We start from the raw sequence: 115,343 nt of genomic DNA on the forward strand, positions 1-115,343 counted from the left end.
AGCCGGGGTCGGGAGAGGGGAAACCCGCTCACCGTTGAAACCATGCCCGCGGTGAGGGACGCGCTTTCTCCTGCGCCGTCGCTCCCCTCTCCCGACCCCCTCCGGGGGCCACCCTCCCCCGCAGAGGGGAGAGGGAGAAGCGGTGCCGTGATCAACGGGCCACACAAGACCTCAGCCAGCCCCCAGAACGCCATGGCCGACACCCCCACACTCACCCTTTCCCAGGCCGAGGCGCTGGTCGCCGACGCCCTCGTCCGGGCGGACACCGCGCCGGGCAACGCCCGGCACGTCGCCAGGGCCCTCGTCCGGGCCGAGGCGGACGGGTTGAAGGGCCACGGCCTGTCGCGGGTGCCGAGTTATGCGGCCCAGGCGAGGGCCGGCAAGGTCGATGGCCACGCCGTGCCCGTCCTCACCCGGCCCCGCCCGGCGGTGGCGGCCATCGACGCCGCCCACGGCTTCGCCTACCCGGCCCTGGCGCTCGCCCTCGACGCGCTGCCCGCCCTGGCGCGGGAAAGCGGCCTCGCCGCCGCCGCCCTCCGGCGCTCGCACCATTGCGGCGCGGCGGGGCTGGTCGTGGAGGATCTGGCGGCCCAGGGCCTCGTCGCCCTGCTCTTCGCCAACACGCCCGCGGCCATCGCCCCGTGGCACGGGCAGCGGGCCGTGTTCGGCACCAACCCCATCGCCTTCGCCTGCCCCCTGCCGGGGCGGGAACCGATCGTGGTCGACCTGTCCCTGTCGAAGGTGGCGCGGGGCAACATCGTCTCGGCCAAGCAGCGCGGCGAGCCGATCCCCGAGGGTTGGGCCGTCGATGCGCAGGGCCGCCCGACCACCGACGCCGCGGCCGCACTCGCGGGCACCATGCTGCCCCTCGGCGACGCCAAGGGCACGGCGCTCGCCCTGATGGTGGAGTTGCTGGCCGCCGGCCTGACGGGGGCGACCTTCGCGGCCGACGCCTCCTCCTTCCTCGACGACAAGGGCGGACCGCCCGGCACCGGCCAGCTCATCCTGGCCTTCGACCCGCAGGCGTTCGGGGACGGGGCGCTGGACCGCTTTGCGATGCTCGCCGCCGCCATCGAGGACCAGCCCGGCGCCCGCCTGCCCGGCCAGCGCCGGCTCGGCCTTCGCCGCAAGGCCGAGCAGGACGGGCTTACGGTGGACGCCAAGCTCCTGGCCGAGATCGCCGCGATCTGAGCCCCCGCGTCGTCTTTGCGAGCGCAGCGAAGCAATCCAGGGGCGGCGGGCCGTTTCCGACCGTGACGTATCCCTGGATTGCTTCGCGTCGCTCGCAATGACGGGGTGGCAAATCTTTCCAAGAGGATCCCCCCATGCCGGATATCGTCATCAGCGAGTTCATGGACGAGGACGCGATCCGCGAATCCCTGTCGGGCTTCGACCTGCATTACGATCCGACCCTGGTGGACCGGCCGGACGACCTCCGGGCGGCGCTCGCCGGGGCGCGGGGGCTGATCGTCCGCAACCGGACGCGGGTGGACGCCGCCCTCCTCGCCGCCGGGCCGGACCTGCGGGTCATCGGCCGCCTCGGCGTCGGCCTCGACAACATCGACCAGGACGCCTGCCGGGAGCGCGGCATCGCGGTGATCCCGGCCACGGGGGCCAACGACGTCTCGGTGGCCGAATACGTCGTCGCCACGGCGATGCTGCTGCTGCGCGGGGCCTACGGCGCCACGGCGGACGTCGCCGCCGGGACATGGCCCCGGGGCCGGCTGATGGGCCGGGAGATCTCCGGCAAGCGCCTCGGCCTCGTCGGCTACGGCTCCATCGCCCGGGAGACCGCCCGGCGGGCCGCGGCCCTCGGCATGGTGGTGAGCGCCCACGATCCGTTCCTGCCGGCCGGGGATCAGGCCTGGTCGCCGGCCTGGGGCCGGGTCGCGAGCCTGCCGCTCGACGACCTCGTCGCGGGGGCGGACGTGCTGTCGCTCCATGTCCCGCTCACCGACGCGACCCGCGGCCTCATCGATGCCGCCCGGATCGCCCGGCTGCCGAAGGGCGCGATCCTCATCAACGCGGCCCGCGGCGGCGTGGTGGACGAGGCCGCCGTCGCCCAGGCCCTGCGGGACGGCCACCTCGGCGGCGCCGCCCTCGACGTGTTCGACAGGGAGCCCCTTCCGGCAGACGCCGGGGCGGTCTTCGCCGGCTGCCCGAACCTGATCCTCACCCCGCACATCGCCGGGGTGACGGTGGAGTCGAACGTGCGGGTCTCGCAGATGATCGCGCGGGCGGTGGCGGGGGCGCTGTAGGGAGAGGACGTCACCCTCCCGCCGCCAGCTTCATACCGGGGTGAGGCCCCGAAGGGTGCCGGCGACAGCCGGAGCGCAACGTCCGTGGGTCGAGCGCGGGTTCCCCCTCTCCCCGCCTGCGGGGAGAGGCCCGATTGCACCCTGTCGTGCAATCAGGAAGCGGAGGCGAAGCCGTAGCGGCGGTGAGGGGGCGCTCAGGATAGGACGCCTCCGGGTAGCCCCCTCACCCCCGGCTGCCGCCCTGCTTCGCCCCCGACGAGGGGGGCAAGACAAGCCGCCCAGACTTCGCCCGCTGAGGTGAGCCCCCTCACGCCGCCTCGTGAGCCTCCCGCCCGCCGAACCGGGCGTAACGCAGGGCGAGGATCGGCAGGATCAGCAGGTTCAGCACCGTCGAGGTGACGAGGCCGCCGAGGATCACGGCGGCCATCGGGCCCTCGATCTCCCGGCCGGGCTCGCCCGCGCCCAGCGCCAGGGGCAGCAGGCCGAGGCCGGTGACGAGGGAGGTCATGAGGATCGGCACCATCCGGTCGGCGGCGCCCTCGAAGGCCGTGGCCGCGTCCCAGGCCCGGCCGTCGCGGGCGACCATCTGCTCGTAATGGGCGATCATCATCACGCTGTTGCGGAGCGAGATGCCCGACAGGGTGACGAAGCCGACGATGGAGCCCAGCGACAGCGTGCCCCCCGTCAGCACCGCCGCCCCCACGCCGCCGACGAAGGCGAAGGGGAGGTTCGCCAAAACGAGCACGAGGTTCGCCCCCGATCCGGTGACGATGGCGAGCAGCACGAGGATGCCGAAGCCGGCGAGCGCCGTGTGGACCAGCAGGTCCCGCCGGGCCCGCGCCTGCGCCTCGGCGGCGCCGGCATAGGTGACGTAGACGCCCGCCGGCAGGCGCACCTCCTTGGCGATCTTGCGCTTGGCCGCGGCGACGAAGCCCGCCACGTCGCGGCCCACCACGTTGGCGGTCACCGCCTGGACCCGCTGCGCCCCCTGGTGCTGCACCTGATAGCGGCCGGTGCCCTCGTAGACGTCGGCCACCTGGGACAGGCGCAGGTAGCGCCCCCCCGGCGTGCGCAGCGGCAGGTCGCCGATGGCGCTGAGCCGCTCCCGCGTCCGCCCGTCGAGGATGACGACGACGTTGAAGACCGCGTTGCCCCGGTAGGTCTGGCCCACCGTGTCGCCCTGGTAGGCGGTGCGGACCGCCTCCAGCACCTCGACGGCGTCGAGGCCCCAGTGGCGCATGTCCACGGAGCGCAGGGCCACCGTCACCTGCGGCAGGCCGGCGGGGGCCGCCTGCTGCACGTCCCGCGCCCCCCGCACCTCGGCGAGCTCCCGGGCGACGGCCCGGGCGGCGGCCTCGATCCGGTCGAGGTCGTTGCCGACCACGTTGACCACCACCGGGGCGGTGAAGCCGGAGATCACCTCCTCGATCCGCTCCGTCAGAAAGGACTTCAGCGAGAAGGCGGGCCCCGGAAACCCGGCGATTAGGTCGCGGATCCGCCCCTCGATGGTCCGCTGGGCGGCCCCGTCGAGGCCGGGTGCGAGGTCGATGTGGATCTCGCTGTAATGGGGCCCGGCGGTGTCCTCCCCGGCCTCGGCCCGGCCGATCTGCGAGGCGACCGCCCGCACGCCGGGAATGGCCTTCAGCTCGGCGGTGATGAGCGTGCCGAGCCGCTGCGATTCCGTGAGCGACGTGCCGGGGGCGGCCACCATGTGCAGGATCAGGTGCCCCTCCCGCAGGTCGGGCAGGAAGGACAGGCCGAGCGTCGGGACGAGGGCCGCCCCGGCCAGCGTCGCCAGGAGCCCGGCGGCCATCACCGTGCGCGGCGCCCGCCCGGCCCGCCGCAGCAGCCCGAGATAGAACGCCCGGCTCCAGCGCACCGCCGGCGGATCGGCGACCGGGCCCCCGTCCCGCCCGCGCCGGCCCAGGAGGAGCAGGGACAGGGCCGGCGTCACCGTCAGCGCCACGAGGAGCGAGGCCACGACGGCGGCGACGTAGGCCAGGGCCAGCGGCCCGAACAGCCGCCCCGCCACGCCGGTCAGCGCCAGGACCGGCAGGAACATCAGCAGCACGGCCAGCGTCGCGTAGGCGACGGAGCTGCGCACTTCGAGGATCGCGTCCAGCACCAGCCGCGCCCGGCGGCCCGGATTGGTCCGCCCGGCCCCGCGCAGGCGGCGGGTGACGTTCTCGACGCCGATCACCGCGTCGTCCACCACCTCGCCGATGGCGAGCGCGAGGCCCCCCAGCGTCATGGTGTTCAGGCTCTCGCCCCAGGCCTGCAGCACCAGGGCCGCCGCGATCAGCGACAGGGGGATCGCCGCCGCGCTGATGAGGGCCGTGCGCCAATCCGCCAGGAAGACGAGGAGCACGATCACCACCAGCACCCCGCCGATGGCCAGCGCCTGGAGGACGTTGCCGGTGGCGACGCCGACGAAGTCGGCGGGGCGGAACAGGTCCGGCCGCAGGCTCACGCCCTCGCGCTCCAGGGCCGGGCGCAGCTCGTCGAGGGCCGATTCCAGCCGGGCCGTGACGGCAAGGGTGTCGACGCCGACCTGGGCGCCGACCATCAGCAGCACGCCGGGCTTGCCGTCCACGAGGGCGGCGCTGATCGCCGGCTCCGGGGCGGCGGTGACGGTGGCGACATCCGCCAGGACCACGCTGGCGCCGCCCTCGTTGGCGAGGACCGTCCGCCCCAGCGCCTCCGGGGTGAGGGCCTGCCCCTCCGTGCGCAGGACGACCCGCTGGTTCGGGGTGTCCACGAAGCCGGCCCCGCGCACCCCCGTCGCCTTGCGGGCGGCGGCCAGCACGTCGTTGAGGCCGACTTGGAAGCGGATCAGGTCGTCGGGCCGCACCTTCACCTGGAGCGCGCGCACGGCACCGCCATAGACCGAGACCTGCGCGATGCCCGGCACCGCCTGGAGGCGCGGGCGCACGGTCCAGTCCGCCAGGGTGCGCAATTCCATGGCGTCCCGGCGCTCGGAGGTGAGGCCGACGAGGAGCACCGTCAGGGTCGATGAGGTGAGCGGCGTCATCGACGGCGCCGAGACCCCCTGCGGCAGGCGGCCCGGCAGGGCGGCGATGCGCTCGTTCACCCGCTGGCGCAGCTGATCGACGCCGCTCCCCGCCCGGAAGGTCGCCGTCACCACCGACAGGCCCTGGATCGAGGAGGAGCGCAGCGTCTCCAGCCCCGGCAGGCCCGCGACCGCCCCTTCCACGACCTGCGTGACCAGCACCTCGACCTGCTCCGGGTCGAGGCCCGGCGCCTCGGTCTGGATGGTGGCGGTGGGGGGCGTGAATTCGGGGAACACGTCATAGCGCGCCCCCGCCAGGGCGTAGAGCCCGAAGACGAGGAGGGCGCAGGCCAGCGCCAGCACCACCCGCGGCAACCGCACCGAGAACCGGACGAGGGCGGCCTGGAGCCCGGAGGCGCCCTCAGTCATCGTCGTCGCCGACGACGCGGATGCGGCTGCGCAGTTCCTCGGACAGGAGCGCCTGGGCGCCGGCGAGGACGATCTCGCTGCCGTCGGGCAGGTCCTCCTGCACGAAGCCGTCGGCGGACATCGGCGCGTCGGGCCTCACCGGGTGGCGGACGTAGCCGTCCTCGCCCATGCCCCGGTAGACCCAGGTGCCGCCCTCGGCGTGGACCACCGCGTCCTCCGGCACGAGGACGCCCGTCGCCGCGCGGCCGGTGGGGAGGAAGGCCATCACGCTCATGCCGGGCAGGAGGCCGCTGTCGCCGGCCACGAGGTAGTAGAAGCTCTGTCCCTGGATCCTTGGATCCGTGCGCGTGGCGGGGGAGACGAGGCGCAGGGGAACCCGCACGCTCTGCGGCGGCACCTCCGCGAAGGCGCCCTTCGGCGGATCGGCCAGGACCTCCCCCGGCGGCAGGGTGACCTGCATCAGGAAGTCGTCGCGCTCGATGAGCCGCGTCACCAGGGGGCCGCGCTCGATGATCGCCCTGCCGATGAGCGAGCCCCATTCCTGCCGGGCGGTGGCGGCCAGCGTGCGGACCTGCGATTCGGCCGCCGTCACCGCCGCCTGGTCGGTCAGCGCCGTGCCCTCGGCGGTCTCGATCTGCGCCGTGGCGATGGCCGCGGTGCCGAGGCTCTTGAGGCGCCGTGCGGCGCTCACCGACACCTCGGCGCGGGCGCGGGCGGTCTGGAGGGCGGCCACCGCCCCGGCGTAGCTGTTGGCCAGCTCGGTGACGCGGGCGAGGTCGAGGATGCTGCCGTAGCCGGTCGCCTCCTGCGGATGCGGCAGGGCCGGCAGCGCCTTGGTGACGAGGCCGATGCGGGCGCGCTCGGCCGCCGTCAGGCGCACCACCGTGCGCCCGTCCTCCACCGCCGTGCGCGGGGCGGGGAGCCGGGCCTCGGGGGCCGGCGCCCGGCCGGGCCACACCCCCGCCAGGACCTCGCGCAGGCCCGCGAGCGAGGCGGAGAGGCCGGCCTCCCGGGTCGCGGCCAGGGCACCGCCGACGAGGACGGCGAGCAGCGCTCCGGTGAGCAAGACCCTGCGCCCGTGGCCCACCGCGGCGCCCTCCCCCCATCACGATGATCCCAGGGCGGCGATTGCCGAATGATCCCGAGTTCATTGCCAGATACACCCAAGCACGGCCTGCGCAAAGCGGCGGCGGCGCGGTGCGCGATAACCGCGCGGGGGCGGGCCGGCCGAAACTTGGCCGGTCCCCCCCGAGTAGCCCTCGATGCGGGGTAGGCCCGCGGACGGCCCGGAAGCGACCCCACCATGCAGCACAAACCCCTCGCCGACCAGACGATCGTCGTCACCGGCGCCTCGTCCGGAATCGGGCTGGCCACCGCCCGGATGGCCGCCTCCCGCGGGGCGCGGGTCGTCCTCGCCGCCCGCAGCGGCGCGGCCCTCGACGCGATCGCCGCCGGGATCGTCCGCGACGGCGGGCGGGCCGTCGCCGTGGGGGCCGATGTCGGCGTGCGGGCGGAGGTGGAGGAGATCGCCGCCCGCGCCGTCGCGGAGTTCGGGGGCTTCGACACCTGGGTGAACGTGGCCGGGCTGACGATCTACGGTCGCCTGGACGAGGTCTCCCAGGAGGACCACGAGCGCCTGCTGCGCACGAACTTCTGGGGCACGGTGAACGGCTCGCTGGTGGCCGTGGAGGGGATGCGCCGCCGGGGCGGGGCGCTGATCAACGTCGGCTCCGTCGCCTCCGACCTCGCCTTCCCCTACCAGGGGATGTACTCGGCCTCGAAGCATGCGGTGAAGGGCTTCACCGACGCCCTGCGCATGGAGCTTCGCCTGGACGACGCGCCGATCTCGGTGACGCTGGTGAAGCCGACCTCCATCGACACGCCCCTCCCCCGCCGGGCGCGCAACTACATGGACCGGGAGCCGATGCTGCCGCCGCCGGTCTACCGGGCCGAGGAGGTGGCGCACGCGATCCTCCACGCCGCGGTGCACCCGCAGCGGGACATCGTGGTGGGTGGGGCCGGCAAGCTGTTCATCGCGGGCAAGGAGTTCGCACCCGGGGCCTACGACCACCTCGCCAGCCAGATCGTGGCCCTGCAGAAGCGGACCATGGAGCCCCGCCGCCCGGCCGGGGCGCTGCACGCGCCGCAGGAGGACGATACGGGGCACGTCCACGGCGACCAGCCGTTCCCGGTGATGCGCACCAGCGCCTACACCCGGGCGAGCCTGCACCCGCTGGCCACCGCCTCGGCGGTGGTCGGCCTCGGGCTCGCCGCGGCCACCTTCCTCCGGCCCCGCCGCGGGGGGAAGTCCTGAGGGTGGACGCGCTGGCGGGGCGGACGGAGCGCGGGATCGCGCCCCCTACCGCGCCGCCGACCGGTGCCCCTGCCCCTCCCGCTGGCGCAACTGCGTGAGGGCCACCTCGCAGGCGTTGGTGACGTGGAGGTTGGCCAGCGCCTCCGCCCCGGCGCCGTCGCGGCGCCGGAACGCCTCGGTGAGTCCGTCGATCTCGGCGAGGCTCAGTGGCAGGCGGTCGGGGTGCATCAGCGAGGTGGCGCGCAGCAGGTTGATCCGCGAGTGCATCCCCCGGAGGATCTCCCAGACGAGGTCGTTGCCGCACTGGCCGAGCATCACATCGTAGAGCCGGCTCTTGGCCTGGAGGACCCGCTCCGTCTCGCCGGTCGCGGCGGCCTCGCGCAGGGACCGGGCGGCCTGGGCGAAATCCTCCACCGCCGCGTCGCTCGCCTTGCCCGCGAACTCCCGGGCGGCGTAGCCCTCCAGCACGGCGCGCAGGGCGTAGAGCTGGCGGGCCTCCTCCACCGAGATCGCCGCCACAACCGGCCCCCGGTGCGGGACGATCTGGACGAGCTTCTCCGCCTCGAGCCGCCGCAGGGCCTCCCGCACCGAGGCGCGGCTGACGCCGAGCCCCTCGCACAACTCGCGCTCGATCAGCCGCTCGCCCGGGGCGTAGACCCCCGAGGTGATGGCCTGACGCACGGCGTCTTCGACCTTCTGGCGCAGCGTGTCCGGCTGGATGAGGCTGATCTTGGCCATGGCGATCGGTGCGGGACGGGGTGAGGTCAGCGTTGGCATAGCTCCCGGCGCTGCGGCAAGGGCCGCAGCCGGGGGCCCGCCACGGCTCCGGGGGGGACGGCCGGCCCGACCGCCCGGACGCGCCCCGCATCCTGAAAGTCCGACCGACGAGGCGTTGTCAGCCCCGCGAGCGCGGACCTCGGAGACCTCGCCGGCGGGACCCTCAGGATGGGGACGCGGGCGCGGCGCCGCCCCGGCGGGCCAGCTCGTCGCGCAGGATCGGCGCGGCCATCTCGGCCCCGTGCATCCCGATAAGGCTGACGATCTCCAGGACCTCCATCAGCTCCTCCTTCGTCGCCCCGTAACGGACGGCGTTCTGCATGTGGAGCTTCAAGCCGGGCACGTAGAGATGCGTCGCCGCCGCGTCGAAGGCGCAGTAGACGAACTCCTTCATCTTCGGCTCCAGCACCCCGTGCCGCCAGGGATAGGCCGAGAAGTCGAGATAGCCCTCGAACAGGTCGGGATCGAGCTCGAGGAACCCGTCCCAGAAGCTGTGCCAGTAGCCCCGGTCGCGGGTGAAATCGGCCTTCAGTTTCTCCTGGCGCTCGGTGAGCGGGGCGGGTCCGGTGCGCTGGCCGCTCTCGTCCAGCACCTCCAGCAGCAGCGGCACGCCGATGTTGCAGGCATGGATGCCGAGGGTCGCCGTCAGCGCGATCACCTCCATCACCTCGTCCGCCGTGGCGCCCGCCGCGAGGGCGTTGCGCACCTGCCGGCGGATGCCCGGCGCGTAGAGGTGGGTCGCGGCGGCGGAGGCCGCGAGGCCGACGAGGGCCCGGCCCTTGTCGCCGAGGTGGTTGCCGCGCACCGGCACGCCCGCCATCCGGTGCCACGCGGCGAGGAAGCCCGGCGACAGGGCGGCCAGGGCCTCCTGGCCCTCCTCCCAGTAGCCGTGCTGCGATTCCACCTCCCGGTGCAGGTCCGCGCTCATGCCGTGGCGCTCCGGTAGGCATCCTCGGTGACGGCGTCCTGCCAGGTCGTGCCGCCGACGGAGATGGCGGTGTGCAGGAGGAAGCTGTCGGCCGCCGCCCCGTGCCAATGGCGCTCGTCCGCCGGGATCCACACCGTGTCGCCGGGGCGGATCGCCTGGGCCGCCTGCCCCTCGACGCAGACCCAGCCCTTGCCGGCCTTCACCTGGAGGACCTGCCCCTGGCCGTGGGTGTGCCAGTGGGTGCGGGCGCCGGGGGTGAAGAACACCTCGTTGACCATCACCCCGCCGCTGGCGGGCATGACCGGATCGGCCCAGACCTGGCCGGTGAAGGTCGGCCCCCGGCTCTCGGAGGGCTTGTCGGCGGCGCGGCCGTGGAAGATCTGCATGGTGTCTATCCTTCGTGGAGGCGGATGCCGCCGGAGATGTCGCCGATGGCATCGACGACGCGGTTCGAGATGACGTCGCCGTAGCCGAGTGCCGTGGCGAGGCCGAAGCTCGCGAGGGGGCCCGAGGCGTTCAGGGAGGCGACCCCGAGTTCGTGCAGGAGGTCGGCGTAGAGCACGACGTCCTTGGTCATCAGCCGGCCGGTGAGGCCGCCCTCCAGGTAGTCGCCCTCCACGATCCGCGGGAAGCGGTTGAGGGTGGCGAAGTTGACCCCGCTCGACGCGTTGAGCACGTCGAGGAGCCGGTGCAGGTCGAGGCCCGCCTTCTTGCCCGCCACCATCACCTCGGCCGTGGCCGCGAGGCTGACCGCGTTGAGGAAGTTGTTCAGGAGCTTGGCCGTGTGGCCGGCGCCGCTGCCGCCCATGGCCACCACCTTGGCGGCGAAGGGCGCGAAGACCGGGGCGAGCCGGGCCAGCGCCGCGGCCTCGCCGCCGACCATCAGGGTCAGGCTGCCCTTCTCCGCCGCGGCGGCCCCGCCGGAGATGCCGGCATCGACATACGCCACGCCCCGCCCGGCGAGCAGGCCCGCGAGCCGCCTCGTCGAACTCGCCGCGGCCGTGCTGAGGTCGGCCACGACCTGCCCCTCCCGGCAGGCGGAGAGGACGCCGCCCTCCCCCGCCACCACCGCCTCGACCACCCGGCTGTCGGGCAGGGACATCAGGACGATGTCCGCCCCCCGCACCACCTCCGCCACCGAGGCCGCCGCCGCCGCGCCGCACCGGGCGGCCGCGGCGGGATCCGCATCGTAGCCCGTCACCGGGATCCCGGCCCCGACGAGGCGGCGCGTCATGCGCCCGCCCATGTTGCCGAGGCCGATGAAGCCGACCCGTTCCTCGCCCATCCGGATGCTCCTTCTCGCGAAAGCCGTCAGTGCGCCGGGCCGAAATCCACGTCCCGGGTCTCGGGCCCGATCAGGGCGCCGACCATGCCCACGAGGCCGCCGATCGCCATCAGCACCACGGGGGTCAGGGCCAGGGGCATGAGGGCGCTCAGCCAGTCCATGTAGAAGGCGTAGAAGGATGGGATCACCACCGACAGGCTGAAGCCGATGCCGAAGCCCGTCGCCCGCACGTCGGTGGCGAAGCGCTCGTTGATGTAGGTGACGATGACGCCCCAGGGCGAGGTGACGATCACCGCCAGCAGCGTCACTAGCAGCGCCCGGGGGCCGAAGGCGAGGTCGGGCGTGACGGTCAGCGTGTAGAGGATGCCCGCGCCGAGGGTGGCGATCACCGGGCCGACGATCACGAAGAAGCGCCGCCGCCCGATCGCCTGCCCGAGCAGGCCCGCGCCGATATAGCTGACGAACAGCACCGTGTAGCAGATCATCAGCGTCGCGGTCAGCGCGATGCCGCTGAGGTGCAGGGTCTTCACCAGCAACCCGGTCGGCATGTAGATCGTGATGATGTTCTGCGTCGTCCAGAAACCGGTCATCAGCAGCAGGACCTGGAGCAGGTCGCGCCCGCCCTGGCCCGAGAGCAGGCTCGACAGGGGCAGCGTCGCGGCCTGGGCGGCGCCGTCCCTGGTCTTCGTCTTCCAGACCTCGGATTCCGAGACCTTGTGGATGTAGTAGAGGGCCAGCAGCCCGGCGAGCGCGGCGCCGACAATGAACGGGATGCGCCAGCCCCAGACCGTGTAGGGCGAGCCCGGCCCGGCCAGGGGGAACAGGGTGAACATCAGCATCGTGATGAGGTTGATGCTGACATAGGCGGCGGGGAATCCGGCGAGGATCAGCCCGCCGACGAAGCCGCGCCGCTCCTTCTGCGAATACTCGATGGCGAGGGGGATCGCCCCGGTATAGCCGCCGCCGAGGAAGATCCCGTCGAGGAAGCGCAGCAGGACCAGCAGCAGGTAGGAGGCGAGGCCCAGGGTCTCGTAGGTCGGCAGCAGGCCGATCAGCAGGGTGACGATTCCGAAGCCGACCACCGAGTAGATCGAGGCCGCCCGCCGCCCGACCCTGTCGGCCACGATCCCGAAGATCAGCGCCCCCACCGGGCGCCCGAGCAGGGTGGTGATGAAGACGAGGGAGGCCAGCACCGTCTCGGCCTGGGGCGACAGGCCCTTCGGCTGGAACAGGAACATCACCGGGGCCAGCGCGACGACCGGCAGGTAGATGTCGAACATGTCGATGTATTCGGAGAAGAACGCGCCGCGGATCGCGCTGCGGCGCTTCTCGTCGTGGTCTTGCGGAAGCGCGGGGGCGTGCGCCCCACCCTCCCGCAGGGCTCCTGCGGCTGTCGTCGTCATGGCGTTCCTCCCGAGGGACGGTGGGGGCGTCGCGGGGGGCCTCTGGCGGGCCCCTCCGCGACCTGTCCGAAACCTGCGCCGGTTCAGCCGGCCGGGTGCTCCTTCTCCCAGTCGGCGACGGCGGCCGAGGCGGTGCGGAAGGCGGCCAGCGCCGCCGGAGCGCCGCAATAGACCAGCGCCTGCAGCAGCACGGCCTGGATCTCGTCCTTGCTCACCCCGTTGGTGAGGGCGCCCTTCACGTGGACGGCCAGCTCGTGCTGCTGGTTGAGGGCGGTCAGCATGGCGATGTTGAGCATGCTGCGGGTCTTGAACGGCAGGCGCGCATCGCCCCAGACCTCGCCCCAGCAATATTCGGTGACGAGGCGCTGCACCGGACGGTTGAATGCGTCGGCGTTGGCCCAGGATTTCTCGACATGGGCCGCGCCGAGCACCGCCTTGCGGTTCTCGAAGCCGGCGTCGAACATGGGGTTCTCGTCACTCATCGGATCACTCCTCATCCGCCAGGAAGCGGTACATCTCGGTGTGGTCGGAGGTCGGCCCGGCCTCCTGCGCGACCGCGTGCCAGAGGGCGATGCCGTGCCGGCCGAAGGCCAGCGGGTAGCCGACGGACTGCGCCAGCGCCCCGGCGATGCCGAGGTCCTTGTCCATCAGCTTCAGGGAGAAGCCGGAGGCGTAGCTGCCGCTCAGCATGAACGGCTTCACCTTGTTCTCGGAGGTGTTGCTGCGCCCGGTGGAGGCGTTGAGCACGTCGGTCATCACCTCCGGGTCGATGCCGAAGCGCCGGGCCACGTGCAGCGCCTCGACGGTGGCGATGAGCCCGGCGGCGGAGACGAAGTTGTTCAGCGCCTTGGCCGCGTGCCCGGCCCCGGCCGCGCCGATATGCAGGACCGAGCGGCCCATCGCCTCCAGCACCGGGCGGTGGCGGGCGAGCAGCGCCGCCTCGCCGCCGACGAGGATGGCGAGGGACCCGTCGACGGCCCGCTTCACCCCGCCCGAGACCGGCGCGTCGAGGTAGCCGAGCCCCTTGGCCGCGAGGGTCTCGCCCAGCTCCCGGGAGCGCACCGGCTCGGAGGAGCTCATGTCGATCACCGTGGCGCCCGCGGGCAGGGCGTCGGCGAGGCCCTTGCCCAGCAGCACCTCCTCCACCACGGCCGAGTTCGGCAGCATGGTGATCACCACGTCGAGCTGCCGGGCCCTCTCGTGCGTGAGCGGGTCGGCCCGGAGCTCCCCGCACAGGGCGCGGGTCCGCTCCGGGTCGGCGTCGTCCAGGGCGAGGGCGTGGCCCGCCTGCCCGAGCCGCCGGGCCATGGGCGCGCCCATCATGCCGAGCCCGATGAAGCCGATGCGTGTCTGAGCCATTCCCTCGTCCTCTTTCCAACACCCCTCGCCCACACCGCTCACCAGCGCGCGCCGGACGAGTTCCCGAGCCGCCGCCGCCCAAGGCCCGCCCCCACCCCCATCCCGGGGTGCCCCCGCGGGGCGGCTAGCGCAGGGCGGAGAAATCCGTCGGGGCGAGGAAGCTGTTCTCGATCCGCACCACGATGGGGCGGTCCTTCTCGGTCTCGGCCCGCTTGGCGATCCATTCGGGGTCGGCCTGGAAGGCGTTCCAGCGGGCCTCGCGCTGGGCCATGTCGTCCCATTTGAGGAGGTAGGTCAGGGCGTGGTTGTCGGGCCCCACGAGGGTGGTCCAGAAGCCGACCTGCTCGATGTCGTACTTCCGGAAGAAGTCGAGCGTCGTGGTGCGGAACCGGTCCAGCAGGGCCGGAAGGCGGGTCGGGGCACAGTAATAGACGCGCATTTCGACGATCATCGCATGTCCTCTCAGATGACGGGCTGGCCCCGGGGCGGCAGATCGACCCGCACGATCCAGCCTTCGGTGCCGGGCTCGGCGGGCGGGTAGAGGGACAGGACCTGCGGGTCGTGCCCCGGAACGATGTGGGCGTCCGACTCGGCCAGCCGCCGCACGGTGGCGTAGCCCTCGAACATGTCGCCGACATTGTAGACGATCGGGTAGGCGAGCCCCCGGTGCAGGTTGGCGAAGTAATGCGCGGCGTCCGAGGCCAGCACGACCCAGCCGCGCCGCGTCCGCACGCGCAGGATCTGCAACCCGTCCGAATGGCCGCCGACCCGGTGCAGGGTGATGCCGTCGGCCAGGCTGTCCTCGGGGTCGCGGAAGCGCAGCCGGTCCTCGAACAGCCGGTCCACCATCGCCTTCACGTCCTCGGCGGCGAAGGCGTGGCGCAGGCCCTGGTGGCACATGCACCGGCCGGTGCAGAAGGCCATCTCCCGCTCCTGCACATGGTAGCGGGCCCGCGGGAACAGCGCGGCGTTGCCCGCGTGGTCGTAGTGCATGTGGGTGACGACGACGTCGGCGACCTCGGCGGCGGCGATGCCGATCCGCGCCAGCCCCTCCTCCACCGGGTGGACGATGGTCCGCCCGCGGGTCTGCGCCATGGCCCGGTCGAAGCCGGTATCCACGAGGACCGTGCGCTGGGCGTTGCGGACCACCCAGACGAAGTAGTCCATCGGCATCGGCCCGTCGTGGATGTCGCCGCCGATGAAGTTCTCCCGCGCCATCCGCGCATGCTGCGCGTATTTGATCGCGTAGATCTCGTAGACCGCGCCTTCCATGCGGGCGACCTCGCTCCCTCGACGATCGATCGTGTCGACCTGCCGTTCCGCGGATCTTCGCCCGCCGATTCCCTGTAGATTATCGTATTGTCGGACAATGCGTCAATCGCCGGCACGCGCCGTCGGCGCGCGCGGCGACCCCGCCCGGGAGGCGGGGGGCCTTACGCGGCGAGGTCGTGCCGGGCCGCCGCCTCCGGGTCCGGGTGGGTGTGGCGGACGAAGGCGGCGATCTCGCTGGGGCGGCCGAGGAAGTATCCCTGCGCCGCGGCGCAGTCCTCGCCGACGAGGAAGCCCAGTTCCTCGGCCGTCTCGACCCCCTCGGCCAGGACGGACATCCCGAGGCCGCGCCCCAGCCCGAGGACCGAGCGGACGATGGCCGCCGTCTGCGCGTTCGAATCGACCTTGCGGATGAACGAGCTGTCGATCTTGATCTTGTCGAAGGGATAGGCCCGGAGGTTCGAGAGCGACGAGTAGCCCGTGCCGAAATCGTCCATGGCGATGCGCACCCCGAGCGCCTTGAGCTGGCGCAGGGTCGCCTGGGCGCGGGCCGGCTCGCGGATCAGCGCCGTCTCGGTGACCTCGATCTCCAGCCGCTCCGGCCGCAGGCCCGTCTCGCGCAGCACCTCCTGGACGAGGGGCACGAGGTTCGGCGCGTGGATCTGCACGCCCGACACGTTCACCGCCACCGACAGGGGGTTGGTCCAGCGCGCCGCCTCGCGGCAGGCCTCGCGCAGCACCCACTCGCCGAGCGGCAGGATGACGCCGCTCTCCTCCGCGATGGGGATGAACGCCGCGGGCGAGACCGCCCCCCGCGTGGGATGACTCCAGCGGAGCAGGACCTCGAACCCGACCACCGCGCCGGTCGCGACATCCGCCTGCGGCTGGTAGACGAGGTGCATCTCGCCCCGGGCCACGGCGCCGCGCAGGTCGTGCTCCAGGTGCCGGCGGTCGCGGACCTGCGCGCCCATGGTCGATTCGAAGAACCGGTAGGTGCCCCTGCCCTCGGCCTTCGCCCGGTAGAGGGCGGTGTCGGCGGAGCTGAGCAGGAGCGCGCGCTCGTCGGCGTTGTCGGGATAGACCGCGATGCCGAGGCTCGCGGCGATCGTCGGCCCGGCCATGTCCGAATTCTGGCCGCGCAGGGCCTCCAGCACCTCCTCGGCGAGCTTGCCCGCCGAGACCGCGTGGTCGCACGGCATCAGGATGGCGAACTCGTCGCCCCCGAGCCGGGCCATCAGCTGGTCGTCGTCCAGGAGTTCGGTGACGGTCCGGGCCACGGTGACGAGGAGCGCATCGCCCGCCGCGTGGCCGAACAGGTCGTTGACCTCCTTGAACCGGTCGAGGTCGAGGCAGAGCACGGCGAGCTTGCGGCCGGTCGCCGCCGCGAGCTTCATCTCCCGCTCCAGGCGCAGGGTGAAACTCGCCCGGTTGGCGAGGCCGGTCAGGGCGTCGTGGTGGGCGAGGAACTGGATCTGCCCCTCGGCCTGCCGCCGGGCGCGTAGGTCGCGCACCGCCACGGCGTAGTGGGGCTGGTCGCCGTAGGTGACGGGGCGGACGATCAGCTCCACGGGGATCGCCTCCCCCGCGGCGCCGACGAGCGAGGCCTCGATGGGCTGGTCCGGCGGCCCGGCGAGGGCGAGGGGCGTCGCCGTCACCGGCAGGAAGCGCGACAGGCAGACGCCGCCGAGATCCCCGGCGGGGAGGCCGACGAGGGCGCCGAAGCTGTCGTTGCCGTTGACGATGGTCGTCCCCCGGCACACCAGCAGCCCCTCCACCGCCGCGTTGGCGAGGCTGTGCAGCCGCTCCCGCGCCAGGGCCCCCTGGCGGCGCTCGCGCAGGTCGAGGAGGAGCGCCGCCACGGCCATCAGCAGGATCGCGACGCTCGCGAGCGCCACGCCGACGCCGAGCCAGCGGGCCGGCAGGGCGCTGTCGGCGATGGCGACGCCCGGGTCCGGCAGGATGGTGACCGCGCCCATGGCCGTGAAGTGGTGCCCGCAGATCGCCAGGAGGATCAGCAGCGCCCCCGCGATCCGCCACCGCAGCCCCTCGCGGGCGAGCCCGACCTTGAGCCCGGCGCCGCCGAAGACGCCCCCGAGGATCAGCGAGGCGGCGACGAGGCCGGGATCCCACCGGATGTGCCCCGGCACCTCGAAGGCGGCCATGCCGGTGTAGTGCATCGCCGCGATGCCGCCCCCCAGGATCACGCCGCCGAGGACGGGGGCGAGGCCCAGGGCCCTCCACAGGGCGACGGCGAGGCCGACGCCGGTGATGACGATGGCGTAGGCGAGCGACAGCACGGTCAGCCCCACGGCGTAGCCCGTGGGCAGGCTCGGCTCGAAGGCGAGCATGGCGATGAAGTGCGTCGCCCAGATGCCCGACCCGCCCGCGACGGCCGCGACCCCGAGCCACGCGGCCTGCCACCCCCCCGTGAGGCGGCGGGCATGGTGCAGCAGGGCGATGCAGGCGGCCGAGGCGAGCGAACAGATGAGCGCCGCCAACCCGACCAGCCACAGGTCATGCTCGCCGATGAAACAGCCCAGAACCGTCAGCATGCATCAACCAGTAGTTGCATCATCACCCCCAAGGGCAATATGCAATGGCTAAGCTTAACTTCCTCTTGTGTTCCTGCTTTGCTCGACCATTCGTGATTGAATTTCCGCTCGGTCACGCTGTCGCGATGCATCCGGAGCGGGCCGGTTGAGCTTCGCGCCCCGCCGCGGCGCGCGGACACGGGGAATGTGCTTCCCTCGCCCGCCGGATTTTGGCATCCTTGGACGCGTGACCTTCTGGCTCGCCCTCCGGCGGTGGTTGCCGCTCCTGGCGGCACTCAGCTTCGCCCTGATGCCGGCCGCCGCCCCCGCGGCGACCGCGGGCATGCACGCCTCCGCATCCCCCACCGCCCATCGCGGGATGGCCATGGACCACGCGGGCATGGATCCCGCGACCATGGACCACGCCGCGATGGACGCGGCTGGCATGGACGGGATGCCCTGCTGCCCGCCGGAGAAGGCGCCCGATCCCGGATGCGGCAAGGGCTGCCCGCTGATGGCGCTCTGCCTCGCCACCGCGGCCTCCCTCGTGCCGGCCCCGCTGGGGATGCCGGTGCCCGTCTCGGTCCGGGTGCCGCCCTCCTGGCCGGACGCGCCGGCCCCTGGCACCCTGCGGCCCCCGCCCCTTCCCGAGCCACCCCGAGCCTGAACCGATGCCGCCGGCGCGCACCCCGCGCCGGCACGGTGTCGCGCGCCCGCGCGGCCCCGCCCATCGTGTTCAGGAGACGTGACCCGTGATCAGGACTTCCCTCGCGCGCGCCCTCGCGGCGGCGCTGCCCGCCCTCGCCTGGGCGGCCCCCTCCCACGCCGGCATCGAGGATTACCGCTTCGAGCTGGTGCAGGACGAGGCGCCGGTCGGCGATGCCGTCATCGCCGTGCGCCTCATCGACACGCGCTCCGGCCAGCCGGTGACCGACGCGGTGATCTTCGCCCGGCGCCTCGACATGGCCCCCGACGCCATGGAGGAGATGGCCACCAAGGTGGCGCAGGTGCCCTCGACGGAGCCCGGCATCTACCGGTTCAAGGCCCATCTCGGCATGCAGGGCCGCTGGCGCCTGTCGCTCGCCGCCAAGGTCCAGGGCGAGGCCGGCACGGTCGAGGACAAGCTGATCGTCCAGGCCGGGCGATGAGCCGCGCCGCATGGCTCGCCGGAACCCTCGCCGCGCTGGCGGCGGGGGGCGCCGGCTATCGGGCGGGGCAGGACGGCCCGGCCCTCGCCGCCCTCGCGGAACGGGCCCGGGCCGCCGTCGCGCGGCAGGCGCCGGCGGCGCCCGCCCCCTCCGGCCCGGTGGTCTACTACCGGGACCCGGACGGGAAGCCCGTCTACTCGCTCTCCCCCATGGTGACGGAGGACGGACGGGAGTTCCGCGCCGTCCATGCCAGCGAGGATGTCCGCTTCGACGGCGAAGGGGAGGCGCAGGCCCCGGCCGCCGCCGGCCGCCGCGTCCTCTACTACCGCAACCCGATGGGGCTGCCGGACGTCTCGGCGACCCCGAGGAAGGACGCGATGGGGATGGACTACATCCCCGTCCGCGAGGGCGAGGAGGAGGACGGGGGCGGCGTCACCCTCTCCCCCGGCAAGGTCCAGCGCACGGGGGTGCGCACCGAGGCGGTGGCCCGCCGGGCGGTGGGGCGGACCGTGCGGGTGCCCGGCACCGTCACCCTGGACGAGCGGCGCATCGCCGTGGTGGCGACCCGCTCGGACGCCTATGTCGACCATGTGGAGGACGTCACGACCGGGGACCGGGTCCGCAAGGGCGAGGCCCTGGTGCGGGTCTACTCGCCGGAGATCAACGCGGCGGCGGCCCAGCTCATCGCCAACCCCGGCTTCGACGGGGCGCGGCGGCGCCTGCAGAACCTCAACGTCTCCCAGGCGGTCATCGCGGAGATGGAGCGCACCCGGACGGTGCCCATGGCCGTCACCTGGGGCGCCCCGCGGGACGGGGTGGTGCTGCAGCGCATGGCGGTGGACGGCATGAAGGCGGCGGCCGGCGACACCCTGTTCCGGATCGCCGACACTTCCCTGATGTGGGTGCTGGCCGACGTGCCCGAGCGCGACCTCGCCGGCATCCGGGTCGGCCAGGATGCCACCCTGCGCCTGCACGCCCTGCCCGGCCGGGTCGTGGCCGCCAGGGTGGCGGCGATCTACCCGCAGGTGAACCCCGAGACCCGCGCCACGCGGGTGCGCCTGGAGGTGCCCAACCCCGACGGCGCCCTCCTGCCCGACATGTATGCCGAGGTGGCCATCGCCACCGCCCCGCCCGCCCCCGTCCTGGCCGTGCCGGACGACGCGGTGATCGAGGGCGGCCCCCGCCCGGTGGTGCTCCTCGACCGCGGCGGCGGGCGGTTCGAGCCCCGCCCCGTCACCACGGGCGCCGGGGGCGAGGGCTATACCGAGATCCGCGAGGGCGTGGCGGCCGGCGACCGGGTGGTGGTGGCGGGCAACTTCCTCATCGACGCCGAGAGCAACCTGAAGGCGGCCCTGCGGGGCATGGCACCGGGCGCGGCCGCCGGGACGGGGGCGGCGCCGTGATCGCCCGCCTGATCGGCTGGTCCGCCCGCAACCTCGTGCTCGTCCTCATCGGCACGGCCTTCGCCGTGGCGGCGGGGCTCCTGGCCCTGCGCAGCCTGCCGCTGGACGCCATCCCCGACCTCTCGGACGTGCAGGCCATCGTCTACACGGAGTATCCGGGGCAGGCCCCGCAGGTGGTGGAGGACCAGGTCACCTACCCGCTCACCACCGCCATGCTGACGGTGCCGAAGGCCAAGGTGGTGCGCGGCACCTCCTTCTTCGGCGTCTCCTTCGTCTACGTGATCTTCGAGGACGGGACCGACCCCTATTGGGGCCGCTCGCGGGTGCTCGAATCCCTCAGCGCCGCCGCGGGCCGCCTGCCCGCCGGGGTGACGCCGACCCTCGGCCCCGACGCGACGGGGGTGGGCTGGGTCTACCAATACGTCGTGGTCGCCAAGGAGCGGACGCTGGCCGAGCTCCGCTCCCTGCAGGACTGGGTGGTCCGCTTCGGCGTCTCCCGGGCCGAGGGCGTGGCGGAGGTGGCCGGGATCGGCGGATTCGTGAAGCAGTACAACGTGGTGGTGGACCCCAACCGCCTGCGGGCGCAGGGCGTCACCCTCGCCCGCCTGCGGGAGGCGATCCGCGCCAGCAACACGGATGTCGGCGGGCGCACCGTCGAGCTGTCCGAGGTCGAGTTCGTGGTGCGCGGGCGCGGCTACCTGCGGGGCGTGGCCGACATCGAGGCCATCGTGCTCAAGAGCGCCGCGGGCGCGCCGCTCCGGGTGCGCGACGTCGCCAGGGTCGAGCTCGGGCCGGACGAGCGGCGCGGCCTCGCCGAACTGGACGGCGAGGGCGAGGTGGCGGGGGGCATCGTCCTGCAGCGCTACGGCGCCAACGCCCTGGCGGTGATCGAGGGGGTGAAGGCCAAGCTCGCCGAGATCGCGGGGAGCCTGCCGGCGGGCACCGCGATCCTGCCGGTCTACGACCGCTCGCAGCTCATCGAGGCGGCCATCGCCACCCTGCGGCACACCCTCATTGAAGAGAGCGTCGCGGTCGCCCTGGTCTGCGCGGTGTTCCTGCTGCACGTCCGCAGCGCCCTTGTGGCGGTGCTGATGCTGCCGGTGGGGATCCTGATGGCGCTGGCCGCCATGCGCGCCCTCGGGATCGGCGCCGACATCATGTCCCTCGGCGGCATCGCCATCGCCATCGGCGCCATGGTCGACGCCGCCATCGTGATGATCGAGAACGCCCACAAGCACCTGGAGCGGGCGCCCCCCGGAAAACCGCGGACCGAGGTGCTGGTCGCGGCGGCGGCCGAGGTCGGGCCCTCGCTGTTCTTCTCGCTCCTCGTGATCACGGTGAGCTTCCTGCCGATCTTCTCCCTGGAGAGCCAGGAGGGCCGGCTGTTCGGGCCGCTCGCCGCCACCAAGACCTTCGCCATGGCGGCGGCGGCGATCCTCTCGGTGACGATGGTGCCGGCGCTGATGGTGGTCTTCGTCCGCGGGCGGATCGTCCCCGAGCACCGCAACCCCCTGAACCGCCTGCTGATGCGGCTCTACCGGCCCCTCATCGCCGGGGTGCTGCGGACCCGCCTCCTCACCCTGGCCCTGGCCCTGGCCGCCCTCGCGGCGACGGCGTGGCCGGCGAGCCGCCTCGGCTCGGAATTCATGCCCGACCTCGACGAGGGCAGCCTCCTCTACATGCCGACCACCCTGCCCGGCCTCTCGGTGACGAAGGCGGGCGAGTTGCTGGCGACCCAGGACCGGATCATCAAGTCCTTCCCCGAGGTCGCCGCGGTCTACGGCAAGGCCGGGCGGGCGGCCACCGCCACCGACCCGGCGCCGATGGAGATGTTCGAGACCCTCATCACCCTGAAGCCCCGGGCGGCGTGGCGGAAGGGTGTCACCCCGGCGGGCCTGAGGGCCGAGATGGACGCCGCCCTGCAGATCCCCGGTGTCTCGAACGCCTGGACGCAGCCGATCCGCGCCCGCATCGACATGCTCGCCACGGGCATCCGCACGCCGGTGGGGGTCAAGGTGCTGGGCACCGACCTGCCCGCGATGGAGGGGGTCGCCCGGCAGGTCGAGGCGGTGCTCCGGCGGGTGCCCGGCACGGCGAGCGCCTATGCCGAGCGGGTGATCGGCGGCTCCTTCCTCGACATCACCCCCGACCGGGAGGTCCTCGGCCGCTACGGGCTCACCGTCGGCGACGTGCAGGACGTGGTGGCCTCGGCGCTCGGCGGGCAGGCGGTGACGACCACCGTCGAGGGGCGGGAGCGCTACACGGTCAACGTCCGCTACCCGCGCTCCGTCCGGTCGAGCCCCCGGGCCATCGCGGACGAGGTGCAGGTGCCGCTCCCGGCGGGGGGCACGGTGCCGCTCCGCGAGGTGGCGGACGTCGCCCTCACCCGCGGGCCGACGGCGATCCGCACGGAGAACGGGCAGCTCGCGGTCTACGTCTACGTGGACATCGCCGGCCGCGACCTCGGCGGCTACGTGGACGAGGCGCGCCGGGCGGTGGCGGCCGAGGTGCGCCTGCCGCAGGGCACCCGGCTGCAATGGAGCGGGCAATACGAGGCCCTGGCGCGGGCGCAGGGGCGGCTGGCGGTGGTGGTGCCCCTGACGCTGCTGGTGGTCTTCCTGCTCCTCTACCTCAACTTCCGCCGCCTCACCGAGACGCTGATCGTGATGCTGTCCCTGCCCTTCGCCCTCGTCGGCGGGGTGTGGCTGGTCTGGGGGATGGGCTTCAACCTGTCGGTGGCCGTGGCGGTGGGCTTCATCGCCCTCGCCGGCGTCGCCGCCGAGACGGGGGTGATCATGCTGGTCTACCTCGACCACGCCCGCGCCGAGGTCTGGGCCGCCTGCGCCCGGGAGGGCCGCGCCCCGGCCCGCGCCGACCTGCGCCGGGCCATCATGCGGGGGGCGGTGGAGCGGGTGCGCCCGAAGGCGATGACCGTCGCCGCCATCCTGGCCGGTCTCGTGCCGATCCTGTGGAGCACGGGGGCGGGCTCGGAGGTGATGCAGCGCATCGCCGTGCCGATGATCGGCGGGATGGTGTCCTCGACGGTCCTGACGCTCGTGGTGATCCCGGCGGTCTACGCCCTGGTGAAGGAGCGGGGCCTGCCGTGATCCGCACCGCCCACCGTGACGCCCCCCCGGCGGGACCCTTCCCCTAGGCCGGGACGGCCTGGATCGTGTTGCGCAGGATGCCGAGGCCGACGATCTCGGTCTCCATCACGTCGCCGGGCTTGAGGAATTCCGGCGGCTTGCGGGCGTTGCCGATGCCGGGGGGCGTGCCGGTGGCGATGATGTCGCCGGGCACGAGGGTCAGGCCCCGCGACAGCTCGGCGATGATGCGGGCCACCTTGAAGTACATCTGCCGGGTCGAGGCATCCTGCTTCACCACGCCGTTGACCCGCAGCAGGAGATGCAGGTCGGAGGGGTCGAGGTCCGCGGCGGGGACGATCCAGGGGCCGGTCGGCCCGTACCCGTCCAGGCTCTTGCCCTTGAACCACTGCCCGCCGTGCAGCGTGATCTGTATGTCGCGGGCGGTGGTGTCGTTGATGACGGTGTAGCCGAAGACGTGGTTCATCGCGTCGGCTTCCTTGATGTTGCGCCCGCCCGTGCCGATGACGACGGCGAGCTCCACCTCCCAGTCGATGGCGGTGGAGACCTCCGCATCGTAGGGGATCGGGTCGTAGGGGCCGTTCACGGTGTTCACGCCCTTGGTGAAGAACACCGGATGGGCCGGATACTCCATGTGGGTGCCGCGGACGGCCTGTCCTTCGGCGAAGTGTTCGAGGTAGTTCCAGCCGACGGCGTAGATGTTGCGCGCCGGCGTCGGGATCGGCGCCAGAAGCCGCACGGTCTCGACCTGCGGGCCGTCCCCGGAGGCGGCGGCCCGGCGCACGATGTCGAGGCCCTTCGGACCCGCCTCGATCAGGGAGACCATCCGCGCCGGATCGAGCCCCGGCACCGCGACCTGCGACAGGTCGACCACGCGCCCGTCCGTGCGCACGGCGCCGAGACGGGGCGCCTTCCCCTCGGCGGGGACGAAGGTGACGAGGCGCAGCATGTCCCCCCCGGCGGGCGGGATCGGATGCCCCGGCCCGGGGGCGGGCGGGGTCTGGGCCCCGGCCGGGCTCGCCAGGGCGCCGACCGCCGTCGCGGCTGCGGTGAGATGCAGGAAGTCGCGCCGTGTGCTCATCAATCCGTCTCCTCCGGTCCGCCCTTCGGTGGGGTGGTCCGGGGAGCTTCGTCCCGACGCATTCAAAATGCAATGCGGCGGCGGGCGGTGGGGTTCACCCGGCCGTCCGCGGCCCGAGCAGGGCGCCGAGGGCCGGGCCGAGGCCGGTCGTCTCCATGGCGACCGCCGGGGGTCGTCGGCGGGGGGCGGCAACCGCGGCGAGCACCGCCCGCACCCCCGCCTCGACGGAGCACAGGATCGGCACCCGCACCTGCGGCTGCAACTGCGCGGCGAGGCCCACCAGGGCCGCCCCGCCGAGGATGATCGCCCCGGCGCGGTCCTCCTCGGCGCAGGCTTGGCAGGCGGCCGCGAGGTCCGGCAGCGCCGCCTTCGGGTCCTGGGCGATCTCCCCGCCGGTGCGCGCGACGGTCCGGATGCCCACGAGACCGTCGCCGAGCCCGAGGCCGGCGACGATCTCCTCCAGCATCGGCTTCCACAGGGCGCCCCCCGTCACGATGGCGTAGCGCGGGGCCAGCGCCTGGGCCTCGAGGCAGGAGGCTTCGAGCATCCCCACCACCGGGACCGGCGAGACCTCGCGCAGGGCCAGCAGGCCGGGATCGCCGAAGCAGGCGATGAAGACCGCATCGCAGCCCTCCCCGTGGTCGGCGTAGGCGTCCAGCGCCGCGTGCCCGGCGATCGCCAAGGCGGCGCGGCTGGCGATGTAGGCGGCGCCGAACCGCGCCGTGGCCGGCACGAACGTCGCCGCCCCGTCGGCGACGGCCGCGACCCGCGCCGCCACGAGGGCGGTCACCGAGGCGCTGGTGTTCGGGTTGAGGAGGAGGATCCGCATCGTCTGCCCCATCGCCGCCGGTCAGGCGGGCCGCGCCGCGGGCCGGGGCTTGGCCCGCATGATGAGGGCGTAGATCCCGTAGCCCAGGGCGCAGCCGATGAACCACGTGAAGTTCGCCACGCTCTCCATCCCCGGTACGATCACGCAGAGCACGGGGACCAGGGCGGAGGGCACGATGGCCGCCACGGCGGCGCGGTTGGTGCCGTTGCGGTACCAGTACCGGCCGGCCGGGCTCATCGTGTAGAGGTCGTCGACGACGATCGCCTCCTTCTTCACGAGGTAGAAGTCGGCAATCAGGATCCCGAAGAGCGGCCCGATGAAGGCGCCCAGGATGTCCAGCGTGTAGTGGATCACGGCCGGGTTGTTGTAGAGGTTCCAGGGCGTGATGAAGATCGAGCCCACGGCCGCGATCATCCCGCCCATCCGCCAGGAGATCCGCTTCGGCGAGACGTTCGAGAAGTCGAAGGCCGGCGAGACGAAGTTGGCGACGATGTTGATCCCGATCGTCGCCGTCATGAAGGTCAGGGCGCCGAGCACCACCGCGAAGGTGCTGTCGATCCGGCTCACCGTCTCGACCGGGTCGGTGATCAGGTGGCCGAAGACCGGCACCGTGGCCGAGGCGGTGACGACCGTCAGCAGCGAGAAGCCGAGGAAGTTCACCGGCAGGCCCCAGAAGTTGCCCCGCTTCACCGCCGCGAAGCTCGCGCCGTAGCGGGAGAAGTCGCCGAAGTTCAGCATCGGGCCGGAGAAGTAGGAGACCACGAGGGCGACGGCGTTGACCATCACCGGCAGCGCGTCCCAGCCCGTGTACTTCACGGCGCCGAGGGTGAGGCCGATCTGGCCGATGCCGGCCCTGGCCACGAGGTAGGCGGCGAGCGCGATCATCACGACGTAGACCGCGGGACCCGCCCAATCGATGAACACGCGGATCGCCTCCATGCCGCGCCAGAAGACCAGGGCCTGCAGCACCCAGAGCGTCATGAACGCGCCCCAACCCAGGGCCGACAGGCCGGCGAACCCGTATCGCCCGACATCGGCATAGGGGAGGAGATCGGGGACGAAACGCAGGGCCACCACCGTGAGGGCGGCCGAGGCGAGGTAGGTCTGGATGCCGTACCACGCCACCGCGATCAGCCCGCGGATGATCGCCGGGATGTTCGCCCCCCGGACGCCGAAGGAGGCGCGGCAGATCACCGGGTAGGGCGTGCCGGTGAGCTGGCTCGGCTTGGCGACGAGGTTGCAGAAGTATTGGACGATCAGGATGCCGACCAGCAGGGCGATCAGCACCTGCCAGCTCACCAGCCCCAGGGAGAACAGGCTGCCCGCCGTCACGTAGCCACCGACGCTGTGGACGTCCGACATCCAGAACGCGAAGATGTTGTAGGTGCCCCAGGTCTGCTTGCGGAGCGGGGCCAGATCCTCGTTGACGAGGTTCGGATCGTAGCCCGGCTTGATGACGACGGTGTCGTGGCCGCCCGACACGGCCGCGCTGGCCCCTGCCGCCTCGATGTGTGCGTACATCGTGTTCCTCCCTGTCGGACGCGGCCCTGTTGCCGGGCCTTCCCGTGTGCGTGGCGCCGGAATGCGGCGCATCACGCAAAACCTATGCCCGGCCCGCCCGATCTACTGGACGCCGGCGCCTCTCTCGAAGCGCCGGGCCGGCCGATGCTGCATCCGCGGTGACGAACACAGTCTTTCCCGTCTATCGGGCGACGAGCGCCTCCAGCCGGGTCCGGATCGTGCCCTCGTCCGCGATCCCGGCGGCGTCCGCGAAGCGGCGGGCCAGGCCCGCGGCGGTCTCCGCCTCCGGCCCGAGGCCGGCGGCATGGACCCCCTCCGCCATCGCCCTTCCCTCGTCGGCCGGGCCGGCGCACAGGTCGGCGCAGACGGGGCCGAACACCTCGCCGAACAGGGCGCGCCCCATCCGGCCCGGGCGATATCCGCCCCGCGGCGGGTGGGCCGCGATCCAGTGGCGCGCGATGTCGAGGCGGGTGGTCACCCAGGCCCCGGACTGGCCGGCCACGTAGTCGAGGAACCGCTCCAGGGCGGCCATCCGCCCCGGGCGGCCGACGAGGCGGCAGTGGAGCCCCACCGACATGATCCCGCCCTGCCCCGCCCCGCCCTCGCGGTACAGCACGTCGAACGTGTCCTTGAGGTAGGCGTAGAACTGGTCGCCGCTGTTGAAGCCCTGCGGCGTGGCGAACCGCATGTCGTTGGCGTCGAGGGTGTAGGGGACGACGAGCTGCTGCCGGCCCGCGAGCGCCACCCAGTAGGGCAGCTCGTCGGCATAGGAATCGGCGAGGTACAGGAAGCCGCCCTCGGCCGCGCCGATGGCCAGGGTGTTGGTGGAGGTGCGCCCCTGGTAGAGGCCGAGGGGCCGGCTCCCGGTCAGACCGGTCTGGATCGCCACGGCCGCGTCGATGTCGGCGCGCTCGGCCTCGACGCTGTGGTCGCGGTAGTCGATCCACCGGAGGCCGTGGGTGGCGATCTCCCAGCCGGCCTCGACCATGGCCGCCACGGCCTCGGGGTTGCGCCGCATCGCGGAGGCGACGCCGAAGACGGTGACGGGCATGGCCCGGCCCGTGAAGGCGCGCCAGAGGCGCCAGAACCCGGCCCGGGCGCCGTACTCGTAGATCGATTCCATGTTGGCGTGGCGCTGGCCCGGCCAGGGCTGGGCCCCCACGATCTCGGAGAGGAAGGCCTCCGACGCCGCGTCCCCGTGGAGGATGCAGTTCTCGCCGCCCTCCTCGTAGTTCACCACGAACTGGACGGCGACGCGCTTGCCCCCGGGCCAGCGCGGGTCCGGCCGCGCCCGGCCGTAGCCCACCATGTCGCGCGGATACTCCTGGTCGGGATCGAACATGGCCTCAACCCTCGCTCGCACGGGTGATAGCCGGCCCGGACTCCCGTGGTCCAATATGTTGTTCGGCTCGATTGATAGGTTGTACGTTTCGATCGAACCCCGGCGCCTCCTCCCGCAGCAGGGCGAGGAAATTGTCGACCACCGGCCCCGTCCGCCTGTGGTGCAGGGCGTGGACGTCGGCCGACAGGAAGGGCGGATCGAAGGGCAGGACGACGACGCCCGGGTGGTTCAGGCGGCCGACATATTCCGGGATGATGGCGAGGCCGAACCCCGCCGCGACCAGGCTGATCAGCGAGGAGGCCTCCCGCACCTGTTGGGAGAGGCGGGGGGTGAAGCCCTGCGCCACGCAGGCGCGGAAGATCCCGTCCGCGAAGCGGGAGCCCTCAAGGCGCAGGGAGACCAGCCGCTCGGTGCGGAACACATCGACCGGCACACTGCGCCCGGCGGCGAGGGCGTGCCCCGCGGGCAGGGCGACGCACAGCCGCTCGCGCCACGCGATCTCGCCGGCGAGGTCCGGGCCCTCCGGCGGGCTGCGGAGGAAGCTCAGCTCCGTCCGGTGCGCCTTGAGGGCGGCGATCTGCTCGTCCGGCGCCATCTCGTGGATGCGCACGTCCACCCCCCGGAACCGCTGCTCGAAGAGGCGGATCAAGCCCCCCAGCGGCCCGGCCAGAACCGAGCTCGTCATGCCGATGTTCAGGATGCCGGCGGTGCCGGTGCCGATGGTCCGCGCCCGGTCGATGGCGTCCGCGGCCTGGACGAGGATCGCCCGGGCGTTCCGGAGGAAATCCTCCCCCGCGGCGGTGAGCGCGACCCGCCGGCTCGACCGTTCGAACAGGTCGACGCCGATCTCCCGCTCGAGGTCGCGGATCTGCTGGCTCAGCGGCGGCTGCGAGACGCCGAGGCTGTGGGCGGCCGCCGTGAAGCTGAGATGGTCGGCCACGGCGGCGAAATACCGGAGATGCCGGAGCTCCATGACCCGAAGCCATACGAATTTCGAATGAATGAGAACACAAAAGGTATTTGACGTCTAGACCGGGGCCGCCGATGCTCCGCCCGTCGGCTGCCGGCCGCGCGAGCGGCGGCGGCGGCCCCGAGGACGCACGATGACGCAGTCTCCCTACAACCCCCCCTGCGGCGGCCTTCCCCCCCAGACCGCGCTGATGACCGGCCGGGCGGTGTTCACCGAGACCTACGCCGTCATCCCGAGGGGGGTGATGAGCGACATCGTCACCAGCGTCCTGCCGTTCTGGGCGGGGACGCGGGCCTGGGTCCTGTCCCGGCCGCTCTCGGGGTTCTCCGAGACCTTCGCGCAGTACCTGATGGAGGTCGCCCCCGGCGGCGGCAGCGAGCGGCCCGAGCCGGACCCGGAGGCGGAAGGCGTCCTCTTCGTGGTCGGGGGCACCCCGCGCCTCGTCCTCGACGGGCACGCCCACGCCCTGCGCCCGGGGAGCTACGCCTACCTCGCGCCCGGGGCGGCGTGGAGCCTGCGCAACGACGGCGGCGAGCCGGCCCGCCTCCACTGGATCCGCAAGGCCTACGAGCGGGTGCCGGGCCTCGACGCGCCGGATTCCTTCCTCACCCACGACTCCGAGGTGGCGCCCGCCGCGATGCCGGGCACGGACGGGGCCTGGGCCACCACCCGGTTCGTCTCCTCCGAGGACGTGCGCCACGACATGCACGTCAACATCGTCACGCTGCGCCCCGGGGCCTCGATTCCCTTCGAGGAGACGCACGTGATGGAGCACGGCCTGTTCGTGCTGGAGGGCAAGGCGGTCTACCGCCTCAACCGCGACTGGGTCGAGGTCGAGGCGGGCGACTTCATGTGGCTGCGCGCCTTCTGCCCGCAGGCCTGCTACGCGGGCGGCCCCGGCCCGTTCCGCTACCTGCTCTACAAGGACGTGAACCGGCACGCCTCCCTGCGGCCCCGGACGGCGGCGCGGTGAGCCCGCGCGCGCTCACGGCGCGTTCCCTCACGGCGGACGCCTTCGCCCCCTTCGGGACGGTCATCGACAAGGCCGCCGCCGCCCCGCGGCCGATGAATGCGGGGATGGCGCGCCGCTTCCACGACCTCGCGCGGATCCTGGTCTCCGGGGAGGAGGCCCATGCCGTCGTCGGCCTCGTGGAGGCACAGCCCTACGCCCTGCCCCTGACGTTCCGGCTGGTGGAGCGCCACCCCCTCGGCAGCCAAGCGTTCATCCCGCTGACGGGGGCGCCGTTCCTCGTGGTGGCCTGCCCGGACGAGGGCGGGCGCCCGGGGCGCCCGCAGGCCTTCCTGACGGCCCCCTGGCAGGGCGTGTGCTACGCGCCCGGCACGTGGCACGGCGTGCTCACGCCGTTCGGGCAGCCCCAGGACTTCGCCGTGGTGGACCGCGGCGGCGCGGGGGTGAACCTGGAGGAGTTCGTCTACGGCGAGGACTGGGTCGTCACCCCGCCCCCGCCGGGCGGATAGGGCGCGGCGGCGGGCCCCGCCGGACGCGCCGCCGCCGGCTTGCGTCGCCCCGCGCGCGAGGACGGCCGGCAGCCGGCTGACGCGTATGCCCCAAAGCCTGAATCGCGAGCCTCGACGCGCTCCCCTCCCCACAAGGGGGAGAGGACCCGCGCGCAGCCGTGGGGACACCCGATCCAGGGCTGCCGGAAGACGCCCTAGAACTCCACCTCGACGGCGAGCCCCTTCGCCACGGCGAGCTCGACCGCCGCCGAGGCCACGGCGAGGTCCTGCAGGCCGACGCCCGTCCCGTCGAACAGGGTGATCTCCTCCGGCGAGGTCCGGCCGGGATGGTCGCCGTTGATGACCGCGCCGATCTCGACGATGTCGCCCTCGGCGAGGAGCCCCCGGCCCACCGCGTGCTGCGCCTCGCCGATGCTGACGGATTGCGCGACCTCGTCGGTGAAGACCGTCGCGGCGGCGAGAAGCTCGGCCTCGACCTCCTGCTTGCCCCGCGTGTCGGTGCCCATGCAGGCGAGGTGCGTCCCGGTGCGCACCTGGGACGCCTTCAGGATCGGGTCGAAGGAGGAGGTGATCGTGACGATCACGTCGGCCTCGGCCCCGAGCCTGTCGAGGTCCACCGCCTCGAACGGCACGCCGTGCTCCCGGGCCACCGCCTCCAGGCGGCCGAACATGCCGGGGTGCAGGTTCCAGCCGAGGACCCTCTCGAACGGCCTCTGCCCGAGGGCGGCGCGAAGCTGGAAGGCGGATTGATGGCCGGCGCCGATCATGCCGAGCACCCGCGCGTCCTTCCGGGCGAGGTGCCGGAGGGAGATCGCGCTCGCCGCCGCCGTGCGCAGGGCGGTGAGGAGGTTCCCCCCCACCACGGCGCGGCAGCGGCCGGTGTCGGCGTCGAACAGGAACACCGTCGACTGGTGGTTGGTCAGGCCCTTGCCCGCGTTGCCGGGCCAGAAGCCGCCGGCCTTGAGGCCGAGGGCGAGGCTCTCCCGGTCGAAACCGGACTTGAAGCCGTAGAGGGCATCCGCGTGGCCGATCGCCTCCCGCACCACCGGGAAGTTGCGGGCCGTCCGCTTCGCCATGGAGGCGAAGACCTTCTCGACCGCGGCGACGCAGTCCTCCTGCGTGACGAGGCCGCCGATGGCGCTCTCGGGTACGATGATCATGCGGGTGCGCCTTCGGTGCGGGGGCGGGGAGTGCCGTGGCCGGCGGGTGAACATCCGCCACCGTCATCGCGGGCGAAGCGCCCCAGGGCAACGGGAGGTTTGCGGGCGGGGCGGGGCGGGATCGCCCGTCCGCGGTCCGATACGCCTTGCCGCGGGCGGGGACGGGCCCCGGACTCGACCCGGCCCTTGCGGACGCCGACAGACCGGTCGGGGATGTTCCAGGCCGGGTCGCAACGGCCCGGGACGAGGCGCAGCGTGTCGGTGACGGCCGCCTGCCCGGGAGATCGCCGATGAAGACGACGGTCCGGCCGGGCTCTCAGGCGGGGTCCCGGCGGCTCTCCTCCAGCGGCTCGCCCCGGACGGCCGCGTCGTAGCCCGCCAGCCACAGGTCGTGCGCCTCCATGCCCTCGGCGTAGGGGCAGGCCTCCCGGCCAAGACCCTTGCCCGGGGCGTAGAAGCCCAGGGCGTAGTGGTCGAGGTTGTCGTCCGGCATCTCTGTCATGGGTCCTCCGGCTTCGGGACGCGTCAGCCCCCCCTCGCCCCGTTCCGCGGCGCGTGCGCGGGGGCCACGAAGGGGGAGGCCGCCCGGTCGGGCACGCCCCTAGGGGTTGTCGTCGAAATACGGACGGCCGGCATCCACGAGGGCGCGGTCCACCGCTTCGATCGCCACCAGGGTGCGGGTGAGGTCCTCCGCCATCGAGATCGGCGCGAGATCGAGCGCGCCGAGCCGTCTGGCGATCGCATTCCTCTGCCGGGCCAGCGCGTCGCGGGCCCGCTTGAGCTCTTCCACTTCCCCGGCGGTCAATCGCGTCTCCCTGGCACGGCGGGTCTAGTCGCCCGGTGCCCATTCGATGGTCGGGCGCTGGGCCAACATCCGTTCGAAGTAGTCGGCGACGGCCTGTGCGCCGTCGGTATGCATCATCGCGACGGGATGCGCGAGATACGCCCGCGCCAGATCGAGGGGGATCCGCCCGGATTGCAGCGCGCCGAGCACCTCGTCGATGAAGGCGTCGTTGGCCTCGTTGAAGTCGCTCGAGAGCTTCTTGCGGTCGTTCAGAGCCTTGATCGGCATGCCACGGTCCTGATCCTGAGCCATTTGGAATCGCGCGCGGGGCGCACCGGAGCGGGGGCTTAAGGCCGGGGCGCGGGCGCAGGGGGCTGTGGCGAGGCGCCGGGCTGGGCGGGCGCCTGCGGCACCGAATTCTGCGGCGGCGTGGGCGGCTGCGCCGAACCGGCCGGGGTCTGATCGTCCTGCAGGGTCTGGTTCGCCTTCGTCTGAAGCTGGTCGGCGGTCTGCTGGTTGATGAGGCCGTAGGAGACGGCCGCGGCCAGGGCCACGGCGATGCCGGCCCCGATGATCGCCTTGGTGAGTTTCGGCGGCATGGCCGGTCCTTTCCGTGATGCGGCTGGCTCGCCCGCAGGGTCCTTGCACTGAGGTAGGGGGCCGGCGCGGTTCGGAAATGGCCGGCGTCCGCCACGGGACCGTGACCGGGCGGCCGGTGGTGCAGGTGGGCGCACGAGGCCCCCCTTCCCGCCGCAGCCCGACATCCCCCCCGCGTGCCGGCCGTGCCGGCCTCGGAGCCCCTGCCGGCCGGGGGCCGGCCTCGGAGCCCCTTGCCGGCCCGGGGGCCGGCCGCCTCGCCGTCAGACCGCCTTGCCGACGAGGTGGCCGATGCCCGCGGTGACGGCCATCGCCAGGGCGCCCCAGAACGCCACCCGGGCGGTCGGCCGCAGGATCTCGGCGCCGCCGACCTTCGCGCCGAGGGCGCCGAGCACGGCCAGGAACACCAGGGACGCCGCCGACACCAAGAGGACCACGAGGTGGGCCGGTGAGAGCGCCGCCACCGCGAGGGGCAGTGCCGCCCCCGACGAGAAGGTGGCCGCGGAGGTCAGCGCCGCCTGGACCGGGCGGGCCGTGGTGAATTCCGAGATCCCGAGTTCGTCCCGGGCGTGCGCGCCCAGCGCATCCTTCGCCATGAGCTGCTCGGCCACCCTGCGGGCGAGGTCCCGGTCGAGGCCGCGGGAGACGTAGATGTCGGCGAGTTCCTCCCGCTCGGCCGCGGGGTCCTGCGCGAGCTCGCGCCTCTCCCGGGCGAGGTCGGCCTGTTCGGTGTCCGATTGGGAGCTCACCGAGACGTACTCCCCCGCCGCCATCGACATCGCCCCGGCGACGAGGCCGGCGCAGCCGGCCACGAGGACCTCCCCGGTGGACGCCGCGGACGCGGCGACGCCCACGATCAGGCTGGCGGTGGAGACGAGGCCGTCGTTGGCGCCGAGCACCGCGGCGCGCAGCCAGCCGATGCGGTCGATGAGGTGGTTTTCCGCATGGGGCCTGCGCACGGTGTCAGCGCCTTTCGAGGGACAGCGGGGCATGGCGGCCCGGGAGGATGCGCCGAAGGATGCCGTCGTGCCAGAGGTAGTGGTGCACCAGGGCGGCGGCGGCATGGAACAGCGCCAGCGCCATCAGGATGTTGGCGGCGAGCCCGTGCCAGTGGGTGAGCGGCCGGCGCCACGCCGGATCGCCGACGGCCGGCAGGGCGAGGGGCCCTGCCAGGCTGACGCCGCGCACGAGGGCGTTCGCGATGCCGAGCCCGGCGATCACGAAGAGCAACAGGTACAGGGCGGCATGCGTCGCCTTGGCGAGCACGTGCAAGGCCCCCGGATCGTCGACGGGAAGTCGGCGGCCGCCGGTGTGGCGCCAGAGGGGCAGCGCGACGATGAGGGCGGTCAGGACGAAGCCCAGGTCGAAGTGGGCCGACCAGATCCCGGAGCGCAACGCCCCCTTGGGCAGCAGATCCTCCAGGAAGGTGCCGATCAGCCAGAGGACCAGCACGAGACCGGCGGTCAGCCAGTGCAGGGCGATGGTGCCTCGGTCGTAGGTCGCGGCGCCTCGCCCACCGGGGTCCGTGGCGCGTGCGGTGGTCGATGTCATCGCAGCATCTCCGCGGCGGCCGTGGGGGGAGGTGGCGGGGCGGGACAGGCCCCCGCCCCGGTCGCGTCGGTGGGCGGGCGCGGCAGGAGGCGGCGCCCCTTGGCGCTCAGGAACCACAGGCCCGGAGCGGAGCGGCCGGGGGGCCGCGGCCTGACGAGACCGCGGGCGAGGAGGGAGCGCACCGTGCGCATCTCCCACGGCCCGAAGGACTGGAGCGAGCCCTCCCGCCCCAGACGGCGCAGCAAACTCCGCTGCCCGGGGGTGAGGGCACGCCAGATCCGCCCCGAATCGTCACCGGTCATCTTAGATTGGAATTATTCCAAAAGATACGCCCGGCGCGGACGATCGCGGCCCGCCCCATCCGGCCGGGGCTTCGAGCACGCGCCGGGGGTCGAACGGGCCGCCGTCCCGGTGCGGGGCCGGAACGCAATTCACGACTTTCGTGCCTCGAATTTGCAGACGCAGCCACTAAATTCGAATTCATAAGCCGATCTGTTCGGTCTCGGTGAACCCAGGGACCCTATTTCCGAACATGCCGGGAAATTGACTTGTCCCGGTGGCCTGGCGCCGGAACGGTTCGTTCCCGCGCGATGTTTCAGGCGGCGTCTCGGCCATCGATCCGATCTTTCGGGGCCGTCGGCGTCGTTCCCGGAAGGATTCCCTCAATGGACAAGACAGTCGCAGGCCTGATCGGAGCCGTCACGCTCCTGGCCGCGGTCGATCCGGCCCAGGCCGCCATGCCGGCCGCGACCGGCCTCAGGGCGGCCATGCAGGCCGAGAGCTACGCCGACCTGCTGAAGCCCATTCCCGATGCGGTGGCTCTCCTCAAGGAGTCCGACGCCGCCGAAGCGCAGGCCGCGCTGCTCGCCCCGGCGTCAGAGGGCGACGCGACGGTGCAGGAGGCCCAGTACTACTACCCCCACCATCACCATCATCACCGCTTCTACCGGCGGTTCTACCATCACCACCATCACCACCACCGCTTCTTCCGGCGGTTCCACCATCACCACCATCATCACCACGGCTACTACCGCCCCTACGGGTACTGAGCGGCCGCGGGGCGGAGAGGGGGCCTCCCTCTCCGCCCCACCGTCACCGGGGGCTTTTGGCCGCCCCCAGGATGCGCCGGTAGGTCCCGTCGAACACGGTGTTCGTCGCCGAGGTCCATTGCGAATCCGCCGCCAGCGTCGTCCGGCTCGCGTAGATGCGCCGGGACTGGAGTTCCCGCTCGGCGGCCTCCTCCTCCGGCATGGGCACCAGCTCGAAATCGGCCTCGGCCGGCACGATCGTCACCTGCATGAACGGCTCGCCGGGCCGGAAGACGTGGGTGCGCCCCTCGTCCGGGGCCTTGAAGACCATGAAGTACATCATCGGCCACCAGTGCCGCAGGAGCGCGGGCACCGCGACCGGCACGGTCCCGGTCCTGTCGGTGTAGAAGCGGGGATGGGTCTCGGTCTTGATCGCCCATCCCTCCTCCACCTTCAGATCGAGGAGGACTTGGTAGGTGTAGTAGGCGTCGCCGAAGCTTCGGAACGGCGGCCATTGCATGCCGGGCTCCGGCGGCTCCCCGAAATCGCCCTCGAAGACGAGCGCCCCGTCCGCCGTGCTGACGCGCAGCTCGGCCTCGTAGGGGTAGAACACCTCGATCCCCGCCTTGGCCGCCTCGGAGAACGGCAGACAGTGCCAGGCATATTCCTGGGAGCCGTCCGCCCGGGGCTCGGGGTGGCCCGCCCAGCCGGGGATCTCGAGGCGCGTGCGCCGGGGGAGCAGGCCCGGCTCCATCAGCCTGTACTTCACCTGTCGCATGCGTGGCTGTCTCGATGATCCCGGTCCCCGTAACGCCGTGCGCGTCGAGACGGTTCAGCGTGTCGCGCCCGGCGCCGGGAGTGGCCATGGCAGCCGGGGAGGGCCCCGGCTGCCGGACGAATCGCCCGTGGTCCGGTCAGACCTTCAGGTCGTAGCGGTCGAGGGTCATCACCTTGTCCCAGGCCTTCACGAAGTCGCGCAGGAAGCGCTCCTGCCCGTCCGTGCCGGCATAGACCTCGGCCACCGCCCGGAGCTGGGCGTTGGTGCCGAAGACGAGGTCGCAGCGGGTGGCCGTGAACGCCGCCCGCCCGGTGGCCCGGTCCTCGAGGGTGAACGCCATCCCGGCCCCGTCCGCCTTCTTCCACTCGTAGTCCATGCTGGTGAGCACGGTGAAGAAGTCGTTCGTGAGCACCCCGACCCGGTCGGTGAAGATGCCGTGCCGCGAGCCGTCGTGGTTCAGGTTCAGCGCCCGCAGGCCGCCCGTCAGCGCCACCCATTCGGGGGCGGTGAGCGCCAGCAGGTGCGCCCGGTCGAGGAAGATCCGCTCCGGCGAGACCCGGCCCTGGGTGATCTCGGCGAAGCGGTCGTCCACGTAGTTGCGGAACCCGTCCACCACCGGCTTCAGCCACTCGAAGCTGTCGGCGTCGGTGAGCGCGTCGGTCGTGTCCATCCGCCCCGGGGCGAAGGGCACCGTGACCGAGGCCCCGGCGTCGCGGGCGGCCTTCTCCACCGCCGCGCAGCCGCCGAGCACGATGAGGTCGGCGAGCGACACCTTCTTGCCCCCGCCGGCCCGGCCGTTGAACCCGGCCGCGATGCCCTTCAGGGACCCGATCACCGGCATGGCCCGGCGGTTCACCGCCCAGTCCTTCTGCGGCGCCAGCGCGATGCGGGCGCCGTTCGCGCCGCCGCGCTTGTCGGTGTTGCGGTGGGTGGAGGCCGAGGAGAAGGCCGCGAAGGCGAGGTCCGACACGGAATGCCCGAGGCCGAGGATCTCCTCCTTGAGGGCGGCGATGTCCGCCGCATCGATCAGCGGATGATCGACGGCCGGGATCGGATCCTGCCAGAGCAGGTCCGGCTCGAGGGTCTTCTCCGGGCCGAGGTAGCGCTCCTTCGGGCCCATGTCGCGGTGGGTGAGCTTGTACCACGCCTTGGAGAACTGCAGCGTGAACTCATCGAAATCGTTGAGGAACTTCAGGCAGATCTCCCGGTAGACCGGATCGACCTTGAGGGCGATGTCGCTGGTCATCATCATCAGCGGGTGGGTCTTGCCGGGGATGTGGGCATCGGGCGTGCGCGGCGCGTCCGCATCGACGGGCTCCCATTGCAGGGCGCCGGCCGGGCTCTTCGTCTGCTTCCACTCGAACTTGAAGAGGTGCGTCAGGTAGTCGTTGTCCCACTGGGTCGGGTTCGGCACCCAGGATCCCTCGATGCCGTTGGTCATCGTGTACTCGGCGAAGCCCGGCCCTTCCGGGTTGTGCCAGCCGAGGCCCATCGCCTCCATGGGGGCGATCTCCGGCGGCGGGCCGACCTTGTCCGCCTTGACCATGCCGTGGCTCTTGCCGAAGGCGTGGCCGCCCGCGATCAGCGCGACGGTCTCCTCGTCGTTCATCGCCATGCGGGTGAAGGTGATGCGGATGTCGCGGGCCGAGCCCATCGGGTCGCCGTTGGCGTAAGGGCCCTCCGGGTTCACGTAGATCAGCGCCTGGTGGGAGGCCGCGAGCGGGTTCTCCATGTCGTAGTCGGCATCGCCGTTCTTGCCGCGCCAGCGCTTGTCGCGGGTGACCATGCTGTCGAAGGATTCGACGTGGGTCGGGTCCCACAGCTCCGGGCCCCAGTAGGTGGCGTTGTCCGCCTCCCAGGCGTCCCGGCGGCCGCCGGCGAAGCCGTAGGTGGGCAGGCCCATGATCTCCAGGGCGACCGTGCCGGTCAGCACCATCAGGTCGGCCCAGGACAGGGCGTTGCCGTATTTCTGCTTGATCGGCCAGATCAGGCGGCGGGACTTGTCGGTGTTGCCGTTGTCCCACCACGAGCTGATCGGCGCGAAGCGCTGCAGGCCCTCGCCCGCGCCGCCGCGGCCGTCGGCGATGCGGTAGGTGCCGGCCGAGTGCCAGGCCATGCGGATCATCTGCGGGCCGTAATTGCCGTAGTCGGACGGCCACCACGCCACCGAACTCGTCAGGAACGACCGGACGTCGGCCTTGAGCTGCTGGTAGTCGATCGCCTGGAACGCGGCCGTGTAGTCGAAATCCGCCAGCGGGTTCGCCTGCGGCCCGTTCTGGTGCAGCATCTCCACCCGCAGGCGGTCGGGATACCAGTCCTCCAGGGTGGGCGGCGAGGTGAACGCGCCGCCGATGCGGTCGCCGCCGAACGGGCATTGGCCCGAGAGGGCATCCTTATAAGTGTCCATGGATCATACTCTTCGTAGAACGCGAACGAAGGGACATCCCGTTCGCCACCGGGGGAAATTGGCCGATCCGTCGCTGCAGGGTGCCGCCGCGACCGGCCCCGACAGGCCCTCACCGCCGCATCGAACAAGCCGAGCCGGCCGGACGAGGGCGTGATGCGGGACGCGGGCGTCGGCCATCGAGGAAGGCTTCGGTCCTGGGCGTCGGGCGATGCCCGTTCGGCACCGTCGGGGATCACCGACCGCTCGACAGCTAAATGGGGCGCGCGCGTCGATTGGCAGGTTAAAAATAATGTTAGTGTCGGCAAGGTGGAGCCTGCGGCCGTTCACATTAAGGCGTCAGAGCTTCATCACCGGGGTGCCCGCCGGCTAGACCGCCGGACGATCACCGCTATAGCGGAGGCGGGAACTGCGCATCGTTCCATCCTCTGACGGTAGGCCCGGGGTGCCCGGGCGCCGGGCCCGGGTGATCGAGACAATGTGTCTGGCCTATCGAAGCCTGACCGGGGATCAGATGCGAGGGGTGAGAAGAGTTCGTGTCGTGAGCGTCGGATCGGTCCTTCTGTCGGGTGCGCGGGCCATGGTCGTCGCCCTTCCGCTCGCCCTGGCGGCGCAGTCCCGGGCGGTGGCCGCGGATCTCGTGGACCCGCCCCCGGCGCGCCAACCCGCCTTCACCTACGTCGATCCGCAGACGTGGGAGATCACCCTCAGCGGGACGCTGCAGGCGATCCCCCGCTATCCGGGTGCGTCGGAATACGCGAGCGTGGGCTATCCGGGGGTGGACATCCACCGCGCGGGAGAGCCCCGCCGCTTCTCGGCCCCGGACGACAATTTCAGCTTCACGCTCTACGACTCGGACACGTTCCGGGTGGGGCCGACGCTGCGCTACGTGCCGGGGCGCTATTACGGCGACGACCGCAAGCACCTGTTCGGCTTCCGCGACGCGCGGATCGCGTTCGAGCCCGGCCTGTTCGTCGAGGTGTACCCCGTTCCCTCCGTCCGGCTGCGCGGGGAAATCCGCCAGGGCGTCTACGGCCATCACGGGGCGGTGGGCACCGTCGCCGCCGACTACCTGCTGCCCTTCGATCGCTGGCTGTTCTCCGTCGGCCCCCGCTTCAACATCGGGGATGCGAGCTTCGCGCAGAAGTACTTCGGCGTGAGCCCGATCGAGGCCGCCATCAACGGGCGCGTCGTCCCCTACAGCCCCGGCAGCTTCTACGCGGCGGGCCTGCTCGCGGCGGTCACCTTCCGCCAGAGCGAGACGTGGTCCTACACCGCCTTCGGAGGCTACAGCCGCATCCTCGGGGCCTCCGGCGAGAGCCCCCTGGTCGATGACCCCTACGGCAACCCCAACCAGCTCACGTTCGGGCTCCAGCTCGACTACACGTTCAAGACGCAGCCGCTGCTGTAGGGCCCGGGCTGCCGCGTTCGCCGCCGCCCGGCCGGGCCAGGGTTGCGGGGGCGGCGCGACGGCCCGGCGCGCGGGCGCCTCGCGGCGGGAGCGACTCCGGCGCCCCCTGCCCTTCGTTGAGCTCGGCGTCCCGGTGGCCTATGCAGTCATGCCATGGACCCCCAAGCCTCCGCCGCACGATCCTCGGCCCCCCTCGCCTGCACAGCGCCGCCTCCCGGAAAGGCGGTGCCGTTCCTGCCGATGAGCCGCGCCGAAATGGCGGCGCTCGGGTGGGACGCCTGCGACATCGTGCTGGTGACGGGGGACGCCTATGTGGACCATCCGAGCTTCGGCATGGCCATCATCGGCCGGCTGCTCGAAGCGCAGGGGTTCAGGGTCGGCATCATCGCGCAGCCCGACTGGCAGTCGGCCGAGCCGTTCAAGGCCCTGGGCAAGCCGACGCTGTTCTTCGGCGTCACCGGCGGCAACCTCGACTCGATGGTGAACCGCTACACCGCGGACCGGCGGCTGCGCCACGACGACGCCTACACGGCCGGCGGGGAAGGCGGCGCGCGCCCGGACCGCTCGACCATCGTCTACACCCAGCGCTGCCGCGAGGCCTACAAGGACGTGCCGATCGTGCTCGGCGGCATCGAGGCCTCGCTGCGCCGCATCGCGCACTACGATTACTGGTCCGACAAGGTGCGCCGCTCGATCCTCGCGGACGCGAAGGCCGACCTGCTCATCTACGGCAATGCCGAGCGCGCCGTGGTCGAGGTGGCGAACCGCCTCGCGGCCGGCGAGGCGCCGCACGAGATCGACTCCGTCCGGGGCGTCGCCCTGTTCCGCCGCGTGCCCGGCCATTACACCGAGCTGCCCGCCGACGACCTCGATTCCACGGACGAAGCCGCCTCCCGCCGGCCGGGCGAGACCGTGATCCGGCTCCCCGCCTACGAGCAGGTCAAAGACGACAAGGAGGCCTATGCCCGCGCCTCGCGCGTGCTGCACCGGGAGGCCAACCCCGGCAACGCCCGCCCGCTCGTCCAGCGGCATGGCGACCGCGACCTGTGGCTGAACCCGCCGCCGATCCCGCTGACGAGCGAGGAGATGGATGCGGTCTACGACCTGCCCTACGCCCGCGCCCCCCATCCCGCCTACGGCGACGCGAAGATCCCCGCCTGGGACATGATCAAGTTCTCGGTGACGATCATGCGCGGCTGCTTCGGCGGCTGCACCTTCTGCTCCATCACCGAGCACGAGGGCCGGGTCATCCAGAACCGCTCGGAGGGCTCGATCCTGCGCGAGGTCGAGCGGATCCGCGACAAGACGCCGGGCTTCACGGGGGTGATCTCGGATGTCGGCGGGCCGACCGCGAACATGTACCGGATGGCCTGCAAGGACCCGAAGATCGAGGCGGCGTGCCGGCTGCCGTCCTGCGTCTTCCCCGACATCTGCCCCAACCTGAACACCTCGCACGACGACCTGATCCGGCTCTACCGCAAGGTCCGGGAGGTGAAGGGCGTCAAGAAGGTGATGGTCGCCTCCGGCGTGCGCTACGACCTCGCGGTCCGGAGCCCCGAATATGTCGAGGAGCTCGTGACCCACCACGTCGGCGGCCGTCTCAAGATCGCCCCCGAACACACCGAGCGCGGCCCCCTCGACCTGATGATGAAGCCGGGCATCGGCACGTACGACCGCTTCAAGGAGATGTTCGACGCCGCCGCCGCGAAGGCCGGCAAGAAATACTACCTGATCCCGTATTTCATCGCGGCGCATCCGGGCACGACCGACGAGGACATGATGAGCCTCGCCCTCTGGCTCAAGAAGAACGACTATCGCGCCGATCAGGTGCAGACGTTCCTGCCCTCGCCGATGGCGACCGCCACGACCATGTACCACACCGAGATCAACCCGTTGCAGGGCGTGCGGCGCGGCGGCAGCGAGCCGGTGGAGGCGATCAAGGGGATGCGGCAGCGCCGGCTGCACAAGGCGTTCCTGCGCTACCACGACCCCGAGAACTGGCCCCTGCTGCGCGAGGCGCTGCGGGCCATGGGCCGGGCCGACCTCATCGGGCCGAGGCCGGACCAACTCATTCCGCTCTCGCAGCCGCCGGGGACGGGCTTGGGCAAGGCGGGAGGCCAGCCACGCCCCGGGCGCCACCCGGGGGCGCCGCGGTTCACCACGAAGGGCGTGCCGCTGAGGAAGTGACGGTCTCGCGCGGGCGACGCGCCGACGCCCGCGCGTCGTCGGGTTGTTCGGCGAACCCGGTCTCCGGCAGAGGCTTGGCGGGGTGGGCGCCCCGGCTCCCCGCCGCAGCCGGGGCGTCGATCCGCCGGAGGTGTTCGACACCCTCCCGCAGGGACGGACATCCCCAGGGCGGTTCCCCACGCCGGGATGATGCCGCGTCCGCCTGCGCTGGCTCCGATGGCGGCCGCGGCACCGTGCGGGGACGGCCCCGCGGTCGCGGGTGGGGCCTGGACGTGTCCGGCTCCTCCGTCGGGGCTCGAAGGCCCCTGGCGGCGCGGCGCGTCCGGCAGGGCGCGCTTCGTTCAGACGATGCTGATCCGGTTGTCCACCGCGGTGGTGCCCGGGCAGGCCCAGGCCGCGCCCACCGCCTCCCGGCGCTCCTGCATGGTCCGCACGGTCCCGCCGAGATGGACGGTCCCGCCATCCGCCGTGACCGTGACGGTCGCGGGGTCGAACAGCCATGACCGGTCGAGGGCCTCGCTGATGGTCGCGCTCACGTCGGCGACATCGACCTGGGGCAGGACGGTGACCCGGTTGTCCACCGCCACGACGCCGGAGAGGTGACGCAGCTCCCGCTCGGCGGCCTCGGACTGGAAATGGCGGTCCACCTCGCCGGTCAAGGTGATGACGCCCTTCGAGACCTTCAGGGAGATCCGGTCCGGGGGCACGGCCACGTTCCAGGCGAGGCGTGAGACGGCGGTCGCCGCGATGTCCTCGTCCGACCGCTTGAGGGAAAACGGCACGTGGACTTCGATCTGCTGGACGATGGCCTTCACACCCCGCACCCGACGGGCCGCCGCCTCGGCGGCGAGCTTCTCGACATAGTTGTCGACCTGTCCGGTGAGGGCGACGACCCCGTCCTTCGCCGTGACGCCGATCTCGGAGGAGGTCACGGCCGGGTCCCAGATGAGCTCGGCCGTCACCGCGTGCTGCAGGGTGGTGTCGTGGGACATGGTGGTCTCCTTGGGATGGGGGGGGAATGGCGCGGCCAGCCCGAACGCACCGCGGACGAGGATGCGATCCGCCCTGGCCGACAGGAGATGGTCCGGTGTTCGTCCAAGCTAGGGACCGGGGCGGGCAGGGTCTTTGATCCACCGCAAGGAGTGCGACGGGCGCCCCTCTACGGTGGCATTCGCCGCCGTGGGGGCGCGGCGCGCCCAAGCGCACCCCGACCCCGACGCAAAGGAACCCCGAGATGATCTGTCCCCGCTCCGTCGAGGCCCTGACCGCTCAGCAAGGACGACTGACCGAGCTGCTGCGCGTGATCGACGATGGCCGTTGGTGGGCCGGCGACGCCGCCTGCCGGATCGACGAGGACGAGGTCTGCCGGCAGGCCGAGAGGATTGGGGCCGCCCTCGACGTGGTGCAGCGCCTCACCGGCGAGATGGCCGCCAGGGGCAGCAGCGGCACCGGATCGCAACTCGCCCAGGCGCCGACGCATGCCACGCCGCTGCGCACCGCCGCGGAGCCGGGGTGACGGGCCGGGGCTCCTCCCCCGGCCCGGGGCTTCTCGCTCCGCCAGGGTTTCAGGCGCCCTGCAGGTCGTGCAGGGCGCGGTAGGCCCTGAACAGGACGCGGGGATCGAACTTGCCCTGGTAGACGGCCGGCGGCTCGCGCCCGAGCCCGAGCAGGCCGTAGACCGCCGCCTGCGCCGAGCGGATCGAGTATTCGACCGTGAACACCACGTCGTCGGGCAGCTCGCAGAACTGGCCCATGAGGCCGAGATTCGTCGTGCCCTTCGGGAGGACCTGCGGCCGGTCGCCGGGCTCGCGCGGCAGGAACTGGCTGGTGATGAAGGGCATCATGCAGGGGATGCAGACAGCCTTGTCCAGGATGCCGGCCGCCTCCGCCTCGATGCGCAGGTGGCCCAGAATCTCGGTCATGATCTCGCGCCCGGTGCAGGCGGCCATCGGCTTCCCGACGAAGTCGCCGGGTGTGTCGACCGCGAGGCCGTAGCCCCAGAACACGCCGACGTCGTCGGGCTGGCCGATGAAGTGCGGCTGGAACGGGATGACGATGGAAGCCAGCCAGCTCGAGCGCGGGAAGGTGACGAGGCCGCCCTCGCCGGGCACGTTCCCGGTGGCGTCGCGGACCATGCGCAGGAACGTCGGGTCGTGCAGGGTGGTGGTGAACGAGACCCACTTCGACCGGTCGATATGGTCGGCGAAGACCTCGGGCCGCCCGAACTCGGGACGGCCCGTCGCCAGGCGGTCCCAGAGCGTCCAGGCGCCGCCGTCCGTCTTGCCCTTCAGCACGGGGGCACGGTCCATGGCGCCCAAGGACGAGCCCTCGGTCATCGAGCCCAGCGTGACGAGCACGAGGTCGCCGTCATGCACCCGGATCTCGCCGGCCTCGCCGCGATGGTCGGTGAGGATGCGGAAGACGCTCCGGGCCCCCTCCCGCCCGACGAAGCCGAGGTCGGTGACCTGCGTGTCGAGGGCGAAGACGACGCCGCGCTCGCCCAGCCACTTGCGCAGCGGCAGGACCATCGAGTCGTACTGGTTGTAGACCGTCCGCATGATACCCTGCAGGCGGTTGAAGCCCGAGACCATGTGGGCGAACCGCACGAGGTAGCGCTTGAACTCGACCGCGCCGTGCCAGGGCTGGAAGGCGAAGGTGGTGCACCACATGAACCAGAAGTTCGTCTCGAAGAACGACGGGTCGAACTGGTCGGCGATGGTGGTGTTCCCGAGCATCGATTCCGGCAGGAGGGCGAGGCGCTCGATGGTCAGGATGTGACCCTCGTCGAGGCCGAATTGCGGGGCCGTGAGCCGCTGGCCGTCGCTGACGAGGCGCGCCTTCGATGAGGTCTTCATCGTCTCGTTCCAGGCGAAGATCTCCTGGGTGACGGTGCGGGTGCCGTCGAGGGTCGGGATCGAGGCGAACAGGTCGAAGGTGCAGAGGTATTGGCTCTCCAGCATCCGGCCGCCGCGCAGGACGTAGCCGTCCGCCGGGTTGCCCGATCCGTCGAGGCTGCCGCCGAGGACGCCGGTCTCCTCGATCACGGTGATGTCGCAGCCCGGCACGTCGCCGTCGCGGATCAGGAAGGCGGCCGCCGCAAGGGAGGCGATGCCGCCGCCGACCAGGTAGGCTTTCCGGCGGGGGAGGGCGATGGGGGCGGAATGGGCCATGCGGGATCCTGCCTCTGGGCGTGTCTTCGAAGCGCAGACCCAAACTATTCGACCGATACTTCACGTCTTTGATCCAAGACAAAGCCCCAGCGCGGGATGGCGCGCATAGATGTTCTGCGATGGCTTGGAGCCGGGTGCTCTACATTGCCGAAGGAAATATCCGATGCGTCGTCCCGTCCTGGTTCTCTCCGCCGTGTTCGCATTGGCGATGACCGATGCCGGCTTCGCCCAGGCCACCCTTCCGAACGATGACGTCAACATCGCGAACAATCCCGGCACGGTGAAGGACGCCCCATCCGCGCGGGTGGAGGCCCTGGATTGCACCTGCCGCACCACGCCTGCGGACGAAGCCCCCGCGCGCAAGGGGGAGAGCGAGGCCGCGCCCGGCGACCGGATCATCGACTGCAGCTGCCCCAAGACCGTCCCGGACACGACAGGAGCCCTGGCCGGCCCCGACGCCGCGGTGACCGGTTCGGCCGGCCCCGGTGCGGCCCCCCCGCGATGAGCGCCGCCGCGGCGTCCGTTCCGCGCCCGGCATCGGCCGGAGGGTCGGCCACGCCCCCCAGGCCCGCGCGCGCGTCCGCCATCGAGGCATTCCAGCGCGAGACCTGGGCCGACGACGGCGGGGCGACCCCGGAGGGCCCCCGCACCGCCAGCCGCGTGCCGGCCGGGCCTCCGGCGCCCGCGCCCGCGGGGGGTGTCCCGCCGGATCGGACATCCCGGCCGACCGGACAGGAACGTCCGCCGCCCGAACCCCGCCCCTGACCGTTGCCGACGACCTTTGCCGACGACCCTTGCCGCTCTTCGACCCCGCCCGGGGAGCGAGGTTCGGCGACCGTCACCGGTAGGCGGCGGCCCCGGCGGTCGCACAGGAGAATTCCTGGTCGCAGGACGCCGCGCCGAACACCCCCACGGCGCCCATGACCGCTCCCGACCTCATCAGGGGGATCCCGCCGCGCCCGTGGAACGCCGCGGTCCCTTCGCCTTCGACGATGGAACAGGAGAGGGTGTCCCCGGGCGGAGGGATGACCTCGCTCGGCTCGCCAGAGGCCGCCGAGGCCACGGCCTTCCCAATGGCCCCGCGCGCGCTCATGCCGCCCGCGCCGTCCATCTTCGCGAAGGCGACGAGTCGCCCCTGCGCCCCGCAGACGGCGACGCTCACCGTGACCCCGAGGCGCCGGGCCTCGGCGACCGCTCGGCCCACCACCCGGGTCGCCTCCTCCAGCGTCAGGCCTCCGTCATCCAGGCCGAAAACGGGCGCGCCGGTCACGGGACGTCCCCTCTCAGCATCTCGCGACCGAGCGCCAGCAGCTGCCCGTCCGTGGCGGCCGACAGGTCGATGGTCGCAGTCGCCACGACCCGTCCCCGCGTCTCGTGATGGTGGTCGTGCAGGCGGCGCGACAGGACCGACATGGCGCTGCTCTTGCCGGTGCCGTGGCCGACGATGGCGATGCGCGGCGCATCCTTCACCGCCGCGACGATCCCGTCGTAGAAGCTCATGTCCTCCGGCGCGCGCTGGCCGCGATAGGTCCCGCCCTCCCTGTGGGCGAGGTGGTGGATGTGGCCATGGGGATCGTAGGGCCGGAGCGTGGTCTCGCTCGTCCCGCCCACCGTCGCCGGGTCGAGGCGATAGATCCGCGCCTCGTGGTGATCGACCACGATCAGGGCATCGGACTCGGTGGCCGCGGGCGTGGGGGTCAGCAACTCGGTGGAATGCGCCGACAGGCCGGCGCCCTCCAGCAGGTGCCTCAACCGCTCGACCTCACGGGGGTCCATGTCCTTGTGCGGCGGCTGGGGGAAGGTCCACGCGCGCCCCCCCAGGCTCAGGCTCCAGCTCCCGTTCGCCTTCTCTTCGGCGCTCCCGATCCTGTCGACGAACGCCACCACCTCCCGCCATTCGAGGTTCTCGCTGGTCGGATGGTTGAAGATCTGCGCAAGCGTGGTCCGGTCGTGGCCGTGGATCTGATGATGCATCATCGAGCGGGGCTCCTGGCGTAGGCCGTATCGGGCGATCCGGTCGGACCGCCCGATCCATCGAAGGGTGAGGCGCCCTCAGACGACCCGGATGTCGTTCTCGACCGCGGTCGCGCCGGGTGCGCCCCAGGCGGTCCAACCGGCCATCTGCCGGTCGTACCAGTTGTCCACGGTGCCGCTCAGGTGGACGACGCCGCCGGCGGCGCTGACGTTGATCGTCTTCGGGTCGTACCAGCTCCGGTGAAGGGCCTTGGTGATGTCCGCACCGATGTTCACGGCGTTGGGCCGCTCCCTGATCTTGATCCAGTTGGAGATGCCGACCACGCCGAGCATGCCGCGAATGTCGTGCTGCGCCGCTTCCTTCTGGAATTGCCAGTCGACCTCGCCGGTGAGGGTGACCCACCCCTTCTCCACCGCGACCTTGACGGCCTTGTCGGGGACCGAGACGTTCCAATCCAGGCGCTGCAGGAGCGCGACGGCGATCTCGTCATCGTTCCTCCTGGCGTGGTGGGGGAGGCGGACCTCGAGTTCCTCGGCCACGGCGCGCACGCCCTTGACCCGGCCGGCGGCCCGCTCGGCGGCATACTTCTCCATGTAGTTCTGGACGTGGCCCGTCAGGGTCACGATGCCGTCCTTGGCGGTCACACCGATATGGGCGGCGGTGACGCTCGGCTCCCAGCCGAGCTCGGCGAGGACGTTCGTCTGCAAGGTCTTGTCCATGGTCATGGTGCGTGTCCTGGATCGCGGGGGGCTGCATCCGGTCGCGTCCGTCGCCCGGGCGGCCCGGGTCGGGAGCGTGAGGCCTGGCGGCCGTGGCGACCGGCGATGGATGGCCCGGCGACGGCTCAAGTGGTCCGTGCCGATGCGGCGAATACTATTCCCGGATCCCGCCGCGTCCTTGATCCAGCACAAAGTTCGGCGGCGACGCCGCGCCCATGCTGTCCAACACATGGGGCAGGCAAGACCATCGCCCCGGACAGGGAGGCCCCCGACCATGTCAGGCACACGAAAGACCGTGACCGCTGCCCTCGGGGCGCTTCTGGCCGCGGCGGCGGTCCAGGTCGCGGCCCCGGGGGGCGACCAGGCCACGTCCAACGGCCCGAACATGCCGCCTTCGGAGCAGGTGGTGCCGAGCGATATCCGCCCGGAGCCCCCCGCCGGCACCGGAGCCGTGCAGGCCCCCGGCCCGTCCGGCGCGAGGTCCCGGTGGCACGACATCAAGCGCCCGCCGGCACGCCCCCCGGGCCTTTAGGCGGCGTCACGCGCGGGCGGGGGTGGGGTGGGGGTGGTGCCGGATGAAGCGCCCCGGTGCCTCCTCAACCACCCCCACCTCCCGCGCCTCCCGATCCTGGTTCTCCCGAGAATGCTCAGTGCGCCGACATCCGCGCGAGGCGGTCGTGGTCCACGAGGCGTACGCCTCCCGGCACGATCAGGATGCAATGGTCCCGGTCCAGCCTGGCGAGGGTCCGGCTCACCGTCTCGATGGTGAGGCCGAGATGGTCGGCGATGTCGAGGCGGCCCATCGGCAGTTCCAGGGTGACCGGGGACCGTCCGATCCGGACGTAACGCTCCTGCAGCCCCATCAGGAACGTGGCGATCCGCTCGTCGGCGGTCCGCCGCCCCAGCAGCATCATCATGTCCTTGGCCCGGGACAGCTCCTGTCCCATGATCACGTGCAGGTGCATCATCAGGCCCGGCTGTCCGCGAAGCAGGTCCATGAAGGCCAACCGCTCGAAGCGGCAGGCCGTCACCGGGCCGAGGGCATCGGCGGAGACCGAGAACCGGTCGAGCAGGGAAAGCCCGAGGAAGTCTCCCGGGAAGGCGAACCCGGTGACCTGGCGCCGCCCGTCCGGAAGGAGGCGGTACAGGCGAAGGGCGCCGGAGGTGACGTTGAACACCGAAGCCGCGGGCTCGTCCTGGCCGTAGAGGCACTGCTTCTGGTCGAGGGCGACGCGACGGCTCAACGGCTCCAGGGCGTCGCGCTCCGCCAGCGGCAGGGCCGTGACCAGGCTGACGAGACGGAGCTTGTCCACGCCCTCCCGGAGGTACGAGGGCAGGACAGGGGCATGGCCCCCCGGGCTGACCGGCCGTGAATGGATCGACATGGGCCCGTCCTGTCCTTTCCCGTTCGGTGCGGCCTCGCCGAAGGATCGGCGGAGGTCTTCGCCTCAGCGCCCCCGCCAGCGTTCGGTCGCCTTCATCCGCTCGGTACGACGGGCGAGATCGAGGAACGCGTCGCGTGCCGCCTCGTCGAGGTTGAAGGCGCGCTGCAGGACCCCGGCGGCCAACCGGACCGTCCTGTCGTCCCAGGCGATGCCGCCGCCGTCGCGGTCCCGCACGGTCACGACCGATCTGGCCAGGGTGGAGAAGGCGTCTGACTCGAACATCGTCACCTCGCGGCGCGGGCTGTTGCCTTCAGGCTCCGCAACCGGACAACATCCCTGCGGTGACAAGGAACGGGATCAAATACGGCGACCGGAGGCGCAGATCTGCTCGCGGGTCTCCCGGAGGGGGGAACGCCCCCGGTCGCCCCCCCGGAGCGGCGTGGCGCAGTCTTCAGCCGGCCGCATGGGCGGCGCCGGCCCGGCGCGGCAGGGATAGACGATCTATCCCGCCCTCGTCGCCGGACGGCGGATGACCCTGTGGGGGTTGCGCCGGTCGATGATCTCGACGGACCGCCCCTAGGCCGCGTGTGACGCAGGCCGACCGGCGCCTCCGCCCGGAGACGCGCCGGATATCGGGCGATGCGATGGCATCGGGCCGCTCGGGGTGGGGCGCGGCCGGCCCGCCGCGGCCCCTCGTCGCCACCCGCGGGCCTTCAGTGGGCCGGCGCGAAGCTCTTCACGGAGAGAAGATCGAGGGGCCGGATCTCGGGCGGACCTTCCAGCATCTCGTGTTGCAGCGTCCTCAGGGATTTGACGATCTGGCCGTGGATGTGGTCCTCGCGGCCCTCGTGGCTGAGGAACGTGTCGTAGATGCCGTAGGTCAGATCGTCGATCTGGAAGGCGTACCAGGACACCGTGCCCGCCTCGGCCTCGGCGACACGCTGCATGTCGTGCAGCCACGTTTCCAGCTGCCCTTTCGTCTCCGGCTTTGCCTTGAGGGTGACCAGCAGGCCGACGTTGCGGGGGGTGGTGCGCAGGGTGATCGGGCCGGAGGCGCGCCGGGCGGAGGCCTGCACCGCGCCGACCTTGAAGGCGGCGCCGGGATGGTCGTCGCGCAGGCGGGCATGGCCGTAGACCCGCTCCCGGGCCGTCTGGGGCACGGCGGGGCGCTCCTGCGGGATCAGGCCGCGGCGGCGCAGCTCCGGGGTGATCAGGTCCCGGAAGTCGGCGAAGGTGCCGTAATTCGTGACCCGGGCGATGTTGAAGCCATCGACGTCGGCGACATGGAGCCATTCCTCCAGATGATCGACGATCGTCCCGGGGGAGCCGACGCAGCTCGCGCTCATTCCGCCCACGCACAGCCATTCGGCGAGGCGGCGCGGGGTCCAGACGAGTTCGCTGTCCACGCGCGTCAGCATATCGCTGAAGGCGCGGATGCCGTCCCCCTGGAACTGATCGAGGGGCTTGTCCGGGTCCGCGCCGGAGAGGTCGATCCCGGTCCACCCGCCCCAGAGCGCGAGGGCCGCATCCACCTGCGCCCGCGACTTGATCAGCGCCAGCTTCTCCTGCGCCGCCGCGTCGGTCTCCGCGACGATCGGCGTGAGCATGATGATGATCTTCAGGCTGCGCGGGTCGCGGCCCTGCTCGGCGGCGAGCATCCGGTACTGATCGACGACCGTCCGGGTGTCCTTGGGATTGGTGCCGATGAGGAAGACGGCCTCCGCATGCCGCGCCGCGAACTTCCGCCCCCGCGCCGAGGCACCGGCCTGGAACAGGAAGGGCGTGCGCTGCGGGGACGGTTCGCACAGATGCGCGCCGGGAACCTTGTAGTATTTGCCGGTATGCTGGATATCGTGGACCTTGGATGGATCGGTATAGATGCCGGACTCGACGTCACGCCTGACCGCATCGTCCTCCCACGACCCCTCCCAAAGCTTGTAGCAGACTTCCATGAACTCGTCGGCCATGTTGTAGCGCTCGTCGTGAGCGATCTGCGTGTCGAGCCCGAGGTTGACGGCCGCGCTCTGCTGGTAGGACGTCACGATGTTCCAGGCGACACGGCCCTTGGTCAGATGATCCAGCGTGGTCATCGTCTTCGCGAACTTGTAGGGCAGCTCGTAGGTCAGGGAGACGGTGGCGCCGAAACTCAGATGGGTCGTGGCCGCCGACATGGCCGCGATGGTCATGAGCGGATCGCCGACCGGCGCCTGCGCCGCAGTGCGGAGCGCCGCATCGCGGTTGCCGCCGTAGACGTCGTAGAATCCGAGCACGTCGGCGATGAACAGGGAATCGAACCCGCCCTGCTCCAGCACGCGCGCCAGCTCGATCCAGTATTCAATATCCTTGTAGTTGTGGGTCTGGTCCCCCGGATAGCGCCACATGCCGGGGTTCTGGTGGACCACGCAGTGCATGTCGAAGGCGCTGAGAAAGATGTGCGATCGTGTCGACGACGGGTCGGTCGGCATGGGTCTATCCATCGGACGGAAGAGGTTCTGCATGGCGGACGGGCGCCGGAACAGGCGCCTGAGCCGATTTGCTCTAGTGTATTGTTTTCGTTGATATTTCTTACGCCGAAACGGCCTCCGCTTCGGCGGACGATGGGCTCACGCGTCTCCCGGAAACCTGCATCGCGAGGCCCGACGCACCCTCCCCTCCCCACAAGGGGGAGGGGCCCCACCGAGCCGTCGGGACACCCGATCCGAGGTTCGCCGAAACCGCCCTAGATCTTGGCCGCGAGGATCGAGATGGCCTTGAAGTCCGGCGGGCTGACGAGGATCTCCTCGCCGAGGCGGCCCAGCAAGCGTCCGACCTCCCCGTCCCGATGGGTCTGGCGCGCGCCCTCGTCGAAGAACGTGTCGAAGATGCCGAACCGCGTTTCCGTGATGCGGTAAGCGTACCACGTCACGGTGCCGGCCTCGCGGATGGCGGTCGTGAAGGCCTCGTGGAGCGTCTGCGCGAGCAGCTCCTGCTGTCCGTTCCGGGCCTCCAGGGTCACGACGAGACCATGGCTGGGGCGGTGACGCGCTCCCGCCGCCGAGGCCGTGCCGGAGATCGAGGCGGGTTGGCGTGTCATGGTGTGCCCCACCGGTCAGGTTGGAATGTCCCCTGCGATCGTCAATCGATGGAGTTAAGACTGATGACGATTGGCAGAGCGCTCGACTTGAGCCATCCCTTGCTTCTTGCAGGGGCACGAATAGTGCAAGACTTTCCTATAAATAAAAATGTCATTCCCCATCGGTCCGGGCCGGGCGAATGACCGCTCCACGAACGGGGGTATGCGCGAAAGAATACACTCCGCCGCCGGATCGCGCCCGCGGTGGCGCTCCCGCACGCGGACGCTGCCGGCCCTGAACCGGCCTCCGTCCCGCGCCGCGACACCGTCGGCGAGCAGGCCGGGAGGCGGCCCGCCGTCCCGGTCAGGTCACGGTGCGGTTCTCGATGGGCCTGCCCTCACGCCCCCGCGAGTGGCGCGGCCTCCTCGGTCGTCACGCGGAAACCCACCAACGTGTTCGGGCCGAAGGTCAGCGTCAGGGGCACATCGGCGGCGTCGCGGCCATAGGCGATCAAGATCCGGCCGATGCGCGGGCTGTTGTTGCGCGGATCGAACGTATGCCATCGCCCGCCGAGAAAGATCTCGATCCATGCCGCGAAATCGCCCGGGGAGTGCGGAAGCGGCAGTCCGATGTCGCTGATGTAGCCCGTGCAGTAGCGAGCCGGGATATTGAGGCACCGGCAGAACGTGATGGCGAGGTGGGCGTAATCGCGACAGACGCCGCGGCGCTCGTCGAACGCCTCCAGCGCGGTCCGCGTCGGCCGAGAGTGCTCGTAACCGAAGCTGATGCGGTCGTGCACGTAGTCACAGATGGCCTGGACCCGCGCCCACCCCGGCTCCATGCCGCCGAACAAGTCCCAGGCGGTCTGTGACAGGCGATCCGTTTCGCAGTACCGGCTCCCGAGCAGGTAGAGCAGCGTCTCTGCCGGCAGGCTCTGGATCGCGTCCTGCCGGGCGCTCGGCTCGGTGAGATCCCAGTTGCCATGGTCCCGCACCACCGTGTCCGTCCGCAGCGTGAAGCGCCCGGGCGGGGCGACGAGGCGGTTGCACCAGTTCCCGAATGTGTCGCGATAGCCCTCCAGCGGGACGGAGGGCACCGTCAGGAGATGATCGGGCCGCTCGAGGTCGGAGAACCGCGAGGCATGCACGTTCAGCATCGCGACGACCGGCGTCTCCTGCACGAACTCGTAGGTCATCTCGCAGCCGACGAGAATGCGCATGGAGTGTCTCCCAAAGGATGATCCGGGAGTGAGGCCCGTCGCCTGACCTGACCGATGGTTTGGATCGGGCCAGGGGATTAGCTACTGCATAGCACCGGCCAGGACTACCCCGATCGTCCGATGGGTCGGCACGAAATAGCCCGCCGCGGCGGACCCATCCGCGGTCGGAGCCTCCGGTGGCGCCGGCCCCACCGCCCCGCGTCGAGGCGGCGTCCCGGGCCGGGCCTGACGGGACCGCCGATCCGGCCGAAACCGTGTCAGGGCCCCTTCGACGTGCTTCCCCTCATCGATGATGAGCGATTATCCTGACGTTGCGCCGCCCGGATATTTCAGGATGTGGACGCACGTGATTTCAGCGTAGCCTGGAGGACGAAGATGCCCACCCTGGCGATTTTGATACTGGTGTTGGTCGCATCGCCGATGTCCGCATACGCGCAATCCAATCCCAAGCGCGAGAAGTGCCTTTCCGAAGCCGAGCAACAGGGCCTGTTTTCGAGTGTTCGCGGCAAGGGAACGGAGAGATCCAATGCAGCGATGGCCCCGCAACGGGCGGCGTTCATGAAAGAGTGCATGGGGCGGCGTTAGTCCCGGGGCCGTGACGGGCCGCTGCGATGGCGGCGGTCTCAGGGGATCCCCGGCCGGCGCTCAGGCGTCCCGCCCGCCCGGCGCCTCCGGCCGCAGGTGCGGCCATGGGGGGAAGGGGACAGGGCCTCCCGTCATCCCGACTTTCTGGCGCTCCAGCTGCCCTTGCATGCGATCAGGCCGCCGTCGGTATGCCACGCTCCGCTCCCGCTCCCGTTGGACTCGAGACGGCCGGTGATCGGCACCTTGTTCGCCCCCTGAATGATCGTGGCCTGGACCTCGCCACTCGCGGAGACGCCGCCTTCGATGTTCACGTCGCCGGGGATCGAGGCGTCGCTGTTGGCGATCTTCACTTGGTAGGTGGTGCTGGACGCGCACGGCCCTTCCTGGGTCGTGGCGGTGATGCCCCAGGATCCATCGTACTCATTGGGCACCTGCACCTTTCGGCTCGCCGCCTCGGCAGCGCAGAGCGTGATCGCGGCAAGGCTGGTGGTGACGAGCAGGACGGGGAGGCGTGGCATACGGCGGCTCTTTCGGCGGCGATCGGGATCGGATCGAACGCAGCAAAACCATCGAGCGGACGGAACGGTTTCGATCCGCCGCGAGATTGCGCTGCGTGGCGGGTCGAGACGCAACGCGGAGCCGGAACGCGGGCGACGGGGCCTGCGCCGCGGGCCGCGCCTTGACGGTTCGTTAACCGCCCGCCCATCCAGGCTCACGGCAGAGTCGGGCATGGGGGTGAGGGTGACGGGTGCGTTCGGATCGTGCCGCAGGATGGCCGGCAGCGTCGGCATCCTGGCGGCGCTATTCATGGTCACGGGTTGCGCCGGGCGTCCCGCCGGCGTGCTGCTGCCCGTGGCCGCGACCGAACCGGTGCCGGGCACCTCGCGCGTCGACATGCTGGTGGCGACCACCCGCAAGGCCGCCGCGGACCGCGGCGTGCTGTTCTCCGGCGAGCGCGGCGACGCGGTCGTCTACACCGACCTCGCCGTCTCCATCCCACCCGACGCCACCCGGCGGCCCGGCACCGTGCAGTGGCCGGACCGCTTGCCCGGAAACCCGGCGACGGACTTCGTCGCCCTCCGCGTCGATGCGCTCGACCGTTCGAAGGTCGCGGCCTGGACCGGTCGCGCGGTCCGGCGCGGCGCCAAGCGCCACGTCCTCGTCTTCGTCCACGGCTTCAACAACAAGTTCGAGGATGCCGTCTTCCGGTTCGCGCAGATCGTGCACGATTCCGGTGCCGACGTCGCGCCGGTGCTGTTCACATGGCCGTCCAAGGGCAGCGTGCTGGCCTACGGCTACGACCGGGAGAGCACCAACTTCTCGCGCAACGGGCTGGAGACGCTTCTGAGGGATCTGGCCAAGGATCCGAACGTCGGCGAGATCACCGTCCTGGCCCACTCGATGGGAAACTGGCTGACCCTGGAGAGCCTGCGCCAGATGGCGATCCGTGACCGGCGGGTGGCGCCGAAGATCCGCAACGTCATCCTGGCCGCGCCGGACGTCGACATGGACCTCGCCCGCGTGGCGTTCCGCGACATGGGTCCGGACCGGCCGCGGCTCACCCTGATGGTGTCCGGCGACGACCAGGCGCTGGCGGTCTCGCGGCTGGTCTGGGGCGACAGCGTGCGGCTGGGCGCCATCGACCCGACGGTGGAGCCCTACCGGTCCGAGTTGGAGCGCCAGAACATCGGCGTCCTGAACCTGTCGTCGGTGAAGGGGGACGACCCGCTCAACCACGGCAAGTTCGCCTCGGGCGACGTCGTGGCGTTGCTGGGCAAGCGGCTCGCCGACGGCCAGCCGATCTCGGACGGGCAGATCGGCATCGGCGACCGGCTCGTGAGCACGGCCGCGGGAGCCGCCTCGACGGTGGCGACCGGCGCCGCCTTGGCGGTGGCCGCCCCGGTGGCCATCGTCGATCCGCAGACCCGCGAGACCTACGGCGATCACCTGTCCCATGTGGGCTCGGGCCTGCGGGACACATTCGGCGCGACGGTGGACCTCGCCGGCGCCCCCGTGCGGGCCATGACCGGCGGCCGCTGAGCCGGCGGCCGGGACACGACGACGAAGCCGGACCTCCCGGCACCTTGGGGAACGGAAGATGGCGTGGAAGTTCGGACTGACCGTGGCGGCGCTTGCGGCCGCGTGGGCGGGAGCCGCCCTGGCCCAGGGGCTGGAACGTGGGGCGCAGGAGGGGGCGAACCGGGGTGAGATGATCGCCGGTCCGCTGGGGGCCATCGTCGGCGGTGCCGTCGGCGCGGCGGTGGGCACGGCCAACGGCATCCTCGGCATCGACCGGCGCGAGCGCTTCCGCATCTACGCCGCGGGCGAGCGGCGCCCGTCGTTCGCCTTCGGCGGTCCCGTGCGGGTCGGCACCGTCCTGCCCGAGGACGGCGTCGTCTACTACGACGTGCCTACCGAGTTCGCCCTGCCGAACTACAACTACACCATCGTCAACGACCACCCTGTGCTCGTGGACCCGCGCACGCGCCGGGTCGTCGAGGTCATCGACTAGGCCGACGCGCCATTCAGGCCTCCGCTTGGCCTGATGGGGCTTTGCGCAAAGCGCATCGGCCTTCCTCCGACGGCGCCGTCAGGGGGGGCACGACGCCGTTCGACGTCAGCCCGCTCCTGCAGCGGGCGACAGCCTTCCGCCGGCGTCGGCCGCCGCACAGGGCTTGCGGGAGCGTCTCGAATGGGCGGGAACCGGATCCCGATCCGTCGCCCCGAAGCGGAGGTTCCGCCTGCGCACCGACCTCGTCGTGGTGGCCGCGCCCCGCCTCCCCACGCGGGGAGGCCTGCGTTCAGGGCCCGGGTCATGCGGGACTTGGCCGAACGCCGTTCGCCCGCTCTGAACCTTCGGCTGCCTCACGTCGAAGTTGTCGGACATCAGTGACATCAGTGGGAAGATTGGCCGTCGCTTCCCGTTTGTGAGCGGCCCGCACATTGCGTCGATTGGAGCAGGGATTAAACCGAGTCCCAATGAACGCGGCCCTCGAAACGGCCGCTGCTACGTTCTGGAGGGGCGCCGTGGCTACATTCTCGGAAAGCGATCGATCCAAGTCCAAGGTGGCGACGGTGCTTCGCGTCACCAGCGGCAACTTCTTGGAAATGTTCGACTTTTTTCTTTTCGGCTTCTACGCCTCCTCTATCTCCAAGGCCTTCTTCCCGGTCGCCAACGAATACGCCTCGCTGATGCTGACGTTCGTGACGTTCGGCGCGGGCTTCCTGATGCGGCCCCTCGGGGCGGTGATCCTCGGCGCCTACGTGGACCGCATCGGACGGCGCAAGGGCTTGATCGTCACCCTGATGATCATGGCCCTTGGCACGATCCTCATCGCCTTCGTGCCGAGCTACGCGACGATAGGTCTGTTCGCGCCCTTCCTCGTGCTCGTCGGCCGCCTCCTGCAGGGCTTCTCCGCCGGCGTCGAACTCGGCGGCGTCTCGGTCTACCTCGCCGAGATGTCTACCCCCGGCAAAAAAGGCTTCTACGTTTCGTGGCAGTCCGGCAGCCAGCAGGTCGCGGTGATGTTCGCCGCGATCATCGGCTACGCCCTGAACCATGCGCTCGTCCCCGCCGAGATGAACGACTGGGGTTGGCGCATCCCGTTCTTCATCGGCTGCGCGATCGTGCCGTTCCTCTTCTACATCCGCCGCTCGCTTGAGGAAACGGAGGAATTCCTCCAGCGCAAGGTGCGGCCAAGCACGCAGCAGATCTTCAGCTCGCTCGTCCAGAACTGGAGAATTGTCGGACTCGGCATGCTTCTCGTCGCCATGACCACCGTGTCGTTCTATACAATCACCGTCTACACGCCGACATTCGGCAAAACCGTCCTCAAGCTCTCCGATACGGACAGCTTGCTCGTGACTTTCTGCACGGCTCTGTCAAACCTGTTCTGGCTGCCCGTGATGGGGGCGCTGTCGGACAGGGTCGGCCGCAAGCCGCTTTTGCTGATCTTCTCGGCGCTGACCTTGCTGACGGCTTATCCCGCGCTGTCGTGGCTGGTCGCGAATGCGTCCTTCACGAACATGCTGATCGTCCTGCTTTGGCTGTCGTTCCTGTACGGCAGCTATAACGGTGCGATGGTTGTCGCCCTCACCGAGATCATTCCCACGACCGTGCGCACGGCAGGGTTCTCGCTCGCCTACTCGCTGGCCACGGCTTTCTTCGGAGGGTTCACGCCCCTGATCTCCACATGGCTGATCCAGGAGACGGGCAACCAAGCGGCGCCAGGATACTGGATGGCGTTCGGAGGGCTTTGCGGCCTCATCGCGACGATCGTCATCTACAGGGGCGTCGCGGTCAGAGACCGGCTGTCGAACCTCGAAACGACCGCCGCCCTGCGCTGAACCGTCCACCAGTCCTCACGGTCGCCTGCCAGCCACCGTGCGTGCGACGGCCCGAGGACGGAGGGCGTTTCACTGTCGCGACGCGGACCTTCCGACCTTCTGAGTCGAGCGGGAGCGTGGCCCAGGCCAAGGTCGCGCGGCGGGCGGTCGCGGCCAGGCAGGCCTGCGGCTCGTTCAAGGCGGGTGATGACGTGCGGCCGGGCGGATTTGCGCTGCGTCGAACGCGGCTGCCCCAGGACACGGCGGGGGGTCGAACCGGTGCCCCTCGTCGGGCTTGTGCGTCTGCGGGACGTGCCGCCGGCCCCTGCCCGGTCAAGGGGCCACATAGCGTGACATCCCGCCATGCGGTCTTGTCTGGCATTACGGGGGTGAGGAACCACGCATGGCACATGTTCTCGTCATAGGCGCCAGCAAGGGTATCGGGCTGGAGACCACGAAGGCGGCCCTGGCGGTCGGGCACAGGGTGCGCGCCTTTGCGCGGTCCGCCGCCGGCATCGGTCTGACTGACCCGGGCTTGGAACGGTTCACGGGCGATGCGGTGAATGCGGGCGATGTCGCCGCCGCCCTGGAGGGAATCGATGTCGTGGTGCAGGCGCTGGGCGTGCCAACCAAGGATCTCATCGGGCCGGTGCGCCTGTTCTCGGACGCCACCAACCTGCTCGTGCCCGCGATGGAGACCGCCGGCGTAAAGCGGCTGATCGCCGTCACCGGCTTCGGTGCGGGAGACAGCCGGGATGCGATCGGACTTCTTCAGCGACTGCCATTCCGGTTGGTGTTCGGACGCGCCTATGACGACAAGGACGCGCAGGAGATGCGTATCCGCAGGAGCAGCCTCGATTGGACGCTCGTCAGGCCCGGCGTCCTGACGCCCGGCGCCGCGACAGGTCGCTACAAGGTCCTCACGGAGCCATCGTCCTGGCGAAACGGCCTGATCTCCCGAGCCGACGTGGCAGGGTACATCGTCACCCAGATCGACCATCCGTCCCAGGTGCGGAAGGCCGTCGTCCTCGTCAGGTAGGCAGGAGGCCGCGCGCGCTCCGCATCGCCGGGGGCGGCTTCGAACGGGTGGCTGTCCTGGCCGCGGAGGTTCCCCTGGCCGCTCACCGCTCCTTCCAGGCCTTCGCGACCTGGTCGGTCAACGGTTTGACGAGGTAGCTCAGCACCGAGCGGTCGCCGATCTGCATGTGGGCCTCCACCGGCATGCCGGGGACGAGCCGCAGGCCGGTCAGACGCTCGACCTCTCCGGTCCCAAGCTTGATCCGGGCGAGGTAGTAGGACGCGCCGGTTTTCGGGTCCTGCGTCACGTCGGCGGAGACACGGGAGACGTCGCCGGCCAGCTCGGGCGTGGTGCGGGTGTTGAAGGCGGGAAACCGCAGCATGGCGAGCTGGCTCACACGCACGTTGTCGATGTCCTGCGGCTGGATCTTGACCTCGACCTGAAGCTGGTCGGCCTCCGGCACGATCAGCATGGCAGGCTCGCTGGGCGTGACGAGGCCGCCGATGGTGTGCACCGACAACTGATGCACGGTGCCGTCCTGGGGGGCGCGCATCTCGATCCGCTTCAATTGATCCTGCGCCGCGACGCGCTTCTCGACGAGTTCGGACCACTTCCCCCGGATCTCGGCGAGATCCTTGCCGACGTCGCTGCGCATCTCCTGGTCGATCTGCAGGATCTGCAGCTTGGTCTCGGCGATCTTGCCGCGGGTCGAGGCGGTGGAAGCGATGAGCTGGCCGCGCTCGCCCTGGAGGCGGGTGCTGTCGCGCTCCAGCGCCGTGACCCGTTGGAGCGGCACGAGGTTCTTGGCAAAGAGGCCGTGCACGCCCTTCAACTCGCTCTCGATCAGGGCGATCTCGCGCTCCTTGGCGGAGGCCTGCTGGGTCAGGCCCTCGATCTCCTCGGTGAGCTGGGTGACGCGCTCGCGCAGCTGCGCCTTCTGGCCCTCGCGGCCGGCGACGCGGGAGGTGAACAGCCGGGCCTCGCCATCGACGAGATGGGCCACCGCCCTGTCCCCTTCGGCTCGGGCCAGGAGGTCCGGCGGGAAGTTCACCGCGTCGGCGCCGTCCCGCTCCGCCTCGTCGCGGGCGCGGCGCGCCGCGAGTTCATCGAGCGCCTTGAGCACGATGTCGAGGTTCGCCCGGGCCTGGGTCTCGTCGAGGCGGATCAGGACATCGCCGGCCTTCACCCGCGAGCCCTCGCGCACCAGCAACTCGCCGACGACGCCCCCGGTCGGATGCTGGACCTTCTTGACGTCGGACTCGACCACGAGCTGCCCCGGCGCGATCACCGCGCCGGAGATCATCGTGTAGGTCGCCCAGCCGCCGATGCCCAGGACGAGGATCGCGGAGAGGGCGGTGGCCACCACGAGGTGGTCGCGGATCGAGCCCAGCGCGGTCTTGACCGGCGGGAGGGAGACGGTCGAACCGGCCCCGGCGCTGAGGGCAGACGACATCAGGCACTCTCCTGGAGGGGGACCGGGCCGGATCCGGGGCGCGATCTGACACCCGGCGCGGTGGCGGGCTCGGACGCCGGCACGGATGTCGGCCGCAGAACCCGCGTGAGGATCTCGTCCCTCGGTCCGAAGGCCTGGACGCGGCCATCGGCCATCATCAGCACGAGGTCGACGGCGGCCAGCGCGCTCGGACGGTGCGCGACCACCACGCAGATGCCGCCCCGCTGCCGGACCCCGCGGATGGCGGCCGTCAGCGCGCCCTCCCCTTCGGCGTCGAGGTTGGAGTTCGGCTCATCGAGCACCACGAGGAAGGGATCGCGATAGAGGGCGCGGGCGAGGCCGATGCGCTGGCGCTGGCCGGCGGACAGCCCGACGCCGCCCTCGCCGATGCGGGTGTTGTAACCGTCGCTCAGGCGCAGGATCATCTCGTGGACGCCCGCTGCCCGGGCGGCCGCGATCACCATCTCGAAGGGGGCTTTCGGCTCGAAGCGCCCGATGTTCTCGGCGATCGTCCCGGCGAAGAGCTCGACCTCCTGCGGCAGGTAGCCGATGTGGAGGCCGAGCGCGGTCTTGAGCCACTGGTCGAGCGCGGCACCGTCGATCCGGACCTTGCCCCGCAGCACCGGCCAGACGCCGACCAGGGCGCGGGCCAACGAGGACTTGCCGGAGGCCGACGGCCCGATGATGCCGACACCCTGGCCGGCCCGGATGGCGAAGCTCGCCTCCTGCACCACCAAGCGCGGCGTGCCCGGCGGCGCCACGCTGAGGCCCTCGGCCGAGAGCGTGCGCGTGGGTGCCGGCAGAACCAGCGACGGGCTCGGCTCCGGCAGTTTGGCGAACAGGTCCGACAGCCGGTGCCAGCTCTGCCGCGCCGCGACGAAGCCCTTCCAGTTGGCGATGGCGAGTTCGGCCGGTGCCAGCGCCCGGGAGACCAGGATCGAGGACGCGATGATGATGCCCGCACTCGCCTGATTGTTGATGACGAGCCAAGCCCCGAGCGCCAGGACGCCCGACTGCAGCGCCATCCTGAACACCTTCGAGCCGGCCCCGAAACTGCCGGCGATGTCGGCGACGCGCTGCTGGGCGACCATGTAGTCGCGGTTGGCCGAGCCCCAGCGGTCCGCCAAGCGGTCCTGCATGCCCATCGCGGCGAGGACTTCGGCGTTGCGGCGACCGGCATCGGCCAGGGCGTTGCGGCGCTGTCCGTGTCCGGTCGTGGCCTGCGACGGGGTGCGCGTGGCCCGGTCAGTGAACAGCGTCACCGTCACGAGGACCAGCGTGCCGGCGATGGCTGCGCAGCCGATCAGCGGATGAAACAGGAAGCAGATCAGCACGTAGAAGGGCATCCACGGCAGGTCGAACATCGCCGAGGGGCCGCTGCCGGAGAGGAATCCGCGCAGCTGATCGAGGTCGCGCAGGGGCAAAAGCCCGTCACCCGGCAGCGCGCCGCTCAACGGCGCGCGCACCACGATATCGAACACCCTGCCGCTCAGGGCCTCGTCGAGGGCGGCCCCTACCCGCGCCAGGACCCGCGTCCGGATCATCTCCAGCACGCCCTGGAAGGCGAACAGCACCAGGGCCAGGGCACCGAGGCCTATCAGGGTCGGCACCGACCGGCTCGGGATCACGCGGTCGTAGACCTCCAGCATGAAGAACGAGCCGGTCAGGTACAGGATGTTGACCAGCCCGCTCATCACCGCGACGCCGATCAACACCGTGCGGCATGCGGAGAGCGCCGAGATCAGCTCGGATTTCACAGGTCTGAGCAAAGGAGCACTCCGCCAAGGTCCGGTTTGTCTCGGTCTTCCCGGGCCCGGGGCTGCCTGACATGCCCTGCAGGCAGCCCCGGACGAACGCGATTGTCGTGAGTGGGCGTGATCGGCGGCGCCTACCCGAACGTTCCGTTGCCGAACGTGCTACGCCCTTCCTGGGCACCGAACTGGAGGTAATGCTCCATCGGGTCGATGCCGGCGGCCTTCACATCGGTGTAGGTCGCCTCGTAGGTCTTGGTGTCGAATCCGGCCGAAGGGTCGCGGCCTTCCTTCCAGCCATACGTGTCGTAGTGGAGGAGCGGATCGAAATTCGCCGCCTTCACATCGGTATAGGCCGCGAGATAGCCCTTCGTGTCGAAGACCGCGTTCGGGTTGCGCCCCTCGTGCCAGCCGTAGGTCTCGTAGTGCTGGTAGGCGAAGGCAAAGCTGTCGCCACCGGCCGAGAGCGCAGCCTTGGCCACGTCCGTATTCGACAGAAGGTAGAACTCGGCGTCGAAGCCGGAATGCGTGTTGAGGTCGGTGGCTCTTCCGACGGCAGCGTAGGCCTCCCGTCCTTCGGCCTGGCCGAAGGAGATGTAATGGGCCAGCGGATCGACCCCCGCCGCCTTCACGTCCGGATTGCGGGCGAGGTACAGCTCGTTGTCGAAGTGGGCCGAAGGGTCACGGCCCTCCTTCCAGCCATACGTGTCGTAGTGGGTCAGCGGGTTCACCCCCGCTTCGGCCACGTCCCGGTTGGCGGCGAGATACCCAAGGGTCGAGAAGGAGGCGTTCGGGTCGCGGCCCTCGTGCCAGCCGAAGGTGGCGTAGTGGGTATCTGCATCGACACCGGCCTGCCAGACGTCGTGGTTGTTGGCGTAGTAGAAGAGATCGTCGACGAGCGGTGACCCGTCGTTCTCATTGACCACTCCGTCGCTGAACACGAACGTGTGGAGGCCGGTGACGGTGGTGCTGGAGCCGTCGGGCCCGAAAATCTGGGCGATCCCGCCCCGATCCTCGATGCCGGCATCGACCAGCCGGAAGCCGAACGTCGCGGTATCGCCGTTCACGGTCGGCAGGGCCTGCGGGACGGTGGCGTTCCCCGCAAGGTCGATCGCTTCGGCATGCAGGCTGTGACTTCCGGCCCCGAGGGCGCCGGAATACGCCCAATTGCCTTGGCCATCCACCGCCACGGCCCCCAGATCCCTGGTGCCGTCGAACACATGGACCGTCGTGCCGGCTTCCACCCCGACATGGCCGGCGAAAGTCACGGAGTCCTGCCCGTTCACGTGGGTGAAGCTCTGGTGCAGTGCCGTGAGCTGAGGCGCCTTGGTGTCCACCGTCAGCGCGACGGCCTCCGTGGTGGCACTGTTGCCGGCGCCGTCCGTGACCACCGCATGGAACAGGTAGTGTCCGTCTGCGAGGTTCGTTTGGGCCACCGTCGTGCCGGTGTAGGTGGCGCCGCCATCCGTGCTGACCTGGTAGGCGACTGTCGAGCCCTGTTCCTGGCCCGCCAGCGCCAACCCGAAGCTGGTGGCGCTGGTGATATGGTCCGTGTGGGATGGTCCGGTGTCGATGAGGTCGCTGAGCGCCAGCGTTCCAGCCGCCGGCGGCGTGGTGTCGATGACGAGAGTCGCGGGGACCGAGGCCTGAGAGACGTTGCCGGCCGCATCGGTGGCCGTCGCCGTGAGGGTGTTGGCGCCCTCCCCCAGCGCCGTGGTGGGAACGAGGCTATACGTCCCGTTCGCTCCGGCGACGGCGGTACCGAGCACCGTCGTGCCGTTCGAGACGGTCACCGTGGTGCCCGCTTCCGCCGTGCCCGTGATGACCGGCGTCGCATCGTTCGTCGTGCCGGGCAGGGTCGTGATGGACAATCCGACGGGGGCCACCGTATCGACGGTCAGGTTCACCCCGGCGGAGGCGGCGGAGGTGTTGCCGGCCGCATCGGTGGCGGTCACCGTGAGGGTGTTGGCGCCCTCCCTCAGTGCCGTGGTCGGGGTGACGCTGAAGCTGTTGCCGGCTCCCGCCACGGCGGTGCCGATCACGGCACCGTTGTCGAAGATGGTCACCGTCGTGCCGGCTTCCGCCGTCCCGCTGATGACCGGCGTGGTGTCGTTGGTCGCGACCGGCAGGCCCGTGAGGGAGGGTGTGCCGGGGGCCACCGTGTCGACGGTCAGGTTCACCCCGGCGGAGGCGGCGGAGACGTTGCCGGCCGTATCCGTGGCGGTCGCCGTGAGCGAGTTGGCGCCCTCCATCAGCCCTGTGGTCGGGGTGAGGGTGAAGGTGCCGTTGATGCCGACGACGGCGGTGCCGATGGCGGCGCCGTTGTCGTAGACGGTGACGGTCGTGCCGGCCTCGGCCGTACCGGTGAGGGTCGGCGTGGTGGTGTTGATCGGCCCGTTCTGGACGGCGAGGGTCGGCACGTTCGGTGCGAGCGTGTCGATGGTCAGGTTCACCCCGGTGGAGGCGGCGGAAACGTTGCCGGCCGCATCGGTGGCCGTCACCGTGAGGGTGTTGGCGCCTTCCCCCAGCGCCGTGGTCGGGGTGAAGCTGAAGGTGCCGTCGGTTCCGGCCACTGTCGTGCCGATCGCCGTCGTGCCGTCGAAGATGGTGACGGTCGCGCCGGCCTCGGCCGTGCCGGTGAGGGTCGGCATGGTGGTCTTGATCGGGCCGCCGACGGTGTCGAGGCTCGGCATGGGCGGTGCGTGCGTGTCGACGGTCAGGTTCACCCCGGCCGAGGCGGCGGAGGTGTTGCCGGCGACGTCCGTGGCGGTCGCCGTAAGCAGGTTGACGCCCTGGGCGAGAGCACCGGTCGGGGTGAAGGTGAAGGTCCCGTCCGTGCCGGCGACCGCGGTGCCGATCGCCGTCGCACCGTTGAAGACGGTGACGGTGGCACCGGCCTCGGCCGTGCCGGTGAGGGTCGGCGTGGTGTCGTTGGTCGTGAGGCCCGGCGCTGTGAGGGACGGGGCGCCCGGGGCCGCCGTATCGATGGTCAGATTCGTGCCGGCCGCCAGGGAGACGTTGCCGGCCGCGTCCGTGGCGGTCGCCGTGAGGGTGATGTCACCCGGGGCCAGGCCGGCGGACGGGGTGAAGCTGTAGTGCCCATCCGTGCCGGCGACGGTGGTGCCGAGCACCGACGTGCCGTTGAGGATGGTGACGGTGGCGCCGGCCTCGGCCGTGCCGGTGACGGTCGGCGTCGTGTCGTTGATGGGAGCGCCGAACGGCGTGATCGTGGGAACGCCCGGTGCGCTCGTGTCGATGGTCACGTTCACGCTGGCGGCGGGGGAGGCATTGCCCGCCACGTCCGTCGCGATCACCGTGAGGACGACGTTGCCCTGGGTCAGGGGGGTAGTCGGCGTGATGCTGAAGCTACCGTTGGCCACGGCGACGGCGGTGCCGATCACCGTGGCGCCGTTGAGGACCGTGACGGTGGCGCCGGCCTCGGCCGTGCCGGTGACGGTCGGCGTCGTGTCGTTGGTCGAGGCCGGGAAGGTCGCGATCGTGGGGGCGACCGGCACGGTCGTGTCCAGCAACACCTCCAGCGGTGCCGCCGGAGAAGTCGTTCCCGTTCCGCCCGGGCCCGTCGCGGTGACGAGGAGGGCGTTGCTGCCCTCGCTGAGCTGCGTGGTCAGCTCGACGCTGAAGTGACCGTCGGCATCTGCGGTGCCGGTGCCGAGCGGTGTGCCGGTGCTCGTGGTGATCGTGATGAGATCACCGGCCGTGGCCGTGCCGACGATGATCGGCGTGCTGTCGTTGGTCGGCGGAAGGAAGGTGACCGTGGGGGCACCGGTCACGGCGGTGTTGACGGTGAGCGCGGTGGGGGCCGACGCGGCCGAGACGTTCCCGGCCGCGTCCTGGGCGATGGCGGTCAGGGTCGTCAGCCCGTCGGGCAGGGGCACGCGCGGCGTGAGGCTGAAGGCGCCGTTGGTGTCGGCGGTGGTGGTGCCGAGCACCGTCGTGCCGCTGAGGACGGTGACGGACGCCCCGGCCTCCGCCGTGCCGGTGATGGTCGGCGTGGCGTCGCCGGTCGGAAGGGCGAAGGGGGTTATCGTGGGGGCGCTCGGCGCGGTCAGGTCGACGAGGAGCGGGCTGACCGGCCCGACCGACACGTTGCCGGCCGCATCCCGTGCCGTCACCCCGATCGAGGCGGTCCCCTCCACGAGGGCGGTGGTCGCCGTGACGACGAAGTGGCCATCCGCGGCGGCGACGGCCGTCCCGATCGCCGCCGTCCCGTCGAGGAGCGTGACGATCGCGCCGGCCTCCGCCGTGCCGGTGAAGGTCGGCGTGGTTTCGTGGGTTGAGGCGGCGAAGGCCGCGAGGACGGGGGTGGCCGGGGCCACCGTGTCGATGGTCAGGCTCACGCCGGTGGAGACCTCGGAGAGGTTCCCGGCCGCATCCCGTGCCGTCGCGGTGAGGACGTAGCCGCCGTCGGCAAGCACGGTGGCGGGGGTGAAGCTGAAGACGTTGCCGGCGGTGGCGACGGTCGTGCCAAGCACGGTATTGCCGTTCGAGATCGTGACCGTCGTGCCCGCCTCCGCGGTGCCGGTGATGGTCGGCGTGGCGTCGTTGGTCGGCGCGGCGAAGGCCGCGAGGGTCGGGGCGGTCGGCGCCACGGTGTCGATGGTGAGGCTGATGCCGGCGGAGGCCCCGGAGAGGTTGCCGGCCGCGTCCCGCGCCGTCGCGGTGAGGAAGTTGGCCCCTTGGGCGAGCTGCGTGACTGGCGTGAAGCTGAAGGCGCCGTTGGTGTCGGCCGTGGCGATGCCGAGGGCGGTGCCGTTGTCGGAAATCGTGACGGTCGCGCCGGCTTCGGCCGTGCCGGTGAGCGTCGGCGTGGTGGTGTTGGCCGGCCCGGTGAAGGGCAGGAGGGTGGGCGCGTTCGGCGCCACCGTATCGACGGTCACGCCGATGCCCGCGGAGGAGGTGGAGAGGTTTCCGGCCGCATCCCGCGCGGTGGCGGTGAGCAGGGTGAGCCCCTGGTTCAGGGCGGAGGTCGGGGTGACGCTGAAGTTTCCGTTGGCGTCGGCGACGGCGGTGCCGAGGACCGTCGCGCCGCTCAGGATCGTGACGGACGCGCCGGCCTCCGCGGTACCGGTGAGGGTCGGCGTGGCGGTGTTGATCGGGCCGACGAAGGGCGTCAGGGAGGGGGCGCCCGGCGCCACCGTATCCACGGTCAGGCCGACGCCGGTGGAGGCGGGGGAGAGATTGCCGGCCGCATCCCGGGCGGTCGCCGTGAGGAGGTTGAGACCCTGGCCGAGGTCTGCGCCCGGCGTGAAGCTGAATGTGCCGTTGCCGGCGGCCACGGCGGTGCCGAGCGAGACGTTGTTGTCGGAGATCGTCACGAGCGCGCCGGCCTCCGCCGTCCCGGTGATGGTCGGCCGGGCGACGTTGATCGGGCCGCTGAACGGGCCGATGACGGGTGCGTTCGGCGCCACCGTGTCGATGGCCAGGCTGACCCCGGTGGAGGGGGTGGAGATGTTGCCGGCCGCGTCCTGAGCAGTGGCGGTGATGAGGTTGATGCCCTGGCTCAGGGCCGCCGTGGGCGTGAAGCTGAAGGTCCCGCCGACGCTGGCGACGGTGGTGCCGATCACGGTGCCGTTGTCGAAGAGGGTGACGGTGGCGCCGGCCTCGGCCGAGCCGGTGATGGTCGGACGGGTCTCGTGGGGCGAGCCGCCGACGGGGGCGATGACGGGGACGTTGGGCGCCTGCGTGTCGATGATCAGGCTGACGCCCGCGGACACGGCAGAGACATTCCCGGCCGCATCGCGGGCGGTCGCGGTGATGAGGTTGGTGCCTTGGACCAGGGCGGCGGCCGGCGTGAAGCTGAAGGTCCCGCCGATGCCGGCGACGGTCGTGCCGATCACGGTGCCGTTGTCGAAGAAGGTGACGGTGGTACCGGCTTCCGCCGTCCCGGCGAGGGTCGGTGTGACCGTGTTGAGCGGGCCGGCGACCGCCGCCAGGGACGGGGTGACCGGCACCACCGTATCGATGACGAGGCTCACCCCGGTGGAGAGGCCGGAGACGTTGCCGGCCGCGTCGCTGGCGGTCGCGGTAAGGAGGTTCGCACCCGATGTGAGGGCCGTGGCCGGCGTGAAGCTGAAGCTGCCGTTGGTGCCGGCCACCGTGGTGCCGATCGGTGTGCCGTTATCGGAGATGGTGATGACGGCGCCAGCCTCGGCCGTGCCGGTGATGGTCGGCCTCGTGACGTTGGTCGGGCCGCTGAACGGCGCGATGACGGGCGCGGTCGGCGCGAGTGTGTCGATGGTCAGGCTGACGCCCGCGGACACCGCGGACTGGTTCCCGAAGGCATCGGTGGCCCTCGCCGTGAAGCCGTAGCTGCCGTCCGACAACGCCGTGCCCGGCGTGAAGGAGAAGGTGCCGTTCGCCGTCGCCGTCGTCGTACCGATGACGGTGGCGCCGCTATAGATCGTGACGGTGGACCCCGCTTCAGCGGTCCCCGTGAGGGTCGGAGTGTTGTCGAGGGTCGCGCCCGCTCCTGCCGACAGGGTGGGTGCCACGGGAACGGTGATGTCCGTCGTCGCGACGTTGTCGATCGAGAATCCGGTGTTGATGTTCACGTCGAGCAGGCTGCCCGCGTTGAAGATCCTGACTTCGGTGAGGTTCTGCCACTGCGTGCCGGATAGCGAGATATCCTGCTCTCCGAGTGCGACGAGGTTCGTGATGTCGCGAACGGCGACTTGGACGTTGTTGACGTAACCGACGATGAAGGTCGTCGAACCCAGGGCGATGTCGCGGGAGATCGACAGGGAGTTCAGCGTGAAGTTGCCGCCGGACACCTGGGATATCGAGAGATAGCCAGGGGCGACGCCGGGATTGAGCGATGCATCCGTCGACAGCAGCCCGCGTTCGATGCTGATGTTCCCGACAGGGGTCGAGGGGTCCGCCTTGTGAGCGTAGACGTAGCCGTCGATGATGAGCGGATTGCCCGACGCGCCGAAAGAGCTGTCGAAGTTCTGGGTTACAGGCATGATTCCTCCCAATCCCGGCAACTCTACGAACAGGTCAGCCAAGACCTGTCCCGTTGCCTGAAGTCACGACGCGAGCGGATGGTATGACTTGGGACGGGTCTCGCGACGTCCCATCACGTCGCCGTCCATGCCGAGGAGGATGCGGGATCGAGATCTGGCTGAATAGATCTCATTCTGGAAATGACTTTTCCAAAATCGAATTGAGATGTGTCTCAGACAAGCATTTCGATGCGGCCGAATTATCAATTACAAATCGGGATATTTACGAATTTTTAGCAATCGTCACGTTTTGGGAGCCGACGATGATCTTGGCGGTGTGTGTGGGATGGCGTGCCGCAGGGGAGGTCGAACGTCACCGCGGCGGTCTCGAGCGTTTTCCGCGAACCTTGGATCAAGTGTTCCCGCGGCTTCGTGCGGGTCCCCTCCCCCTTGTGGGGAGGGGTGGGGGGAGCGCGCGTCGCGCTTCACGATCTTGGTTTTCCAGAAAACGCTCTAAGGGGGCCCGACCGCGCGACGAGCGGTGGCGCCGGCCGCAGGGGATGAAGCGTTCCACGCGACGTGCCAGCCGTGCAGGTCACTCCCTGCAGGTCGTTCACTCGGTGTCAGGCGCTTCCCGCTCTGCCCGCATCCATTGGGGAAAGTCGGATCAGGGCACACCCCAATCGGGATTGTCGGTCCTCTCGACGGCGAGGCGCCTCCTCCGGCCCGCGCCGCAGTCGCCACCGCCGGGGCGGTCGTCATGGCGGTGACGTTCCCAGGCGTCGGCAGCAGACCACAGCGGCGGCCTTACGCCCGCCTTTTCGCGCCCTCAACGGCAACCCATCCCATCGGATAGGGCCGCGCCCCCGCGGTCCCGAAGGGAGACCGCCGCGCGAACTCCATCGCAAACACGAGAAGGAGATTTGCCCGCGCCGAGATGAGACGCGACGACGTGGTCAGATAAAGCGGGATCGATTCCGAGCTCCATTCAGGAAGCAGGCGTTCAAGATCCCGCCTCGCCTCGGATCTGAAGGTGTCGGCAATCGTCGGCAGAAGCGAGATGCAATTGCCAGCGCCTACCATATCCTCAGCGACGGTGAAGCAATTGCATGTCATCGCATCGTTCAGCGCGATGTCTTCCGATTCATCGCCGCGGGAGAATCGCCAGGCCTGTCGATAATTCTCGACGGCGAGCAAGTTGAAGTTCTGCAGGTCCCGCGGCCGGTTCGGATGCCCGTGTCGCTCGAGATAGGACCGTGATGCGTAGGTTCCCATTTCGATGTCACCGAGCTTGCGCACGATCATCGAGGACTCCTTGGGGATCCCCGCAACGATCGCGATCTCGCAGTCCTGTGCGAGTGCCTCGACCGGCGAGGCCAGCGACTCGATGTGGAAGTGGATGTCGGGGTGATGCTCGGCGAACTGCGTGACGAGCGCGGAGAAATGGTGGATCACCGTGCCGATCTGGGGAAGCGCGATGCGGATTTCGCCGGAGACCGATTTGATATCGGCCTGGAAATCCAGAAAGACTTGTTCGGCTTCCTCGACGATCCGGCTCGCCTCGCGGACATAGGCAGCTCCCTGGGCGGTGAAGGCCAGGCGCCTGGTCGTCCGGTCGATGAGCCGGGTGCCCAACGCCTCCTCAAAGGCCGCGACCCGCCGGGAGAAGGAGGATGTCGCGATCCCGAGATCCTTCGCAGCCAAGCTGAAGCTCTGGCGCTGCGAAAGCTTCACTATGAGCGACATGTCGCTCAAGAGTTGTGGGCTCAGCGTGTTCTTCATTCCACACCTGTGCAGCCGCGACGGAGGAACTGATGGGACAGGCGGGGAACCTCGCCGCAGTCGAGCGCGTCGCGCGCCTGTGCGGGCGATGAGGCCTCGGGCCTGCGTGTAGGCGGCCGGACCATGAAGGCCACCGCCGCCGAATGAGGCAGGAGGGCCCTCATGCGTTCGGCCCCGGACCGATGCCGACATCGACGCATCCTGCGCCGGATACCTGGTTGCGCAGGCCGGCCTTGGCCGATTCAGTGCACCGATCGGAGGTGTGGACGCCGGATCGCCAGCATTCGACCTCAGCGCCGGGAGGTAAAGACGCAGATATCGATGCCGAACTCGCAACCAGTGTCCCGATAGGCCCGAAGCGCATTGTTTCTCCAGCGAATGATCGCTCGACCGAGAAGGATCTCGTGATGGGAACCGGATGACCGCAGCGGATCGGGACACATGTTTCCACCGTAAGTTGTATTTTTGAGCGCGAAAAGCAACCCCCGGGGTCGCGGCTGAGGGCCGCTCACGCCTCATCATCCGCGGACGCGTCCGGCAATTGCGCCAGCATGGTCTGGAGCACCTGGCGGCGTCCGTCGAGGTCGCGCGTGGATCCCCTTCGCCCAGGCAGCTTTCCGGTCGGCGACTGCCGCGCAGGCCTGCGCGCCCACCGGAGTGGGAACGACGAGGTGGGCGGCGCGGAGCGCCTGCCGGCGGGCGCTGGTCGGACCGAGGTCGGCGACGAGGCGGAGCCCCCGACAGGTCCCGAACGGTCGATTTCGGTTCGAGGCGGACGAGGTCGTTCGCCCGCAGCTCATCGACGGAATACTGCACAGCCTGCCGGAACGGCGACCGGGGCAGATTTCCGGCTGGTCCACCTGTGGTCGAGACTTCGGGGGAGCGGACGAAATACTACGGCTTCGGGAAAGGCAGCTCCCCGGAGGGCGACACGAGCCCCGCCCCGATCGCGATCCACACGAGGTGCGCGTCGGTGCGCGCGCCGAGCGTGGCACGGATCCCCGAGAGGTTGTTGTGCACCGTCTTCAGGCTCAGGCACAGCGCCTCGGCGATGGCCTGGGCGGTCATCCCCCCGGCGGTGAGGCTCAGGATTTCGAGTTCCCGCGGGCTCAGTTCGTCCAGCGCCGTGCGCCCACCCGCCACCTCGTCCTGGGCGATCGCACCCGCGATGTCGGCGCTCATGGCCCGTTCGCCACGCAGCACGGCGGCCACCGCCGCCAGCAGCTCGCGGGGAGGGCTCGCCTTGCTCACGTATCCGCTCGCCCCCGCGGCGAAGGCTTGGCGCGCGACCGCCGCCCCCGTGCGCATGCTGAACACGAGGATGCGGGCGGCCCCGTCCCATTGGCGGATGTGACGGATGGCCTCGATGCCGCTCGGCCCGGGCAGCGACAGGTCGAGGATCACGAGATCCGGCGCGTGAGCCTTGTAGTGGCGATAGGCCGCCGCCGCGGTTTCGGCCTCCGCGACCACGATCAGGCCCGGCTGGCGCTCGATCAGGCGGCGATAGCCCTCCCGCACGACAGGATGGTCATCGACGAGGAGGATGGACGGGGCCACGACGCGGTCTCAGCCAATGGTCGGCACGGACGCGCAGGCCCGGATGCCGCTGCCCGTGCCGGTGAGCGAGAGGCTTCCGCCGAGGGCGGCGAGGCGCGCCCGGATGCCGACGAGCCCGCGGCCCGCGTGGGACGCCGTTCGGGGCACATCGCCCCCGCCATCGTCGTCCAGCATGAGCGTCACCGTCCGCGCCCCTGTCGCCGTCCGGTCGAGCCGCAGGAAGACCCGGCTCGGCCTGCCGTGGCGGAGGGCATTCGTCAGCAGTTCCTGCGCGATCCGGTAGAGGCTTGCCGACACGTTCGCGGGGATGCCGGTGAGGTCGCCCTCCACATCGAGATGGAGGACCGGGCCGGACCTGAGCTGCCCCCGCCAGTCTGCGACGAGGCCACGGAGGGCCGCCTCCAACCCGGCTTCGGCGAGATCGGGCAGTTCGAGGCGGGCCAGCGCCCCGCGCAGGCTCTCCCGCATGGTGGCGATGATCGTCTCGATGCCGCGGGCGTCCTCGCGGAGATCCTCGCGCTCCGGGGGCGCGGCCAGGTCGATCGCGGCGGCGCGCGCACCGGCGGCGGCGAGGCACTGGCCGAAGGCATCGTGCAGGTCGCGGGCGAGGGCCTGCCGCTCCTCCTCCTGAACCGTGACGAGCCGCTGCATCAGGTCGGCGCGCTCGGCCTCGGTGCGGGCCAGCCGGTCGGCGAGGGCGTTGCAGGCGAGGGCGATCCGGTCGAACTCGGCGGCGGCGAAGCGGGGCAGCGGCGATCGGATGCCGGCCATGTCGAGGTTTTCCAGCCCCTGCACGATCCGCCCGGCGGGCGCGACGAGGCGCGTGACGGCGAGCCAGGTGAGAAGCCCCGTCGCCGCCGCCAAGCCGAGGGCAAGGCCGCCCGCGAGCCTCACCCGCCGCCAGACACGGGCCGCGGCAGCCAACGGGTCGGGCCAGGCCGTGACGCTGCCGATGGTGCGCCCGCGGTACACGACCGCCCGGAGGGTCGGTTCGGCGCTGGCCTCCCACGCGAGCCCCCTGCGAAACCAGGCGGGGGCGGCATCGAGCCCGTCCCAGTCGCCGCAGAAGCGGCGGGGCAATTCCGCGCCGAGGTGAATGTCGGCGCAGATTCCCGGCAGGAGCGTGAGGATCGCCGGCGCGGCCTGCGGCGCGGTCGCGGGCATCGCGGCCGGCCCGGCGCTGCCGAGGCCCGGCTGGCGCGCAAGCTGCGCGGCGATCCGGTCCCCCGAGGTCGCAGCCTCCCAGCGAAGGCTCGCATGGGCCTCCCAAGCGGTCCATGCGACCGCTCCCGCCAAGCACAGCATGGCGACCGCGAGGAGGCGTAGGCCGAGATGCGCGGGCAGGCTCATGGATCACACGGTCGGGCGCCAAGCGAGGCTCTGACTTGGCCTCGGGAACGTTCCGGCGCGCAAGCCGCACCGTGCGAGGTCGGGAAGAATGCCCGGGCCTTTGCGGGAGGACGTCCCTGGCCCGATCCCGGCACGATCTGGAGGATGGCGCCGTCTCGTTCTCCCGGAGCCGGCCATGTCCCTTCACCTCTCCCGCCGCAACCTGCTGGCCGCGTCCGCCCTGGTGCCGCTCGGGCTGCACGTCCCGGCCGTGGCCGCGCCCCTGGGCGGTCCCTACCGGGTCGGTGCGTTCACGGTGACGCCGTTGCGCGACGGGCTCTTCCCCCTGGAGCCGAGCATGATCCCGGCCGCCGAAGGCCAAGCCGGGCAGGCGTTGCTGAAGGGGGCCGGTTTCCCCGCGACAGGTCCGTCGCCGGAGCCGGTCAACGCGTTCCTGATCCGGCGCGGAGGTCGGCACTGGCTGCTCGATGCGGGCTGCGGGACCGTCCTCGGACCGGGGTTCGACCGCGTGACCGCCGCCCTGGCGGCGGAAGGTGTGAGGCCGGATCAGGTCGAGACCGTTTGGCTGAGCCATCTCCACGCCGACCATGCCGGCGGCCTCCTGACGCCGCGCCGCCTCGCGCGGTTCGCGAACGCGGAACTCGTGCTCCAAGAGCGTGAGGTGGCCTACTGGTCGGATGCGGGTGCCCGGGCCTCGGCTCCGGCCGCGTTGAGCCCGATGTTCGAGACGGCGCAGGCGGTGCTGGCAGCCTATCCGGATCGAATCCGGCGTGTCTCCGGCGAAGCGGAGCTCGCGCCGGGTGTCCACGCGCTGCCGCTGCCCGGCCATACGCCCGGACACATGGGCGTGCTGATCGCGGACGGCCCCGAACGGCTGCTGATCTGGGGCGACATCATCCACTCGCGGCTCCTGCAGCTGCCGCACCCGGACTGGACGGTGATCTGGGACACCGACCCCGCAGAGGCGATCGCCACGCGACGGCGCATCCTCGATCGTGCCGCGACGGAGGATTTGAGCGTGACCGGGATGCACCTCGCCGCCCGCGGCAGGATCGGGCGATCCGGTGCGGGATATGTCCTGATTTAGGCGGGCGAGAACCCTGGGGGCCGCGGGCGTCCGCGTTCGCGGTATTCGCGACGACCGTCCGGCGACGGCATCGGGTCGGGGGGGCCCGTCTGCTTTTGGCCGGATGCCCGGACAGCCATTCGGCACTTGCTACGGAGTCCGCGCTTCATCGCACGCGATCACGACCATCGCGCGCGCATACCGGTCGTCTGCGCGGACTGTTCGGGAAGACACGCCCGTCATCACGGCCTCGTTTGGCCTTGCAGCCACCGGGCATCGGCGGGGCGAGACGGGCCCATGGCTCGCCCGTGAGGGATCTGGGTCCGGCAGGTGGGACGAGGCTGCTCTCCCGAAGAGAAGCCATGACCCACATCCCCACCATGGTCGGAACACCCGAACGTTGGATCCTCACCACACCCTAGTGCGGAGGCCGCCCGCGGGAGGCTTCCGACAGAGACGGCCTCCGTTTCCTGCGCCGCCGGGCCACGACCTTCCGGAGGGCGCGTGAGAGCGCCTCCACCGAGTATGGCTTGTGGAGAAGCTCGAACCCCTTCGTGCCCTTGTCGGCGAGCACGTGGCTGTAACCGGAGGCCAACAACACCGGCAGGTCACCGTGCCGTCGGTGGATCTCGCGGGCGAGGTCGATGCCGTCCATGCCGGGCATGACCACGTCCGAGAACACCACGTCGAACCTGTCGGCGTCCTGCCCGAGCTCGGCCAGGGCCTGCTGCGCGTCCGAGGCCCACACCGTGATGTACCCCAGCTCCGCCAGGGTCTGGGTGGCGAAGGCCCCGACCGCGACGTTGTCCTCGACGACGAGCACGCGGGTGCCGTGGCCGTCGATCAGCGGCTCGGGCTCCGCCATGTCCGCGACCCGCGCCTCGCCGTCCACCCTCGGCAGGTACAAGGTGAAGGTCGTGCCGTGGCCGACCTCGCTCGCGACGAACACCTCGCCACCGGTTTGTTTCACGAAGCCGAACACCTGCGATAGCCCCAGTCCCGTGCCCTGGCCCACCGCTTTGGTGGTGAAGAACGGCTCGAAGATCTGGTCCAGGCGCCCGGCCGGGATGCCTGTCCCGGTGTCGGAGACGGAGACGGCGACGAACCGGCCCGGCACCGGGGGATCCAACCCGGCGGCCGGCATCGCGTCGGCCGACCGGATGCGGATGACGAGACGGCCCTCCCCGTCCATCGCGTCGCGTGCGTTGACCGCCATGTTCACCAGCGCCGTGTCGAACTGGCTCGGGTCGGCGTCGGCGAAGCACGGCTCGCCGGGAAGCTCCGTGGAGATCGTGATGCGCGCGCCCATCAGCGTCCCCAACATCTCGGCGATGGCCTTGACGCTCTGGCCGACGTCGAACACCTCCGGCTTGAGCGCTTGGCGACGGGCAAAGGCGAGGAGCTGCCCCGTGAGCTTCGCGGCCCGGGCGACGGTGTCCGAAATCGCCCCGATGTATCGCGCGCGGCGCTCCTCGGGGAGATTCGGCCGCTTCAGCAGGTCCGTGGACGACTTGATCACGGTCAGCAGGTTGTTGAAGTCGTGCGCGACGCCCCCGGTGAGTTGGCCGACGGCCTCCATCTTCTGGGACTGCCGGAGGTGTTCCTGCGTCTTGGCCAGCATGGATTGCTCGCGCAGCCGCTCGGTGACGTCCGTCACGAACTGGTAGCAGCCGATGCGCTCGCCGTTCGTGTCTCGCAACGTGCGGAAGCTGACCTCGTAGCACGGGCGCTCGCGGTTCGGGTCGCCGAAGTCCTGGACGAAGGTGATCTCTTCCCCGGCGAGGCCGCGCGCCCAGCCGCGCCTGACCTGGTCGAGGTGCTCCGGCTGATCGGCCAGCAGCGCCAGCATGTTGTCGCCGACCTTCGGCCGGATGCCGTAGACGCGCTCGAACTCGTCGGCGTTGGCCCTGTTGAGGGCGAGGATGCCGTAATCCGGATCGCAGGCCATCATCATGACGTCGGTGCTCTCGACGATGCCCGCGAGCAGGTTGCGCTCCGCCGTCCTGGAGACGAGTTCGGCCTCCCGCTGCTTTTCGAGCGTGATGTCGCGCCCCGTGCAGTAGACGAGGCCGCCCTCCGGCACGCCGATCCACGAGATCCAGCGATAGGATCCGTCCTTGCACCGGTAGCGGTTCGCCTCCCTGGCGAGCCGCTGTTCCCGCATGACCTCCCGGAAATTGGTTCGGGTGCGTTCGAGGTCGTCGGGATGCAGGAGATCCCAGATCGGCGTACGGGTCACCTCGGCCTCCGACCACCCGAGCAGGGTGTCCCAAGCCGGGTTCGAGGTCTCGAAGTATCCGCGCTCGTTCAGCGCCCCCATGAGGTCGGGAGAGAGGGCCCAGGTCCGGCCCCGGGCCTGCGTGCGCTCGATGACCCGGCGTTCGAGGTCGGCGTTCACGGCGCGCAGGTCGGCCTCGGCCTGCCTGAGTTCGGTGACATCGTGGAAGACGCCGACCATCCGGAGGTGGCCGCCGTCCTGCACCGGCTTGTTGGAGCTGCGGATCGTCCGGGTCGTGCCGTCCGGGCGCGTGACCCGATAGTCGGCCACGACCTCGGCACCATTCGCACGGGCCGCCTCGGTCAACGCGTAGGCCCGCTCCACGTCGATCTTCTCCAGCCGTGCGAACACCTCGTCCTGATGGACCGGCCCGGCCGGGGCGAGCCCGAAGATCTCGCGGCTCCGGGCGTCCATCTCGACTGCGCCGGTGACGGTGTCCCACTCGAAGATGCCGAGCCTTGCGATGTCGACGGCAAGGGATAGCCGCGCCTGGCTCGCCCGGGTTGCCGCCTGGGCGCTCTCGATGCGCGCGTGCGCGGGCTGGTGGGATGCGTCGCCGTCGACGTCCCGCGCGCCATCGGCTTCGTGTCCGTGTGCCATGCGATCAGCGGATCTTGCGCCCTACGGCGAGGCGCGCCTGTTCCTTCAGCACGAAGTCCGGTTCGCTCCGTTCGAGCATTCTCAGGGCGGCCCGGACGACCTCGCTGACGCTGCCGTATTGCCCGGAATGGACGCGCTCGCCCAGAAACGCGTGCTGCTCAGGTGTCACCGAGATGGTGATGGTTTTTCGTCCGGCCATGTCCGACGACTACCAGACTATGACATCTGCTTACAGCATGGTTTCCCCGCATCCCGACCGGCGCGCGCATCCTCGATCCGGGGGAACGCGGCGCTCCTGAACCGGCCGCCCTGCCCGGGCGGGGCTCGCGGGCGCCCGCTCGAACACCCGAGGCCCGCCCGCCCGGATACCCGGACGCGAGGCGCACCGCCCAGGCCTGCGTGCGGCTCGCCCTCGAACGCCTCGTCCGGGGCAGCGACTGGCCGCACGCCACCGAGACGCATGGGCCCGAGGACGCGATGCTGTTCGAGTGGGCCGGCGGCGAAGGCGGTGCGGGACGGGATCCCCATCGACAACCCGCCCACGCCCTACGGCTTCGCCTGATGGGAGAACGGCCGATGCGGAGTCCGGCCACGCCGTCCCGCCGCCCGGTCGCCGCCTGACGGGGGCGCAGGCCCCCTCCGTCAGGGAGCGGATGCGGGACGGGCGGCGGCGACCAACTGGTCTCCATCCTCCGGCAACAGCAACCGCTCCGCCACGAGGCGGTCGACGGCCAGCGAGACCGCCGCGACATGATCCGCCTGGGCGGGGTAGCGCTCCGCGAGTGAGGGGCGTGGATCGCCCCTGGCTTCGCGGTCGGCCTTCGTCGCGGCGAAGGGGATCAGGCTGCCCTCCCGGTCGCACAGCTCGCCCGCCGGGAAAGGGTCGGCATAGAGGTTCCAACCGGTGCGTGTGGCGCTGGGCGCCGCGACGTCCGGCAGGCGGATGCCGGCGAGATCGTTCCCATCCGCGTCCACCTTCGGGACCAGCGGCCGGTACTGCCTGCCGCCCTCGGGATGGGGATCGACGTAGGTCGCGAACCGGGCGATCGCGTTGGGAGCGGGCGCCGCGGCGATCCCCGGGATGTAGGGGAAGCCGGTATCGACGGCCTCGACGAGGGTGCCGTCGGCGAGACGGGGCACCCGGCTGTCCGGCGGGGCGCGTCCGTCCCTCACCCAATCTTCCAGGGCGACGAGGAGCGCGCGCAGGGCCGGCCCCGGATTGAGGGTGTTGCGCCGGTAGGCACACGGCCCCTTGTCGGACGACAGCCCCGCACGCCCGTAATGGAAGCCGCTCGCGATCAGGAAGGCGCGCGCCGTGTCCGGCAGGGCGACGTCGTGTCGGCCGAGCGGATCGGTGGTCAGCAGCGACGCGCCCTTCTGCCAGTATTCCGTGCTCGTGTTGGTCTCGATCAGCAGCGGATCGAAGCCGTCGCCGCGCAGGAGGGCGCCGCTCTCGCCGGTGACCGGGTCGTGCTGCGCCGCCGCCGAGAAGGGGAAGGCATTCTCCGGGTAGAGGTGATCCTCATGCTGCGTGTTGGTGCGGGAGGGCTGCCCGAAGCGCGCGTTGAGGAACACGCCGCCGACCCCGGCGATGTGGGACAGCACACCGTCGAACACGCGACGGCCCGCCTCGTCGCGGTTGAAACCCTGATGGATGAAGTCCCGCAGGAAGCGTCCGCTCTGCGAGATGCCCAGGGCGACCGCGTGCCGGATGGCGCCGCCCGCTGGGTTGGCGCCGCCCGCGGATTCGCCCCGCAGATACGCCACCACATCCCGTGTCGCGGCGAAGCCGATGCCGAGCACCTTCGGGCCGGTGGCCCGGTAGGTGAACATGTACAGGGAGCCGGGCTCGGGTTTCGCGCCGGCCGGCAGCAGCCGGAGCTGCTTGGGGCCGGCGAAGGCCCACGCCTCCCGCGGCACGGCCCGCGGGGGATCCGCCTCCCGCCGGCGTAGGGTGAGGTTCGCCCCCGCCTGATCGAGGCTCGCGCTGTTGAAAGTCAGGTAGAACGGCGCCTCGGTCGGTCCCCGGGTGCCGCTGACGAGCTCGTCGCGGACCGTCTCGACGATGGGCGTGCCATCCCGGGTGGCGACCGGGACGTCGATCGCCATGCCGCCCTGCTGGCGCAGGGCGTCGGCCTCCCAGCCCGACCAGACGATCGTGTCGCCCCGCCGGAGGACGAGGCCGGTGCCGGCGTCGGCTGCGGCCTTCGGGTCGTTCACGGCCTGGGCCGCCTGGGCGGGGGCGTCGAGGACCCAGTTGAAGAGGAACTTGCGGCCCCGGTTGAGAGCCTCGTAGAGGAGGATTCCGCTCCCGCGGGACGGGTCTTTGGGCCGCAGCATGAACAGGTCGGTGCGATACTCGACCAGCCCCCGGGCGTTGCGCGGCGCCAGCGCGATGTCGGCGATACCGCTGTTGGAGGGATCGGCGGGGTCGAGTTCGCCGCTCGCAGTCCCGATGACCCGCTCGTAAGGGCCGGCATCTCCCCAATCGATCCCATCCGCGAAGGCTTCGACCTTCTGGATCTGGAGGGACGTGACCCGCGACTGCGCGGTCGTCGCCACGAGGCTGCAGCCCAATGCGCCGAGGATCGCCCAGGTCACCCGCATGATCGCTCCCGCCCTTAATCTCGCCGCGTCTCGCGGGCGACCACATACAGTAGCGGCCGGTCAATCGACGGCGATGGCGCCCCTGCAGCTTGGCGGCCGAGACGATCTGTCAGGCTGGGAGCCGCCCCGGCCTACCGGATCAGCCCGCAGCCCAGCGGGCAGAGATCGCTGAAGGCGGGGATGACGATGTCGCCGCCGGAGATCGTCCCCCCGGTGGTCTGTGTGTAGCGGGCGAGGTCGCCCGGGGGTAGGAGGAGGACGGGCACGAGGGCGCGCTGCCCCTCGACGACGCGGGCCTCGTACCAGAGCATCGGCGCGGCGACGGCGGCCTTCTGGGTGTCGGTGAGGGTGTCGCCGAGATGGATCTCGGGATGGGCCTTCAGGTAGTCGACGGTGCCCTGGTAGAGGGCCTCGCGCTGCCGCTCGGGGTCGGTGTAGGAGGGATCGATGAGCCCCCGGCCGATCCTGCCGACGAGGGCCGTGCGGATCAGGCCCTGCTCGACGGTCGGGTCGGCGAAGACGGTGAGGCCCTGGCGCGCGCGGGCGTCGCCGACCTGATCCAGGATCCAGGTCGACGGAATCGTAAGTCACCTACCATATGCTTCCCGTTTCTTCGTACCGCCTCTTCAATTCCGGGAGATCTTCTCTAAGTCTTTGCAACATATCCTCATATTTATAGGCAAAAGGATTGAACTTATCGCTCTCATAGAAATCGATAAAATCGAAATCGCCCAAGCTCATGCGCACGAGACACATAACTATACCGGCGCTTCTGTGATATTCAGTGTAAGGAACGCCAATGTAATTCGGCATCGGGATATCGAGAGGCGGCGGATCATATTTCGGCGGCATATTTTCAAGAAAATTGCGCTCAGAGCTGAAATCGTACAATTTATGAAGTATCCTGACCCCATCATCGACCATAGATTCGAGCAGTTCCGGGACATCTTGAATGAGCGTGTAATTTTTCAAGTACATTTCATTCTCTAATGCATACGCTGGAATTTTTCGATCTATATGGGTAAGTCCAACTTTGTTTTTAGGAAATTTAATGAGTTCATATTTTATCTTTTCGTAATTTAAAATAGATGTGCAGTCTCCCATTCCTGTATATTTTGCGGTAAGTTTCCCTAATTTCCTGAAACACACCCATATGCTCGGGTCCATATCTGCAACGCCGTATTTGAACGTGAATCCTGCACAGATCTGAGTTCGAGCGAATTTGGCAATCCTGACAGTGAAAAGATTATTTGAGAAAGTCACGCCATCAAATCTATTCGCTACTTCTTTGCAAATATCAAATAATTCTTGCTTATAGATTGGCGCTATCATTAATTTCTCCCTTTTATTCTGATTACCCAAGCTGGCATAGTGGGGAATTGGCGTATTATATCTGCCTCACGTGCTCTTCCACCCACGCCAGTTGCCGTCCCTTGTGCGATCTCCGGTAGCACGCCGGCCTGATTATCCGTCAGGCGGCCATTCCCACTTTTGACCTCGATCACCGCCCTCCCTTTTGAGTCGGTAGGAATCATCGTCACGGGGGTGCCATCTTCATTGACGACAGGCTTCCCGTTCAGATCCTCGAGCACGCTGCCGGGCGGGATCTCGGCCGTCTTCCCGTCGGGCACCTCGATGACGCAGTCCGGCCGGCACCGTGTGCCGTCCGAGCCGACGACCGTCACTTGTCCAGTCACCTTCGCGCCCTGTGCTCGAAGGCCGTCGTTTACTTCTTTTTCCGCATTCTTCCCGGTTTCGTTGTTCTCCTGAATATCGGCATTCAAGACACCGGCATTGCCGGCCGTCACGGCGATACCGAGGGCCTTCCCGCCTTGTTGCGCGATCTCATAGGCTTGGTCGGCGTCAAGCGGAGTGGCGATCCCGCTGGCGCTGATCACCCGCCCGCCCGTCAGGACGGTGTCACCGGATGGGGTCGTGCTGAATAGGACTTGCTTGACCGTGCCGTCTGACGAGGTCAGCGTCATCATACGCTGGGTTTCGTCGGCCTTGCCGCTCCAGCTGACCTTCGTGCCGTCGTCCGTGGCGCCAGCCTTATCGGTATCGAGACTGCTGTTGTCCGGTGTGATGAGCTGGACAACGACGTTGGCGAGGGGGATTGCCCGGCTCGCCGCGCCTGCAACACCGGCAACCCAGCCCGTGGTCGTCGGGGCGAGGCCGCCTACGGCACCGGATGTCAAACTGGTGTATTGCGCATTGTCGAGAAGCGCCCGAAGAGCTGTCTGCTTTGCCGCATCTGCTTGATCGGCTGGAATATCCCCCTTGGCCACCAGGGCATCGACCATCGCATCGATTGCACCCTCGGGGGTCCGCCCCGCCAAGCCGACCTGCTTGGCGACTTCCTTCACCCTCGCCTGCACCTGCGCCGGCAGGTCCTTGAACCCCTCCCGCGCCGCCCGCCCGATCTGCGCGACCCCCGCCCGGATGCCCTGGAACCCGCCCGCCGCCTCGCCCAGCGCCGAACTCGACCCGTAGAAGCTCACCCCCGAGCGCGTGTCCCGCGTCACGGCCTGCGCCCGGCCCACGTCCCGGTTGATCGCCGCCACGTCCTGGCCCTGGTGATCGGGATCGCGGAGCGTGATCGTCCCCGCCCCGATCGTCCCTCGGCTCACCCCTTCCCGGTCCGCGTTCGCGATGCGGCCCGAGATCGACGCCCCCACCGGGCGACCGTCCGGCGTCGTCGCGGGCGGGCCCTGGCTGCCGTTGGCCGTCTGATCCGACCCGCCCCCTGCCGTGACGGTGGCCCCCAGCGTCAGGGCGAGCGACCGGCCGCGGTCGTGGTCGGACAGGTCCGTGACCGACAGCGTGCCGGTGTCCAGGCTGAGGTGGCCCGTCCCCGAGGCGATCACCGCCCCGTCCACCCCCGTGTGGCCGCCCACGCTCACGCTCAGACGGTCGCCGGCCAGGAGCGCCGTCTGCTCCCCGACCCAGGCCCGGTCCGTCGTGCTCCGGCCCCCGCCCAGCGACAGCGAGCCCGAACTCGGACTTGTGCCCACGCCCAGAGTGATCCCGCCCGAGAGATGCCGTGACGTGCTCCCGCCCTGGGTCGTGTCCTGGCGCGAGGCCACCGTGAGGTCGCCCCCCACCGCCACCGCGATCTCCGGTGCACGCACCACGGCCCCCGCCACGGTGGTGTCCCGGCCGGACGTCAGGCTCAGCCCCGTCCCCGCCGTCAGATGCGCGTTCAGGTTCGTGGACCCCGCCTCCTGGCCCTGCGAGCGCGACAGCGCCGCGTCGGCCGTGATCCCCGCGCTCGCCCCGTCGAGGCCCAGGCTCGCCCCCAGCCCGAGACCCGCCTTCCATGCACTCGCCGACTGCGCCGAGGCGGTGCGCGAGACCGCGCTCTCGACGGTCAGGTCCCGCCCGGCCGCGAGGTCCATCCGGCCCCCCGCCTGTCCTTGCGTGCCCTGCAGGCGCAGGTCCCGGCCGGCGGTGAGGCTCACGTCCCCCGCCGCGCTCAGCGTCGTCGGGCGCTGCGCCTCGCTCGCGCTCTCGCTGCGGCTCTGGCTGTGCGCGGCCCCGAGCGTCAGGCTGGCGCTCAGGCTCGGGTGGCTCAGCGCCAGCGCCCCGTCGATCGCCTGCATCGCCCCCGAGGCCACGCCCACCGCCCGGTAGCCGGCCCCGCCCTGGCCGGAGGTGGCGGTGTCCACGGCGCCGCGCAGCTGGTCCAGGGCGCCGGTGATGTTTTGTCCGATCGCCAGGGTCAGGCCGATTGCGGTGCGGCTGCGGCTCGCCCAGGCGTGGCTCGTCTCGCGCGCGGCCAGCAGGGCGAGGTCGCGCCCGGCCGAGACCGTGAGGTCGGCCCCCGAGGCGAGGTCGGCGCCGGTGAGGGTGGCGTCGCGGCCCGCCGCGAGGACGACCCCCGCCCCGCCGAGGATGGAGGAAGGCGCCGCCCCGGTGGTCTCCGCGCCGGTCCGGGTGGTGGCGGAATGGGTGCCCGCGCCGAGGGACAGGCCGCCCTCGGTGAGCGAGCCGGTCAGCCCGATGCCCGCGACGCGGCGCGCGGTGCTCGTGGCGGTGCGGGTGTCGCCGGGGGCCAGCACGAGGTCGCGCCCCGCCGTGAGGCGCGCGAGGCCGGCGGCGGAGACGGCGGAGCCAGTGACGGTGAGGTCCTGGCCGGCGGTGAGCGTGGCGTCGCGGCCGGCGGTGAGGAGGGTGGCGGCGTTCTCGACGCTCGACGCGGAGCCGGCGATGCGCTTGGAGCGCCAGAGGTCGAGCCCGCCGCCGCCGCCGAACAGGCCGAAGCCGGACGAGGAGGTGGAGACGGCCGCGCTGTGCCGGTCCTGGCCGCCGAGCAGGGCGAGGCTGCCGGCGGCGGTGAGGGCGAGGTCGCCCCCGGCGGTGAGGTGGCTGGCGGTGACGGTGAGGTCGGCCCCCGAGACGAGGGTGAGGGCGCCGCCGGCGGCGATCTCGGAGGCCTGGCTGGTGCTGTCGCTCCGGCTGGTGCGGGTGGTCTTCGAGGAGAACCAGCCGTCCTTGCGCGTCAGGCTGGTGGTGGTGGCGGTGTCGAGGGTGGCGGCGATGGTGACCGGGCCGGCCGCCGTGAGCCGGGCGTCGCCCCCCGCGACGAGGGTCGAGCCGAGGACGGAGAGCGCGCCGCCGGCCTCGACGGTGAGATCCCCGCCCGCGGCCACGAGGCCGCCGGTGTTGAGGGTGGCGGTGGTGGCGATCCAGGCGTTCCTGCCGCCGACGAGGCCGGTGGTGGTGACGGCCTGCGCGGCGATGAGGAGGTCGCCGCCGGCCTGGAGGGTGAGGTCGTGGGAGGCGGTGAGGGTGCCGCCGCGGTCGGTCAGGTCGCCGGTGGTGACGATGCTCAGGCTGTCGGCGCTGACGACGCCGCCTGCTTCCGGGCTCTGGCGTCCGGCGACGCCGGTGACGCGGCGCTCGTTGAGGAAGCTGCCGGCGTCGATGACGAGGGAGCCGGTGGCGAGGAGGTATCCCGTGTTGGTGGCGCGGTCGGCGCGGATGACGATGTCGCCGCCGGAGATCGTCCCCCCGGTGGTCTGTGTGTAGCGGGCGAGGTCGCCCGGGGGCAGGAGGAGGACGGGCACGAGGGCGCGCTGCCCCTCGACGACGCGGGCCTCGTACCAGAGCATCGGCGCGGCGACGGCGGCCTTCTGGGTGTCGGTGAGGGTGTCGCCGAGATGGATCTCGGGGTTGGCCTTCAGGTAGTCGACGGTGCCCTGGTAGAGGGCGTCGCGCTGCCGCTCGGGGTTCGTGTAGCGGGGATCGAGCAGGGCGCGTCCGGTCTGCTGGACGAGGGCTTGGCGGATGAGGGTCTGCTCGGTGGTGGGGTCGGCGAAGACGGTGAGGCTCTGGCGCGAACGGGCGTCGCCGACCTGATCCAGGATCCAGATTGGCGTCCGCTCGCCGGTTCCGGGAAGCGGGGCCCGGCGGAGATAGCCGATGCCGCCGGCCGTGCCGGGGCTGGCGATGGCCCGTCCGGATGGCGGGGTGACGCCGGCCGATCCGATCGCCGTGTCGGCGGGCGAGACGGGACGGGGGAAGGACCGCGCGTTCGGGCTGCCGATCCCCTCGCGGAGGAGGCGCCCGCCGGTGGCATCCGCCGCGAAGGGGGTGATGCCCAGCCGGTCGCCCGTGGCGTTCGCGGCCATCACGGCACCGTTCAGACGGTCTCCGGCGGCATCCGCCGCGATGTGTGCGCCGGTGAGCCGGCCGGCGGTCGCATCCGTCGCGACGCGCGCGCCGTTCATGCCGCCGCCGGTCGCGTTGGCGACCACGTCGCGTCCGCTCAGCCTGTCGGCCGTCACATTCGGTGCCAGGGTTTCCGTCGAAGACAGGGGCGCCGTGGACGCCTTGTCCGGGCCGACATTCGGATCGCCGAGCGGACCGCCGCTCGACGCGGCGGCGATCGTTTGGCCGGTGGGGCTCTCGTTCGGCGCGGCGCGCTGCAGGGCGGCGCCCGTGGCCACGCTCCCGCCGCTGGCGGAGGCGGTGAGGTCGATGGTGCCGTTGGTCAGGCGCGGCGGGGGCGCGGTGACGGTTGTGCCGGTGAGCCCGTTGACGACGACGGCCGCATCGATCGTGACCGTTGGTCCGGTGATCGTGCCTGTATTGGTGAGGGTCGTGGCGACGATCCTGACGCCATTGTCCCCCTCCAAGAGGGCGGTGCTCTGTGTGGACCCGCTCTCCCAGCCCTCGATGATCACGCTGCCGAGGTTGGTGGAGCCGCCGACCTTGTACATGCGAAGATACGAGCCGGCCTTGCGGCTGCGGTTGTCGATCGTCCCCGCCTTGATCGCGAGGACACCGCCCGCGGTGATGATCGAGGCGTCGTTGAGGAGCGTATTGGCTTCAATCGACATGTCGCCACCCCCGACGATTTGGGCGGCATCGGATGTCTCGGCGTATGTCGTGATGTTGTCCTGGTACTTCTCGGGCGACTTGGACGCATGGGTGCTCGGTGCGTGGATCGTCGTCGTTTGGGTTTGCGCTGTGCGCGTGTTGGTCAACGTCCCGCCGACCTTGATCCCGAGGGCGCCGTTCGCCTGGATGACGGATGCGGTGTTGGTCAGATCGTGCGCGGCTTCGATCCACCCGTCGCCACGCGTGAAGATCTGGCCTCGACTGGCGGTCTGAGCGTTGCCGACGGCGATGCTGCCGCCGGAGATCAGCGTCAGATCATCGCGCGAGGCGATCGTCCCATCGACCACGACGTCGCCGCTCACGGACAGGGCGAGCTTGCCCTTCGCCGCTGTCAGGGTTTGGCCGGCGGCCACGGTGAGGCCCTGATTGGTCAGCGTGAGGCCGAGGTCGCCTCCGAACGAGAACTGACCGTGGGGGACGTCGTTGATGCCGAACACGTCGAGGTTGGTGGTCGCCGCACGGATCGCGGCGAGAGAACCGCCGGAGATCGAGGCATAGGATCCGTTGCCGAGGTTGCCCGTGACGGCGATCGCCAGGGTCGGCGCCGAGATGACCGCAGTGGCGGTGTCCGTGCCGGCATTGCCGAGCGAGGCACCCTGGATGACGAGGGTGTCGGCGGCGGAGATCGTCCCGGCATTGCTGACGGCGCCGGCTAGCGTGATGCTGGCGATGGCGGCCGAAATCCCGCCGGTCGCGAGGTTGTCGAGCGACGCGCCCGTCGCCACGAGCGTGCCGTCCGCCGTGAGACGGCCTTCATTTTTGATGCCGCTTCCGACCGTGAGCGACAGATCTTTGGCGGAGACCGCGCCCTTGTTGCCGAATGCTCCATCGATCTTGATCGACAGGAAGTCGTCGGCCGCGATCGTGCCGACGTTGCTGGCATCGCCGGTGACGGAGAGCTTCGCCCCCTGGGACGCCAGACGCCCCGAAGCCTCGTTGGTGAAGGTTCCGGCCCCGACGTCGAGCGAGCCTCCTGCCGACATCTCTCCGGCATTCGACAGTCCGGTGGCCATCTTGACGGTCAGGTTTCGCGCGCGAAGAACGGAATTCGCCTGTCCTTCGTAGCTTTCGGCCCTGACCGAGCCATCGCTGCTGAAGGTCACCTGCCCGGCGTTGGTCAAGGCGTGCGTGAGCGTGATCGTGCCGACGCCGTTGGCCAGGACCTTGCCGGTATTCGCGAGGCTGACGGCGGAGAGGGCGAGATCGCCGGTCGACTCGATCTTGCCTTTGTTGACGGCCGCGCCGCCGAGCGCGAGGCGCAGGGTGGCGCCCGCGATGCGTCCCCCCGTGCCGTTCTCGAAATCCCCGGCCTCCGCGTCGAGGCTCCCGCCCGAAACGATCTGACCCAGGTTTCCGAGATGACCACTTCCGAGGCGCACCACCACGGAGCCGCCGCCCATCCGCGCGGCGTCGGACGCGCCTTCGTACCCGGCGGCCGTGAGGGTCAGCGCCCCCTTCGCGACGATGTCGCCGGTGGACGACACGATCCCGCCCGCGGTCAGCCCGACATCACCCTCCTGCGACGTGAGCCTGCCGGCGTTGTCGATCCGGCCCCCGACACTCAGCGTCACTGCATCGATGGCGCCGATTGTGCCCGTATTGCTCAGGTCGCCTCCGACCCCCACCGACAAGCTTCGCCCGACGATACTGCCGCCGTTGCTGAGAGCTCCCGTGAGCGTGACGGTGCCCGCGCCATTGGCCACGATCACGCCGGCGTTCGAGAGGCTGGGTGCCGTGATGGCGAGAGCGCCGGCCGCTTCGATCCGGCCCTTGTTGTCGGCCGCGCCGCCGAGGGCGAGGCGCATATCGGTGCCGGCGAAGCGTCCGTCGGCGCCGTTGTCGAAGGCCCCGGCCTCGACGTCGAGCACGGCGCCGGAGACGACCTGGCCGAGGTTCAGGAGGTGGCCGCTCCCGAGCCGCACGGTGACCGTGCCGCCGCCCATGCGCGCGGCCGACGAACCCGTCTCATAACCGGTCGCGGTGAGGGTGAGCGCGCCCTTCGCGACGATGTCGCCGGTGGACGACACGGTCCCGCCCGCCCGGAGCGCGAGGTCGCCCCCCTGCGCCAACAGGCTGCCGCCATTGTCGAGGCGTCCTGCTGCGGTGACGGTCAGGGTGGTGATGGCACCGACCGTGCCGGTGTTGGCGAGGTCGCCCCCCGTCTGCAGCGTCAGGCTTCGCCCGATGAGGCTGCCGCCGTTGGTCAAGGCGCCCGTGAGCGTGACGGTGCCCGCGCCATTGGCCACGATCACGCCGGCGTTCGACAGGCTGGTTGCCGTGAGGGCGAGATCGCCCGTGCCTTCGATCCTGCCCTTGTTGTCGGCCGCGCCGCCGAGTGCGAGGCGCATGGCGGTGCCGGCGATGCGCCCGTCGGCGCCGTTGTCGAAGGCCCCGGCCTCGACGTCGAGCGCGGCGCCGGAGACGACCTGGCCGAGGTTCAGGAGGTGGCCGCTGCCGAGGCGCACGGTGACCGTGCCGCCCCCCATGCGCGCGGTTGACGCGTTCGCCTCGTAGCCGGCGGCGGTGAGGGTGAGCGCGCCCTTCGCGACGATGTCGCCGGTGGACGACACGATCCCGCCCACCCGGAGCGCGAGGTCGCCCCCCTGCGCCAGCAGGCTGCCGCCGTTGGCGAGGCGTCCTGCTGCGGTGACGGTCAAGTCGGTGATGGCACCGATGGTCCCGGTGTTGGCGAGGTCGCCCCCCGTCTGCAGCGACAGGCTTCGCCCGATGAGGCTGCCGCCGTTGCTCAGCGCATCCGTCAGCGTGAGCGCGCCTGTCCCGTTGGCGAGGATGATGCCGGCGTTCGCGAGGCCGGCTGCCGTGAAGGCGAGATCGCCCGTGGCTTCGATGCGACCCTTGTTGCCGGCCGCACCGCCGAGCGCGAGGCGGATGTCGGTGCCGGCGAAGCGGCCGTCCGTCCCGTTGTCGAAGGCCCCGGCCTCGATGTCGAGCGCGGCGCCGGAGACGACCTGGCCGAGGTTCAGGAGGTGGCCGCTCCCGAGGCGCACGGTCACCGTGCTACCCCCCATGCGCGCGGCCGACGAGCCCGTCTCGTAGCCGGCGGCGGTGAGGGTGAGCGCGCCCTTCGCGACGATGTCGCCGGTGGACGACACGGTCCCGCCCGTCCGGAGCGCGAGGTCGCCCCCCTGCGCTAGGACCTTGCCGCCGTTGTCGATGCGGCCCGTGACCGTGATGGCCATATCATCGACGGCTCCGATCGCGCCCGTATTGCTCAGGTCGCCTCCGACCCCCACCGACAAGCTTCGCCCGACGACACTGCCGCCGTTGCTGAGAGCTCCCGTGAGCGTGACGGTGCCCGCGCCATTGGCCACGATCACGCCGGCGTTCGAGAGGCTGGGCGCCGTGAAGGCGAGAGCGCCGGCCGCTTCGATCCGGCCCTTGTTGTCGGCCGCACCGCCGAGGGCGAGGCGCACATCGGTGCCGGCGAAGCGGGCGTCCGTCCCGTTGTCGAAGGCCCCGGCCTCGACGTCGAGGGCGGCGCCGGAGACGACCTGGCCGAGGTTCAGGAGGTGGCCGCTCCCGAGGCGCACGGTGACCGTGCCGCCGCCCATGCGCGCGGCCGAAGAACCCGTCTCATAACCGGTCGCGGTGAGGGTGAGCGCGCCCTTCGCGACGATGTCGCCGGTGGACGACACGATCCCAGTCGCACTCAGAGCAAGGTCGCCCCCCTGCGCCAGCAGGCTGCCGCCGTTGGCGAGGCGCCCGGCGGTGGCGATCGTTAGGGTGGTGATGGCACCGATGGTCCCGGTGTTGGCGAGGTCGCCCCCCGTCTGCAGCGACAGGCTTCGCCCGACGACACTGCCGCCGTTGCTCAGGGCGCCCGTCAGCGTGAGCGTGCCTGTCCCGTTGGCGAGGGCGATGCCGGCGTTCGACAGGCTGGTTGCCGTGAGGACGAGATCGCCCGTGGCTTCGATGCGACCCTTGTTGTCGGCCGCGCCGCCGAGCGCGAGGCGTATGCCGGTGCCGGCGATACGACCGTCGGTGCCGTTGTCGAAGGCCCCGGCCTCGACGTCGAGCGCGGCGCCGGAGACCAGTTGGCCGAGGTTCAGGAGGTGGCCGCCGCCGAGGCGCAGGGTCACCGTGCCGCCCCCCATGCGCGCGGCCGACGCGTTCGCCTCGTAGCCGGCGGCGGTGAGGGTGAGCGCGCCCTTCGCGACGATGTCGCCGGTGGACGACACGGTCCCGCCCGCGCGGAGCGCGAGGTCGCCCCCCTGCGCCAGAAGGCTGCCGCCGTTGGCGATCCGGCCTGCCGCCTCGACCGTCAGCGTGTCGAGGGCGCCGACCGCCCCGGTGTTGGCGAAGTCGCCACCGGCTCTCACGGCCAGGGTCTGGCCGAAAAGCCCCCCACCGTTGGCGAAGCCGCCGGCCGATCGGATCGCCAACGCCCCGTTGGTGAGGATGACCCCGGAGCTGGTGAGGCTGGCCGCGGTGAGGGCCAGATCGCCGGTCGCCTCGATGCGACCCCTGTTGTCCGCATCCCCGCTCAGCACGAGGCGGACGCTGGTGCCCGCGAGGCGGCCGTCCGCGCCGTTGTCGAAGGTACCCGCCTCGACGTCGAGGCCGCCGACCGCCACCAGCTGGCCGAGGTTGCCGACATGGCCGCCGTCGAGCCGCACGCTCACGCTGTCGCCGGCCGTTCGTGACGCGACGGACGTGGCTTCGTAGCCGGCGGCGGCGAGGGACAGCGTCCCCTGAGCGATGATGTCGCCGGACGAGGCGACGACCCCGCCGGCACCGAGGGTCAGGCCGCCCCCATGGGCCAGGAGGCTGCCGGCATTGTCCACGCGTCCGCCGACATTCAGCGTCAGCGCTCCGAGGGCGCCGAGCGTCCCCCTGTTGGCGAGGTCGGTCCCGACCCGCATCGAAAGGCTCTGCGCGACGAGACGGCCAGCGTTCGCGAGGATGCCCGTGACGGCGACGGTGCCGATGCCATTGGAAAGGACCGTGCCGGAGCTGGTGAGGCTGGCCGCGGTGAGGGCCAGATCGCCGGTCGCCTCGATGCGTCCTGCATTCTTCGCCTCGCCGCCGAGCGCGAGGCGCACGCCCGTTCCCACGAGATGCCCGTCCGCGCCGTTGTCGAACGCGCCGGCCTCGACGTCGAGCGCGTTCGCCGAAACGATCTGGCCGAGGTTGAACAGAAGGCCGCCCAGACGCACGATCACCGTGTCGCCGCCCATCCGCGCAGCGGTGGAACCCGTCTCGTAGCCGGCGGCGGCGAGGGAGAGCGCTCCCTTCGCGATGATGTCGCCGCCGGAAGACACGACCCCGCCCGCGCCGAGGACGAGGTCCCCGCCCTGGGCGAGCAGCCGACCGGCATTGTCGACCCCGCCGCCGACGCTCACCCTCAGCGATTCCAGGGCGCCGATCATGCCGCCATTGGTGAGATCGCGTCCGACCCGAAGCGCCAAGCCTCGTCCGATGAGGCTGCCTGCGTTGTCGAGGTCACCCGAGACCGCGACGGTCCCGGTGCCGTTGGTGAGCACGATACCGGCATTGGCGAGGCTGGCTGCGGCGAAGGCGAGATCGCCCGTGGCCTCGATGCGTCCCCTGTTGATCGCTCCGTCGAAGGCGAGGCGCAGATCGGCACCCGAGAGCCGGCTGTCCGCGCCGCTGGCAAAGGCCCCCGCCACGACGTCGAGGGTGCCCGCAGAGACGACTTGGCCGAGGTTCAGCAGATGGCCGCGGCCGAGACGGACGGTCACCGTGTCCCCGCCCATCCGCGCGGCGGTCGAGCCTGCCTCGTAGCCGGCGGCGGCGAGGGAGAGCGCGCCCCTGGCGATGATGTCGCCGGTCGATGTGACGACACCGCCCGCGCGAAGCGCCACGTCGCGCTCCTGCGCCAGCAGGCTGCCGGCGTTGTCCACCCGGCCTCCGACGTCCGCATCCAGCGCTTCGACGGCGCCGATCATGCCGGCGTTGGCGAGGGCGCCCCCGACCTTCACGGACAATGTCTGGCCGATCAGGCTTCCACCGTTGGCGAAGGCGCCCGTGACGGCGACGATGGTGGAGCCGTTGGCGAGGATCACCCCGGAACTGAGGAGACTGGCGGCGGTCAGGGAGAGGTCGCCGGTGGCCTCGATATGCCCGGTGTTCTCCGCGCCGCCGCCGAGCGCCACGCGCACGGTCGAACCCGCGAGGCGGCCGTGCGCCCCGTTGCCGAACGTGCCGGCCTCGATGTCGAGGGCGTTGGCCGAGACGAGTTGTCCGCGGTTCAGGAGAGGACCGCCGCCGAGGCGCACGGTGACGACGTCGCCGCCCATCCGCGCGGCGGCGGACGTGGCTTCGTAGCCGGCGGCGGCGAGGGACAGCGCGCCCTGGGCGATGATGTCGCCGGACGAGGAGACGAGCCCCCCCGCCGCCAGGGTGAGGTCGCCGCGCGCGATGAGGCTGCCGGCATTGTCGATGCGGCCATCGACACGGATGTCCGTGGTCCGCGCCGCGATGAGGCCGGTCGTGGCGGCGGTGAAGGCACCACCGACCCGCACGACGATGCTCTCGTCGGCCTGGATGCGACCGGAGGTGACGAGATCGCCCCCAACCACGAGATGCCCGGAGGCCGGTGCGGTCGGTTCGCCGGAGACGGCGAGGAGCGCACCCGTGTTGGTCAGGTTCCTTGCCGAGACGTCGAGGCCGCCGAGCGCGGCGACCGTGCCCGCATTGGTCAAGTCGCCGGTGGCGGCGAGGCGAACCACCGGGGCCGACAGGCCGGCATCCTCGCCCAGCGTGAGGGAGGCGGCATCGATGTCGATCCGCCGCGTGGCCGTCATCTGCCCGAGGCCGGCGAAATCGCCGACGACGGTGGCTGCGACCGTGTTGCCCGAGATCCGCGAAGCGGCGCCGCCGTGAAAGCTCGCGCCTTCGACGCTGACGAGGCCGGAGGCGACGAGATCGCCCCCCGAGGCGATCCGCCCGGTGACCCCCAGGATGAGGTCACCCGCCTTCGCATAGAAATGTCCCGGCGAGTGCAGGCCGCCGCCGGAGGTCAGCGTCAGGGAGCGGGCCCCCCAGACTGTCCCGGCATTGTCGACATCGCCCGCCACGTAGAGCCGGGTCAGGGCACCGCCGGCCGTCACCGTCCCATCGTTGCGGAGCGAGGCCGCCCGCAACGTCAGACCCTCGCGCCCCAGCACCGACCCGATGTTCTCGAAAGGCCCGGCGACCACGAGGTCGGCTGTCCGCCCGGCCAGCACGGCCTCGTGCGAGCCGGCCGCATAGCCCTGCGCTCGCAGGGTCAGCGCCCCGTCGGTCTTGATCGTGCCGTCGTTGCGGGTCAGCCCCGCCACGGCGAACGACAGCGTCCGATCCGAAAGGATGCCTCCGAGATTGGTCAGCCCCCCGGACAGGGTGATCGTCACATCGGGGCCGTAGATCGTTCCCTCGGCCCCATTCGTCAGCGCCGCCGCCGTCAGGGTCGTGGCGGTGCGTCCGAAGAGCGTGCCGTCGTTGTCGATGTCTCCCCTGAGGTTCAGGAGGAGCGCGTCCTGCACGAGGCCGCCGCGGGGGAGCACGACGAGCCGGTTGCGGATCGTCAGGTCGAGGTTGGCATTGTCGAGGATCGTGCCGAGGCTCAGCCCGTCGCGGGCATCGACGGCGAGGCGGCCTTTGGCCTCGAACGCCGTGGCCTGGCCGAGGGTGACGTCGCTGCCGGACACGCTCACATCGCCCTGCGCCTTGAAAGCGGTGGTGCCGAGTTCAACGCCAGTGACGCCCGCGACCGCGATCGTCCCGGCTCCGACCCTCAGGTCATGGCTCGAGACGGAACGGCCCTCGACCGCGACCCGTCCGAACGCCGATACGGTGCCGGTCGCCGTGAGGGCGCCCGCAGTGGTCAGCGAGATGTCCTGGCCCGAGACCAAGTCGCCGCGAGCGACGAGGTCCTGGAGAGTCTCGACCACGATGGCGTCGTTGGCGGTCAGGCCTGCCCCGAGGGCGAACTCCGCCGTGCGGCCCTGCACCGTGATGCGCCCGACCGCCTCGTTGCGGCCGGACACGAACACCGCTCCGTCGGCCTCGATCCGCAGATCCGATGCGCTGGCGCTCGACGCGAGGCGCAGGTCACCGTAGCTCCGGACCTCGATCGGACCGGAGAGTGCGTTCAGCGAGCCGTCGAGGCTGATGCCGAGGTCCGCGTCCCGGGACAGGATCGAGATCGTGCCCGCGCGGATCGTCCCGTCCGCGCCGGAGGCGATGGCGGGGCCCGTGACGGGTCCCGCACCCGAGAGCGGCGTGGCGATATCGGCGGAGGGATCGTAGGTCACCGCCCCGGCGCGCAGGCGCACGGCATCTCGGGCGAGCACCGGACCGTCGAGGCGCAGCTGGCGGCCGATGAGATCGATCCGGCCGAGCGTTTCGCCGTTGCCGCCGCTCAGGCCCGCTCCGCCGACGGAGACCGTCCCGCCGGTGACGGCGTAGCTCACCGTGCCGCCCCGGTAGTCCGGGCTCGGCACGCCGGTGGTCAGCGTCACACGGCCGGCATTGATGAAGGTGCAGCCGACGCAGCCGACCCCGTTGGGATTGGCCACGACGACATCGGCGCGGCCGCCGAACACTTCGGTCGGTCCGTTGAGGGTCGAGGTGCCGGCGCCGGTCACCTCGTTGACGATGACGCTGGCCGGGCGGCTCGCGGCGAGGTTCGGGTTGGCCCCGACCGCGCCGCCGATCACCGAGGTGCCGCCATAGCCCGCGTTGTTGAGGATGACGCCCCGGGTGTCGATGTCGTAGCGCTGGAACTTGTTGTGCGACACGCCGCCGAAGCTCGGCGTGGTGATGGCGATGACCGGCGTCCCGTTGGTCGAGACGCCGACACCCGGCCGGAACTGGATCGGCGCCCGGGGATCGACGATGGCTTGAGCCTGGGCGAGGTTCGTCAGCGGGGGTTGCAGGAGCAGAGCCAGGGCCGAGACGAGGCTTACCCCCCGGCGAGCCTGGCGGGGCAATCCGCAATGCAGCCCGAGTTCGGCCGTCGTGACGGTGGCGAAACCGGAACCCGCGTGCGGGCCGATCTCGTCGAAAGCCGGGTGCGTCATCCCCAATCCCATCGTCGTGACGGCCCCCGGCAAGGCGGTGAGGGCGTCGGGCTGGCTCTCGTGCGCGTGAGGGCGGTCAGTCGCCGGCCTTCCAGGCCTTGGCCGCGTTCTGGGCCTTGACGACCTCCTCGTCGGAGAGCTCTGCCGTGACGCGCTGGAGGGCGGCGCTGGCGCCCGGGTGCTGCCGGGCGGCGGCGAGGTTGTAGTAGAGATGCGCCTTGGCGAGGTCGCGCGGCACCGACTGCCCGGCCTCGAGGATCGCGCCCAATTCGAACAGGCCGACCGGGTTGCCCTTGGCCGCCGCACGCTCGAAGAACGCCAGCGACTTGGCCCGGTCTGCGGCCACCCCAAGCCCGTCGCGGTAGGCGAAGCCCAGGGCGTTGAGCGCGCCGATATGGCCCTTGGCGGCGGCCTTCTCGTAATATGCGATCGCTCTGGTGAGGTCCTTGGGCGTGCCACGCCCGTCGGCGTGCAGGCCGGCGCAGTTGAAGGCGCCGTCGGCATCGCCGGCATCCGCCGCCTTGCAGATCATCTCGAAGGCGGCGTGATAGTCCTGCAGAACCTTCTCGCCGCGATAGTGCATCAGGCCGAGTCGGTTCATTGCCCGGGCGCTGCCCTTCTCGGCGGCGGCGAGGTAGAGGACCCGGGCCTTGTCGAAGTCGCCCTGCACGCCGACGCCCAGCTCGACCATGCGGCCGAGGTAGAACGCCCCCTCCGGCTCGCCGAAGCCGTAAGCCTCGTTGAACGCGCTCAGGGCCTCGTCGTAGCGACGCTCCTCCAGGGCCTTGAGACCGGCCGCGAGCCGGGACGCCCCGGCGGCGGGGTCGGCCTTCTCGGAGGCCGGCTGGCTCGCCTGGAAGGTCGGGGCGGGCTTGTCCGCCGCCGGCGGGGCCGCGGGCGTCGGCGCGGCCTTGTCGGTCGCGGCCGGCTTCCTCGCCTCGGCGGCGATCCCCTGCGGGGCGCCGAGGACCGTCGCCCCCAGGAGGGCGGAGAGCCCGATGATCAGGAGGCGCGCGTCGTGGGCCATGGGTCGAGGATCCCTCAGAAGAGTTGGGCGGAGGCGGTGAGGTAAAGTTCGGGTTTGTAGGTGTCCCGGTTGGCCGGGAGGCCGGCCTGGAACACCGGCTTGGCCAGGGTCACGTCCATGCTGAATCGGCCCTGGCGGTAGCGGATACCGCCGCCGATCGAGCCGCGCGCACCCGCGGCCTGTTCAGCGATGGCCCGGCCGGCGCCCAGGTTCGCGAAGGCGTAGAGCTGGACGGCACTGCCGAGCTCGTCGAGGAAGGCGAGGTCCCCTCGCCGGTCGCCGAGGATCCAGGCCATGGGGAGAGCCGAGGCGAATTCGCCCCGCGCCACCATCCCCCTGTCCGCCCGGAACGGCATTCGGGTGAAGCCGCGCACGGTGGTGATCGAGCCGAGGATCAACTGGTCGTCGGAGTAGAGGGGGGCATCGGTCCACTGGCCCGACAGATCGAGCTTGACCACTCCGATCTCTTGGAGCGCGCGGGCGTAGCTCAGGAGGCCGTCGAGCTTCAGGAATTGCGCCCGGGGGACGTCGAAGGGCGGATCGCGAGGATCGCGGGTGGCGGCGAGGATCCTCAGCCCCTGGCTGAGGCCGAGCGCGGCGACGAATTGCGCGTCCTCGGAGAAGCGCTGGTGCGTGACGCCGACGCGCAGGAAGGAGATCGTCTGGGGGGTGAGGGCGCCGTCGTTGATGAAGCGGTCGAGGCGACGCCAGTGCAGGCCGGCATCCACGCTCGTCTGCTGCGCCTTGTCCCGGGAGAGCATCACGCTCCCGTTGAGCGCCCCGGTGTAGAGCTGGGTGAACAGGTCGGCGTAGCGACCGATGGGTGTGAGGTACTCCGAATAGCCGCCGTCGAGCGAAAGGGTCAGCCACCGCACGGGAACGGACACGGCGGCGCGCAACTCGTTGCTGTCGAGGCCCCCGGCATAGGAGGTGGCCCAGCCATCGTTGAGGCCGATCAGGTTGTCCTTGAAGACGTCGAGCCGTGCCCGCTTGGCGGGGGAGGTGCCATTTCCGTTGAGGGTATTGCCGTTGATCTCGTAGCCCGCGACCATGCGGAACGAATCCGTTCTCGGGCTGGTCAGGACGACGTTGCTCGTGCCGGGCGCGTCTCCCGGCTCGAGCTTGGCGGTCGTCTTCTGCGAGGGAACGCGGTTGAGTTGATCGATGCCCTGTTGCAGGCGATCGATCTGAACCACGTCGCCGGGTTCGAGCGGGAGCGCGAGCCAAGCCTTGAGCCCGCCGGCGGTCTCGGGCGGGATCAACTGGAAGCGGTCGAGTCCGTTGTCGAAGGTCTCCAGCAGGGCCGAGGCCTTCTTGGCGCCGTCCCAGGGCCCCGCGGCCGTCAGGAGCTTGTCCCAGGCCTGCGCCAGACTCTCGTCGGCCTCGGTTTCCCGGTAATCGACCCGCCCGACGCGGCCGGCGACGATCGCGACCCGCAGGGTTCGGCTCGCCTTCAGGTCCTGGGACGGCACATAGGCCTGTGTGGTGACGTAGCCGTCGGCGGCATAGAGATCGTTGACGGCGCCGACGATGGCACGGGCGGATGCATTGCCGATGCAGGAGCTGGCGTGCGGCGCGACGGCATCCTGGACGGCTCGCGGTGGCAGCAGCACGATTCCCGCGATGACGACCTTGTCGACCGCGACACAGGGTTCGTCGTTATCCCCCCGCTTCTGTGTGGCACCGAAGGCTGTGGCGATCTCGATCGTCTCTCCCTCGACCCTCGGCGCGGACAGGCCCGCGGCGCCCATCGCGGTCAGCAGAAGGCCCGCCAGCAGGCTCGGGATCGTCAGGCGGGGCGTCACGGTGTCGGCTCGTCGAACCACGACCGCAGGATGCCCGCCCGCCTGTGACCCGGCCGGCTCTGGTCGGTGGTCAAGTCGCCCCGTCGGACCCCGGCCGGGTTGTCGATTCCGGTCTTGGCCTGAAGATCGCCTCCGTTGAGAACGACCGGGTTTTCCGCCCTGACCGTCAGGGCCCCGGTGGGAGCCAGGAAGAGGCCCCCCTGCGGAACGAGGCTCAGCGAGGATTGCGGCCCCGCGAACAGGGTGCGCAGCCCCACCGGATGCGCGACGACGGCGGGGGTGTAGCGAGCCGTGCCGGTGATGGACGGCGCCTCCAGCGCCATGTTGCCGTAAGCGGCGATGACGCCGCCGTCGTTGACGATCGACCGCGACGCGGTGAGCTGCATGCCGTAGGCGGAGTTCATCACACCGCCGAAGGTGGCGACCGACGCGCGTCCGCTGGTCCGGCACAGGGTCCAGCAGCGCTTCGTGTAGAGCAGGCTGCCGGTGGACTTCGCGGCGTTGAGGATGGACCCGGCGCTGATCACGACCGTGCCGTCCTGCGCGTCGATCTCGCCTGAGTTGACGACGTCGTCCGCGTCGATCGCCACCGAGCGTCCGACGATGTAGCCGAGCTGTCCCGGGATGCGCGGGGTGCCGGCATCGATGCGCCAGACGCGCGCCGTCTTGATGCCGAAAAGGCCCATCGGCTTCCGGTCGACGGCGACGAGCCGGGGTGCACCGCCATCGACGGCGGCGACGATGTCGAAAGCGTTCGACACGCTCCCGGCGGAGATGCGGACATCGGCGTTGGACAGCAGTCGGCCCGTGTCGTTGGCGAGGCGGCCGCCCGCCGTCACGGCGAGGTCGCCGTACGAGGCGAAGGCGATCGCCAGCTTGTCCGGCCCTTCGCTGAGGACCCGGACGTCGCCCTTGGCGGCGAGCGTGATCGCGCCACGGGAGGCGGGGTCGATGGCGTCACGGCGTGCACCGGTGATCACGCCCCGCAGATCGATGTCGCCGCCTGTGGCGCGCAGGGTGACGGCACTCGAGAGCGAGGCGAGGTTTCCCTGGCCGGATGGCGCGTTCAGGACCTCGATCGTGGGCGCCGTGATCGTGATGGCCTTCTCGGCCTGGATGCGTCCACCGGGGAGGCTCACCTTGCCCTCCGCGGAGATGGTGAACTCGCCGATGGAGGCGAGGCCGCCACCCGCGAACGAGACCCCGGCCCCCTTGGACGAGACCGCGATCCGAACGCGGCTCGCCGAGAGGGAACCCCGTGGCGTGACGTCCACGAGGATCTCGTCCGCCTGCCCGCCCAGCGCTCTGTGCGAGGCCCAGGGCCTCAGGGTGCTGTTCGCGGGCACCGTCCCGTCGAGGGTGACTTCGGCTCGGCCCGCCGCGAGAGCGATGTCGGCGTTCGGGCTGGCCGAGGCGTTGACGACCTTTCCGTCGATGCGAAGCCGGCCCGCGACGAGTTGCAGGGAGGTCATCGACCCGGAGAAGCCCCCGGGGCCGATGGAAATGTCCCCGGTTCCGGTTCCCAGCCTCAGTGTATCGCCGTTCGCCGCGACGGGCCCCGTCGCCACCGCGACGCCGCCGACATTGATGACGCTCCCACCGTCGATGGCGACGCCGTTGGGATTGGCCACGATGACGTGGGCACGGGAGCCGAGGACTTCGAGGGGGCCGGTCCAGATCGTCCGGCCGGCCCCGGCGACGGAATTGACGATGGTGTTGGCGCCCACGCTCCGGTTGTTCAGGCGCACGCCGGCATCCGGCACCGAGAAGGCGGCATACTGATTGAAGCTGGTGCCGCGCCCCGTCACCGGAGCGATGCCGACCGTGACTTGCCCGGACGCCGCCGTGGAAACCGTCGTCGCCGTTCGGCCCGTCGGGACGACTTGGGCCAGGCATGCCGTCGCCACCACGACGGGCAGGGCGCCGAGCCCCGCTCCGCGCATGAGCGGCCACCTGAGGATACCGGGACTCATGGTCGTGTGAGCCGGAGGGCGGCGAGCGCCGCGTCGAAGCCGGTCAACGGAACGGCGACATCGGCCGGTCGGCCCTTTCCGGTCCACAGCCGGACCTTGAGTTCTCGACCTCGGCGCATTTCCTGGGCAATCCGGCCGGACAGCGCGAACCCCGCGTGGCAACCGGTGACAGTGCAGGTCTCGAACAGGACCTTGAACGGGCGCCCCCCATCGACACTCAGCACCATGCCCGGTGCGAGATAGCCGCCCAGAGGCGTCGAAACGATCGCTGCAATCTGGTTGGAGCGGCCGGCCGGAAGGGCGGTGACCACGAAGACCGACTGGCCCGTCTTCCGGTCCACCTGCCGTTGGACGACCTTGCACGGCTGCGCTGGCTCACTCCCGGTAGGGCGCTCCGCGGCAGGAGCCGCAGGTCGGTCACAGACCGTTTCCCAGCTGCCGAAGCGCTCGATTGCCGGAGGCGCCGAAGTCGGCTGTCCAACTTCCGCGGCTGAACCCAGTCGAGTTGTCGCGAGGATAAGTAGAATAGGGCGGATCGCGGGCCGGAACCGCTGCTCCATCCTTGTCAGTGAGAGCGCAGGGCTAAACACGACTCAACATTCGCCCCAACAGCCGATTTACCGGCTCACGAAATCACGGCGCAGGCAAACGAATGCCGTCAGGCGGGGGCGTGGATGCATCCACTGGCCTCAAATGCCCCGATTCGTCTCTTTATAATCCGCAAATCGAATGAATTCGAGTCATTTTTGCCGAGATGGCCCGTAATTGCATGATCATAATTCGATCCGACAGGGCGTTCGGCAGAAGGGCGGTCGTCCTGAGATTATCAATATTTGAATTAACGGCATTCTCGAATGCAATTCACGACGAATGCGATACGAATTAGCTTCTGCTCAATTCCCCTGCTTCGCGCCCCCGACCCTCCCGCTCCGGTGGACAGCCCGCCTCCCGCACACGCTCCGTCCGCTCCCACAGTCCAGTCGAACGGGCATGGGGTCTGGGACGCCGCGTCATCGGACGCAAGCGGGTCGAGACCATGAGTGGGACGTCGTTCAAGGCTCGTTCCGGGTAGAGACTCATCGCTCGATGAGCATCAGCGCTGGGGAGGCGCGGCGCCGATCGCCCGGCGCAGCACGCGGCCCACCTGCGCGGCCGAGTAGGGTTTGTGGAGCAACTCGAAGCCGTGGCTGTCCTCAAGGGCCAGGACATGGCTGTAGCCCGAGGCCAGGATCACCGGCAGTGTCGGGATCCGGAGGCGCAACGCCCTCGCGAGCGCGATGCCGCCCATGCCCGGCATGACGACGTCGGAGAACACCGCCTGGAAGCCCGCGCCGTCCGTCCCGAGGCGTTCGAGCGCCTCCTCCGCGTTGACGACCCACTCGGGGGCGTAGCCGAGATCCTCCAGGATCTGGCTGCAGAAGCCTCCGACCTCCAGGTTGTCCTCCACGAGCAGGATGCGCTGACCGAGGCCGGCCGGCGACAGGGCGGCGTCCGGGTCGGGGACGGGGGCTTCGGCGGCGCCGGAGGAAACCTCGGGCAGGTAGAGGGTGAAGGTCGTCCCCTTGCCGCTCTCGCTCGTCACGTCCACGTCGCCGCCGGATTGCTTGGCGAACCCGAACACCTGGGACAGGCCGAGCCCCGTGCCGCGCCCGACGGCCTTGGTCGTGAAGAACGGCTCGAAGATGCGCCCGAGGACCTCATGGGCGATGCCCGTGCCGGTGTCGGCGAGCGAGACTGCCACGAACGGCCCCCGCGAGCCGGCATGGCCCCGGATCGTCGGCATGGCCTGCCCGGCCGCCACCCGCATCGTCAGCGTCCCGCTGCCGTCCATGGCGTCGCGGGCGTTGACGGCGATGTTCACCAGGGCCGTCTCGAACTGATTGAGGTCGGCGCGCACCTGGGCCGGTCTGTGCGACATCTCGATTCTGACGTGGATGCGCGCGCCGGTGATGGTGTCGAGCATCTCGGCCACGCCCCGCAGGCGTTCGCTGACCTCGAACACCTCGGGCTTGAGGGATTGACGGCGGGCGAAGGCGAGGAGCTGGCCGGTCAGCTTGGCGGCGCGGTCGACCGTGTCGGAGACGGCGTCCATGTACCGCTTGCGCCGGTCCTCCGGCAGATCCGGACGGCGGAGGAAGTCGACGGACGAGCGGATGATGGTCAGCAGGTTGTTGAAGTCGTGCGCGACGCCGCCGGTCAATTGCCCGACCGCTTCGAGCTTCTGCGATTGCCGCAGGTCCTGCTCCATCCGCTCACGCTCGGCCGCCTCGGCGAGGAGCCGGGCGTTCGCCTGCGCGAGCTCGGCGGTCCGCGCGGCCACTTGGCTCTCCAGGAAGGCGCCCGCCTCGCGCAGGAGCACGGCTTGCGCCTCCAACTCGGCGTGGAGCGCCACCACGCCCCGGTTCGTCTCGGAGAGTTCCTGGTTCAGCCGCTGGGTTTCCTCCTCGCGCTCGGCGAGCGCGGCGAGGCTGCGCAGAAGCTCCCGGTTCTGCTCGCGCAGGGCGACCAGCGGTTCTTCCGTCCTGGCCCGGGCGACATCCTCGGCGAGGATCGCGAGCCTGCGACCCGTGAAGCTTTCGGCGCCGGACGGGAGCCGCTTCCCGAACGTCACGACCGTGCCTTGGCCGGTGGCGGTGTGAACCTCGAAGCGATCCATCAGCCGCCGCGAGCCGGTGATGCCGATGCCGAGGCCCGTCGTCGAGCGGAAGCGACCTTCGAGGATGGCGTCGAGTTCGGCGATGCCCGGCCCCTTGTCGCTCACTCGGATCACCAGGAACTGCTCGCCCCTGTCCTGATCGAGGCCGTACTCGATGCGGCCGCCACTGGCGTAGCCGTAGGCGTTGCGCGCGATCTCGGACACCGCCGTGGCGATGCGGGTCTGGTCCTGGACCTCGAACCCGAGCCGCTCCGCCAGCCGGCGCACGCGCTGGCGCACCGTCACGATGTCGTCCTCGTGCTCGATGGCACTGGTGAGGAGCGGCTTCCTCATCACGCCCGCTCCCGCACGACGAGCACGGTGGCGTCGTCCCGGGACCTCGCGAAGTCGCGATAGATCACGCCGGCCACGAGCGTCGGATGGGCCACCGCGAGGCCCGGGTGGGCGTCCAGCGACCACGCCGTCGCGATCCCGTCCGAGCACGCCACGAACAGGTCGTCCGGGTGCAGGCGGTACTCGAACTCCTGGATGCGCCGCGCCGCGTGCCCCGCGGTCCCGGCGAGGCTCACGGTCCGCTTGATCACGCTGCCAGAGACGACCGCGCCCAGCACGTTGCCGATGCCCGCGAACGCGAGGATGCCCCGATCCCGCTCGTAGCGTGCGACGGAGACCGCACCGCCGCGCGTATGCGACAGGCCGACATGGATGGCGGACAGAATCGCCGCGGGCGTCTTGTCCTGATGCCGTCGAAACAGCTTCAGCGCCTCCTCGGACGCCTTGGCGGCCTCCGGTCCGTGGCCGAGGCCGTCCGACACCACGGCGGTCCAGCCATCGGCACGCTCGCGCACGGCGTAGGCGTCGCCGTTGGCGGTCTCGCCCTTCAGGGGCACCGCCACCGCCCCGAAACCCGGCATCGCGTCCGAAGCGGTTCTCCGTTCGATCGACAGGCGGGCCAGGACCGCCGTGCCCAGCCCGGGGCGAGACACGATGTCGAAGGCGTCGGAGAGGCGCCGCACCGCGCCGAGGCCCTCGCCGGCGCTGCCGCCGGTGGAGTGTCCGTCCGTCAGGGCCAAGCCGAGGTTCGAGACACCGTGACCCTTGTCGAGCGCAAGGATCTCGACGCCCGCGCCGGTCCCGTCCTCGTAGGTGCCGACCAGGACCTCGCCCGGCACGCCGTACTTGACGACGTTGGTGGCGAGCTCGGTCACCACGAGCGCCACGCGGCCGGCGGCGGTCTCGTCGAACCCGATGGACTGGGCGACGGCCACCGCGCGCCGTCGGGCCTCGGCAACCTGACTCGCTTCCGTGACGGTCACCCGGTCCATGTTCATTTCCACCGGGCGATCATGACGCGTGTGCCGACGCCGGGCGTCGACTCGATGTGGAACTCGTTCGAGAGGCGCTTGGCGCCGCCCAGGCCGAGGCCGAGGCCCTTGCCGGAGGTGTAGTGGTCCGTCATCGCCTGCTCGATGTCCCCGATGCCCGGGCCGTGGTCCTCGAAGGTCAGGCGCAGGCCCTTGCGCGTCCCGGCCTGGACGATCTCCGCGCGGACCTCACCGCCCCCACCGTAATCGAGGGTGTTGCGCGCGAGCTCGCTCGCGGCGGTGACGATCTTCGTCTGATCGACGAGCCCGAGGCCGATGCCGATGGCGAGGGCACGCACCCGCTGCCTCACGCGGACGACGTCGTCGCCGGAGCGGATGGGGACGGTCTCAGTCCTCGAGACCGTCACGGTCGCTCCGATACCCCTCGCCGTCCTCGGCCAAGCGCGCCTTCAACAGGGCCATGCCGCGCTCGACATTGAGGGCCGTCCTGATGCCGGTGAGCTCCAGGCCGAGCTCGACCAGCGTGATGGCGACCGCCGGCCGCATGCCGGCCAGGACCGTTTCGGCGTCGAGGACGCGGGAGACGGCGGCGATGCTCACCAGCATGCGCCCGATGAAGGAGTCGACGATGTCGAGCGCGGAGATCTCGATGAGCACGCCGCGCGCGCCGGTGCGCGCGATCATCGCCGTCAGGTCTTCCTCCAGGGCCAGCGCGAGGCGGTCGTGCATGTCGACCTGGATGGTGACGATCAGGACGCCGCCGAGCTTGAGGATCGGGATGCGGTCCATGTCCTCAGCGGCGCTCCTCGGCAACCGTCGCCTGCTGGCGCACCACTTTGCGGCCGGTCCGCTTCAGGGCGAGGGCGAAGGCGTCGGCCAGGGTCGCCTTGGAGACGACGTTCAGCTCGACGCCGAGATGAACCATGGTCTGCGCGATCTGCGGCCGGATGCCGGAGACGATGCAGTCGGCGCCCATCAGCCGGGCCGCCGCGACGGTCTTGAGGAGATGCTGGGCCACCAGGGTGTCGACGGTCGGCACGCCGGTGATGTCGATGATGGCGATCTCGGCCTCCTCATCGACGATGGCCTGGAGCAGGTTCTCCATCACGACGCCGGTCCGCGCGCTGTCGAGGGTGCCGATGAGCGGCAGCGCGAGGATGCCGTCCCAGAGCCGGACCACCGGCGTGGAGAGTTCGGCGATCTCCTGCCCCTGGCGCCCGATGACCTCCTCGCGGCTGGACAGGAACACCTCCATGGTGTGCAGGCCGAGCCGATCCAGCACCTTCCCTGCGGCCCATACGCCTGCCGCCAGCGCCGAGGCGTCCGCGGCCGACTTGCGCCGCAGCGCCTCGAAGATCGGCTCCTTGAGCGAGAAGACGAAGTTGGCGGTGTCGGTCGGCGTGAACCCCTGGATGGCCCGCGAGCGCGAGATGTCGGCGAGGCTCTCGCGCAGCGGGGCATAGCTTTCCGCGTCCGCATCGACGCCGCCGGACGAAAGTCCGTCCCGGAGCTGGCCGAACACGGCCTTGGCCTGGGTCCGGAGTTCGGCCTCGCGGATCCGTCCGCTCTGCAGGGCGGTGCTGTCCCGCAGCGAGACGTTCCAGGCTTCGAGGATGGCGGCCTCGTCTTCCGCAAGCGTCCTTTTCAGGACCTTGACGCCGTCCATGCTCATCAAATCTCCCCCATCACGATGGTGCAGCCCCCATCCCGATCCAGAGCCTCTCGATAGGCGGCCTCGCGACGAAGGGGAAGATCACGGCAAGTGACTCCGCGCATTCGGCGTTCCACTGTATCTCGTTGACATCGGCAACAAAGAACACGGCCTTGCCAAGGCCGTCACTTTTGCGTTGGCAAACGAGGATGTCGCAGCCCAAGATAACTTACATGAAGAATGCAGGCTGCCTTATTATCCGGTTTTCTTCCAAATTCCAGCAACGAATGCGACAAAAACGACAACATAAGTTAGGTTAGGCCCCTAGAGCCGCGGCAAACATCCAAGACAATGCGGTTGCTCTGGCGGGAGCGCGCCTGCATTGACACCGGATCCGCCCTCGATGGTGAGGCGCCAGGTTTCCAGGTCGAGGTCCGGTCGGAGGCGCGCAGTCGGCCGAGGGGCGGTTCGGCCCTGTGGGGCTGATCCCCGTGGACGATCAGGCGAGCCGTGCGCGCGGAGAGGCGCGACATCGGGGCTCCCGTTCGGGCGAGGACCGGGGGTGAACGCGCCGGCAGCGGTGAGGCTCAATCGACACCCCGGAGACAGCCGGAGCGAAGTCGCCATGCGCGCGTTTGCGCAACGTTGCCGGACGGCCGACGAAGGGGCTCTCCCGCCACACGACGGGAGCGGTCCGCGCGGGAGGCATGGGTCGGCGGGGGACCGTCCGCTTTTCCGGCGGCCCAGCGCCGACGCATACCGAGGGGGTTTCCCGAAAGCGGCCATCCTGACGCGTCCATGCCGACGGCCGAGGGTGGGTCGGCATCGTACCCAGCGCGGAGATTGGACGATCATGAGAACCGAGAAGCAAAAGATGCTTGCGGGGGACGCCTACCGGCCGGGCGACCCGGAACTGGCGAGGGACGCTCAGCGTGCGCGGGAGTGGATGGTTCGCTACAACGCGACCCTTGGGGCATCCCCTGCCGAGCGGCGCGTATTGTTGCGCGAACTCTTCGCTTCCGTCGGCGAGGGCGCGGTGGTGCGCCCGCCCTTCCATTGCGACTATGGTCAGCACATCTCCATCGGCGACGGAGCGTTCTTGAATTTCAACTGCGTGATCCTCGATGTCGCTCCCGTCGCGATCGGCGCGCTGACGCAGGTCGGACCGGGCGTGCAATTCCTCACCGCCGACCATCCGCGTGATCCCGCGCTTCGGCGCGCGGGGGTCGAAAGCGGACGGCCGATCACCGTCGGGGCAAACGTCTGGATTGGAGGCGGCGCACTGATCCTGCCGGGGATCACGGTGGGGGACGATGCCATCATCGGTGCGGGGGCAGTCGTGACCCGCGATGTGCCCGCCGGCGCCACCGTGGTGGGAAACCCGGCCCGGCCGCGCGGCACGCCGTAAGGGCGAATCGATCTCCTCCGAACGTTCTGCGTGCGAACCCGCCGTCGGACAGCTTCGATGAAGCCATCGCCGGTCTTGAACAGCGGGAGGTCGCTGCCTGCGATGGGACTCTGGAGGGCTCCACGTCCGGTGCGCGAGCGATGCATTTCACGGCGGTGACGGGGAACCGTGCGATTTTGCCCCAAGGGGCCGGTGATCCGCGAAGGCGCTTCAGGACCTAGTTCAACCCCCGTGTCCCCACGCTCTCGGACCGGAAATCCGTTGGTGCCGATCTTCCAACGCGACCCCTCCCCGACCGAACGCCGCGAGCCACTGCGGATCCCTGTCGTTCGAGGCTCTGACCATGCGCATTCTTTCCGTCGGTGCATTCGCTCTCACCGTCATGGCAACGCCCGTTCTCGCGTTGGACTCGGGGGACACGATGCAAGCCTGGGCGGGAGCATCGCCCACCGAAAAAGACAATCTCCTGCGCAAGCTGGACGCGGGGAGCGGCGGAGATGCCTCCCGAGAGCGCGTGCGTTCTTGCCTCGACGACACCTCACACGCCACGGGCCATTCGAATCTGCCAATCTCGGAGGTGGCGAAGGCGTGCTCCGAGCAATCCGCGCGGGAAAACATATAGCCGCCTCACGTCCGTGATGACTGCTCGGTGTTCTGAGCCCGAAGCCGACACGCGTGACGCAGGTCTGGTCGTTGAGCTGACGCGGAGGCCATGACCTGCCGCGTGCAGGCCGCGTGGTCGGGCAGCAGACGCATCCGTCGGCGCCGCGGGTGTGCCGCGGCGCCGGCCTCGCATCAGTAGGCGACGTAGCCGCCGGCGCCTTGGGCTGGGCGCCCGGCAGGGTTGGCGCCTGCGGACGGGGTGGCCTCCCGGCGCCCCGCCTGCCGGTTGGCCAGGGCACGGCCGGCGGCGCACCCGCCGACGGCGCCGAGGACGCCATGCCCGGCATAGTGGCCGGCGATGCCTCCGACGATGGCGCCCTTGATGCAGCCCTTCGCCTCGGCTGCCTGACCGGCGGCCAGAAGGGCACTCGCCGCCATAGCGGCCACGGCGACACGCTTCATCATGGTAATTCTCCTTCACGGCATCGGCGCCGCGACGGTGAAATATGTGTTCGCGTTGCCGGTTTAAGATGCGTCTGCGCAAATAATTAGTGTCGGCATGGTCTTGAAAGGGCGGCTGACCCGACATGCCATCATGGCATACTGCCTTGACCGGCCTCATCGAGGACATGAATGCTTCCTGAATGGCATTCATGGGAGGGGCACGATCCGAAGATCCTGGCCTTCTCCTTCCCCTGCGGTACGGGATCGGCCCCTGAGGCCGGCACGGCGGCCGTCGCGTACTGCCGGCTTGTCGTCCGGCACCGTCCTCGGCGAGGCGCAGGTGCCGGGACTGTTACCGGACGCGGGGAACGAGGTTCGGCCGAACCCGTTCCTGGTTCCCGTGGCCGGCCTGGTCGCGAAGGAGAACCGCCATGAGCAGCACCACCGACAAGATCAAGGGCCTTGCCAACGAGGCCGTCGGCAACGTGAAGCAGGGCATCGGCAACGCCACCGACAACGACAAGCTCAAGGCCGAGGGCAAGGCCCAGGAACTCAAGGGCGACGCCCAGAAGACGACCGGGGACGTCAAGGACGGCGCCAAGCATGTCGCCGACAAGGTCACCGGCAAGGCCTGATCCATCTCCGCGGGGCGGCTGGGCCGCCCCGCCACCGGCCGTGCCGGGCTCCATGCGTCGCACGGGGACGCGGGGCTGTTCGGCCCCCCTGCCGGACCATCGACGGGCGAGCCTGCCGGACACCATCGTGGAAGGGTTGGTCGCCCCTGGCCGTGAGGACGGTCGGACGTGAAGGGCCGCCCTCGCGTGAGAGCCGTTATCCTCTGGGGATAGGTTCGCCGAGGCAGATGGCTCGCCCCCCATCGACGCTTCGACGGCGGCAATCGGCTCAGTCTCGGACTGCCCCGGGACGTCAGCCCGCGAGGGGGCGCTGTCCCGCCTGCAACGGATTCGGCCTAGCCGGTCCCGGCTGTTGCGGCGATAGGGCCGGAAACGCCGCCGACCGTGCCCGGGATCCGCCTGTCGCGCGGGGTGTTCCGCGGATCCGGTCGGCTCGGCCGCGGATCCGGTCATGCTTGTGGTTCGGACGGCTGATCTGTCGAATCGGCACCCCTCAGCGGGCTAGCCTTCTCGACGCCAAAACGCAGTCCAGCCTGGGGCCGTCACGCCGAACGGCGTGACGGCGGGTCGTCTGGATCAGTATCCGTAGCCGTAGGCCGGATAGCCATAAGCAGGCGCGTAGCCGTAAGCGGGCGCGTAGCCGTATCCGCCGTAGTACCCGACCGGACGTCCGTACCCATAACCACCGTAGCCGCCGTAGCCGCCGTAGCTGTTCGCGACGATGGCGCCGGCTGCGAGACCGGCGATGCCGAGGCCGATGGCAGCCCCTGGGCCGATGCCGCGGCGATAGCCGTAACCGCGACCGTAGCCGCCGCCGTAGCCACGGTATCCGCCTCTGAAGCCGACGCCGCGGTAACCGCCGCCGTAGCCATAGCCACCATGGCCGTAGCCACCACCCCAGCCGTGAGCCTCGGCGGGTGCCGATGCCAGCAGGCCAAGTCCGAGCAACGCCGTTGAGGCAAGTGCGAGCTTGCGCATTCGAGAACTCCTGTCGTGCGGGACGTGGGCCGAAAACACCCTCGCCCGCTCGACCGTTCCGGATTCGGCCATGGTACAACACGTCACAGGTCGGTGGCCGGGACCGCCATTGTGAGCGTCGTCGCCTATCGCGGGCACGAACCCGTTCGATGACGCGGTCTGCCCAGCCCAGCTGAGGTCTGCCCCGTTGCCAGGCCTTACGACGGGCGGGCTCCGGCAGCTCGTGGCCGAAAGCCGTCGGTTCGCATCAAGGCCGCGCGAACGGCCAAGCGGACATGAAGCCTTCCTGTGACCTGGCCGCAGGCGGCGTGCCACCCCGTCGATCACCACCGGATACAGGGCGAGAGCTCGCCGTTTCAGTGCAGTCCGAGCTGCGACTTGCTGATGAGCCGCCCGTTGCGAAACGTCAGGACGAGATTCGCGCCGGTGCGACCCGTGCCGCGCCAGGAATACGTCGCTCGCCGAACCGTGCCGATGGTCATGTGGGTCACCCGGCGGCCCGGGCAACCGAGACGTTCGACAGCGTGATGATAGCTCATCCCGTGCTTCAACGCGGCGTAGTCCTGTCGGGTGACGCGGCACTCCGCGTGGTGTGCGGCGAGTGACGGTCCGCCGAAGGCGAGGAGGGCGGCGGCGGCGACGGCAAGGCGAAGCTTCGACATGGAGGATCGGTCCGGTGACGACAGGATCTAGACGCGTCGCAGGGGGGGCGACGGATCGCTCTGTGAAGCGCGCTCAGCCGGGCCCGCCCGATGCCGGTGCGTCCGCCCCCGTCTTGCCATCGACCTTCACGTCCCCCGCCGGCTGGGTGGTGACCTTCAGATTCTCCCGCATCTCCTGAAGGTGGTCCACGACCACTTGGTCCCCGGCCGAGAGCCCATCGAGGATCGCGGTATTGTCGCCGTAGGTGTCTCCCGTCGTGACGGGCTTCTGGCGAACCTTGCCGGTCGCATCGACCGCGTAGACGATCTGCTGGGCGAGCTGCGAGTCGAGGGCGGCGGTCGGCACCAGGAGCTTCTCCTGCGTGCCCGTCCGGATGCTGGCGCGGACGAACTGGCCGGGCAGGAAGCGCTCGTCGTCGTTCGGCATCAGGGCCCGGACGAGGCGCCGGGCCGTGCGGGGATCGAACCGGTTGTCGAGCTGGTAGATCTTGGCCTCGCGCACCGGCGTCCCGTCCTCGCCGAGCACCGACACGGTGACGCCCCCGGTCTTCATCGCCGTCCGGACCGCTTCGGAATCCTCGGAGGACAACGCCATCTGGATGTCGATGGGATCGAGCTGGACGACGGAGACCAAATGGGTCTGGTTCTCGATGACGAGATCGCCGGGGTTGATGGTCGACAGGCTGGCGCGCCCGTCGAAGGGGGCGTTCACCACCGCGTAGTCGAGATTGAGGTTCTGCCGGGCGATGGCGGCCTCCGCCCCCTGAACCTGCGCCACGGCCGAGGTTCGGTTGGCCTGGAGCTGCTGAAACCGCTGTTCGGTGGCGTAGCCCTTGTCGGCGAGCGACTCGGTGCGGTCCACCTCTGCCTGCGCGAAGGTCAGTTGCGCCTCGGCCTGGGCCTGCTGCGATTTGGCGGTCTGCAGCGCCACCTCGAAGGGCCGCGGATCGATGCGGAAGAGCACCTGCCCCTTCTTGACGTGCCCCCCCGGCTCGAACGGGCGCTCCGTGACGTTGCCGGTCACGCGCGCCTGCAGGGTGGCATCCTGCTGCGAGATGATTGTCCCGGTATACGTGAAGGCGATCGGGACCTTGACCGTGCGGACGGTGACGACCCGGACCTGCAGCGGCGGCTCATCCAGGTCCTTTGCCGGCTTTTCGCCCAGGAACGGCAGCGCGGCGGCGATGTGTTCCAGCGAAGGGCGGCCGGCCGCGTACCAGCCCCCCGCGCCCGCGAGCACGATCAGCCCCGCCCCCACACCCACCTTGACTGCTGTCCGCACCGCTGACGCTCCCGAGACCGACGGTGCCGGCCCATGCGATCGCGACGGTCCGGCGGCAGAGGAACACGCCTGCGGGCCAGACGTTGCAACGCCGCCGCCACGAGGCCGGCCCACGACCGGAAGCCCCACTTTCGCATGTTCGCCCGCTTCGTCGATCGGCCGGTGCTGGCCGGCGTCATCTCCGTGCTGATCACGCTCATCGGCGCCGTGGCCGGCCTGACCTTGCCGATCGCCCAGTTCCCCGAGATCGCCCCGCCGATCATCAACATCCAGGCGACCTATCCGGGGGCCAGCGCGCAGCAGGCCTACGAGGCCATCGCGATCCCGCTGGAGCAGGAGATCAACGGCGCGTAGAACCTGCTCTACATCAACTCCACCAGCAACACCGACGGCAGCGTCAGCATGGACGCGACCTTCGAGGTGGGCTCGGACCTCGACGCGGCGGCCGCGGAGGTGCTGACTCGTGCCAACCGGGCAGAGGCCAAGCTTCCCCCCTCGGTCAACGCGCAGGGTCTGGAGATCACGAAGAGTTCGCGCCAACGGCTCGGCAACATCGTCCTCTACGCGGACGACGGAACGCCCTACGACGAGCTCTTCCTGGCCAACTGGGCCGAGACGCAGGTGATCAAGCCCCTGCGCCGGGTGCAGGGCATGGGGCGCATCGTCAACTTCTCCAACAAGCGCTACGCCATGCGGATCTGGCTGGATCCGCGGAAGATGGAGGCGCTGGCCATCAGCCCCGGCGCGGTCACGACCGCCATCACCCAGCAGAATGCCCAGATCACGACCGGCACGCTCGGCAAGCCGCCGGTCGATCAGGCGACCGCCTTCGAGCTGCAGCTCGTCACCCAGGGGCGCCTTCGCCGGCCGGAGGAGTTCGGCAACATTCTCCTGCGCGCGAACCCGGACGGCTCCGTGGTCCGCATCCGCGACGTCGCAAGGGTCGAGCTCGGCTCCGAGCAGTACGGCGTCCGCTCCAGCTTCGACGGGGCGCCCTCCGCCACGCTCGGCCTCTACCAGAACCCGGATGCCAACGCGGTCCAGGTGATGGACGGCGCCCGGGCCACGATGGCGGACCTCGCCAAGCGCTTCCCACCGGGCCTGAAATACAAGATCGCCCTCGACCGCACCGAGTTCGTGAAGGAGGCGATCTTCGAGGTCGTGCGCACGCTGTTCGAGGCGCTCATCCTCGTGGTGATCGTCACCTACCTCTTCCTCCAGAATTGGCGGGCGACCCTCATCCCCGCCATCGCGGTGCCGGTGGCCCTGGTGGGCACCTTCGGGCCGATGGCCCTGCTCGGCTTCTCGTTCAACACCTTGAGCCTGCTCGGCATGGTGCTGGCCGTGGGCCTCGTGGTCGATGACGCGATCATCGTGGTCGAGAACACGGAACGCCTGATGGACGAAGGGATGGAGCCGCGCGAAGCCTCGCGCGAGGCCGTGACCGAGGTCGCCGGCCCCGTCATCGCCACCACCCTCGTCCTGGCGGCACTGTTCGTCCCGGTGGCCTTCATCCCCGGCCTCACCGGCAAGCTGTACAACCAGTTCGCCCTCACCATCGCCATCTCGGTGATGATCTCGGCGGTGGTGTCGCTGACGTTGACCCCGGCCCTGTGCGCGCTGATCCTCAAGCATCGCGAGCCGGACGTGAAGGACGAGAGCCGCTGGCGCGCGCCCCTGCGCTGGTTCAACGCCGGGCTGGAGGGGGCGAGCCGCCGCCTCGTGGCCGCGATCGGCTGGCTCACCGGCCACATCGCCCTCGTGGCGATCGTCTTCGTGCTCTTCGCCGCCGTCACCGTGTGGATGACCGTGCAACGCCCCTCCGGTTTCGTGCCGGACGAGGACCAGGGCTACTTCTTCGCCGACGTGGTTCTGCCCAAAGGCGCCTCGGTGGCGCGCACCGACAGGATGGTCGACCGGGTCGGCGCGGCCCTGCGCGAGATTCCGAGCGTGGAGCACACGATCGGGGTGACCGGCCGCAGCATCCTCGCCGACGCGATCGCGCCGTTCTACGGCTTCCAGATCCCGACGCTGAAGCCCTGGGGTGAGCGCGACCAGAGCGTGAACGACGTCATCGCCACGGTGCAGACGCGCTTCAAGCACGACCCCGATGGCCAGATCCGGGTGGTGAACCCCTCGCCGCTACCCGGGCTCGGGTCGCGCAGCGGCCTCACCCTGGAACTCCAGGACCGGAGCGGGGCCGGCGGCCTCAAGCTCGCCGAAGCTGCCCAGCGCTTCATCACCGA

Annotated in this window: 85 protein-coding genes and 2 pseudogenes (1 of these 87 running past the window's edge); 24 read left to right on the top strand and 63 right to left on the bottom strand. The window is 70.7% G+C overall.

Annotated features, from left to right (window positions below):
- Positions 1-192: 192 nt before the first annotated feature.
- Positions 193-1,191 carry an Ldh family oxidoreductase gene (locus tag MKK53_RS13550; protein ID WP_243929312.1) on the top strand — a complete coding sequence of 333 codons (999 nt, stop codon included), beginning with the start codon at positions 193-195 and terminating at the stop codon, positions 1,189-1,191.
- Between the two features lie 134 nt (positions 1,192-1,325).
- Positions 1,326-2,258: a hydroxyacid dehydrogenase gene (locus tag MKK53_RS13555; protein WP_243929232.1), complete on the top strand. Its 933-nt coding sequence runs from the start codon at positions 1,326-1,328 to the stop codon at positions 2,256-2,258.
- Positions 2,259-2,565: 307 nt separating this feature from the next.
- Here MKK53_RS13555 and MKK53_RS13560 read toward each other — a convergent pair whose 3' ends face one another.
- Both MKK53_RS13560 and MKK53_RS13565 read right to left on the bottom strand, forming a co-directional pair.
- On the bottom strand, positions 2,566-5,697 hold the full coding sequence (locus MKK53_RS13560) for an efflux RND transporter permease subunit (protein WP_243929233.1): 3,132 nt from the start codon (positions 5,695-5,697) through the stop codon (positions 2,566-2,568).
- Positions 5,690-6,784, bottom strand: coding sequence for an efflux RND transporter periplasmic adaptor subunit (locus MKK53_RS13565; protein WP_243929234.1), 1,095 nt, complete (start codon positions 6,782-6,784; stop codon positions 5,690-5,692). The genes MKK53_RS13560 and MKK53_RS13565 overlap by 8 nt, the downstream gene beginning before the upstream one ends.
- Before the next feature lie 216 nt (positions 6,785-7,000).
- On the opposite strand from MKK53_RS13565, the gene MKK53_RS13570 reads away from it, so the two are divergent.
- Positions 7,001-8,011, top strand: a complete 1,011-nt coding sequence (locus MKK53_RS13570) for an SDR family oxidoreductase (protein ID WP_243929235.1) — start codon at positions 7,001-7,003, stop codon at positions 8,009-8,011.
- A 45-nt stretch (positions 8,012-8,056) separates the two neighbouring features.
- Here the strand turns inward: MKK53_RS13570 and MKK53_RS13575 are convergent, their stop codons facing one another.
- The 10 genes from MKK53_RS13575 to MKK53_RS13620 all read right to left on the bottom strand — a co-directional run bounded on the left by MKK53_RS13575 (position 8,057) and on the right by MKK53_RS13620 (position 17,584).
- Positions 8,057-8,749 carry a GntR family transcriptional regulator gene (locus tag MKK53_RS13575; protein ID WP_243929236.1) on the bottom strand — a complete coding sequence of 231 codons (693 nt, stop codon included), beginning with the start codon at positions 8,747-8,749 and terminating at the stop codon, positions 8,057-8,059.
- 202 nt (positions 8,750-8,951) lie between these two features.
- Complete coding sequence (locus tag MKK53_RS13580) at positions 8,952-9,716, bottom strand: carboxymuconolactone decarboxylase family protein (protein ID WP_243929237.1); 765 nt, start codon at positions 9,714-9,716, stop codon at positions 8,952-8,954.
- Positions 9,713-10,102, bottom strand: coding sequence for a cupin domain-containing protein (locus tag MKK53_RS13585; RefSeq protein WP_243929238.1), 390 nt, complete (start codon positions 10,100-10,102; stop codon positions 9,713-9,715). The genes MKK53_RS13580 and MKK53_RS13585 overlap by 4 nt, the downstream gene beginning before the upstream one ends.
- A 5-nt stretch (positions 10,103-10,107) precedes the next feature.
- Complete coding sequence (locus tag MKK53_RS13590) at positions 10,108-11,001, bottom strand: NAD(P)-dependent oxidoreductase (RefSeq protein WP_243929239.1); 894 nt, start codon at positions 10,999-11,001, stop codon at positions 10,108-10,110.
- A gap of 26 nt (positions 11,002-11,027) precedes the next feature.
- Complete coding sequence (locus MKK53_RS13595) at positions 11,028-12,404, bottom strand: MFS transporter (RefSeq protein ID WP_243929240.1); 1,377 nt, start codon at positions 12,402-12,404, stop codon at positions 11,028-11,030.
- 83 nt (positions 12,405-12,487) lie between these two features.
- Positions 12,488-12,886 (bottom strand): carboxymuconolactone decarboxylase family protein, encoded by a 399-nt coding sequence (locus MKK53_RS13600; protein WP_243929241.1) that lies wholly within the window; start codon positions 12,884-12,886, stop codon positions 12,488-12,490.
- A 4-nt stretch (positions 12,887-12,890) separates the two neighbouring features.
- Positions 12,891-13,763 (bottom strand): NAD(P)-dependent oxidoreductase, encoded by an 873-nt coding sequence (locus tag MKK53_RS13605; RefSeq protein ID WP_243929242.1) that lies wholly within the window; start codon positions 13,761-13,763, stop codon positions 12,891-12,893.
- Between the two features lie 124 nt (positions 13,764-13,887).
- A complete protein-coding gene (locus MKK53_RS13610; protein WP_243929243.1) occupies positions 13,888-14,214 on the bottom strand; it encodes an NIPSNAP family protein in 327 nt (108 codons plus the stop codon).
- 11 nt (positions 14,215-14,225) lie between these two features.
- On the bottom strand, positions 14,226-15,035 hold the full coding sequence (locus MKK53_RS13615; protein ID WP_243929244.1) for an N-acyl homoserine lactonase family protein: 810 nt from the start codon (positions 15,033-15,035) through the stop codon (positions 14,226-14,228).
- A 161-nt stretch (positions 15,036-15,196) separates the two neighbouring features.
- On the bottom strand, positions 15,197-17,584 hold the full coding sequence (locus MKK53_RS13620) for a bifunctional diguanylate cyclase/phosphodiesterase (protein WP_243929245.1): 2,388 nt from the start codon (positions 17,582-17,584) through the stop codon (positions 15,197-15,199).
- A 184-nt stretch (positions 17,585-17,768) separates the two neighbouring features.
- On the opposite strand from MKK53_RS13620, the gene MKK53_RS13625 reads away from it, so the two are divergent.
- From MKK53_RS13625 to MKK53_RS13640, 4 genes are all read left to right on the top strand, one after another.
- Positions 17,769-18,230, top strand: a complete 462-nt coding sequence (locus MKK53_RS13625) for a hypothetical protein (protein WP_279599023.1) — start codon at positions 17,769-17,771, stop codon at positions 18,228-18,230.
- A gap of 85 nt (positions 18,231-18,315) precedes the next feature.
- Positions 18,316-18,711 (top strand): FixH family protein, encoded by a 396-nt coding sequence (locus MKK53_RS13630; RefSeq protein ID WP_243929246.1) that lies wholly within the window; start codon positions 18,316-18,318, stop codon positions 18,709-18,711.
- Positions 18,708-20,114, top strand: a complete 1,407-nt coding sequence (locus MKK53_RS13635; RefSeq protein ID WP_243929247.1) for an efflux RND transporter periplasmic adaptor subunit — start codon at positions 18,708-18,710, stop codon at positions 20,112-20,114. Before MKK53_RS13630 ends, MKK53_RS13635 begins: the two co-directional genes overlap by 4 nt.
- The gene (locus tag MKK53_RS13640; RefSeq protein ID WP_243929248.1) at positions 20,111-23,221 is read left to right on the top strand and encodes an efflux RND transporter permease subunit; all 3,111 of its coding nucleotides are present in this window, start codon (positions 20,111-20,113) and stop codon (positions 23,219-23,221) included. The genes MKK53_RS13635 and MKK53_RS13640 overlap by 4 nt, the downstream gene beginning before the upstream one ends.
- A gap of 43 nt (positions 23,222-23,264) precedes the next feature.
- On the opposite strand, the gene MKK53_RS13645 is transcribed toward MKK53_RS13640, so the two are convergent.
- The 5 genes and pseudogenes from MKK53_RS13645 to MKK53_RS13665 all read right to left on the bottom strand — a co-directional run bounded on the left by MKK53_RS13645 (position 23,265) and on the right by MKK53_RS13665 (position 28,964).
- A complete protein-coding gene (locus MKK53_RS13645) occupies positions 23,265-24,299 on the bottom strand; it encodes a fumarylacetoacetate hydrolase family protein (RefSeq protein WP_243929249.1) in 1,035 nt (344 codons plus the stop codon).
- A 94-nt stretch (positions 24,300-24,393) separates the two neighbouring features.
- Positions 24,394-25,128 carry an aspartate/glutamate racemase family protein gene (locus MKK53_RS13650; protein WP_243929250.1) on the bottom strand — a complete coding sequence of 245 codons (735 nt, stop codon included), beginning with the start codon at positions 25,126-25,128 and terminating at the stop codon, positions 24,394-24,396.
- A 21-nt stretch (positions 25,129-25,149) separates the two neighbouring features.
- Positions 25,150-26,649: an NCS1 family nucleobase:cation symporter-1 gene (locus tag MKK53_RS13655; RefSeq protein ID WP_243929251.1), complete on the bottom strand. Its 1,500-nt coding sequence runs from the start codon at positions 26,647-26,649 to the stop codon at positions 25,150-25,152.
- A gap of 187 nt (positions 26,650-26,836) precedes the next feature.
- Positions 26,837-27,991 (bottom strand): annotated as a pseudogene (gene puuE / locus MKK53_RS13660) (allantoinase PuuE); the annotation flags it as partial.
- A 4-nt stretch (positions 27,992-27,995) separates the two neighbouring features.
- The gene (locus MKK53_RS13665) at positions 27,996-28,964 is read right to left on the bottom strand and encodes a LysR family transcriptional regulator (protein ID WP_243929252.1); all 969 of its coding nucleotides are present in this window, start codon (positions 28,962-28,964) and stop codon (positions 27,996-27,998) included.
- A 130-nt stretch (positions 28,965-29,094) separates the two neighbouring features.
- Between MKK53_RS13665 and MKK53_RS13670 the strand changes: the two genes are divergently transcribed.
- Both MKK53_RS13670 and MKK53_RS13675 read left to right on the top strand, forming a co-directional pair.
- Positions 29,095-29,934 (top strand): bifunctional allantoicase/(S)-ureidoglycine aminohydrolase, encoded by an 840-nt coding sequence (locus MKK53_RS13670; RefSeq protein WP_243929253.1) that lies wholly within the window; start codon positions 29,095-29,097, stop codon positions 29,932-29,934.
- Positions 29,931-30,440, top strand: a complete 510-nt coding sequence (locus MKK53_RS13675; RefSeq protein WP_243929254.1) for an ureidoglycolate lyase — start codon at positions 29,931-29,933, stop codon at positions 30,438-30,440. The genes MKK53_RS13670 and MKK53_RS13675 overlap by 4 nt, the downstream gene beginning before the upstream one ends.
- Before the next feature lie 194 nt (positions 30,441-30,634).
- Here the strand turns inward: MKK53_RS13675 and bhcD are convergent, their stop codons facing one another.
- The 8 genes from bhcD to MKK53_RS13715 all read right to left on the bottom strand — a co-directional run bounded on the left by bhcD (position 30,635) and on the right by MKK53_RS13715 (position 34,834).
- Entirely contained in the window at positions 30,635-31,600 is a 966-nt protein-coding gene (bhcD, locus tag MKK53_RS13680) for an iminosuccinate reductase BhcD (RefSeq protein WP_243929255.1), read from the bottom strand.
- 316 nt (positions 31,601-31,916) lie between these two features.
- Positions 31,917-32,102, bottom strand: a complete 186-nt coding sequence (locus MKK53_RS13685) for a ribosome modulation factor (protein ID WP_243929256.1) — start codon at positions 32,100-32,102, stop codon at positions 31,917-31,919.
- A gap of 99 nt (positions 32,103-32,201) precedes the next feature.
- Positions 32,202-32,405, bottom strand: a complete 204-nt coding sequence (locus MKK53_RS13690) for a hypothetical protein (RefSeq protein WP_243929257.1) — start codon at positions 32,403-32,405, stop codon at positions 32,202-32,204.
- A 24-nt stretch (positions 32,406-32,429) separates the two neighbouring features.
- Complete coding sequence (locus MKK53_RS13695) at positions 32,430-32,672, bottom strand: hypothetical protein (RefSeq protein WP_313901550.1); 243 nt, start codon at positions 32,670-32,672, stop codon at positions 32,430-32,432.
- Between the two features lie 59 nt (positions 32,673-32,731).
- A complete protein-coding gene (locus MKK53_RS13700; protein WP_243929259.1) occupies positions 32,732-32,983 on the bottom strand; it encodes a hypothetical protein in 252 nt (83 codons plus the stop codon).
- Between the two features lie 261 nt (positions 32,984-33,244).
- Complete coding sequence (locus MKK53_RS13705; protein ID WP_243929260.1) at positions 33,245-33,940, bottom strand: VIT family protein; 696 nt, start codon at positions 33,938-33,940, stop codon at positions 33,245-33,247.
- A gap of 4 nt (positions 33,941-33,944) precedes the next feature.
- Entirely contained in the window at positions 33,945-34,532 is a 588-nt protein-coding gene (locus tag MKK53_RS13710) for a cytochrome b (RefSeq protein WP_243929261.1), read from the bottom strand.
- Positions 34,529-34,834 carry a hypothetical protein gene (locus MKK53_RS13715; protein WP_243929262.1) on the bottom strand — a complete coding sequence of 102 codons (306 nt, stop codon included), beginning with the start codon at positions 34,832-34,834 and terminating at the stop codon, positions 34,529-34,531. Before MKK53_RS13715 ends, MKK53_RS13710 begins: the two co-directional genes overlap by 4 nt.
- 363 nt (positions 34,835-35,197) lie before the next feature.
- On the opposite strand from MKK53_RS13715, the gene MKK53_RS13720 reads away from it, so the two are divergent.
- Positions 35,198-35,581, top strand: a complete 384-nt coding sequence (locus tag MKK53_RS13720) for a hypothetical protein (RefSeq protein WP_243929263.1) — start codon at positions 35,198-35,200, stop codon at positions 35,579-35,581.
- Positions 35,582-35,624: 43 nt separating this feature from the next.
- Here the strand turns inward: MKK53_RS13720 and MKK53_RS13725 are convergent, their stop codons facing one another.
- Both MKK53_RS13725 and katG read right to left on the bottom strand, forming a co-directional pair.
- Positions 35,625-36,338 carry a DUF6065 family protein gene (locus MKK53_RS13725; protein WP_243929264.1) on the bottom strand — a complete coding sequence of 238 codons (714 nt, stop codon included), beginning with the start codon at positions 36,336-36,338 and terminating at the stop codon, positions 35,625-35,627.
- A gap of 136 nt (positions 36,339-36,474) precedes the next feature.
- Positions 36,475-38,745 carry a catalase/peroxidase HPI gene (katG, locus tag MKK53_RS13730; RefSeq protein ID WP_243929265.1) on the bottom strand — a complete coding sequence of 757 codons (2,271 nt, stop codon included), beginning with the start codon at positions 38,743-38,745 and terminating at the stop codon, positions 36,475-36,477.
- 538 nt (positions 38,746-39,283) lie between these two features.
- Between katG and MKK53_RS13735 the strand changes: the two genes are divergently transcribed.
- Positions 39,284-40,153, top strand: coding sequence for a MipA/OmpV family protein (locus MKK53_RS13735; RefSeq protein WP_243929266.1), 870 nt, complete (start codon positions 39,284-39,286; stop codon positions 40,151-40,153).
- 153 nt (positions 40,154-40,306) lie between these two features.
- Entirely contained in the window at positions 40,307-42,340 is a 2,034-nt protein-coding gene (locus MKK53_RS13740) for a YgiQ family radical SAM protein (RefSeq protein WP_243929267.1), read from the top strand.
- Positions 42,341-42,681: 341 nt separating this feature from the next.
- Here MKK53_RS13740 and MKK53_RS13745 read toward each other — a convergent pair whose 3' ends face one another.
- The gene (locus MKK53_RS13745) at positions 42,682-43,332 is read right to left on the bottom strand and encodes a BON domain-containing protein (RefSeq protein ID WP_243929268.1); all 651 of its coding nucleotides are present in this window, start codon (positions 43,330-43,332) and stop codon (positions 42,682-42,684) included.
- Between the two features lie 242 nt (positions 43,333-43,574).
- Between MKK53_RS13745 and MKK53_RS13750 the strand changes: the two genes are divergently transcribed.
- Positions 43,575-43,856 carry a hypothetical protein gene (locus MKK53_RS13750; RefSeq protein WP_243929269.1) on the top strand — a complete coding sequence of 94 codons (282 nt, stop codon included), beginning with the start codon at positions 43,575-43,577 and terminating at the stop codon, positions 43,854-43,856.
- A 49-nt stretch (positions 43,857-43,905) separates the two neighbouring features.
- On the opposite strand, the gene MKK53_RS13755 is transcribed toward MKK53_RS13750, so the two are convergent.
- Positions 43,906-45,510, bottom strand: coding sequence for an oleate hydratase (locus MKK53_RS13755; protein WP_243929270.1), 1,605 nt, complete (start codon positions 45,508-45,510; stop codon positions 43,906-43,908).
- A gap of 163 nt (positions 45,511-45,673) precedes the next feature.
- On the opposite strand from MKK53_RS13755, the gene MKK53_RS13760 reads away from it, so the two are divergent.
- Positions 45,674-46,015: a hypothetical protein gene (locus MKK53_RS13760; protein WP_243929271.1), complete on the top strand. Its 342-nt coding sequence runs from the start codon at positions 45,674-45,676 to the stop codon at positions 46,013-46,015.
- 333 nt (positions 46,016-46,348) lie between these two features.
- Here MKK53_RS13760 and MKK53_RS13765 read toward each other — a convergent pair whose 3' ends face one another.
- The 3 genes from MKK53_RS13765 to MKK53_RS13775 form a co-directional block, all read right to left on the bottom strand.
- Positions 46,349-46,780, bottom strand: coding sequence for a GlcG/HbpS family heme-binding protein (locus MKK53_RS13765; protein ID WP_243929272.1), 432 nt, complete (start codon positions 46,778-46,780; stop codon positions 46,349-46,351).
- The gene (locus MKK53_RS13770; protein WP_243929273.1) at positions 46,777-47,487 is read right to left on the bottom strand and encodes a hypothetical protein; all 711 of its coding nucleotides are present in this window, start codon (positions 47,485-47,487) and stop codon (positions 46,777-46,779) included. The genes MKK53_RS13765 and MKK53_RS13770 overlap by 4 nt, the downstream gene beginning before the upstream one ends.
- Before the next feature lie 75 nt (positions 47,488-47,562).
- On the bottom strand, positions 47,563-48,210 hold the full coding sequence (locus MKK53_RS13775; RefSeq protein WP_243929274.1) for a BON domain-containing protein: 648 nt from the start codon (positions 48,208-48,210) through the stop codon (positions 47,563-47,565).
- A gap of 268 nt (positions 48,211-48,478) precedes the next feature.
- Between MKK53_RS13775 and MKK53_RS13780 the strand changes: the two genes are divergently transcribed.
- Complete coding sequence (locus MKK53_RS13780) at positions 48,479-48,736, top strand: hypothetical protein (RefSeq protein WP_243929275.1); 258 nt, start codon at positions 48,479-48,481, stop codon at positions 48,734-48,736.
- 115 nt (positions 48,737-48,851) lie between these two features.
- Here MKK53_RS13780 and MKK53_RS13785 read toward each other — a convergent pair whose 3' ends face one another.
- The 5 genes from MKK53_RS13785 to MKK53_RS13805 all read right to left on the bottom strand — a co-directional run bounded on the left by MKK53_RS13785 (position 48,852) and on the right by MKK53_RS13805 (position 53,861).
- Positions 48,852-49,589 (bottom strand): helix-turn-helix domain-containing protein, encoded by a 738-nt coding sequence (locus MKK53_RS13785; protein ID WP_243929276.1) that lies wholly within the window; start codon positions 49,587-49,589, stop codon positions 48,852-48,854.
- A 63-nt stretch (positions 49,590-49,652) separates the two neighbouring features.
- Positions 49,653-49,871 carry a hypothetical protein gene (locus MKK53_RS13790; protein WP_243929277.1) on the bottom strand — a complete coding sequence of 73 codons (219 nt, stop codon included), beginning with the start codon at positions 49,869-49,871 and terminating at the stop codon, positions 49,653-49,655.
- Between the two features lie 431 nt (positions 49,872-50,302).
- The gene (locus tag MKK53_RS13795) at positions 50,303-52,054 is read right to left on the bottom strand and encodes an LLM class flavin-dependent oxidoreductase (protein ID WP_313901549.1); all 1,752 of its coding nucleotides are present in this window, start codon (positions 52,052-52,054) and stop codon (positions 50,303-50,305) included.
- A 254-nt stretch (positions 52,055-52,308) separates the two neighbouring features.
- A complete protein-coding gene (locus MKK53_RS13800; RefSeq protein ID WP_243929278.1) occupies positions 52,309-52,662 on the bottom strand; it encodes a putative quinol monooxygenase in 354 nt (117 codons plus the stop codon).
- A 377-nt stretch (positions 52,663-53,039) separates the two neighbouring features.
- Positions 53,040-53,861: a transglutaminase-like domain-containing protein gene (locus tag MKK53_RS13805; protein ID WP_243929279.1), complete on the bottom strand. Its 822-nt coding sequence runs from the start codon at positions 53,859-53,861 to the stop codon at positions 53,040-53,042.
- A 375-nt stretch (positions 53,862-54,236) separates the two neighbouring features.
- Between MKK53_RS13805 and MKK53_RS13810 the strand changes: the two genes are divergently transcribed.
- On the top strand, positions 54,237-54,446 hold the full coding sequence (locus tag MKK53_RS13810; RefSeq protein ID WP_243929280.1) for a hypothetical protein: 210 nt from the start codon (positions 54,237-54,239) through the stop codon (positions 54,444-54,446).
- Positions 54,447-54,577: 131 nt separating this feature from the next.
- On the opposite strand, the gene MKK53_RS13815 is transcribed toward MKK53_RS13810, so the two are convergent.
- The gene (locus MKK53_RS13815) at positions 54,578-54,964 is read right to left on the bottom strand and encodes a heme utilization protein (RefSeq protein WP_243929281.1); all 387 of its coding nucleotides are present in this window, start codon (positions 54,962-54,964) and stop codon (positions 54,578-54,580) included.
- 253 nt (positions 54,965-55,217) lie between these two features.
- On the opposite strand from MKK53_RS13815, the gene MKK53_RS13820 reads away from it, so the two are divergent.
- From MKK53_RS13820 to MKK53_RS13835, 4 genes are all read left to right on the top strand, one after another.
- Positions 55,218-56,486: an alpha/beta hydrolase gene (locus tag MKK53_RS13820; protein ID WP_243929282.1), complete on the top strand. Its 1,269-nt coding sequence runs from the start codon at positions 55,218-55,220 to the stop codon at positions 56,484-56,486.
- 58 nt (positions 56,487-56,544) lie between these two features.
- Positions 56,545-56,958, top strand: coding sequence for a DUF1236 domain-containing protein (locus MKK53_RS13825; RefSeq protein ID WP_243929283.1), 414 nt, complete (start codon positions 56,545-56,547; stop codon positions 56,956-56,958).
- Between the two features lie 515 nt (positions 56,959-57,473).
- The gene (locus MKK53_RS13830; protein WP_243929284.1) at positions 57,474-58,793 is read left to right on the top strand and encodes an MFS transporter; all 1,320 of its coding nucleotides are present in this window, start codon (positions 57,474-57,476) and stop codon (positions 58,791-58,793) included.
- 382 nt (positions 58,794-59,175) lie between these two features.
- Complete coding sequence (locus MKK53_RS13835; RefSeq protein ID WP_243929285.1) at positions 59,176-59,811, top strand: NAD(P)-dependent oxidoreductase; 636 nt, start codon at positions 59,176-59,178, stop codon at positions 59,809-59,811.
- A gap of 82 nt (positions 59,812-59,893) precedes the next feature.
- Here the strand turns inward: MKK53_RS13835 and MKK53_RS13840 are convergent, their stop codons facing one another.
- The 6 genes from MKK53_RS13840 to MKK53_RS13865 form a co-directional block, all read right to left on the bottom strand.
- Positions 59,894-61,243: an HlyD family type I secretion periplasmic adaptor subunit gene (locus MKK53_RS13840; protein WP_243929286.1), complete on the bottom strand. Its 1,350-nt coding sequence runs from the start codon at positions 61,241-61,243 to the stop codon at positions 59,894-59,896.
- Positions 61,243-63,012 carry a type I secretion system permease/ATPase gene (locus MKK53_RS13845; protein WP_279599024.1) on the bottom strand — a complete coding sequence of 590 codons (1,770 nt, stop codon included), beginning with the start codon at positions 63,010-63,012 and terminating at the stop codon, positions 61,243-61,245. The genes MKK53_RS13840 and MKK53_RS13845 overlap by 1 nt, the downstream gene beginning before the upstream one ends.
- Positions 63,013-63,131: 119 nt before the next feature.
- Positions 63,132-69,977, bottom strand: coding sequence for an Ig-like domain-containing protein (locus MKK53_RS13850; RefSeq protein ID WP_243929287.1), 6,846 nt, complete (start codon positions 69,975-69,977; stop codon positions 63,132-63,134).
- A gap of 786 nt (positions 69,978-70,763) precedes the next feature.
- The gene (locus tag MKK53_RS13855; RefSeq protein ID WP_243929288.1) at positions 70,764-71,738 is read right to left on the bottom strand and encodes a LysR family transcriptional regulator; all 975 of its coding nucleotides are present in this window, start codon (positions 71,736-71,738) and stop codon (positions 70,764-70,766) included.
- Between the two features lie 894 nt (positions 71,739-72,632).
- Positions 72,633-73,295 carry a response regulator transcription factor gene (locus tag MKK53_RS13860; protein ID WP_243929289.1) on the bottom strand — a complete coding sequence of 221 codons (663 nt, stop codon included), beginning with the start codon at positions 73,293-73,295 and terminating at the stop codon, positions 72,633-72,635.
- A gap of 9 nt (positions 73,296-73,304) precedes the next feature.
- Complete coding sequence (locus MKK53_RS13865; RefSeq protein WP_243929290.1) at positions 73,305-74,645, bottom strand: sensor histidine kinase; 1,341 nt, start codon at positions 74,643-74,645, stop codon at positions 73,305-73,307.
- 175 nt (positions 74,646-74,820) lie between these two features.
- On the opposite strand from MKK53_RS13865, the gene MKK53_RS13870 reads away from it, so the two are divergent.
- Entirely contained in the window at positions 74,821-75,732 is a 912-nt protein-coding gene (locus MKK53_RS13870; RefSeq protein ID WP_243929291.1) for an MBL fold metallo-hydrolase, read from the top strand.
- A 397-nt stretch (positions 75,733-76,129) separates the two neighbouring features.
- On the opposite strand, the gene MKK53_RS13875 is transcribed toward MKK53_RS13870, so the two are convergent.
- The 15 genes from MKK53_RS13875 to MKK53_RS13950 all read right to left on the bottom strand — a co-directional run bounded on the left by MKK53_RS13875 (position 76,130) and on the right by MKK53_RS13950 (position 107,106).
- On the bottom strand, positions 76,130-78,589 hold the full coding sequence (locus tag MKK53_RS13875) for a PAS domain S-box protein (RefSeq protein WP_243929292.1): 2,460 nt from the start codon (positions 78,587-78,589) through the stop codon (positions 76,130-76,132).
- A 4-nt stretch (positions 78,590-78,593) separates the two neighbouring features.
- On the bottom strand, positions 78,594-78,788 hold the full coding sequence (locus tag MKK53_RS13880; RefSeq protein ID WP_243929293.1) for a type II toxin-antitoxin system ParD family antitoxin: 195 nt from the start codon (positions 78,786-78,788) through the stop codon (positions 78,594-78,596).
- A gap of 443 nt (positions 78,789-79,231) precedes the next feature.
- Positions 79,232-81,196, bottom strand: coding sequence for an alpha/beta hydrolase domain-containing protein (locus MKK53_RS13885; RefSeq protein ID WP_243929294.1), 1,965 nt, complete (start codon positions 81,194-81,196; stop codon positions 79,232-79,234).
- A 131-nt stretch (positions 81,197-81,327) separates the two neighbouring features.
- Positions 81,328-81,507, bottom strand: coding sequence for a hypothetical protein (locus MKK53_RS13890; protein ID WP_243929295.1), 180 nt, complete (start codon positions 81,505-81,507; stop codon positions 81,328-81,330).
- Positions 81,508-81,787: 280 nt separating this feature from the next.
- A complete protein-coding gene (locus MKK53_RS13895; protein WP_243929296.1) occupies positions 81,788-82,528 on the bottom strand; it encodes a hypothetical protein in 741 nt (246 codons plus the stop codon).
- Entirely contained in the window at positions 82,528-96,648 is a 14,121-nt protein-coding gene (locus tag MKK53_RS25445; protein WP_279599025.1) for a hemagglutinin repeat-containing protein, read from the bottom strand. The genes MKK53_RS13895 and MKK53_RS25445 overlap by 1 nt, the downstream gene beginning before the upstream one ends.
- Before the next feature lie 76 nt (positions 96,649-96,724).
- Positions 96,725-97,675 carry a tetratricopeptide repeat protein gene (locus tag MKK53_RS13910; RefSeq protein ID WP_243929297.1) on the bottom strand — a complete coding sequence of 317 codons (951 nt, stop codon included), beginning with the start codon at positions 97,673-97,675 and terminating at the stop codon, positions 96,725-96,727.
- Positions 97,676-97,689: 14 nt separating this feature from the next.
- A complete protein-coding gene (locus MKK53_RS13915; protein ID WP_243929298.1) occupies positions 97,690-99,480 on the bottom strand; it encodes a ShlB/FhaC/HecB family hemolysin secretion/activation protein in 1,791 nt (596 codons plus the stop codon).
- Positions 99,477-101,423 (bottom strand): filamentous hemagglutinin N-terminal domain-containing protein, encoded by a 1,947-nt coding sequence (locus tag MKK53_RS13920; protein WP_243929299.1) that lies wholly within the window; start codon positions 101,421-101,423, stop codon positions 99,477-99,479. Before MKK53_RS13920 ends, MKK53_RS13915 begins: the two co-directional genes overlap by 4 nt.
- Before the next feature lie 26 nt (positions 101,424-101,449).
- On the bottom strand, positions 101,450-102,013 hold the full coding sequence (locus tag MKK53_RS13925; protein WP_243929300.1) for an invasion associated locus B family protein: 564 nt from the start codon (positions 102,011-102,013) through the stop codon (positions 101,450-101,452).
- Positions 102,014-102,546: 533 nt separating this feature from the next.
- Entirely contained in the window at positions 102,547-104,442 is a 1,896-nt protein-coding gene (locus tag MKK53_RS13930) for an ATP-binding protein (RefSeq protein WP_243929301.1), read from the bottom strand.
- Positions 104,442-105,434 (bottom strand): ATP-binding protein, encoded by a 993-nt coding sequence (locus MKK53_RS13935; protein ID WP_243929302.1) that lies wholly within the window; start codon positions 105,432-105,434, stop codon positions 104,442-104,444. The genes MKK53_RS13930 and MKK53_RS13935 overlap by 1 nt, the downstream gene beginning before the upstream one ends.
- Before the next feature lie 2 nt (positions 105,435-105,436).
- Positions 105,437-105,841 (bottom strand): anti-sigma regulatory factor, encoded by a 405-nt coding sequence (locus MKK53_RS13940; protein ID WP_243929303.1) that lies wholly within the window; start codon positions 105,839-105,841, stop codon positions 105,437-105,439.
- Positions 105,822-106,223: an STAS domain-containing protein gene (locus MKK53_RS13945; protein ID WP_243929304.1), complete on the bottom strand. Its 402-nt coding sequence runs from the start codon at positions 106,221-106,223 to the stop codon at positions 105,822-105,824. Before MKK53_RS13945 ends, MKK53_RS13940 begins: the two co-directional genes overlap by 20 nt.
- Before the next feature lie 4 nt (positions 106,224-106,227).
- Positions 106,228-107,106: an STAS domain-containing protein gene (locus tag MKK53_RS13950; protein WP_243929305.1), complete on the bottom strand. Its 879-nt coding sequence runs from the start codon at positions 107,104-107,106 to the stop codon at positions 106,228-106,230.
- Positions 107,107-107,938: 832 nt separating this feature from the next.
- On the opposite strand from MKK53_RS13950, the gene MKK53_RS13955 reads away from it, so the two are divergent.
- A complete protein-coding gene (locus tag MKK53_RS13955; protein WP_279599026.1) occupies positions 107,939-108,493 on the top strand; it encodes a sugar O-acetyltransferase in 555 nt (184 codons plus the stop codon).
- Positions 108,494-109,288: 795 nt separating this feature from the next.
- On the opposite strand, the gene MKK53_RS13960 is transcribed toward MKK53_RS13955, so the two are convergent.
- Entirely contained in the window at positions 109,289-109,561 is a 273-nt protein-coding gene (locus MKK53_RS13960) for a hypothetical protein (RefSeq protein WP_409564327.1), read from the bottom strand.
- Between the two features lie 410 nt (positions 109,562-109,971).
- Here MKK53_RS13960 and MKK53_RS13965 point away from each other — a divergent pair, with 410 nt between their 5' ends.
- The gene (locus MKK53_RS13965) at positions 109,972-110,175 is read left to right on the top strand and encodes a CsbD family protein (protein WP_056171512.1); all 204 of its coding nucleotides are present in this window, start codon (positions 109,972-109,974) and stop codon (positions 110,173-110,175) included.
- Positions 110,176-110,751: 576 nt separating this feature from the next.
- Here the strand turns inward: MKK53_RS13965 and MKK53_RS13970 are convergent.
- The 3 genes from MKK53_RS13970 to MKK53_RS13980 form a co-directional block, all read right to left on the bottom strand.
- Positions 110,752-111,153, bottom strand: a complete 402-nt coding sequence (locus tag MKK53_RS13970) for a hypothetical protein (protein ID WP_243929306.1) — start codon at positions 111,151-111,153, stop codon at positions 110,752-110,754.
- A gap of 356 nt (positions 111,154-111,509) precedes the next feature.
- Positions 111,510-111,815 carry a DUF3862 domain-containing protein gene (locus tag MKK53_RS13975; protein ID WP_243929307.1) on the bottom strand — a complete coding sequence of 102 codons (306 nt, stop codon included), beginning with the start codon at positions 111,813-111,815 and terminating at the stop codon, positions 111,510-111,512.
- 73 nt (positions 111,816-111,888) lie between these two features.
- Positions 111,889-113,097 (bottom strand): efflux RND transporter periplasmic adaptor subunit, encoded by a 1,209-nt coding sequence (locus MKK53_RS13980; RefSeq protein WP_243929308.1) that lies wholly within the window; start codon positions 113,095-113,097, stop codon positions 111,889-111,891.
- Positions 113,098-113,232: 135 nt separating this feature from the next.
- On the opposite strand from MKK53_RS13980, the pseudogene MKK53_RS13985 reads away from it, so the two are divergent.
- Positions 113,233-115,343: pseudogene (locus MKK53_RS13985) on the top strand (efflux RND transporter permease subunit); it runs 1,045 nt beyond the window's last position.

Source organism: Methylobacterium sp. J-076 (genome assembly GCF_022829405.1).
GTDB lineage: Bacteria > Pseudomonadota > Alphaproteobacteria > Rhizobiales > Beijerinckiaceae > Methylobacterium.

What these genes read in the sequence shown, in the direction of transcription:
- MKK53_RS13550 (WP_243929312.1), top strand. Translation starts at nt 193, where the DNA reads ATGGCCGACACCCCCACACTCACCCTTTCCCAGGCCGAGGCGCTGGTC.
- MKK53_RS13555 (WP_243929232.1), top strand. Translation starts at nt 1,326, where the DNA reads ATGCCGGATATCGTCATCAGCGAGTTCATGGACGAGGACGCGATCCGC.
- MKK53_RS13560 (WP_243929233.1), bottom strand. Translation starts at nt 5,697, where the DNA reads ATGACTGAGGGCGCCTCCGGGCTCCAGGCCGCCCTCGTCCGGTTCTCG.
- MKK53_RS13570 (WP_243929235.1), top strand. Translation starts at nt 7,001, where the DNA reads ATGCAGCACAAACCCCTCGCCGACCAGACGATCGTCGTCACCGGCGCC.
- MKK53_RS13575 (WP_243929236.1), bottom strand. Translation starts at nt 8,749, where the DNA reads ATGGCCAAGATCAGCCTCATCCAGCCGGACACGCTGCGCCAGAAGGTC.
- MKK53_RS13580 (WP_243929237.1), bottom strand. Translation starts at nt 9,716, where the DNA reads ATGAGCGCGGACCTGCACCGGGAGGTGGAATCGCAGCACGGCTACTGG.
- MKK53_RS13585 (WP_243929238.1), bottom strand. Translation starts at nt 10,102, where the DNA reads ATGCAGATCTTCCACGGCCGCGCCGCCGACAAGCCCTCCGAGAGCCGG.
- MKK53_RS13590 (WP_243929239.1), bottom strand. Translation starts at nt 11,001, where the DNA reads ATGGGCGAGGAACGGGTCGGCTTCATCGGCCTCGGCAACATGGGCGGG.
- MKK53_RS13595 (WP_243929240.1), bottom strand. Translation starts at nt 12,404, where the DNA reads ATGACGACGACAGCCGCAGGAGCCCTGCGGGAGGGTGGGGCGCACGCC.
- MKK53_RS13600 (WP_243929241.1), bottom strand. Translation starts at nt 12,886, where the DNA reads ATGAGTGACGAGAACCCCATGTTCGACGCCGGCTTCGAGAACCGCAAG.
- MKK53_RS13605 (WP_243929242.1), bottom strand. Translation starts at nt 13,763, where the DNA reads ATGGCTCAGACACGCATCGGCTTCATCGGGCTCGGCATGATGGGCGCG.
- MKK53_RS13610 (WP_243929243.1), bottom strand. Translation starts at nt 14,214, where the DNA reads ATGATCGTCGAAATGCGCGTCTATTACTGTGCCCCGACCCGCCTTCCG.
- MKK53_RS13615 (WP_243929244.1), bottom strand. Translation starts at nt 15,035, where the DNA reads ATGGAAGGCGCGGTCTACGAGATCTACGCGATCAAATACGCGCAGCAT.
- MKK53_RS13620 (WP_243929245.1), bottom strand. Translation starts at nt 17,584, where the DNA reads ATGCTGACGGTTCTGGGCTGTTTCATCGGCGAGCATGACCTGTGGCTG.
- MKK53_RS13625 (WP_279599023.1), top strand. Translation starts at nt 17,769, where the DNA reads ATGTGCTTCCCTCGCCCGCCGGATTTTGGCATCCTTGGACGCGTGACC.
- MKK53_RS13635 (WP_243929247.1), top strand. Translation starts at nt 18,708, where the DNA reads ATGAGCCGCGCCGCATGGCTCGCCGGAACCCTCGCCGCGCTGGCGGCG.
- MKK53_RS13645 (WP_243929249.1), bottom strand. Translation starts at nt 24,299, where the DNA reads ATGAGCACACGGCGCGACTTCCTGCATCTCACCGCAGCCGCGACGGCG.
- MKK53_RS13650 (WP_243929250.1), bottom strand. Translation starts at nt 25,128, where the DNA reads ATGCGGATCCTCCTCCTCAACCCGAACACCAGCGCCTCGGTGACCGCC.
- MKK53_RS13655 (WP_243929251.1), bottom strand. Translation starts at nt 26,649, where the DNA reads ATGTACGCACACATCGAGGCGGCAGGGGCCAGCGCGGCCGTGTCGGGC.
- MKK53_RS13665 (WP_243929252.1), bottom strand. Translation starts at nt 28,964, where the DNA reads ATGGAGCTCCGGCATCTCCGGTATTTCGCCGCCGTGGCCGACCATCTC.
- MKK53_RS13670 (WP_243929253.1), top strand. Translation starts at nt 29,095, where the DNA reads ATGACGCAGTCTCCCTACAACCCCCCCTGCGGCGGCCTTCCCCCCCAG.
- bhcD (WP_243929255.1), bottom strand. Translation starts at nt 31,600, where the DNA reads ATGATCATCGTACCCGAGAGCGCCATCGGCGGCCTCGTCACGCAGGAG.
- MKK53_RS13685 (WP_243929256.1), bottom strand. Translation starts at nt 32,102, where the DNA reads ATGACAGAGATGCCGGACGACAACCTCGACCACTACGCCCTGGGCTTC.
- MKK53_RS13695 (WP_313901550.1), bottom strand. Translation starts at nt 32,672, where the DNA reads ATGCCGATCAAGGCTCTGAACGACCGCAAGAAGCTCTCGAGCGACTTC.
- MKK53_RS13700 (WP_243929259.1), bottom strand. Translation starts at nt 32,983, where the DNA reads ATGCCGCCGAAACTCACCAAGGCGATCATCGGGGCCGGCATCGCCGTG.
- MKK53_RS13710 (WP_243929261.1), bottom strand. Translation starts at nt 34,532, where the DNA reads ATGACATCGACCACCGCACGCGCCACGGACCCCGGTGGGCGAGGCGCC.
- MKK53_RS13715 (WP_243929262.1), bottom strand. Translation starts at nt 34,834, where the DNA reads ATGACCGGTGACGATTCGGGGCGGATCTGGCGTGCCCTCACCCCCGGG.
- MKK53_RS13720 (WP_243929263.1), top strand. Translation starts at nt 35,198, where the DNA reads ATGGACAAGACAGTCGCAGGCCTGATCGGAGCCGTCACGCTCCTGGCC.
- MKK53_RS13725 (WP_243929264.1), bottom strand. Translation starts at nt 36,338, where the DNA reads ATGCGACAGGTGAAGTACAGGCTGATGGAGCCGGGCCTGCTCCCCCGG.
- katG (WP_243929265.1), bottom strand. Translation starts at nt 38,745, where the DNA reads ATGGACACTTATAAGGATGCCCTCTCGGGCCAATGCCCGTTCGGCGGC.
- MKK53_RS13740 (WP_243929267.1), top strand. Translation starts at nt 40,307, where the DNA reads ATGGACCCCCAAGCCTCCGCCGCACGATCCTCGGCCCCCCTCGCCTGC.
- MKK53_RS13745 (WP_243929268.1), bottom strand. Translation starts at nt 43,332, where the DNA reads ATGTCCCACGACACCACCCTGCAGCACGCGGTGACGGCCGAGCTCATC.
- MKK53_RS13750 (WP_243929269.1), top strand. Translation starts at nt 43,575, where the DNA reads ATGATCTGTCCCCGCTCCGTCGAGGCCCTGACCGCTCAGCAAGGACGA.
- MKK53_RS13755 (WP_243929270.1), bottom strand. Translation starts at nt 45,510, where the DNA reads ATGGCCCATTCCGCCCCCATCGCCCTCCCCCGCCGGAAAGCCTACCTG.
- MKK53_RS13760 (WP_243929271.1), top strand. Translation starts at nt 45,674, where the DNA reads ATGCGTCGTCCCGTCCTGGTTCTCTCCGCCGTGTTCGCATTGGCGATG.
- MKK53_RS13770 (WP_243929273.1), bottom strand. Translation starts at nt 47,487, where the DNA reads ATGATGCATCATCAGATCCACGGCCACGACCGGACCACGCTTGCGCAG.
- MKK53_RS13775 (WP_243929274.1), bottom strand. Translation starts at nt 48,210, where the DNA reads ATGACCATGGACAAGACCTTGCAGACGAACGTCCTCGCCGAGCTCGGC.
- MKK53_RS13780 (WP_243929275.1), top strand. Translation starts at nt 48,479, where the DNA reads ATGTCAGGCACACGAAAGACCGTGACCGCTGCCCTCGGGGCGCTTCTG.
- MKK53_RS13785 (WP_243929276.1), bottom strand. Translation starts at nt 49,589, where the DNA reads ATGTCGATCCATTCACGGCCGGTCAGCCCGGGGGGCCATGCCCCTGTC.
- MKK53_RS13790 (WP_243929277.1), bottom strand. Translation starts at nt 49,871, where the DNA reads ATGTTCGAGTCAGACGCCTTCTCCACCCTGGCCAGATCGGTCGTGACC.
- MKK53_RS13795 (WP_313901549.1), bottom strand. Translation starts at nt 52,054, where the DNA reads ATGCCGACCGACCCGTCGTCGACACGATCGCACATCTTTCTCAGCGCC.
- MKK53_RS13800 (WP_243929278.1), bottom strand. Translation starts at nt 52,662, where the DNA reads ATGACACGCCAACCCGCCTCGATCTCCGGCACGGCCTCGGCGGCGGGA.
- MKK53_RS13805 (WP_243929279.1), bottom strand. Translation starts at nt 53,861, where the DNA reads ATGCGCATTCTCGTCGGCTGCGAGATGACCTACGAGTTCGTGCAGGAG.
- MKK53_RS13810 (WP_243929280.1), top strand. Translation starts at nt 54,237, where the DNA reads ATGCCCACCCTGGCGATTTTGATACTGGTGTTGGTCGCATCGCCGATG.
- MKK53_RS13815 (WP_243929281.1), bottom strand. Translation starts at nt 54,964, where the DNA reads ATGCCACGCCTCCCCGTCCTGCTCGTCACCACCAGCCTTGCCGCGATC.
- MKK53_RS13820 (WP_243929282.1), top strand. Translation starts at nt 55,218, where the DNA reads ATGGCCGGCAGCGTCGGCATCCTGGCGGCGCTATTCATGGTCACGGGT.
- MKK53_RS13825 (WP_243929283.1), top strand. Translation starts at nt 56,545, where the DNA reads ATGGCGTGGAAGTTCGGACTGACCGTGGCGGCGCTTGCGGCCGCGTGG.
- MKK53_RS13835 (WP_243929285.1), top strand. Translation starts at nt 59,176, where the DNA reads ATGGCACATGTTCTCGTCATAGGCGCCAGCAAGGGTATCGGGCTGGAG.
- MKK53_RS13840 (WP_243929286.1), bottom strand. Translation starts at nt 61,243, where the DNA reads ATGTCGTCTGCCCTCAGCGCCGGGGCCGGTTCGACCGTCTCCCTCCCG.
- MKK53_RS13850 (WP_243929287.1), bottom strand. Translation starts at nt 69,977, where the DNA reads ATGCCTGTAACCCAGAACTTCGACAGCTCTTTCGGCGCGTCGGGCAAT.
- MKK53_RS13855 (WP_243929288.1), bottom strand. Translation starts at nt 71,738, where the DNA reads ATGAAGAACACGCTGAGCCCACAACTCTTGAGCGACATGTCGCTCATA.
- MKK53_RS13865 (WP_243929290.1), bottom strand. Translation starts at nt 74,645, where the DNA reads ATGAGCCTGCCCGCGCATCTCGGCCTACGCCTCCTCGCGGTCGCCATG.
- MKK53_RS13870 (WP_243929291.1), top strand. Translation starts at nt 74,821, where the DNA reads ATGTCCCTTCACCTCTCCCGCCGCAACCTGCTGGCCGCGTCCGCCCTG.
- MKK53_RS13875 (WP_243929292.1), bottom strand. Translation starts at nt 78,589, where the DNA reads ATGGCACACGGACACGAAGCCGATGGCGCGCGGGACGTCGACGGCGAC.
- MKK53_RS13880 (WP_243929293.1), bottom strand. Translation starts at nt 78,788, where the DNA reads ATGGCCGGACGAAAAACCATCACCATCTCGGTGACACCTGAGCAGCAC.
- MKK53_RS13885 (WP_243929294.1), bottom strand. Translation starts at nt 81,196, where the DNA reads ATGCGGGTGACCTGGGCGATCCTCGGCGCATTGGGCTGCAGCCTCGTG.
- MKK53_RS13890 (WP_243929295.1), bottom strand. Translation starts at nt 81,507, where the DNA reads ATGCTCTGGTACGAGGCCCGCGTCGTCGAGGGGCAGCGCGCCCTCGTG.
- MKK53_RS13895 (WP_243929296.1), bottom strand. Translation starts at nt 82,528, where the DNA reads ATGATAGCGCCAATCTATAAGCAAGAATTATTTGATATTTGCAAAGAA.
- MKK53_RS25445 (WP_279599025.1), bottom strand. Translation starts at nt 96,648, where the DNA reads ATGACGCACCCGGCTTTCGACGAGATCGGCCCGCACGCGGGTTCCGGT.
- MKK53_RS13910 (WP_243929297.1), bottom strand. Translation starts at nt 97,675, where the DNA reads ATGGCCCACGACGCGCGCCTCCTGATCATCGGGCTCTCCGCCCTCCTG.
- MKK53_RS13920 (WP_243929299.1), bottom strand. Translation starts at nt 101,423, where the DNA reads ATGCGCGGAGCGGGGCTCGGCGCCCTGCCCGTCGTGGTGGCGACGGCA.
- MKK53_RS13925 (WP_243929300.1), bottom strand. Translation starts at nt 102,013, where the DNA reads ATGGAGCAGCGGTTCCGGCCCGCGATCCGCCCTATTCTACTTATCCTC.
- MKK53_RS13930 (WP_243929301.1), bottom strand. Translation starts at nt 104,442, where the DNA reads ATGAGGAAGCCGCTCCTCACCAGTGCCATCGAGCACGAGGACGACATC.
- MKK53_RS13935 (WP_243929302.1), bottom strand. Translation starts at nt 105,434, where the DNA reads ATGGACCGGGTGACCGTCACGGAAGCGAGTCAGGTTGCCGAGGCCCGA.
- MKK53_RS13945 (WP_243929304.1), bottom strand. Translation starts at nt 106,223, where the DNA reads ATGGACCGCATCCCGATCCTCAAGCTCGGCGGCGTCCTGATCGTCACC.
- MKK53_RS13950 (WP_243929305.1), bottom strand. Translation starts at nt 107,106, where the DNA reads ATGAGCATGGACGGCGTCAAGGTCCTGAAAAGGACGCTTGCGGAAGAC.
- MKK53_RS13955 (WP_279599026.1), top strand. Translation starts at nt 107,939, where the DNA reads ATGAGAACCGAGAAGCAAAAGATGCTTGCGGGGGACGCCTACCGGCCG.
- MKK53_RS13960 (WP_409564327.1), bottom strand. Translation starts at nt 109,561, where the DNA reads ATGATGAAGCGTGTCGCCGTGGCCGCTATGGCGGCGAGTGCCCTTCTG.
- MKK53_RS13965 (WP_056171512.1), top strand. Translation starts at nt 109,972, where the DNA reads ATGAGCAGCACCACCGACAAGATCAAGGGCCTTGCCAACGAGGCCGTC.
- MKK53_RS13970 (WP_243929306.1), bottom strand. Translation starts at nt 111,153, where the DNA reads ATGCGCAAGCTCGCACTTGCCTCAACGGCGTTGCTCGGACTTGGCCTG.
- MKK53_RS13975 (WP_243929307.1), bottom strand. Translation starts at nt 111,815, where the DNA reads ATGTCGAAGCTTCGCCTTGCCGTCGCCGCCGCCGCCCTCCTCGCCTTC.